The organism is Hamadaea flava, assembly GCF_024172085.1.
Lineage (GTDB): Bacteria > Actinomycetota > Actinomycetes > Mycobacteriales > Micromonosporaceae > Hamadaea > Hamadaea flava.
On record NZ_JAMZDZ010000001.1, the window covers coordinates 2,568,893 to 2,679,851 of the forward strand.

General features: G+C 68.9%; 116 protein-coding genes, 2 tRNA genes and 2 pseudogenes (2 of these 120 cut by a window edge). 63 read left to right on the plus strand and 57 right to left on the minus strand.

All coding sequences use genetic code 11. From position 1 onward, the window contains the following. The 3 genes from HDA40_RS11950 to HDA40_RS11960 all read right to left on the minus strand — a co-directional run. Nucleotides 1-1,719: the 5' portion of a fibronectin type III domain-containing protein gene (locus HDA40_RS11950; RefSeq protein ID WP_253754995.1), read on the minus strand. The gene continues 984 nt to the left of window position 1, outside the view; only the first 1,719 of its 2,703 coding nucleotides appear in the window; it begins with the start codon at nt 1,717-1,719; its stop codon lies off the left edge, out of view. Between the two features lie 67 nt (nt 1,720-1,786). Continuing rightward, nucleotides 1,787-2,386 (minus strand): CpaE/TadZ family protein, encoded by a 600-nt coding sequence (locus tag HDA40_RS11955; RefSeq protein WP_253754997.1) that lies wholly within the window; start codon nt 2,384-2,386, stop codon nt 1,787-1,789. A gap of 13 nt (nt 2,387-2,399) precedes the next feature. After that, nucleotides 2,400-3,416, minus strand: coding sequence for a hypothetical protein (locus HDA40_RS11960; protein WP_253754999.1), 1,017 nt, complete (start codon nt 3,414-3,416; stop codon nt 2,400-2,402). 262 nt (nt 3,417-3,678) lie between these two features. Between HDA40_RS11960 and HDA40_RS11965 the strand changes: the two genes are divergently transcribed. The 4 genes from HDA40_RS11965 (at nt 3,679) to HDA40_RS11980 (ending at nt 6,604) form a co-directional block, all read left to right on the plus strand. After that, the gene (locus tag HDA40_RS11965) at nt 3,679-5,016 is read left to right on the plus strand and encodes a PQQ-binding-like beta-propeller repeat protein (RefSeq protein WP_253755001.1); all 1,338 of its coding nucleotides are present in this window, start codon (nt 3,679-3,681) and stop codon (nt 5,014-5,016) included. Next, nucleotides 5,013-5,480, plus strand: a complete 468-nt coding sequence (locus HDA40_RS11970; RefSeq protein WP_253755003.1) for a helix-turn-helix domain-containing protein — start codon at nt 5,013-5,015, stop codon at nt 5,478-5,480. The genes HDA40_RS11965 and HDA40_RS11970 overlap by 4 nt, the downstream gene beginning before the upstream one ends. A gap of 63 nt (nt 5,481-5,543) precedes the next feature. Further along, nucleotides 5,544-5,996, plus strand: coding sequence for a MarR family winged helix-turn-helix transcriptional regulator (locus HDA40_RS11975; protein ID WP_253755005.1), 453 nt, complete (start codon nt 5,544-5,546; stop codon nt 5,994-5,996). Then, entirely contained in the window at nt 5,993-6,604 is a 612-nt protein-coding gene (locus HDA40_RS11980) for a hypothetical protein (protein WP_253755007.1), read from the plus strand. Before HDA40_RS11975 ends, HDA40_RS11980 begins: the two co-directional genes overlap by 4 nt. A 24-nt stretch (nt 6,605-6,628) precedes the next feature. Here the strand turns inward: HDA40_RS11980 and HDA40_RS11985 are convergent, their stop codons facing one another. From HDA40_RS11985 to HDA40_RS12000, 4 genes are read right to left on the minus strand one after another with little or no spacing between them, the layout of a single operon-like run. Next, nucleotides 6,629-7,891, minus strand: a complete 1,263-nt coding sequence (locus HDA40_RS11985; protein WP_253755009.1) for a hypothetical protein — start codon at nt 7,889-7,891, stop codon at nt 6,629-6,631. A gap of 22 nt (nt 7,892-7,913) precedes the next feature. Continuing rightward, nucleotides 7,914-8,555, minus strand: coding sequence for a class I SAM-dependent methyltransferase (locus HDA40_RS11990; protein ID WP_253755011.1), 642 nt, complete (start codon nt 8,553-8,555; stop codon nt 7,914-7,916). 13 nt (nt 8,556-8,568) lie between these two features. After that, nucleotides 8,569-10,668, minus strand: a complete 2,100-nt coding sequence (locus HDA40_RS11995; protein ID WP_253755013.1) for a putative bifunctional diguanylate cyclase/phosphodiesterase — start codon at nt 10,666-10,668, stop codon at nt 8,569-8,571. Between the two features lie 17 nt (nt 10,669-10,685). Then, complete coding sequence (locus HDA40_RS12000; protein WP_253755015.1) at nt 10,686-11,492, minus strand: SAM-dependent methyltransferase; 807 nt, start codon at nt 11,490-11,492, stop codon at nt 10,686-10,688. Nucleotides 11,493-11,598: 106 nt separating this feature from the next. On the opposite strand from HDA40_RS12000, the gene HDA40_RS12005 reads away from it, so the two are divergent. After that, the gene (locus HDA40_RS12005; RefSeq protein WP_253755017.1) at nt 11,599-12,441 is read left to right on the plus strand and encodes an LLM class flavin-dependent oxidoreductase; all 843 of its coding nucleotides are present in this window, start codon (nt 11,599-11,601) and stop codon (nt 12,439-12,441) included. On the opposite strand, the gene HDA40_RS12010 is transcribed toward HDA40_RS12005, so the two are convergent. Beyond that, nucleotides 12,438-13,766, minus strand: coding sequence for an FAD/NAD(P)-binding protein (locus tag HDA40_RS12010; protein WP_253755019.1), 1,329 nt, complete (start codon nt 13,764-13,766; stop codon nt 12,438-12,440). The two genes, HDA40_RS12005 and HDA40_RS12010, sit on opposite strands and share 4 nt — an antisense overlap. A 258-nt stretch (nt 13,767-14,024) precedes the next feature. On the opposite strand from HDA40_RS12010, the gene HDA40_RS12015 reads away from it, so the two are divergent. From HDA40_RS12015 to HDA40_RS12035, 5 genes and pseudogenes are all read left to right on the plus strand, one after another. Beyond that, a tRNA-Val gene (locus HDA40_RS12015) sits at nt 14,025-14,099 on the plus strand. Between the two features lie 197 nt (nt 14,100-14,296). Then, nucleotides 14,297-14,878, plus strand: coding sequence for a TetR/AcrR family transcriptional regulator (locus tag HDA40_RS12020; protein ID WP_253755021.1), 582 nt, complete (start codon nt 14,297-14,299; stop codon nt 14,876-14,878). A 304-nt stretch (nt 14,879-15,182) separates the two neighbouring features. After that, a pseudogene (locus tag HDA40_RS12025) lies at nt 15,183-15,779 on the plus strand (MFS transporter); the annotation flags it as partial. Between the two features lie 170 nt (nt 15,780-15,949). After that, a complete protein-coding gene (locus HDA40_RS12030) occupies nt 15,950-16,537 on the plus strand; it encodes an MFS transporter (protein WP_308197695.1) in 588 nt (195 codons plus the stop codon). A gap of 94 nt (nt 16,538-16,631) precedes the next feature. Beyond that, complete coding sequence (locus HDA40_RS12035) at nt 16,632-17,393, plus strand: SDR family NAD(P)-dependent oxidoreductase (protein WP_253755023.1); 762 nt, start codon at nt 16,632-16,634, stop codon at nt 17,391-17,393. A 417-nt stretch (nt 17,394-17,810) separates the two neighbouring features. On the opposite strand, the gene HDA40_RS41450 is transcribed toward HDA40_RS12035, so the two are convergent. Further along, the gene (locus HDA40_RS41450; RefSeq protein WP_308197696.1) at nt 17,811-22,103 is read right to left on the minus strand and encodes a S8 family serine peptidase; all 4,293 of its coding nucleotides are present in this window, start codon (nt 22,101-22,103) and stop codon (nt 17,811-17,813) included. 1,987 nt (nt 22,104-24,090) lie between these two features. Here HDA40_RS41450 and HDA40_RS12055 point away from each other — a divergent pair. Next, complete coding sequence (locus tag HDA40_RS12055; protein ID WP_308197697.1) at nt 24,091-25,152, plus strand: acyltransferase family protein; 1,062 nt, start codon at nt 24,091-24,093, stop codon at nt 25,150-25,152. A 33-nt stretch (nt 25,153-25,185) separates the two neighbouring features. Here the strand turns inward: HDA40_RS12055 and HDA40_RS12060 are convergent, their stop codons facing one another. Together HDA40_RS12060 and HDA40_RS12065 are read right to left on the minus strand one after the other, a co-directional pair. Further along, nucleotides 25,186-25,929 carry a DUF6928 family protein gene (locus HDA40_RS12060; RefSeq protein WP_253755027.1) on the minus strand — a complete coding sequence of 248 codons (744 nt, stop codon included), beginning with the start codon at nt 25,927-25,929 and terminating at the stop codon, nt 25,186-25,188. A gap of 91 nt (nt 25,930-26,020) precedes the next feature. Continuing rightward, nucleotides 26,021-26,098 (minus strand) — tRNA-OTHER (locus tag HDA40_RS12065). Nucleotides 26,099-26,266: 168 nt separating this feature from the next. Between HDA40_RS12065 and HDA40_RS12070 the strand changes: the two genes are divergently transcribed. Together HDA40_RS12070 and HDA40_RS12075 are read left to right on the plus strand one after the other, a co-directional pair. After that, complete coding sequence (locus HDA40_RS12070; RefSeq protein WP_253755029.1) at nt 26,267-26,767, plus strand: hypothetical protein; 501 nt, start codon at nt 26,267-26,269, stop codon at nt 26,765-26,767. A gap of 71 nt (nt 26,768-26,838) precedes the next feature. Continuing rightward, the gene (locus HDA40_RS12075; RefSeq protein WP_253755032.1) at nt 26,839-27,669 is read left to right on the plus strand and encodes a hypothetical protein; all 831 of its coding nucleotides are present in this window, start codon (nt 26,839-26,841) and stop codon (nt 27,667-27,669) included. Between the two features lie 195 nt (nt 27,670-27,864). On the opposite strand, the gene HDA40_RS12080 is transcribed toward HDA40_RS12075, so the two are convergent. The 5 genes from HDA40_RS12080 to HDA40_RS12100 all read right to left on the minus strand — a co-directional run bounded on the left by HDA40_RS12080 (nt 27,865) and on the right by HDA40_RS12100 (nt 31,157). Beyond that, the gene (locus HDA40_RS12080; protein ID WP_253755034.1) at nt 27,865-28,272 is read right to left on the minus strand and encodes a (R)-mandelonitrile lyase; all 408 of its coding nucleotides are present in this window, start codon (nt 28,270-28,272) and stop codon (nt 27,865-27,867) included. A 19-nt stretch (nt 28,273-28,291) separates the two neighbouring features. Beyond that, nucleotides 28,292-29,314, minus strand: a complete 1,023-nt coding sequence (locus tag HDA40_RS12085; RefSeq protein ID WP_253755036.1) for a zinc-dependent alcohol dehydrogenase family protein — start codon at nt 29,312-29,314, stop codon at nt 28,292-28,294. Between the two features lie 67 nt (nt 29,315-29,381). Next, entirely contained in the window at nt 29,382-29,675 is a 294-nt protein-coding gene (locus HDA40_RS12090) for a carboxymuconolactone decarboxylase family protein (RefSeq protein WP_253755038.1), read from the minus strand. A gap of 106 nt (nt 29,676-29,781) precedes the next feature. Next, a complete protein-coding gene (locus HDA40_RS12095; protein WP_253755040.1) occupies nt 29,782-30,276 on the minus strand; it encodes a cyclophilin-like fold protein in 495 nt (164 codons plus the stop codon). Between the two features lie 113 nt (nt 30,277-30,389). Next, the gene (locus tag HDA40_RS12100) at nt 30,390-31,157 is read right to left on the minus strand and encodes an SDR family NAD(P)-dependent oxidoreductase (RefSeq protein WP_253755043.1); all 768 of its coding nucleotides are present in this window, start codon (nt 31,155-31,157) and stop codon (nt 30,390-30,392) included. 193 nt (nt 31,158-31,350) lie between these two features. Here HDA40_RS12100 and HDA40_RS12105 point away from each other — a divergent pair, with 193 nt between their 5' ends. Next, entirely contained in the window at nt 31,351-32,271 is a 921-nt protein-coding gene (locus HDA40_RS12105; RefSeq protein ID WP_253755045.1) for a helix-turn-helix transcriptional regulator, read from the plus strand. Nucleotides 32,272-32,347: 76 nt separating this feature from the next. Here the strand turns inward: HDA40_RS12105 and HDA40_RS12110 are convergent, their stop codons facing one another. Next, entirely contained in the window at nt 32,348-33,019 is a 672-nt protein-coding gene (locus HDA40_RS12110; protein WP_253755047.1) for a TetR/AcrR family transcriptional regulator, read from the minus strand. A gap of 99 nt (nt 33,020-33,118) precedes the next feature. Between HDA40_RS12110 and HDA40_RS12115 the strand changes: the two genes are divergently transcribed. The 4 genes and pseudogenes from HDA40_RS12115 (at nt 33,119) to HDA40_RS12125 (ending at nt 35,497) form a co-directional block, all read left to right on the plus strand. After that, the gene (locus HDA40_RS12115) at nt 33,119-34,039 is read left to right on the plus strand and encodes an NADP-dependent oxidoreductase (RefSeq protein ID WP_253755049.1); all 921 of its coding nucleotides are present in this window, start codon (nt 33,119-33,121) and stop codon (nt 34,037-34,039) included. A 42-nt stretch (nt 34,040-34,081) separates the two neighbouring features. Beyond that, on the plus strand, nt 34,082-34,453 hold the full coding sequence (locus tag HDA40_RS12120; protein WP_253755051.1) for a DoxX family protein: 372 nt from the start codon (nt 34,082-34,084) through the stop codon (nt 34,451-34,453). 7 nt (nt 34,454-34,460) lie between these two features. Beyond that, a pseudogene (locus tag HDA40_RS42530) lies at nt 34,461-34,943 on the plus strand (NAD(P)-dependent oxidoreductase); the annotation flags it as partial. 170 nt (nt 34,944-35,113) lie between these two features. After that, nucleotides 35,114-35,497: an LLM class flavin-dependent oxidoreductase gene (locus tag HDA40_RS12125; protein WP_253755053.1), complete on the plus strand. Its 384-nt coding sequence runs from the start codon at nt 35,114-35,116 to the stop codon at nt 35,495-35,497. Between the two features lie 86 nt (nt 35,498-35,583). Here HDA40_RS12125 and HDA40_RS12130 read toward each other — a convergent pair whose 3' ends face one another. The 3 genes from HDA40_RS12130 to HDA40_RS12140 all read right to left on the minus strand — a co-directional run bounded on the left by HDA40_RS12130 (nt 35,584) and on the right by HDA40_RS12140 (nt 38,185). Beyond that, nucleotides 35,584-36,480: a DUF1963 domain-containing protein gene (locus HDA40_RS12130; RefSeq protein WP_253755055.1), complete on the minus strand. Its 897-nt coding sequence runs from the start codon at nt 36,478-36,480 to the stop codon at nt 35,584-35,586. A 319-nt stretch (nt 36,481-36,799) separates the two neighbouring features. After that, nucleotides 36,800-37,411, minus strand: coding sequence for a DUF6518 family protein (locus HDA40_RS12135; protein WP_253755057.1), 612 nt, complete (start codon nt 37,409-37,411; stop codon nt 36,800-36,802). Nucleotides 37,412-37,786: 375 nt separating this feature from the next. Continuing rightward, the gene (locus HDA40_RS12140; protein ID WP_253755059.1) at nt 37,787-38,185 is read right to left on the minus strand and encodes a VOC family protein; all 399 of its coding nucleotides are present in this window, start codon (nt 38,183-38,185) and stop codon (nt 37,787-37,789) included. 101 nt (nt 38,186-38,286) lie between these two features. Between HDA40_RS12140 and HDA40_RS12145 the strand changes: the two genes are divergently transcribed. Then, the gene (locus HDA40_RS12145) at nt 38,287-39,255 is read left to right on the plus strand and encodes a helix-turn-helix transcriptional regulator (RefSeq protein WP_253755061.1); all 969 of its coding nucleotides are present in this window, start codon (nt 38,287-38,289) and stop codon (nt 39,253-39,255) included. A 337-nt stretch (nt 39,256-39,592) separates the two neighbouring features. Here the strand turns inward: HDA40_RS12145 and HDA40_RS12150 are convergent, their stop codons facing one another. Next, the gene (locus tag HDA40_RS12150) at nt 39,593-39,946 is read right to left on the minus strand and encodes an ArsR/SmtB family transcription factor (protein ID WP_253755063.1); all 354 of its coding nucleotides are present in this window, start codon (nt 39,944-39,946) and stop codon (nt 39,593-39,595) included. Between the two features lie 99 nt (nt 39,947-40,045). Here HDA40_RS12150 and HDA40_RS12155 point away from each other — a divergent pair, with 99 nt between their 5' ends. Beyond that, nucleotides 40,046-41,065 carry an NADPH:quinone reductase gene (locus tag HDA40_RS12155; protein WP_253755065.1) on the plus strand — a complete coding sequence of 340 codons (1,020 nt, stop codon included), beginning with the start codon at nt 40,046-40,048 and terminating at the stop codon, nt 41,063-41,065. A gap of 105 nt (nt 41,066-41,170) precedes the next feature. Here the strand turns inward: HDA40_RS12155 and HDA40_RS12160 are convergent, their stop codons facing one another. Continuing rightward, nucleotides 41,171-42,112 (minus strand): hypothetical protein, encoded by a 942-nt coding sequence (locus HDA40_RS12160; RefSeq protein ID WP_253755067.1) that lies wholly within the window; start codon nt 42,110-42,112, stop codon nt 41,171-41,173. A gap of 341 nt (nt 42,113-42,453) precedes the next feature. After that, nucleotides 42,454-42,906, minus strand: a complete 453-nt coding sequence (locus tag HDA40_RS12165) for a MarR family winged helix-turn-helix transcriptional regulator (protein WP_253755069.1) — start codon at nt 42,904-42,906, stop codon at nt 42,454-42,456. A gap of 89 nt (nt 42,907-42,995) precedes the next feature. Here HDA40_RS12165 and HDA40_RS12170 point away from each other — a divergent pair, with 89 nt between their 5' ends. The 3 genes from HDA40_RS12170 to fdhA all read left to right on the plus strand — a co-directional run bounded on the left by HDA40_RS12170 (nt 42,996) and on the right by fdhA (nt 45,415). Continuing rightward, a complete protein-coding gene (locus HDA40_RS12170) occupies nt 42,996-43,445 on the plus strand; it encodes an SgcJ/EcaC family oxidoreductase (RefSeq protein ID WP_253755071.1) in 450 nt (149 codons plus the stop codon). A 325-nt stretch (nt 43,446-43,770) separates the two neighbouring features. Next, the gene (locus HDA40_RS12175; RefSeq protein ID WP_275978228.1) at nt 43,771-44,181 is read left to right on the plus strand and encodes a GlcG/HbpS family heme-binding protein; all 411 of its coding nucleotides are present in this window, start codon (nt 43,771-43,773) and stop codon (nt 44,179-44,181) included. Nucleotides 44,182-44,191: 10 nt separating this feature from the next. Continuing rightward, nucleotides 44,192-45,415, plus strand: a complete 1,224-nt coding sequence (fdhA, locus tag HDA40_RS12180) for a formaldehyde dehydrogenase, glutathione-independent (RefSeq protein ID WP_253755075.1) — start codon at nt 44,192-44,194, stop codon at nt 45,413-45,415. Nucleotides 45,416-45,649: 234 nt separating this feature from the next. On the opposite strand, the gene HDA40_RS12185 is transcribed toward fdhA, so the two are convergent. After that, a complete protein-coding gene (locus HDA40_RS12185) occupies nt 45,650-46,414 on the minus strand; it encodes a TetR/AcrR family transcriptional regulator (RefSeq protein WP_253755077.1) in 765 nt (254 codons plus the stop codon). 70 nt (nt 46,415-46,484) lie between these two features. Between HDA40_RS12185 and HDA40_RS12190 the strand changes: the two genes are divergently transcribed. The 3 genes from HDA40_RS12190 (at nt 46,485) to HDA40_RS12200 (ending at nt 50,063) form a co-directional block, all read left to right on the plus strand. Further along, nucleotides 46,485-47,207 (plus strand): hypothetical protein, encoded by a 723-nt coding sequence (locus tag HDA40_RS12190; protein ID WP_253755079.1) that lies wholly within the window; start codon nt 46,485-46,487, stop codon nt 47,205-47,207. 193 nt (nt 47,208-47,400) lie between these two features. After that, nucleotides 47,401-49,281 carry an MFS transporter gene (locus tag HDA40_RS12195; protein ID WP_253755081.1) on the plus strand — a complete coding sequence of 627 codons (1,881 nt, stop codon included), beginning with the start codon at nt 47,401-47,403 and terminating at the stop codon, nt 49,279-49,281. Nucleotides 49,282-49,376: 95 nt separating this feature from the next. Continuing rightward, on the plus strand, nt 49,377-50,063 hold the full coding sequence (locus HDA40_RS12200; RefSeq protein WP_253755083.1) for an alpha/beta fold hydrolase: 687 nt from the start codon (nt 49,377-49,379) through the stop codon (nt 50,061-50,063). A 39-nt stretch (nt 50,064-50,102) separates the two neighbouring features. Here the strand turns inward: HDA40_RS12200 and HDA40_RS12205 are convergent, their stop codons facing one another. The 6 genes from HDA40_RS12205 to HDA40_RS12230 form a co-directional block, all read right to left on the minus strand. After that, entirely contained in the window at nt 50,103-50,510 is a 408-nt protein-coding gene (locus tag HDA40_RS12205; protein WP_253763616.1) for a PPOX class F420-dependent oxidoreductase, read from the minus strand. A gap of 156 nt (nt 50,511-50,666) precedes the next feature. After that, on the minus strand, nt 50,667-51,803 hold the full coding sequence (locus HDA40_RS12210) for a hypothetical protein (RefSeq protein ID WP_253755085.1): 1,137 nt from the start codon (nt 51,801-51,803) through the stop codon (nt 50,667-50,669). After that, on the minus strand, nt 51,800-52,375 hold the full coding sequence (locus HDA40_RS12215) for a SigE family RNA polymerase sigma factor (protein ID WP_253755087.1): 576 nt from the start codon (nt 52,373-52,375) through the stop codon (nt 51,800-51,802). Before HDA40_RS12215 ends, HDA40_RS12210 begins: the two co-directional genes overlap by 4 nt. A gap of 115 nt (nt 52,376-52,490) precedes the next feature. Then, a complete protein-coding gene (locus tag HDA40_RS12220) occupies nt 52,491-53,135 on the minus strand; it encodes a response regulator transcription factor (RefSeq protein ID WP_253755089.1) in 645 nt (214 codons plus the stop codon). Then, on the minus strand, nt 53,126-54,406 hold the full coding sequence (locus HDA40_RS12225; RefSeq protein WP_253755091.1) for a sensor histidine kinase: 1,281 nt from the start codon (nt 54,404-54,406) through the stop codon (nt 53,126-53,128). The genes HDA40_RS12220 and HDA40_RS12225 overlap by 10 nt, the downstream gene beginning before the upstream one ends. Next, nucleotides 54,403-55,326, minus strand: a complete 924-nt coding sequence (locus HDA40_RS12230; RefSeq protein ID WP_253755093.1) for a CPBP family intramembrane glutamic endopeptidase — start codon at nt 55,324-55,326, stop codon at nt 54,403-54,405. Before HDA40_RS12230 ends, HDA40_RS12225 begins: the two co-directional genes overlap by 4 nt. A gap of 240 nt (nt 55,327-55,566) precedes the next feature. On the opposite strand from HDA40_RS12230, the gene HDA40_RS12235 reads away from it, so the two are divergent. The 3 genes from HDA40_RS12235 to HDA40_RS42080 all read left to right on the plus strand — a co-directional run bounded on the left by HDA40_RS12235 (nt 55,567) and on the right by HDA40_RS42080 (nt 56,776). Beyond that, nucleotides 55,567-55,803, plus strand: coding sequence for a hypothetical protein (locus HDA40_RS12235; RefSeq protein ID WP_253755095.1), 237 nt, complete (start codon nt 55,567-55,569; stop codon nt 55,801-55,803). A gap of 80 nt (nt 55,804-55,883) precedes the next feature. Then, nucleotides 55,884-56,273, plus strand: a complete 390-nt coding sequence (locus HDA40_RS12240; protein ID WP_253755097.1) for a DUF1801 domain-containing protein — start codon at nt 55,884-55,886, stop codon at nt 56,271-56,273. 140 nt (nt 56,274-56,413) lie between these two features. Continuing rightward, nucleotides 56,414-56,776: a YciI family protein gene (locus HDA40_RS42080; protein ID WP_253755099.1), complete on the plus strand. Its 363-nt coding sequence runs from the start codon at nt 56,414-56,416 to the stop codon at nt 56,774-56,776. 95 nt (nt 56,777-56,871) lie between these two features. Here HDA40_RS42080 and HDA40_RS12250 read toward each other — a convergent pair whose 3' ends face one another. Both HDA40_RS12250 and HDA40_RS12255 read right to left on the minus strand, forming a co-directional pair. Beyond that, a complete protein-coding gene (locus HDA40_RS12250; RefSeq protein ID WP_253755102.1) occupies nt 56,872-58,044 on the minus strand; it encodes an acyl-CoA dehydrogenase family protein in 1,173 nt (390 codons plus the stop codon). Between the two features lie 16 nt (nt 58,045-58,060). Continuing rightward, nucleotides 58,061-58,849: an alpha/beta fold hydrolase gene (locus tag HDA40_RS12255; protein ID WP_253755104.1), complete on the minus strand. Its 789-nt coding sequence runs from the start codon at nt 58,847-58,849 to the stop codon at nt 58,061-58,063. Between the two features lie 51 nt (nt 58,850-58,900). Here HDA40_RS12255 and HDA40_RS12260 point away from each other — a divergent pair, with 51 nt between their 5' ends. From HDA40_RS12260 to HDA40_RS12270, 3 genes are read left to right on the plus strand one after another with little or no spacing between them, the layout of a single operon-like run. Next, complete coding sequence (locus HDA40_RS12260) at nt 58,901-60,628, plus strand: GMC oxidoreductase (RefSeq protein ID WP_253755106.1); 1,728 nt, start codon at nt 58,901-58,903, stop codon at nt 60,626-60,628. A gap of 9 nt (nt 60,629-60,637) precedes the next feature. Continuing rightward, complete coding sequence (locus tag HDA40_RS12265; protein WP_253755108.1) at nt 60,638-61,261, plus strand: TetR/AcrR family transcriptional regulator; 624 nt, start codon at nt 60,638-60,640, stop codon at nt 61,259-61,261. A gap of 51 nt (nt 61,262-61,312) precedes the next feature. After that, nucleotides 61,313-62,779, plus strand: coding sequence for a flavin-containing monooxygenase (locus tag HDA40_RS12270; protein WP_253755110.1), 1,467 nt, complete (start codon nt 61,313-61,315; stop codon nt 62,777-62,779). 16 nt (nt 62,780-62,795) lie between these two features. On the opposite strand, the gene HDA40_RS12275 is transcribed toward HDA40_RS12270, so the two are convergent. Further along, the gene (locus HDA40_RS12275) at nt 62,796-63,422 is read right to left on the minus strand and encodes an acetoacetate decarboxylase family protein (protein ID WP_253755112.1); all 627 of its coding nucleotides are present in this window, start codon (nt 63,420-63,422) and stop codon (nt 62,796-62,798) included. A gap of 164 nt (nt 63,423-63,586) precedes the next feature. Between HDA40_RS12275 and HDA40_RS12280 the strand changes: the two genes are divergently transcribed. Further along, nucleotides 63,587-63,763: a hypothetical protein gene (locus tag HDA40_RS12280; RefSeq protein WP_253755114.1), complete on the plus strand. Its 177-nt coding sequence runs from the start codon at nt 63,587-63,589 to the stop codon at nt 63,761-63,763. A gap of 72 nt (nt 63,764-63,835) precedes the next feature. On the opposite strand, the gene HDA40_RS12285 is transcribed toward HDA40_RS12280, so the two are convergent. The 6 genes from HDA40_RS12285 to HDA40_RS12305 all read right to left on the minus strand — a co-directional run bounded on the left by HDA40_RS12285 (nt 63,836) and on the right by HDA40_RS12305 (nt 68,077). Next, nucleotides 63,836-65,122 carry an exo-beta-N-acetylmuramidase NamZ family protein gene (locus HDA40_RS12285; protein WP_253755116.1) on the minus strand — a complete coding sequence of 429 codons (1,287 nt, stop codon included), beginning with the start codon at nt 65,120-65,122 and terminating at the stop codon, nt 63,836-63,838. 74 nt (nt 65,123-65,196) lie between these two features. After that, nucleotides 65,197-65,646: a sigma factor gene (locus HDA40_RS42535; RefSeq protein ID WP_372502856.1), complete on the minus strand. Its 450-nt coding sequence runs from the start codon at nt 65,644-65,646 to the stop codon at nt 65,197-65,199. A gap of 225 nt (nt 65,647-65,871) precedes the next feature. After that, nucleotides 65,872-66,846 (minus strand): hypothetical protein, encoded by a 975-nt coding sequence (locus HDA40_RS12295; RefSeq protein ID WP_253755118.1) that lies wholly within the window; start codon nt 66,844-66,846, stop codon nt 65,872-65,874. Between the two features lie 133 nt (nt 66,847-66,979). After that, nucleotides 66,980-67,333 (minus strand): DUF899 family protein, encoded by a 354-nt coding sequence (locus HDA40_RS12300; protein ID WP_253755120.1) that lies wholly within the window; start codon nt 67,331-67,333, stop codon nt 66,980-66,982. Then, nucleotides 67,257-67,421: a DUF899 family protein gene (locus HDA40_RS42540; RefSeq protein WP_372502857.1), complete on the minus strand. Its 165-nt coding sequence runs from the start codon at nt 67,419-67,421 to the stop codon at nt 67,257-67,259. The genes HDA40_RS12300 and HDA40_RS42540 overlap by 77 nt, the downstream gene beginning before the upstream one ends. 113 nt (nt 67,422-67,534) lie before the next feature. Then, nucleotides 67,535-68,077: a hypothetical protein gene (locus HDA40_RS12305; protein WP_253755122.1), complete on the minus strand. Its 543-nt coding sequence runs from the start codon at nt 68,075-68,077 to the stop codon at nt 67,535-67,537. On the opposite strand from HDA40_RS12305, the gene HDA40_RS41460 reads away from it, so the two are divergent. Further along, nucleotides 67,984-68,511: a siderophore-interacting protein gene (locus tag HDA40_RS41460; RefSeq protein ID WP_275978230.1), complete on the plus strand. Its 528-nt coding sequence runs from the start codon at nt 67,984-67,986 to the stop codon at nt 68,509-68,511. The genes HDA40_RS12305 and HDA40_RS41460 overlap by 94 nt on opposite strands. Before the next feature lie 17 nt (nt 68,512-68,528). Here the strand turns inward: HDA40_RS41460 and HDA40_RS12315 are convergent, their stop codons facing one another. Continuing rightward, a complete protein-coding gene (locus HDA40_RS12315; RefSeq protein WP_253755126.1) occupies nt 68,529-69,287 on the minus strand; it encodes a DeoR/GlpR family DNA-binding transcription regulator in 759 nt (252 codons plus the stop codon). Nucleotides 69,288-69,399: 112 nt separating this feature from the next. On the opposite strand from HDA40_RS12315, the gene HDA40_RS12320 reads away from it, so the two are divergent. From HDA40_RS12320 to HDA40_RS12330, 3 genes are all read left to right on the plus strand, one after another. Continuing rightward, complete coding sequence (locus HDA40_RS12320; RefSeq protein WP_253755128.1) at nt 69,400-70,080, plus strand: NUDIX domain-containing protein; 681 nt, start codon at nt 69,400-69,402, stop codon at nt 70,078-70,080. Between the two features lie 260 nt (nt 70,081-70,340). After that, nucleotides 70,341-71,183 (plus strand): alpha/beta fold hydrolase, encoded by an 843-nt coding sequence (locus HDA40_RS12325; RefSeq protein ID WP_253755131.1) that lies wholly within the window; start codon nt 70,341-70,343, stop codon nt 71,181-71,183. A gap of 61 nt (nt 71,184-71,244) precedes the next feature. Beyond that, on the plus strand, nt 71,245-71,631 hold the full coding sequence (locus HDA40_RS12330; protein ID WP_253755133.1) for a ribosomal maturation YjgA family protein: 387 nt from the start codon (nt 71,245-71,247) through the stop codon (nt 71,629-71,631). Here HDA40_RS12330 and HDA40_RS12335 read toward each other — a convergent pair. After that, nucleotides 71,626-72,198, minus strand: a complete 573-nt coding sequence (locus tag HDA40_RS12335; RefSeq protein ID WP_253755136.1) for a DinB family protein — start codon at nt 72,196-72,198, stop codon at nt 71,626-71,628. The two genes, HDA40_RS12330 and HDA40_RS12335, sit on opposite strands and share 6 nt — an antisense overlap. Before the next feature lie 243 nt (nt 72,199-72,441). On the opposite strand from HDA40_RS12335, the gene HDA40_RS12340 reads away from it, so the two are divergent. After that, nucleotides 72,442-73,512 carry a polysaccharide deacetylase family protein gene (locus HDA40_RS12340; protein WP_253755138.1) on the plus strand — a complete coding sequence of 357 codons (1,071 nt, stop codon included), beginning with the start codon at nt 72,442-72,444 and terminating at the stop codon, nt 73,510-73,512. Between the two features lie 77 nt (nt 73,513-73,589). Here HDA40_RS12340 and HDA40_RS12345 read toward each other — a convergent pair whose 3' ends face one another. Beyond that, nucleotides 73,590-73,814, minus strand: coding sequence for a hypothetical protein (locus HDA40_RS12345; protein WP_253755140.1), 225 nt, complete (start codon nt 73,812-73,814; stop codon nt 73,590-73,592). 343 nt (nt 73,815-74,157) lie between these two features. Between HDA40_RS12345 and HDA40_RS12350 the strand changes: the two genes are divergently transcribed. The 7 genes from HDA40_RS12350 (at nt 74,158) to HDA40_RS12380 (ending at nt 79,553) form a co-directional block, all read left to right on the plus strand. Next, nucleotides 74,158-75,378, plus strand: coding sequence for a cellulose-binding domain-containing protein (locus HDA40_RS12350; RefSeq protein ID WP_253755142.1), 1,221 nt, complete (start codon nt 74,158-74,160; stop codon nt 75,376-75,378). Nucleotides 75,379-75,436: 58 nt separating this feature from the next. Beyond that, nucleotides 75,437-76,621, plus strand: coding sequence for a sensor histidine kinase (locus HDA40_RS12355; protein WP_253755144.1), 1,185 nt, complete (start codon nt 75,437-75,439; stop codon nt 76,619-76,621). Then, a complete protein-coding gene (locus tag HDA40_RS12360; RefSeq protein ID WP_253755146.1) occupies nt 76,609-77,307 on the plus strand; it encodes a LuxR C-terminal-related transcriptional regulator in 699 nt (232 codons plus the stop codon). The genes HDA40_RS12355 and HDA40_RS12360 overlap by 13 nt, the downstream gene beginning before the upstream one ends. A 93-nt stretch (nt 77,308-77,400) precedes the next feature. Then, nucleotides 77,401-77,739 carry a hypothetical protein gene (locus tag HDA40_RS12365; RefSeq protein ID WP_253755148.1) on the plus strand — a complete coding sequence of 113 codons (339 nt, stop codon included), beginning with the start codon at nt 77,401-77,403 and terminating at the stop codon, nt 77,737-77,739. A gap of 161 nt (nt 77,740-77,900) precedes the next feature. Then, the gene (locus HDA40_RS12370) at nt 77,901-78,335 is read left to right on the plus strand and encodes a hypothetical protein (protein ID WP_253755150.1); all 435 of its coding nucleotides are present in this window, start codon (nt 77,901-77,903) and stop codon (nt 78,333-78,335) included. A 288-nt stretch (nt 78,336-78,623) separates the two neighbouring features. Beyond that, the gene (locus HDA40_RS12375; protein WP_253755151.1) at nt 78,624-79,025 is read left to right on the plus strand and encodes a hypothetical protein; all 402 of its coding nucleotides are present in this window, start codon (nt 78,624-78,626) and stop codon (nt 79,023-79,025) included. Between the two features lie 99 nt (nt 79,026-79,124). Further along, on the plus strand, nt 79,125-79,553 hold the full coding sequence (locus tag HDA40_RS12380; protein WP_253755153.1) for a hypothetical protein: 429 nt from the start codon (nt 79,125-79,127) through the stop codon (nt 79,551-79,553). Between the two features lie 92 nt (nt 79,554-79,645). Here HDA40_RS12380 and HDA40_RS12385 read toward each other — a convergent pair whose 3' ends face one another. Then, a complete protein-coding gene (locus HDA40_RS12385; protein WP_253755155.1) occupies nt 79,646-80,290 on the minus strand; it encodes a TetR/AcrR family transcriptional regulator in 645 nt (214 codons plus the stop codon). Between the two features lie 76 nt (nt 80,291-80,366). Between HDA40_RS12385 and HDA40_RS12390 the strand changes: the two genes are divergently transcribed. Continuing rightward, entirely contained in the window at nt 80,367-80,933 is a 567-nt protein-coding gene (locus HDA40_RS12390; protein ID WP_253755157.1) for an NADPH-dependent FMN reductase, read from the plus strand. After that, nucleotides 80,930-82,396 (plus strand): DHA2 family efflux MFS transporter permease subunit, encoded by a 1,467-nt coding sequence (locus HDA40_RS12395; protein ID WP_253755159.1) that lies wholly within the window; start codon nt 80,930-80,932, stop codon nt 82,394-82,396. Before HDA40_RS12390 ends, HDA40_RS12395 begins: the two co-directional genes overlap by 4 nt. A 2-nt stretch (nt 82,397-82,398) precedes the next feature. On the opposite strand, the gene HDA40_RS12400 is transcribed toward HDA40_RS12395, so the two are convergent. Then, nucleotides 82,399-82,641 carry a hypothetical protein gene (locus HDA40_RS12400; RefSeq protein ID WP_253755161.1) on the minus strand — a complete coding sequence of 81 codons (243 nt, stop codon included), beginning with the start codon at nt 82,639-82,641 and terminating at the stop codon, nt 82,399-82,401. Between the two features lie 306 nt (nt 82,642-82,947). Between HDA40_RS12400 and HDA40_RS12405 the strand changes: the two genes are divergently transcribed. Continuing rightward, the gene (locus HDA40_RS12405) at nt 82,948-83,205 is read left to right on the plus strand and encodes a helix-turn-helix domain-containing protein (RefSeq protein WP_253755163.1); all 258 of its coding nucleotides are present in this window, start codon (nt 82,948-82,950) and stop codon (nt 83,203-83,205) included. A gap of 217 nt (nt 83,206-83,422) precedes the next feature. Further along, nucleotides 83,423-84,931 (plus strand): family 43 glycosylhydrolase, encoded by a 1,509-nt coding sequence (locus HDA40_RS12410; RefSeq protein WP_253755165.1) that lies wholly within the window; start codon nt 83,423-83,425, stop codon nt 84,929-84,931. A 57-nt stretch (nt 84,932-84,988) separates the two neighbouring features. On the opposite strand, the gene HDA40_RS12415 is transcribed toward HDA40_RS12410, so the two are convergent. After that, nucleotides 84,989-86,461, minus strand: coding sequence for a multicopper oxidase family protein (locus HDA40_RS12415; protein ID WP_253755167.1), 1,473 nt, complete (start codon nt 86,459-86,461; stop codon nt 84,989-84,991). 242 nt (nt 86,462-86,703) lie between these two features. Between HDA40_RS12415 and HDA40_RS12420 the strand changes: the two genes are divergently transcribed. Beyond that, nucleotides 86,704-87,927 (plus strand): MFS transporter, encoded by a 1,224-nt coding sequence (locus HDA40_RS12420; protein ID WP_253755169.1) that lies wholly within the window; start codon nt 86,704-86,706, stop codon nt 87,925-87,927. Nucleotides 87,928-87,931: 4 nt separating this feature from the next. On the opposite strand, the gene HDA40_RS12425 is transcribed toward HDA40_RS12420, so the two are convergent. Next, a complete protein-coding gene (locus HDA40_RS12425) occupies nt 87,932-88,138 on the minus strand; it encodes an RNA-binding S4 domain-containing protein (RefSeq protein ID WP_253755171.1) in 207 nt (68 codons plus the stop codon). Between the two features lie 172 nt (nt 88,139-88,310). Between HDA40_RS12425 and HDA40_RS12430 the strand changes: the two genes are divergently transcribed. Then, nucleotides 88,311-89,141: an alpha/beta fold hydrolase gene (locus HDA40_RS12430; protein ID WP_253755173.1), complete on the plus strand. Its 831-nt coding sequence runs from the start codon at nt 88,311-88,313 to the stop codon at nt 89,139-89,141. Between the two features lie 127 nt (nt 89,142-89,268). Further along, nucleotides 89,269-89,787: a hypothetical protein gene (locus HDA40_RS12435; RefSeq protein ID WP_253755175.1), complete on the plus strand. Its 519-nt coding sequence runs from the start codon at nt 89,269-89,271 to the stop codon at nt 89,785-89,787. A 38-nt stretch (nt 89,788-89,825) separates the two neighbouring features. Here HDA40_RS12435 and HDA40_RS12440 read toward each other — a convergent pair whose 3' ends face one another. Both HDA40_RS12440 and HDA40_RS12445 read right to left on the minus strand, forming a co-directional pair. Then, on the minus strand, nt 89,826-89,984 hold the full coding sequence (locus tag HDA40_RS12440) for a GNAT family N-acetyltransferase (protein ID WP_253755177.1): 159 nt from the start codon (nt 89,982-89,984) through the stop codon (nt 89,826-89,828). Nucleotides 89,985-90,081: 97 nt separating this feature from the next. Then, nucleotides 90,082-90,672 (minus strand): carboxymuconolactone decarboxylase family protein, encoded by a 591-nt coding sequence (locus HDA40_RS12445; protein WP_253755179.1) that lies wholly within the window; start codon nt 90,670-90,672, stop codon nt 90,082-90,084. A 480-nt stretch (nt 90,673-91,152) separates the two neighbouring features. On the opposite strand from HDA40_RS12445, the gene HDA40_RS12450 reads away from it, so the two are divergent. The 6 genes from HDA40_RS12450 to HDA40_RS12475 all read left to right on the plus strand — a co-directional run bounded on the left by HDA40_RS12450 (nt 91,153) and on the right by HDA40_RS12475 (nt 95,517). Further along, nucleotides 91,153-93,705, plus strand: coding sequence for a winged helix-turn-helix domain-containing protein (locus tag HDA40_RS12450; protein WP_253755182.1), 2,553 nt, complete (start codon nt 91,153-91,155; stop codon nt 93,703-93,705). Nucleotides 93,706-93,790: 85 nt separating this feature from the next. Next, nucleotides 93,791-94,006: a DUF8691 family protein gene (locus HDA40_RS12455; protein ID WP_253755184.1), complete on the plus strand. Its 216-nt coding sequence runs from the start codon at nt 93,791-93,793 to the stop codon at nt 94,004-94,006. Then, the gene (locus HDA40_RS12460; RefSeq protein WP_253755186.1) at nt 94,003-94,266 is read left to right on the plus strand and encodes a hypothetical protein; all 264 of its coding nucleotides are present in this window, start codon (nt 94,003-94,005) and stop codon (nt 94,264-94,266) included. Before HDA40_RS12455 ends, HDA40_RS12460 begins: the two co-directional genes overlap by 4 nt. Nucleotides 94,267-94,303: 37 nt before the next feature. Then, on the plus strand, nt 94,304-94,732 hold the full coding sequence (locus HDA40_RS12465; protein WP_253755188.1) for a DUF6325 family protein: 429 nt from the start codon (nt 94,304-94,306) through the stop codon (nt 94,730-94,732). Between the two features lie 50 nt (nt 94,733-94,782). Continuing rightward, on the plus strand, nt 94,783-95,064 hold the full coding sequence (locus tag HDA40_RS12470; protein WP_253755190.1) for an SHOCT domain-containing protein: 282 nt from the start codon (nt 94,783-94,785) through the stop codon (nt 95,062-95,064). Between the two features lie 78 nt (nt 95,065-95,142). Then, the gene (locus HDA40_RS12475; RefSeq protein WP_253755192.1) at nt 95,143-95,517 is read left to right on the plus strand and encodes an SHOCT domain-containing protein; all 375 of its coding nucleotides are present in this window, start codon (nt 95,143-95,145) and stop codon (nt 95,515-95,517) included. Nucleotides 95,518-95,526: 9 nt separating this feature from the next. On the opposite strand, the gene HDA40_RS12480 is transcribed toward HDA40_RS12475, so the two are convergent. Next, nucleotides 95,527-96,381, minus strand: a complete 855-nt coding sequence (locus HDA40_RS12480; RefSeq protein ID WP_253755194.1) for a helix-turn-helix transcriptional regulator — start codon at nt 96,379-96,381, stop codon at nt 95,527-95,529. A gap of 141 nt (nt 96,382-96,522) precedes the next feature. On the opposite strand from HDA40_RS12480, the gene HDA40_RS12485 reads away from it, so the two are divergent. After that, nucleotides 96,523-97,293 (plus strand): alpha/beta fold hydrolase, encoded by a 771-nt coding sequence (locus HDA40_RS12485; RefSeq protein ID WP_253755196.1) that lies wholly within the window; start codon nt 96,523-96,525, stop codon nt 97,291-97,293. A gap of 46 nt (nt 97,294-97,339) precedes the next feature. Here HDA40_RS12485 and HDA40_RS12490 read toward each other — a convergent pair whose 3' ends face one another. The 5 genes from HDA40_RS12490 to HDA40_RS12510 all read right to left on the minus strand — a co-directional run bounded on the left by HDA40_RS12490 (nt 97,340) and on the right by HDA40_RS12510 (nt 103,978). Then, nucleotides 97,340-98,608 carry a phospholipase D-like domain-containing protein gene (locus tag HDA40_RS12490; protein ID WP_253755198.1) on the minus strand — a complete coding sequence of 423 codons (1,269 nt, stop codon included), beginning with the start codon at nt 98,606-98,608 and terminating at the stop codon, nt 97,340-97,342. Continuing rightward, on the minus strand, nt 98,605-101,739 hold the full coding sequence (locus HDA40_RS12495; protein ID WP_253755199.1) for an AfsR/SARP family transcriptional regulator: 3,135 nt from the start codon (nt 101,737-101,739) through the stop codon (nt 98,605-98,607). The genes HDA40_RS12490 and HDA40_RS12495 overlap by 4 nt, the downstream gene beginning before the upstream one ends. A gap of 94 nt (nt 101,740-101,833) precedes the next feature. Continuing rightward, complete coding sequence (locus tag HDA40_RS12500) at nt 101,834-102,481, minus strand: peptidoglycan-binding protein (protein WP_253755201.1); 648 nt, start codon at nt 102,479-102,481, stop codon at nt 101,834-101,836. A gap of 29 nt (nt 102,482-102,510) precedes the next feature. Next, complete coding sequence (locus HDA40_RS12505) at nt 102,511-103,155, minus strand: N-acetylmuramoyl-L-alanine amidase (protein WP_253755203.1); 645 nt, start codon at nt 103,153-103,155, stop codon at nt 102,511-102,513. A 25-nt stretch (nt 103,156-103,180) separates the two neighbouring features. Beyond that, nucleotides 103,181-103,978, minus strand: coding sequence for a M15 family metallopeptidase (locus tag HDA40_RS12510; RefSeq protein ID WP_253755205.1), 798 nt, complete (start codon nt 103,976-103,978; stop codon nt 103,181-103,183). 170 nt (nt 103,979-104,148) lie between these two features. On the opposite strand from HDA40_RS12510, the gene HDA40_RS12515 reads away from it, so the two are divergent. Next, nucleotides 104,149-105,126 carry a DUF2804 domain-containing protein gene (locus HDA40_RS12515; protein ID WP_253755207.1) on the plus strand — a complete coding sequence of 326 codons (978 nt, stop codon included), beginning with the start codon at nt 104,149-104,151 and terminating at the stop codon, nt 105,124-105,126. A gap of 7 nt (nt 105,127-105,133) precedes the next feature. Here the strand turns inward: HDA40_RS12515 and HDA40_RS12520 are convergent, their stop codons facing one another. The 3 genes from HDA40_RS12520 to HDA40_RS12530 all read right to left on the minus strand — a co-directional run bounded on the left by HDA40_RS12520 (nt 105,134) and on the right by HDA40_RS12530 (nt 109,013). Then, a complete protein-coding gene (locus tag HDA40_RS12520; protein ID WP_253755209.1) occupies nt 105,134-106,891 on the minus strand; it encodes a glycoside hydrolase family 2 protein in 1,758 nt (585 codons plus the stop codon). Further along, on the minus strand, nt 106,888-108,231 hold the full coding sequence (locus HDA40_RS12525; RefSeq protein WP_253755211.1) for an MFS transporter: 1,344 nt from the start codon (nt 108,229-108,231) through the stop codon (nt 106,888-106,890). Before HDA40_RS12525 ends, HDA40_RS12520 begins: the two co-directional genes overlap by 4 nt. A 320-nt stretch (nt 108,232-108,551) precedes the next feature. Next, nucleotides 108,552-109,013: a MarR family winged helix-turn-helix transcriptional regulator gene (locus tag HDA40_RS12530; protein WP_253755213.1), complete on the minus strand. Its 462-nt coding sequence runs from the start codon at nt 109,011-109,013 to the stop codon at nt 108,552-108,554. Nucleotides 109,014-109,072: 59 nt separating this feature from the next. Here HDA40_RS12530 and HDA40_RS12535 point away from each other — a divergent pair, with 59 nt between their 5' ends. The 3 genes in view from HDA40_RS12535 to HDA40_RS12545 are tightly spaced (at most 35 nt apart) and all read left to right on the plus strand, a layout consistent with a single transcriptional unit that may run on beyond the window. After that, a complete protein-coding gene (locus tag HDA40_RS12535) occupies nt 109,073-109,468 on the plus strand; it encodes a VOC family protein (protein WP_253755215.1) in 396 nt (131 codons plus the stop codon). Between the two features lie 35 nt (nt 109,469-109,503). Continuing rightward, nucleotides 109,504-110,832, plus strand: coding sequence for an SWIM zinc finger family protein (locus HDA40_RS12540; protein ID WP_253755217.1), 1,329 nt, complete (start codon nt 109,504-109,506; stop codon nt 110,830-110,832). Beyond that, nucleotides 110,829-110,959 carry the beginning of a hypothetical protein gene (locus tag HDA40_RS12545; protein ID WP_253755219.1) on the plus strand. 2,329 nt of this gene lie beyond the right edge of the window, so the window shows 131 of its 2,460 coding nt (coding positions 1-131); it begins with the start codon at nt 110,829-110,831; its stop codon lies off the right edge, out of view. The genes HDA40_RS12540 and HDA40_RS12545 overlap by 4 nt, the downstream gene beginning before the upstream one ends.

Sequence of the window (110,959 nt, forward strand, 5' to 3'; positions counted from 1 at the left end):
GAGCGGGGTGATCACGTAGTCGGCCGCGCCTGGCACGCTGGGCCAGGAGACCAGCACGGCTCCGGTGTAGCAGTCGTCGGAGTCGGTCTCCAGCCTGGCGGTCGGGGCGTTGGGCGTACCCGGCGGCTGGGCCGCGGCCGGGGTCACCGGTTCGGACAGGGCGGGCGGGCCGTCGCCGACCTGGTTCGTCGCGTACACCTTGAAGCGGTAGGACGTGCCGTTGGTCAGGCCGGTGATGGTCGTCTGCAACGTCGAACCGTTGACCTGCACCCGGCCGCCGCCGCCTTCGTCCCAGGTCACGGTGTACGCCTCGACCGCTGCCGAGCCCGCCTTCGCCTTGCCCCAGGACAGCCGGACCCGGCCGTCCCCGGCCAGCGCCGTGACCGGCACCGGCGGACCCGGGCGCTGCGGCTCGACCTTCACCGTCGGCGACGGCTTCGGCGACGGCGGTCGCTTGGTCGGCTGGTTGCCCGGCTTGTCGGAGGGCTTGCCCGTCGGCGACTCCGCCGGCTGGGGCGAGAGCGTCGGCGCCGGCTGCGCGGTCGGTGTCGGCGAGGTCTCCGGGACGGGGTCGTACTTGTCCACCTTGGACGTCTTGCCGTCCTCGTCCACCATGACGGCCGTCGTCGTGTCCGGCGCGTTGATGAACAGGTGCTGCTCGCGTACCTCGATCTCGACCGTCGTCTGCGCCGAGCCGACCTGGATCGTCCCGGCGGGCTGACCGGCGGCGGTCACCACGCGGACGGTTCCGGTGGTCTGATCGGGAACGTAGACCTTGCCCGCGAAGCTGACGGCGGGCTGCTGCGTCGCCGCCTGCGCCTCGGCCGGAGTCAGCGACATGGTGGCGACCGGGGTGCCCTTGGCGACGTCGCCGATGGTGACGATCTTCTTCTCGGCGGGCAAGGTGATCGCCGCCGCCGAGCCGACGGTGCGGGCGGGAACGACCGCGCTGGCCAGCGGGGCGGGCGAGGTGATCTTGCGGGTGGCGGTCTCGCCGACGACGGCGATCTGGTCGCTGCCCCGGTCCACCACGAGCACACCCTGGTCGAGGACGGTCAACGCCTGCTCGTGCCCGGGGGTGGCCACCGCCTCGGTCCGCGCCACGACGATCTGCCGGTCGCGGACGACCAGCGCGATCGCGGTGCCCTGGCTGGGTACGCCGAGCCACAGCCGGCCCGACTGGTCGAACGCGCCGCCGACCAGCGGGGCGGGCAGGCGCACCTGATCGCCGATCGACTGGAGGCTGCCGGCGTCGACCGGGCGGACGAGGCCGCGCGTGCGGTCGACGACGATCGCGGTCGCACCGTCGAGCATGACCGCCGTGTCCTCGACGGTGCCGACGTCGAGCGAGCCGGAGAAGCCCATCCGGGTCAGGTCGATGGAGGTGACCCGGCCGGTGAACAGATCGTGGAGGATCACGTAGCGATCGCTCTGGGTGACCCGGACCGGGTGGCCCTGCGCGTCGATCATCGGCTGACGCAGCGACACGTTCGCGGAGACGGCGTTGACCTGCGACGCCTCGCCGACTTGCTTGCTCCACAGCCAGGACGCGCCGTCGGCGACCGCGGGCCGCTGGCCGGTCGCGCCGAGGGCGAAGACGGTCGCGCCGAGCGCCGCCACCAAGGCGAGCACGATTCCGGCCGGGTAAACCTTTCCGAGCCTTTTCAAGTGCCGCAGCCGCATCATCATCGTCCCGGTGCCTCCACGGTCTGAGGTCATTCGAAAGATGTGGATCCGCCGCACCCACCACAAGCGACGACAGCGTATCGCGCGGTTGTTTCGCGCGCTATACGCACCAGGCGGCCAACCGCAACAAGGCACGGCAGGTCGCGGGTTTGGCTCGCTCCAGCAATTCCGCGTCGAGCTGGGCGAACGCCTTGTCCGGCGGGATGACGAAGCGGTCGTGTGTGGACTGCCCAGGACGACCGGCCACTGTTCGCTTCGTGGCCGGCGCCGCAGTGTTCACCCGCGCAAGCGCCCTTTCCTCACCAAGGCCGTCCTCATCGGTCACCACGATAATGCGGTCTGCTGTGGACAGAAGTATCCGCGTCGTCCGGCTGGCATGCACGCCCAAGTCCAGCAGGAGGACGCTGTGCCGATCCCGCAGTTCCACGACCGCGTCCAGCGTGACCTGGTCGGTCCACATCGTGTCCGCCGCCACGTGGACGCCCGCGATCGGCGGGGCCGAGAGCAGGCCCGCGTATGCGATCCGGCCGGGCCACAACGCCGCCAAGGTCGCACCGATCCCGGCGGCGATCGAGGTCGCCCCGACACCGCCGGCCCCGGAGCAGACCGCCACGACCCGGCCGCCCACCGGAAGACGCCGCAACGCGGCAGCCGCCGCCCGTTCCTCGGCGACCTCGTCGGGATCGGTGAACCACTTCACCGTCGGTCCGGCCTCACTGTCTCGCCAGCGGATCGGCCAGCTCGGCGAGCCCGGTCGCGGCGACCAGGACGACCACGGTCGCCGCCGCCACGAGGAGTTCGCCCACCCGCAGCAGGCGGCCGCGACCGGTGCTGCGTACGCGACGGGAGCCGAACGCGATCGTCAGCACCAGCACCGCGCCCAGGGCGGCAGGCAACGCCCAGTCCCAGCCCAGCAGCAGTACGCGTACCGCACCGGCCAGCACGACCGCGGCCGTCGCCAGCCGTAGCGGCAGCACTTGACCGGTCCGCTCGAACAACCGAGACCGCAGCCACAGCAGCAGCGCCAGCCCCAAGGCGAGCGCGACGTCCCGGTGGTCGCCGGTGCCGATCAGCACGACGCCGCAGACCCCGGCACCGGCTGCCAGCCCGGTGATTCCGCCGATCAGATGTTCCTCGGCCACGCGCAGGGATCGGTCGACCTGCTCGGGCGGGACCGCCTGCCCGGCCGCGCGCAGCCGGAAGGACGCCTCCGCCATGCCGCCCGCACCAAGGGCGAACCGGGGCAGCAGGCCGACGCCGAGGACGACGAGCACCGGCACGACCCGCAACGGTTGCCGGACGTCGGAGCCGAGCGCGGCCCAGGCGGCCACCGCCGCGGCCACCATCGCGCCGACGAGCAGCGCGGTGGCCAGCGGGCGGCCGAAGCCGAGCAGGCGGCCGGCGATCGTCACGATCCCGGCGGCGCACACCGTGGCGGCGGCTGCGGCGACGACGGGCACCCGGTCGAGCAGCACGGTGCTGAGCCACCCGGCCAGCGCGGCCCAGACACCGGCCACCGCGAGCAACGCGGTCACCGGCCCACTCCCGGTACGCCGGCGGCCCCACCAGGCGAGCGACAACGCGACGAGGACGGCCAGGCCGGCGGTCGCGATCGTCGTCCACTCGGCGACCCGGGCCGCGGGGAGCAGGATCGCTCCACCCAGGACGGTCGCGGCGGACCAGAGCGCGAAGGCCGGTTGCAGTGTCCCACCGAGCCGGTCCTCCGTCACCGCCACATGATCCGGCCTCGCCCGGCGGCGGCGCAACCCCGTCCCTCCCCCACGCCGCGCACCCGCGGCTCGTATGGCTCCGGCGGTTCGTGCGACTCGGGCGGCTCGGGTCGCGATTCCGGCTGGATCACGGTTCCAGGTCGTATCTTGCGCCATGATTCGACCGAGAACCCTGATCCGGCACCCAACGCGGGCAGCGAGTGAAGAGGGCGGGTGGCGCGTGCAACCGGACGGCGACGAGAAGCGTCGGCAAGATGTGACCGTGATCGACCTGGGCGTCATCGAAGACCACGAACCGGGGCCGCCGCCCGTTCCGCCCTGGCTGCGCGCTTGGGGCGTACGCCGGCCGCTGGTGGCGCTCGCCGCTGCCGGGCTCTGCCTCGCTCTGCTCGGCGCGGCCGCACCCGCCCGGCCCGGTCCGCCGGTCATCACCATCGGCGGGTTCTCCGGGCAGGACGGCTACCAGGTCATCGGCGACACGCTGCTGTCCCTTCACTGGGGGCCGTCGTCCGGGATGACGGCGTACGACTTGCCCACCGGTGAACGCCGCTGGAGCCAGCCGTTGGGCGACCCACTCGACGGGATCGAGGATCTAGGCGAGGTGGTGCTGGTGAGCACCGCCCCGGAATTGCGCGATCCGCAGACTCCGACGCAGGCGCAGCTGGACGCCAACCTGGCGGCGAGCGTGGTCACGGCCTACGACGTGACCACCGGCGAGATCCGCTGGACCCGCAGCGGCAGTCTCTACGGCTCGGTCGACCGGAAGATCGCGCTCCTCCGCGCACCCGGCCCGCAGAAGCGCATCGAGGCGATAGAACCGTCGCGCGGCACCACGCGATGGTCGCGTCCAGTGCAGCCGGACGGGAGCTGGCAGCTCGGCTGGCGAGTCCGGAACGGCTACCTCAGCTCGCACGTCGACAGCCTCGTCGAGCTGGCCAAGGACGGCACGGTGACGCTGCTGGACCTCGTCACCGGTGCCGTGACTCAGACGGCCCACGTGCCGCCGGGCGGCGCGCTCACCGTGGCCTGGAACGGCGTCCTCGGCGTTCGCTACGGGCCGGCGGAGCCGACGGGCGACCCGGCGGTCGACCGGCACATCACCTTCTACGATGTCGACGCCGACTTCGCTCACCTGTGGACGGCGGCGGTGCCCCAGGGCGATCTGACGCCGTGCAGCCCGGACGAGGTGTGCTCGTGGGGAACGGATCCCCAGCCGCGCCGGTTCGATCTGCGGACGGGCGAGGATCGAACGGTACGGGGCGATCAGCGGAACACGCTGTTCGGCCGGTTGCAGGACGGCCAGGTCGGGGTGTGGCGGGTGGTCAACGCCGAGGAGACCCACCCGCTGGTCTACAGCGGGCCGGCGGCTCATCGGCCCGGCTGGGTGGGCGAGCTCGACGTGACCGCTACTACACCACGGGTCCGGCTGCTGATCGGGCTGTCCCCCATCGACCAGTGCCTGATCACGGTTCGGTGGCTGCTGTGCCTCAGTAACTCGACCAACCCGACCGGCACCTCGGTGGTCTACGCGGTCCGCCGCGCCGATCTGGACGCCGAGCCTCGGCTGCGGCCGACCAGTGGCGCAGACTTGGGGCTATGACCGATCTGGATAGCCGCTGGCGGCCGGTGCGACTACTGCTGGAGGCGGTCGATCAGCAGATCGCGTCGATCTACGCCGACGCCGGGGTCGACGGGATGCGTACGCGGTTCGTCGGGCCGCTGATCCAGCTCGGCCGGCGTGGCGCGATGACGGTACGCGAACTCGCCGATTCGGTGGAGGTGACCCATTCGGCGATGAGCCAGACGGTGGCCGCGATGCGGTCCGCCGGGTTCGTCGCCGACGCGGCCAACTCCGACGGGCGTACCCGCCGGGTCCAGCTCAGCGAGCGGGGCCGGGCGGCGATCCCGTTGCTGGAGGCGGAGTGGCGGGCGACCGAGGACTCGCTCGCCGAGCTGGAGGCGGAGGTTCCCTATCCGCTCACTCAGGTGGTGGCCGACCTCGCCGCCGCGCTGGCGAAGCGGTCGTTCCGCGAGCGCCTGGACGCTCACCTGAACGCTCGATAATATAGTGAGCATGACACACTATGAGCCAGCTTCACTATGGGTCAGCTTCACTATGAAGCGACCATGAATCGGCGTCACGAGGCGCTGAACCAGCTGATCGAGTTCTCGGTGCTGATGAACGAGGACATGACGACCAGCCTCGGCCGCGCCGGCCTGACCCCGTCGCGGACGCATGTGCTCTGGGAACTGGCCGCGGCCGGCCCGATGAGCCAGCGGCAGCTCGCCGAGCGGCTCAAGGTGAGCGCACGCACCGTCACCGGGCTGATCGACGGGCTGGTCGCGACCGGTTTCGTGACCCGTGAGCCGCATCCGTCGGACCGGCGGGCGTTCCTGGTGACCTTCACCGAGCAGGGCCGGCGCACGGCGACCGCGCTGGAGAAGGGGCAGGCGGATTTCGCCGAGCTGCTCTTCGGCGACATGGACGGCAAGCGCTTCGACCAGTTCACGGCGGGTCTGGCCGAGGTGCTCGAGCGCTTCAAGCACGGGCTCGCCACACAGACCTGGGAGGCGTCGTGATCCGGCTGATGGCGTACGAGTGGAGAATGTGGCTGGCCCTGGGCCGCTGGATCGCCCGGCGCCCGCCGCGGGGCGGGCGGCCGTTCCGCTACGCGGCGCCGGTGGTGCCGATCATCTGGACCTTCATCGTGCTGTCCGCGGTCGAGATCCCCATCGCGGACCTGCTGTTGCCCTGGCGCGGCGTGCGCATCGCGATGCTCGTCCTGGGCGCGTGGGGCGTGACCTGGATGATCGGCCTGCTCGCGAGCATGTACGTCAATACGCACACGATCGGCGAGGACGATATCAACGTCCGATATGGACTGTCGATCGACTTTCCCGTGCCATGGGAGGCGATCGCGGAGATCCGGGCGAACCAGCGCCCACTCCAGACCTCCAAGACAGTCCACTTCGATCAGACGAAGACCGGCACCGCGCTGAGCGTGGCCGTGGGCAGCCAGACCGCCGTCGACCTCGTTCTCGTCTCACCCCAAGTGGTACGCCTGCCGTCGGGCGACAGCGAACCGGTCACGGAGATCAGGATCAACGCGGACGACCCGGCCGCCTTCGTCGCCGAGGCGCGCGCGCACCTCACCCGCCGTCGTGCGGAGTCCGCCTCGGCGCACTGACCCAAGCCCGGCGCAGGCACGCCGTCAGTCGACGTCGTGCGGAGTCCGCCTCGGCGCGCTGACGGGGGCCTGACGCTGGCGGGGCATCGACGGCCGCCGGAACCGCCGCTTCTCGCGTCCCTTCGGCCGGGTCATCAGCGCGCCGACGACCGAGACGACCGTCAGCAGCAGGACGACGACGGCGATCTCCGGCCTGGGCGTCCCGGCCGACGCGGTGTTCGGTTCGGTGAGGAAGTCGTACCAGACCAGGATCGACTGGATGAGCGTGATCGCGGTGAACACGAAGATCAGCCGGTTGCGCCGCTCGTCGCGGTCGTTGAAGATCCGCTCGCGGTGGAGGCTGAACAGGTCGCGCAGCGCGGCGGTGCGCTCCTCCAGCGTCTCAGCCTCGGCGGTGGTGCTCCAGGCCTGTGCCGCGGCCTGCCGTACGCGCAGCCGGCCGGTGGTCAGGTAGCGCGCCTCCTGGCCCAGCAGCAGGTTGCGCATCGTGACGTCCTCCGTGAGCGACAGCACGTCGACGTATTGCGAGTCCACCGTGATCAGGCTGTGCTCGTCGGCCTGGCTGAGCCCGACGAGGTGGTCGGCGATGTGCCGCTTGGCCTCGTCGACCACGATCCACTCCTGGGTGGCCACCATCAGACCCTCGACGACCTCGTGCACGAGGCCCGGCCGGCCCATGGAGTGCACGTTGGTCATGCCCGTTCCGACGTGGACGGTCGCGCCCTGCGCCAGTTCCACCGGTACGCCGTACCAGCGGGCGTTGGGGAACTCGACGCCGGGCGGAGCGTCGACGCACAGCCGGTGCCACCACAGCAGCGTGCTGCTGTCCATTGCCGACGGCGGCAGCGGCCGCAGCAGCGAGGGCTCGACGACCTCGGCGATCCGCTGGCTCCACCGCGCGATCAGCGGCTCGACCAGCTGCGTGGCCGGTCCCTCGTACTCCTTGAACCGCGTGCTGCACTCCTCGTCTTCGAGGTCGAGCGAGATGTCGTCGGGCAGTTCCATCTCGATCACCACGAAGGCGATCGCCAGGCTGCTCACGTAGAGCCGGATGGCGGTGCCGCCGACCTCGGTCGCGCCGGAGAAGACCATCGTCTCCATCCGGGTGTAGACCGAGCCCACCACGTCGAAGAACAGGTCGGCGTCGTCGACGGCGGCGTCCGACTGGAACTCGGTGAGGCCGGTGCGGAGCATCTCGGACAGCTCTTCCCGGCCGCCCGGCTTCATCAGCGCGCTCAGCGAGAAGCGTACGGGCAGCAGGAAAGTACCGAAACTGACGATGCGCAACGCGCGCCCCTCCCCAGGTGCGTCAGCGGGTCCGCACGGCCAGAATCCAGTCGCCGTGACCGGCGTGCCCCGCCTCGGTCGTCCAATCGGGACCGAGCATATCGGCAACCCGGTCGGGCGGGAGATACAGCGGGGTGCCGGGTCCGAACGAGGTGCACCACAGCAGCTGACCGCCGACACCGAGGATCCGGCCGAACTCGCGGAAATCCGGAACGCCGTTCAGGCTGACCAGCAGCGGCACCGAGCCGTCCCGGAACGGCATCCGGCGTACGTCGGCGGCGACGTAGGCGACGTGCGGCAGTGCGGGAGCGCCCGTGAGCATGGAGACGTTGACGTCGGTCGCGACGACCGGCGGGCCGACCCGGGCGAGCAGCTCGGTCGCCTGGCCGGTGCCGCAGCCGATCTCGACGATCCACTCGACCGGCCGGGCGTGCTGCAACCCGGCCGCGACCGTGGCGGCGTACCAGGGTTGTTCCACCGCCCACTCGGTCCACTCTGGAGCCATCTCGTCGTAGGTGACGGCCAGCTCCTCCCACGTCTTGTCGTCGTCGGGATCGGCGAGGACACGTTCGAGCGCGAGCCGGCTGCGATGGGTGGACGCGTTCAGCTCAGGCGGTGGCGCGTCGGGGATCTCCACGGGGTCGTACCACAGCTGTACGGGCATACCAGCAGGGTACTCACTTCACCGCAAGCAGACGGTTGATGTGACGCGCCGGCCCCGGTGCGCCGAAATGCCACCCCTGCGCGAGGTCGCAATCCAGCCCGGCCAGCAACGACGCCTGCGCCGCCGTCTCGACCTCCTCGGCGGTGACCGTCAGTTTGAGGGTGTGCGCGAGGCGTACGACGGTGGCGAGGATCTCGATGTCGGCCGCGCTCGGACCGGCCGGGCGGCGCAGCGCGGAGACGAACGGCCCGGCCAGTTTCAGCGCGTGGATCGGCAGGTTGCTCAGGTACGCCAGATTCGAGTACCCGGTGCCGAAGTCGTCGATCGCGATGCGTACGCCGAGGTCGGCGAGCCGATGCAGGACGGCCAGCGGTTCGCCCTTGGTCGCCATGAGCGCGCTCTCGGTCAGCTCCAGTTGCAGCGCCCCGGGATCCATGTCGGTCTCGTCGAGGATGCGGCGCAGGTCGGCGACCAGACCCGGCTCGGCGACCTGACGTGGCGACAGGTTGACGCTGATCAGCGGATGCCAGTCCGGGTGCTCGCGGCGCCACCGGTCGGCCTGGGCGCACGCCTCCCGCAGCACCCACTGGCCGAGCCGGACGATCAGGCCGCTCTGCTCGGCCATCTCGACGAACCGGTCCGGGCCGAGCAGTCCCAGCTCGGGATGCTGCCAGCGGACCAGCGCCTCGACCCCGGCCGGCGCGCCGTCGTTGAGGTCCACGAGCGGCTGATAGTCGAGGAAGAACTGCTCCTCCTCCAGCGCCCGGGGCATCTGGGCGGACAGCCGGTAGCGGCCGACCGCCTGGGCGTGGCGGTGGTGGTCGAAGACGGCCGACCGATCCCGGCCGTCGCTCTTGGCCCAGTAGAGCGTCGTGTCGGCGGCCTTCATCAGCTCGGCGGCGGTCGTTCCGGCGGCGGCCCGGTCGACGACGCCGACACTGGCCGCCACGCTCAGCGTGTGCCCACCGAGGACGACGGGTTCCCGGACGACGGCCAGCGCCTCGTCGGCGATGCGGACGAGCTCGGCCTCCCCCGGCGACTGTTCGAGGAGCACCACGAACTCGTCGCCGCCCATCCGGGCGACCAGCCGGCCCGGCCCCGACAGGCGTACGCGCAGCCGCTCCGCGACCGAGCGCAGCAGCTCGTCGCCGGCGTCGTGCCCCAGCGTGTCGTTGATCATCTTGAACCCGTCGAGGTCCAGGTAGCACACCCCGACCCGGGCGTCGGGACGGGTGTCGCCCAGCGCGGCGGCGAGCCGTTCGAAGAACATCGTGCGATTCGGCAGCCCGGTCAGCGGATCGTGGGTCGCCTGGAACGCCAGCTCGGTCAGCAGCCGCCGTTGCTCGGTGATGTCCTGCACCATCCCGACGGCGAACCGCGGCGCGCCGTCCTGCGCACGGATCAGCGAGACGGCCAGCTCCGTCCAGATCTCCTCGCCGTCGCGCCGGTAGTACGCCTTCTGCGTACGGAAGTGGTCGGAGTCGCCGCTGAACAGCTGAGCCAGATCGGCCCAGACCGCCGGATCGTCCGACGGGTGCGCGAAGTCGCTCGCCGACAGCTCCCGCAGCTCGTCGATGCTGTAGCCGAGCATCTCCGACAGCGACTGGTTGACCTCCATGATCCGGCCACTGAGGTCGCCGATCCCGATGCCGATGGCGGCGTCGGCGAAGACCGCTTTGAAGCGCGCCTCACTCTCCCAGCGCGCTCGCTCGGCGGCGGTTCTGGCCTGCATCGAGGCGACATGGATGCGCTCCTGCTCGGCCAGGGTGCGTTCGCGCAGCGCGTCGGCGTACCCGCCGGCCAGCTCGGCGAGCACCCGGCGCAGCCGATCGTCCTTGTGCACGCTCACGGCGTACGCCGACAGCCGATCGCCCAGCGCACGCAGCGAGCCGGTGATCGCGCCGACATCGGTGAAGTGCGAGGACACCAGGGCGGCGCCGATCGACCGAGCCGGGCCGGGGTCGTCGCCGGCCGCGTCGAGCAGAGCGAGCAGCTCCTCGACCCGGGTGGTCAGCCGGGCTGAGAGCGCGGTACGCCCGATGACGACGTAACTGGTCTCGGCGATGGCGTCGGTCCAGGCTCCGGCGACCTCGGACGCGTTCGGCGGTTCCACGGTGCCCGCCCAGGCCGTCAGCGAACCCGGCCGACGCCCACGAACCCGGGATACTCGTACGCCTCCGGCCCGAGTTCGTCCGGGGCGTCGGGCCGCCAGAGCGGCGTCTGCACCACACCGGGATCGAGCAGGTCGAGGTCGCCGAACAACGCGGCGATCTCGGCCTGCGACCGCATCGTGACCGGGCTGGCCGTCTTCTGGTAGAGGTTCGCCGCCTGGCCGAGCTGCGCCGACTGCCGGTCCGGGCTGGCGTGCGAGATCACGATGTGGCTGCCCGGGGCGAGCCGGCTCGCGATCCGCCCGATCAGCTCGATCGGCCGCTGCCCGTCCGGCACGAAGTGCAGCACCGCGATGAACAGCACGGCGGTCGGCCGGGCGGGGTCGATCAGCGCCTTGACCCGCTCGTGGTCGAAGACGGTCGACGGCTCGCGCAGGTCGGCGCCGATGACGGCGGTCCGGTCGTTGTCCGCCAGGATCGCCTGGCCGTGTGCGACCGCCACCGGATCCCAGTCCACATAGACCACGCGAGCCTTCGGGTCCAGTTCCTGCGCGACCTCGTGCACATTGCCCACCGTCGGAATGCCGGAACCGAGGTCGACGAACTGGTCGACGCCGAGCGCCGACAGGGCTCGCACCGCCCGCCGCAGGAACGCCCGGTTGTCCCGGGCCAGCTGCGGAACGTTGGGCATGGCCTGGAAGACCTGCTGGGCGAACTCGCGGTCGACGGCGAAGTTGTGCGAGCCGCCGAGATAGTAGTCGTAGACACGGGCGACGCTCGGCCGGTCGAGGTCGAGGTCGGCAGGGGCCCAGCTAGGACGTTCCATGGGGCGGCTCTTTCGACTGTCGGGAGGGGACGCGACGCGAGAAGCATATGCGGTATTGCTGCAAGTTGCACCCGGCGCTTGACGGGTCAATCGCTACGGTGAACGCATGAAGATCTCCATCGGACTCCCCAATCCCGTCCCGGGAGTGTCCGGCCGCCTGCTCGTCGACTGGGCACGCCGGGCCGAGGAACGCGGGTTCGCCGGGCTGGCCACGATCGACCGGATCGCGTACCCGAATCACGACTCGCTGACGACCCTGGCGGCTGCGGCCGGTGCGACCAGCCACATCGGACTGATGACCAACATCCTGCTCGCTCCGGTCTACCCCGCGCCGCTGCTCGCGAAGGTCGCGGCCAGCCTCGACCAGCTCTCCGGCGGCCGGCTCACGCTCGGCCTCGCCCCGGGCGGGCGACCCGACGACTACGAGCTGACCGGGGTGGCCTGGAATCGGCGCGGGCGGGTGTTCGACGAGACCCTTGCTTACCTGCGGACCGCCTGGCAGGACGGCCAGAGCGTCCCGGTCCCGGTGCACGACCGCCGGGTGCCCATCCTCATCGGCGGCACCAGCGACAAGGCCGTCGAACGCGTGATCGCCTGGGGCGACGGCTGGACCGCCGGCGGCGCACGACCCGACCAGGTCAAACCCTTCAACCAGCGAGTACGCACAGCGTGGGCCGACGCGGGCCGAGCCGGTGAACCGAGGCTCGCGACGTTGGCGTACTTCTCCCTCGGTGACGACGCCGAACAGGAGTCCCGTGACTACCTGAGTCACTACTACGCGTTCACCGGAGACTTCGCGAAGATCATCGCCGACGGCGCCCTGCGTACGCCGGAAGCGATCCGCGCGGCGGTGACCGCGTTCGAAGACGCCGGCTGCACCGAGCTGTACCTCGACCCGACCGCCGCCCGGCTGGACCAGGTCGACCGGCTCGCCGACCTGCTCCTCTAGCGGGTCTGGTCGGCCGACTCGCGGTCGATCCCCATCGTCAGCAGGTGCAACGCCAACGCCCGCGCCTGTTCGCGGATCTCCGGCGCGGCGGTCGTCTCCCACAGCCGCCCGCGCCGGGCGGACCCCAACGCGAACAGCGCGGGAGCCCGATGACCCCGCCCCGACATCGCACCGTGCTCGTCGACGGCCAGCCCCAGCTCATGCGGACCGGGCGCGGCCAGCCCGTCCGCGACCAGCGACCGGACCAGCGGATCCCGATCGGTCAACCGGCCCGGCCCGGTACAGTTGATCACCGCGGCGTACGCCTGGGTCTCGATGCCGTGCCCCTTGATCACCGCCTCGATCCGGCCGTCCGGCAGCGGCCGCAGGCCGCACACCTCGCCCGCGCGGACGCGGAAGCTCCCGTCGGACCGCCGGGCCTCGACCGACGCGGCCACCTGCGGCGCCATCCGATGCCGATGCACCTCCCAGTACCGCGCCACATGCCGCAAGAACCGCCGCTGCTCATGCTCGGGCAGACGCCGCCACATCACGTCCCAGTGCGGTCGCAGTCCGTCCATGACTCCGCGCCAGTCCCCCGTGCCGGCGGCCTGATCGCGTACCCAATGGAGCAACGTGGCCACACTCGTGGCCGCCGGCGGCACGACCTCCCGGCGGACCGACGGCGCGTGCGCCCGCGGCAACAGACCGTGGCGCGACACCGCGGTGATCTCGCGCCCCGCGAGACTCAAGGCCACGTCGACCGCGGTCAGGCCGGTCCCGATCAGCAGCACCGGTCCGTCGCCCACTCCCGCAAGGACGTCCTTCTGCCAAGGATCTTGAATGTACGCCGAAAGCCGCCGGACGTCGTCGCCGGCCGCGATGGGGTGCCTGGGGGCGGGATTGCCGACCGCCAGCACGACCGCGTCCGCCGTCAGCACCACCCCATCGGTGAGCAGCACGGTCAGCCCGGCATGGGACGCCTCGAAAATGCGGCTGACAGTGCCCCGATGCACGGTGAGCTTCCCCGGAGCAACCTCGTCGACCGCGCGCAACGCCTCCGTCAAATAGTCGCCGTACCACCCGCGCGCGACGAAATCGCTACCCTCGGTGTGCGGATCCCGCCGACGACACCATTCCAGAAAGTCCTCGGGCCGATCCGGGTCGACGCTCATCGCTGAAACGGGCGAATTCAGCAGATGCCACCGCGCCGCCGTCGAGTACGCCACGCCCCGGCCGGGCCGCGCCTGCGGGTCGACCATGATCACGGACCAGCCGGTCCGGACCAGCTCCCGAGCAGCGACAACGCCGCTGAACCCGCCTCCGACGACCACCGCAACGGCCATGACGCGCCCCTTTACCTATAATTCCTATCGACACCATAGGATATCTCTCACCCCCAGCGCCACCCCCCACCCACTTTCCCGCCGATCATGAACTAACGGTCGTGCTCGACGGTGTGTCGGTGCCCGGGACACCATGATCGCTCCCCCGAGATCCTGATCAAATCGGGCCCCTGGCCCGCCCTCCGAAGCCCATGAGAGGCGACACGGGATACCGAGATGCGCCCGGCCCTCCGGATCGGGTACAGTCTGACGCGTCCCGGGCGATTAGCTCAGCGGGAGAGCGCTTCGTTCACACCGAAGAGGTCACTGGTTCGATCCCAGTATCGCCCACCATAGTTCCAGCTCAGAAGCCACCTGGAGGATCTTCCTCAGGTGGCTTCTTCGATGTCGGAGGGCACACGTGCTCTAACAGTGACGTACATCGACGCCTGGTCATCGCCCAACCACAACCGCCTAATCCCCATAGCGACTAGGGCGGCGTCGCCTCGACTTTCTTGACCGATCGATCTGGATACGATTAGCATCGAGTCGTGGCAAGGACCAAGGAGTTCGATCCGGACGTGGTACTCCGGGCTGCCCTCGACCTGTTCTGGGAGCGGGGGTACGAGGCGACCTCGATGGCCGACCTGGTCGAGCATCTGGGCATCGCGCGAGCGAGCATCTACGCGACGTTCGGCAACAAGCACGATCTCTACCTCAAGGCGCTCGACCGATACGGCGACCTGGTCGACCCAGAACTGCTGCGTGGTCTTTCGCAGCCTGGTCCGGCACTGCCGGCCGTGCGGGACCTCGTTGAGCGATACGCGCGCGAGGCCGGTGACGACAGCGGACGGCGTGGCTGCTTCATCGTCAATACTGCCGTGGAGGTTGCGCCACATGACCGGCAGGCGGCGCGCCGTGTCGCGGCAAGCTGGGATTACCTGGAAACCGCAATGACCTCTGCGTTGATCCGGGCGCAGGTCCAAGGTGAGCTGGGTCCGACCAAAGATCCACGCGCGCTGGCCCGGCTCCTTCTGGTGTTGATGCAGGGCATTCGGGTGGTCGGCAAAGTCGGGGCGGAGCCGCGGCGGCTACAGGACGCCGTCACGCAGGCGCTGGCCCTGCTCGACTGACGGCGGGCCGGTCGAAGCGGACCGGTCGTGGGCAGGCTCTCGATGCCGAGATTCGTGCTTTTGCGGCTTTGGCTCCTATCCCCTTCTCTGCCTTGCGGCGTCAGCCTATGCGCCGATACCAGAACGATCGATCCCGAATGTCGAAGGGTGAGCGACGATGGCGACAACTGTCCCCGACCGACGACCGGGCAGGTTCGGCACGGCGGTGCGTCGCGGTACCGCGTGGTCGCGACTCGGCCACGCGGGTCAGGATGGCGGGCCGGACAAGCCGACGACCGGCTCTGCCTTCGCTCTGCTGGGCATCATGCAGGCGACGCTGATCTTCACTATCACCGTCCTCTCCGTACCGCTGCCGGTGATCGGACGACAGTGGGGATTGGGCCAGTCCAGCCTGGTCCTCATCAGCGCCGCATATGGGTTGTCCTTCAGTGGCCTGCTGCTGTTCGGCGGTCGCCTCACTGACCAGTACGGCGGACGCCGGATGTTCACTGCTGGTCTCGTCGTCTTTGCCGCCGCTTCGATGGTTGCGGTGCTGGCTCAAGGAATTGCGGTCCTCACCGCCGCCCGCTTCGCCCAGGGGGCGGGCGCGGCCCTCGTGGCGCCGGCAGCCGTCGCGGTACTGCGCCAAGTGTTTCCCGACCCCGTCGGCTATAGCCGAGCGATAGCGACCTGGGGCGGGTTGTCGGTACTCGGTGCGACGTTGGGAACGCTCCTGTCCGGGATCGTCGCCACCTGGTTGTCGTGGCGATGGATGTTGGCGGTTCCGCTGGTGATCGCAGCGGTGGCGGCGGTTGCGACGCCGCAGTTATTACCGGAAGGCACTCGGCACAGCAGGGCCACGCTCGACCTACCAGGCGCGTTGCTCGCCACCACGGGAATCACGCTGCTCAGCTTTGGCCTGGTGGTGACCGGCGAACACGCCTGGACCTCAGCGATCGCACTGACTCCGCTGGCGTTGGGCCTCGTACTGCTGGGCGCGTTCGTGGCGGTCGAACTAAGCAGTGCCGATCCGCTCTTGCCGATGCCTTCCTGGTCGATCTCCGGCGGGCGACCGCGCTCCTCGCGATCGCCGTGTCCGCGGCCGGAACCGCCCTCGTCTCGCTCCTGCTGGTTCTGTATCTCCAACAGATCCGAAACTGGACGCCGCTGCGTACGTCGATGGCGTTCCTTCCTTACGCCGTGGTGCTCGTCGTGGTCGGTCGGTTGTCCGGGCGGCTCATCGCCCGCTGGGGAGCCCACCGCGTTGCCTCCGCAGGGCTCGCGCTGGCGGCTGGTGGCCTGCTCCAGTTGGCCGGTGTGGATCCGCAAACCGGATACGGCCTCGGTCTGCTGCCGGGTCTCGCTCTCCTGCCGGCCGGAGTCGCGTTGTCCTTCTCCGCCGGGTCGGTGATCGCCCTGGCAGGCGTACGGCCGGAGCAAGCGGGCCTCGTCGGCGGCGTGTTGAACACGGCGATGGAAGTGGGCCCAACGGCAGGGCTCGCCCTGCTGACCGCGCTCGCCACGGCACGCACCGCACACCTCGAGACTGGCGGCGCCGACCTGCCAGACGCAACCACCAGCGGGTATGCCTGGGCATTCGCCGTCACCGGGGTTGCCTTCGCGGTACTGGCCGCGGCCATGGCGGTGACCGCACGCGCCGGCCCCCACCGGTCCACCTGACGGGCCACCACGACCTCGGCCGTGACGGAATGGCGCTCGCCAGCAAGGAATCCCACCAGCAATACCGACCCGACGCCCAGAAGGAGTCAACACCTTGACCGCACAATTCACCGGCAAGGTCGCCCTCGTCACCGGCGGCGGCGCAGGAATCGGCCAGGCCGTTGCCCGAGCGTTCGCCCGCGAAGGAGCGGCCGTCGTCGTGGCGGGCCGCACGCTCGGCTCGCTTGACGGAACCGTCAAGCTCATCGAGGACGAGGGCGGCCGCGCCACGGCCATCACCGCCGACGTCACCAGCTCGGCCGACCTGGCCAGACTGGTGGCCGAAACAACAGGCCGGTACGGCGGGCTCGACATCGCGGTCAACAACGCCGGCGTCCTTGCCGCAGTCGGCCCCGTCGGCGACATCGACGAAGAGCAGTGGAACTACCTCGTCGCGGTGAATCTCACCGGCACGCTGCTGGCCATGAAACACGAAATCGCCCACATGCGGGCCCACGGTGGCGGGGTCATCGTCAACATCGCCTCGAACCTCGGCGCCCACGCCCGGCTCGCGGGGCTCGGCGCGTACGTCGCGACAAAGGCCGCGGTCAGCGCGCTGACCCGCAACGCCGCTCTGGACCACATCCGCGAGGGGATCCGCATCAACAGCGTCAGCCCCGGACCTATGGACACCGGGATGTCCCTGCGGCCCGGGGAAGGTCCGGCGGACCGAGCAGACCGGATGGCCACCCAGTCGCCGATCGGCCGCGTCGGCACCCTCGACGAGATCGCTGCGGCGGTGCTGTACCTGGCCTCGCCCGGCGCCGGTTTCGCCGTCGGCACCGATCTGGTGTTCGACGGGGGAGCCACCGCGTAGAAGCACCCGTCACCGCCCGCGCGTGTCGCTCACGGCGTGCGCGGGCGGTGCGAACAACGGAGGCCGCGTTCAGAAGGCGGCGTTGCTGGAGCCCGTCGAATCGGTGTTGGATCACGCCCGACGCGAAGAGCTCTTCATCATCATCAGGAGGGAATCTGCCCTGTTAAGGCCGCTGATTCGGGAGGATCCGACAGCTAGCGGCGGTGTCGAACAGTTTCCGGATCGAGTCTCCCCGAGGCCGTCGTCCACTCAGGTCTTAATCTGCCGCCACGCCACGGCCTAATGGCCGGCTGCCACGTAGCTTTGGTGGTCACCACGCCCAGGCCGCAGTGCCGCGATCCGCCGGGTGTGGTCGCGATCGCAACTACACCCGGCGGATCAGACTTCCTTACCGACTGTCCGGACGGGACGGTCGGCTCACAACGTGCCGCACTGGCCGACCCGCGGCCCGCTGACGGTATTCGCCACCCCGCTGTTCACCGGTGGCGGCTCGTTGCCCACGCATCGCAATATCCCGACGATCTGGTTGCCGGACACCACGCTCGGATCATCGCCGGTCCGGTTGCCGATCAGGCTGACCGGGCCGACCACCCGCACTCCGCTGACCAGGACCGTACCGGTGGTGCCGGTGATCGAAAGCGGGCCCTCAATCTGGCTACGGGTCAACTCCACCACCGTGGCACCCGTTGCGGTCACCGGCCCGACGACGCTGGCCTCGAGCGCGTACAGCCCGGCGCCCTTCTCGACCCTCATCGGCCCGATCACCTTGGCGCCCTGAGCCAGACATGTCACCCCGGCGCTGACCGTCAACGCGCCGCTGTGCTCGCCGCTGATCACCTGGGCGCAGGTCTGATCCGTGACCTCAAGCGTCACCGGCAACGTCACCAGCCCGTTGTTCGGGTCATCGTTGCTGACACAGAGTTGCGCCCGGTATATACCAGCGGCCAGCCCGGTGCTGTCCAGGGAGACTGTCACCTCGCTGGACTTGCCGGCGCCGGTGCCGTCCGAGGCACGGTCCACCGACAGCCACGGCACCTCGTCAGGTGTGACGCACGGTTGCAGATCCGGCAGCTGGACGTGGGTGATGAACCGGGCCGTCCCCTTGTTGTTCTTCACCGAGACCAGCTGGTTGGCCCGGTTGATCTCCTCGACGCCCCGCGAGCTGGTGACCAGGAAGTTGCCGTTGCCGAGCTGGTAGACGCCCTGATAACCGGTGCCCTTCGCAGGTGCGTAGGTGCCGATCAGTTTTCCGGTGGAATCCATCTCATAGACCCCTGCGGGGCCGCCGCTGCCGTAGTTCGCGGCGAGCACGTTGCCGTTGGGCAGCTCCACCATCTGGCCGGGCCAGCTGATCCCGTTGACGAAGCGGGGGTTGGCTCGGGATCCGTCCTTGCTGAAGCTGTGGATGGCGTCGCTGTCGCTGGCTGAGATCAACATGTCGTTCTCGCGGAACAGGATGCCCCATGGACCCTTCATACCGTCGGCGCCGGGGGCGACGAAGGTACCCAGGTACTTACCGTCGGCATCGAATTCGACCACCGACTGGGCGTTTGCCTGCGCGGCGACCGTCACCAGCACGGTGCCACGCGGAGAGAGTGCAATACCCCGCGTGTTGGCCATGATCCTAGGGTCGTACGCCCCGGCGGACGGGGCGAAGACACGGCGGAAAGTGCCGTCCAGGCTGTACTCGGTGACCACTCCGTTTATCTGGTCGGACATGAGGAACCCGCTGCCGTCCGGTTTGGCCACGATATGGAACGGCGTGTACAAGGTGCTAGTCGGATCGAACGAGACATGCGGGATGAACTGTGGATCGATGAGGTTTCCCGTCTGCGGGTCGAACGCCATCACCCCGCGCGTACTGCTGCCCGAGTTGGGAATCAGCAGCACACCGTTACGCAGGAGCCGGACCCGCTCGTCGTCTGGTCCCGCTTCCGGGTCGTCGACCCGCCAGTCCAGCACTCCGTGGCCGGTGTTGCGGACCGTGAAGCTCTGTTTGGTGATCAACCCGGCCGGCTGCCGAGAGGAGAGCGACTTCTGCGCCACCGCGATCCGCGGTACCGGTATGACGGTCAGCGTCAGCGAGATCCTCGTGTTCGGCTCGTCCTGGTCATTGCTGGCCAGACAGAGGTCAGCCTGGAACACGCCACCGTCATCCAGGCCGGTCGAATCGAGCGTGATCTCGATGTTCTGATCGGTGAACGGGGCCAGGTCGCCCTGTGCTGGGGTCACTTTCGCCCAAGACGGCCAGGAGCAGCCGGTGCCCTCCCCCGTGGCCCGCCAGGTCAGCGGGGCGCCGCCAGCGTTGCTCACCTTGACGGTGTGGCGCTCGTTCTGCGCGACATCCATGCTGCTGCTCAGCGCGGCCTGATCCACGGTCAGATCCGGAACGGCGGGCAGCACGGCGATCGGGAAGTGGGCCGCGGCGACCGCCGGCCCGTCCCCGCCGTGCCGGGCATCGGTCGTCAACTCGATCGAACCGAAGAGCCACTTGTCCCGGGGGGTGCCGGTGACGTCCAGGGCGATGGTCAGGGCCTGGCTGGCTCCGGGCGCCAAAGTGAACTGCGTCGGCGTGACGCTGATCCGTACCCCGGTAGGCGCCTTGGTCGCTACCTGCCAGGTCGCGGTCACTCCGGCCACGCTGGACACGGTACGGGTGAAGGTGCAGACCTTGAGGCAGTGGTGCTCGACGACGGCCGGCAGATTCAGGGTCTGGGGATCGCCACCGGTCTCGGGGTCGGCCGCGATGAAGTTCGCGGCCGTCTCATCCAGCACCAGTCCGGCCCGGGCGGCCTGGTCCAGGTTGATCCGGCCGGAGCCGACGTCGAACGGGTCGGCCAGGGTGACCCCGTCCTCCTTCCGTACGCCGTCCCGATCGGCGGTGACCGCCAGCGCGGAGCGGATCCGGGTCGGCGACCAGTCCGGGTGTAGGGCCGCCAGCAGCGCACCTGCCCCGGCCACGTGGGGCGAGGCCATGGATGTGCCCTGCATGAAGGCGTACTGGACCGGGTTGGTGGCCGTCGCCATCGTGGCGGCAAGGATGTTGCGACCAGGGGCGGCGAAGCTGGGGGCGAGCAGATCGAACTGGCTGGGTCCGCGGGAGCTGAAGTCGGAAACCAAGTCGGTCCACTTCGGATTGCGTATCACCTCACTGCCGGTGCCCACGTGCACCTCGACTGGAGCGTTGATGGTGGCCAGGTGCTCACGCAGCCGTAGCCCGTCCGCCAGAGCGACCATCACCGCAGGGATCTTGCTGCCTTTCAGCTCGCCCATCGTGATGGGCGGGCCGGCGAACTGGTTGTGCACGATCACGCCGGTCGCGCCGGCGGCGGCGGCGTTGGCGACTTTGACGGAGAAGTTGCAACCTCCCCGGGTGATCAGCGCGACCTTGGCACTGAATGCGCCGGCCGGGAAGGTCTCACAACCCAACTCGTTGCCAGGCTCGGCGGTGCCCGAATACCGGAGTTCACCGTCGATGGGCGGGATCGGTGAGCCGTCGCCGATCACAGCGGGAATGCCGGTGAGCGACGGCGGCACCGGTCCCGGCGCGGTCACATCGAGCCGATGGGCGATGACCCGCTCTTGGTCTACCGAGGCAACGGAGGCGTTCCACGGCGCGGTCTTCGCCACCGTCTCCGCGCCCGGTCCCTCGTTGCCCGCGGAGGCGGCGATGAAGATGCCGGCCGCGTACGCCTCGAGGAATGCCTGGTCGACGAGGTCGTTCCACGGGTTGTCCGACCCGGAGATCGAATAGTTGAGGACGTCGACCCCGTCGGCGATCGCCTGGTCCACGGCGGCGATCGACGCCGACGAGAGGCAGCCGATGCTCAGGCAGACCTTGTAGGCGATGATGTTGGCTCGGGGCGCCACCCCGGAGACTGTGAGGGTGTGCGAGTCGGTGCCAACCTTGATGGTGGCCTGGTGCCTGTTGCCGGCGGCGGTCGAGGCGGTATGGCTGCCGTGGCCGTTGTCGTCGCGAGGGTCGGTACCCACAAACGACCAGGCGCCGATCAGCTTGTCGTTGCAGATCGCCCGGTAGTTCGGGTGGTTCGGAGCGCAGACGCCGACGTAGTTGCCCGTGCCCATGGGGTTGGTGTGCCGGTAGCCGTCACCGTCTACCGCGGCGAACGACGGGTGGTCGGGGTTGATGCCGGTGTCCAGCACGCCGACGATGACGCCCTCACCGCGGGTAGCGACCTCGTCGGGAGTCCGGCCCTCCCAGACGGCCGGCGACTGGATCTGCGTATTGCTGGTGTCGGTGGTCAGCTTCAGGGTCTGGTCGGGTACGACCGCCGCGACCCCCGGCAGGTCGGCCAACCGAGCAGCCTCTGCCGCGCTGGCCTCGATCGCCAGTCCATTGACCACGTTCTGATACCTGTGGGCAACCCGCACGGACCGGCCCAGGCTCGCCGCGATCTCATCCACCACTGTGTCCTGCTGCCGAGCCAATTCCTTGAGATAGGAGGCGCTGGCGGTCGACCGGGTATTGATCTTTTTACGGGAAGCCGCACCGGTCTTGGTGACCGCCGCCAGCGACGGCTTGTCCAGCCGCAACAGCCAAAGCCCGCTCTCGGGTTGCGGCAACCGGGCGGGCGCCGGTGTGCCGGGTGTCTGCTGGCCGCCTGGCTGCGACGTACGGGCAGGTGCCGCAGCTGCGGGCACGCTCAACGTGCTGAGCAGCAGCGTCCCCGCCGCCAGCGCCGCGACCACGCGGCCCGGCGCCTTCCAGGAAAGAAAGTTCCGACGAAATAGGGGTGGTGCCACCGTGAGCTCCTCACTATGCGGCGCAATACTCATGTCTCGCTGCTGTGGCGAAGCAGCGTGTGCTCCGTGCGGCGCGCTTGATCATGCAACCTAAAATGCTCAGACAGGTTGGGGCAACGAATTGGGCGTCATCGGTTGAACAGATCGGGCTAGTTGATCGGGCCTTGTGGAGGTACGCGGACAGCTCCGGTGGCGGATGGACCCACAATGGGCTGCCCAAGCACTGCGGCAGATGCAGCTGAACGGGGCGGCGACCTACCTCATCAGCATGGCTACTCTCCTCGGCCGCCTGATGGAGAAGCCACGGTTGGCATGGTCGACAATCTGCCGATGCCCGCCCATTGGACTGCCGCCCAGATCACCAGCCACCTTCACCGGGTGGTCCTGGCCGCACACGGGTTTACCCGATCGGGACAGCGATGCGAGCGTTCCGACGGCGGCCTGTACCGCCGGCTGAGCGTGCACACCCGTGCTTCAGCCTTGCGGCCGCAGCTCCAGCTGGTTGCCTGGGTCGGCATCGCCCGACTACCCGCCCCGATGTCGGGCCACCTCTACGACGGACTCGGCGGAACCCCCACAACACAACCCGCAACTGGTCGCCAGCGCGGTCGAGCGTCAGTTCGGCCCACCGCAGCCGCTTTCCTTGCGCCTCGCTGATGAAGTGACGCATTTGAGTACGTGCGGAAGGCGCCGGACTCGTCATGCGTCACCAGGCGGACTGTCGCATCACCGTCAACCTCGATGAGCGGTACGCGATCGGGATGCGGTTACGTTGCGCGGCAGCTGCCCCGCCGCGTGATTGCTTCGTCCACCACACCCGGACATGCTGCACAATGATGCCTGGGCTCATGATCAGGCTCGATCTGGTCGGTGGTGAAAGCCCGCCGGGGTGAAGGTGATCGCCTCGTCGGACCGGAGGTCGCCGATGCGCGTACCGACGTACTGCACACTCACCGCGGACTCTCCAAACCCGTTGCCCGGACACGAGTCGGCCATTCGACGATGCCACGATGGTGCGCGGCAGTTCGAGCCGTCATCGGAAGACCGGGACCGCGAACCGAAGGCGAACTTTGTCGGCCGTGCTCCAGCGGAATGCCGGACATCCGACGTCGCTGGGTCTGGTGAGCGGTCGCCTCGCTCGATTAGCACCGCCGCAGTGCAGGCCGCGATCAACCGGGGACCGTTATCGGCCATCGCGGTGGCCAATCAGGACACTGCGCATCTGATTCTCGGCGTGCGCGGTTAGCGACCTGCTCAGCCTCGTGCCCGCTCCCGGAAAGATCACGCCGCGGTGCCTCGAAGAGGTTATCTTCGAGCCAGGTGCTCCCGCAGCTTCCGTTTTTGGAAGGATCCACCTCGACCAGCGTCCTGCCGGCATTTATCGATCGCCTCATCGTAACGATCCGCCATCTGAAGGTTGTATGCGTATGCCACCGACTGCCACAGGTAGCCGATGTGATTTCCGGCCCGGTCGCTCAGTTTGGTATGCCTCGCGGTAGGCCCGCAATGCGTCGTCGAGCCTGCCCAAGTTTCGCCAGGCCATTGCGGCGAACTGCATTGCCAGCCCCTGCGCCTGGGGTTGCCGACCTCTTCGGCCAACCGGTACCCCTCCGTCGCCACTTCGGCGGATTCACTGGCCTGGCCACCGCACGACATCAGCGCCCACGCGTAGTTGTTGATGTGCCCCACCAGCTGCCACCGGTCGGGCAGGGCCGCCGCCGTACTGGACAACCTCAACACCGCGACCCAGCCCACGGCCCGTCACCGGTGCTCGCGATCCGAGCCGCGCTGTAGTGACAGTTCCGTTCATGGTGGCTTGCACGTCGCCATCGGCACCCGCGTGGACTGGCGAACGTTGTTTCTAGGTTTTCGACTCAAGTCGGGTTCGATGGGTTCAAGCCGCCGATGGTACCTGTCTTGCTAAGGTCGGCTTGTGCGCCACCAGGGTTACCATCCTGGATTGGATGGCGTCCGTGCCGTGGCGATTCTCCTGGTCCTCGGCCAGCACGCCCCGACTAGGCCGCTCATTGATGGCTTCGTCGGTGTGACCGTGTTCTTTTGCCTGTCGGGGTATCTCATCACCACCCTACTGGTCCGGGAACTCCATACCGGCAGCATCGACGTGCGCGCGTTTTATCGCCGACGCGCGGCGCGCCTCGGCCCGGGATTGGTGACGGTCGTAGCGGCGACGGTCGCGGTGCTGCTCATGGGCCGACTAATAGGTCGACAAGACCTCAGTTTGGAGCAGATTTTTGCGCCCGCCGGCGCAGCGCTTGTATATGGAACAAACCTCTTTGACTGGACCGGCCACCCATTCGCCACTAAGGACTACTTCAACTACACATGGTCGCTCTCGGTCGAAGAGCAGTTCTACTTGCTGTGGCCGTTCGCACTTCTCTGGGGCTATCGTCGCAATCCTCGGCTGTTCGCCGCCCTCACCGCGTCGTTCATCGGGGTCACCCTGGCGCTTGACCTCTACCTCGGCCTGAGCCGAGAGGTGAAATATGATCCGCATGAGTATTTTGGGAGCGATACAAATGCGCTGCCCATCCTGGTCGGTTCATTGCTTGCGATTGTTGTGCACAACGATTGGCTGTCCCGGACGTTTCGGTATCTTGCTCCATGTGCACTGCCGGCCGTGGTCCTCCTGCCCGTCCTGGCATATCGGAACGACACGTGTCGTAGCGCTCTTGTGACCGTCGCGGGGACCGGGCTGACGTTCGTGTTGTTGATCGGTGTCGTGACGCGGCCACGATCGGCCGTTGGGTCACTGCTGGCAAGCGGCCCAATGCAGTGGCTGGGCGAGCGGTCGTATTCGATCTATCTCTGGAATGTCCTGGCGCAAATCGCGATGCTATCTACGCTCGGACATACGGTGGTCGCTGATATCGCCTGGATTGCCATGTTCGTCGTGCTGGCCGAGGCGAGCTTCCGGTTTGTTGAGCGCCCGCTGCGGGCAAAATTTGCGCGTCGATCTGCCAGGTACGGCCCCTGACTGGCCCAACCAACACCACCGACACATCGTGGGCTAAATCTGCTCGGCGTCGACCTCGTACATCCGGCCGTCGGAACCCATGCGGAAGATCCGCGGCGGCCCCATCGCCTCACGCGCCCTTGCGTAGGCGGCTTCGCGTTCGGCCTGTTCCGCGCCGGAAGGATCGCTGACCCGGAACGCGTGCAGGTGAACGTCATCGGCGTCGACATCATCCCGTCGCGGACGGCCTTCCAGGATGAACCCGAACAGCTCACGCAGCGCATCCTCGCCGAGTTCGAGGGGATGAAACGGCAGCGGATACGGTCCCTCGCTCGGCCAGCCCGGCACTGGTTCCACCGGATGCTCACCGGCCCAGTACGGTCGCTCGAACTCGTACGGCTCGCCGATGTTCTCGATGACACCGCCGTCGGGCGACAGGCTGAGCGAGCGGGTCAGCCGACCGTCTTCCCAGACGGCGAAGCAAAGCCAGTCCACGACCGAGTGCATGCCATGCATGACGATGCGCCTGCCCTTGCCGATCTCCAGAAGGTGGTCGGGCAGCTGCGATGGCCGATCCAGGACCAGACGACGGTCGCAGATCAGCTCCGCACCGGCCAGAACCGTGGCGGTCGCCCCGTCATCGGCCGGGTACACGCCGTCGCCAAGGGTGCTGTCGCCATCGGCCTCTATCAGGTATCCGGGGTGTACCTGACGCACGAACTCCTCGACCTCGGAGCGATCAGCCCGCGTGGCACCCAGCAAAGCTGGACGGATGTCGCCGTCGACGAACGCCAGCATCGCGGTCTTCGCACCCAACATGCCCTCCCGGTCGCCGGCCGCTAGCCGAACGTCGACTGCACCGCGGCCGCGTTCCCGCGGCCGGACGTGATCTGCCCGGCCGGATTCGAACCGACGTCTCGCATCCCCGAAGGGAGTGCGCAATCCTAGGCCGCTAGACGACAGGCAGGACAAGAACCGTACTTGATCTCACTTCGTCTGACGAGAAGGTTTGCCGGGGCCGACGCCCGCTCGACCTGAGGTCTGAATAGACACGACCGCACCAGGCGTCGCGTCGGCGCATGCGGCTAGAGCCGGCTCCTCGGCGAGCTCTATGGGCCACGCCTTACACTCCGCGATGCCGATCTTCGAGGATGCTGACCGGGGCACCCATCCCGAAGACCTGATGGTGCTGCAGCAGGGCCACGTGCATTTCGTCAGGCATCCGTGGGCGCTGGACCGCCTCCGCCAGGACCTCGAAACGCTTGGGTACGACTTCGCCGTTGCCGACCTCGGCGATTGCGAGCATGCCGACGACGTACGCGACGCGGTCATCGCCGCAGTACCCGGCTGGCCGCGTGGTTACAGTGCACGCAACTGGATGGCATTCTCCGATGGGCTCACCGACTGCCTGCTGGACGCCGATCATCCCCAGCGCGTGCTGATACTCGACCACTTCGGCCGCTACTACGCCGACCACCAAGACGATGCCATGGTCCTGCTGGACGAGCTTGCTGGCGTCGGACGGTGGCACCTGCTGTTCGGACGCCGGCTGATCGTCCTGCTCGTCTCCGACGACCCCGAGCTGCAACTCGACCCGGTCGGCGCCGAGCACGTCGGTTGGAACCGTCACGAATGACTTCAGGTTCACCGCGAGGGCAAACGCATACCGCCATGGATCGCATCCGAGACGGCCGCCGGATGACAAGCATGATCGATTGGCTTGCCGACGTCTGGTCACGGGCAACCTCCGTAGACGTCGTCGAAGGCGGCGAAGAAGCCGGTCCGATCGACGAGCGCGCCCTTCTGGCCGACATCCGCGATCCAACCGTCCTGGCCGAGCTGCGTTCGGCGACCACGACAGGATCGTTCACCGGTGACATCTGCCGATGCCACGGCAGCCGCACCCTGGTACTTCGCGACGGTGAGGTGACCGCCTGCGCGAGTATGCACGGCTGTGACACCGTCAGCTGGGAGCGCCGACGCTTTCGCGACGACCTGATCGTCGCCCCCTGCGAAATTGCATCTTCTGCTGCCGCCCAGGTCGTTCCCGGCCAGATCGTCCAGTTCTACGGGCAACTGACCGACCTGCTGCAGCTACAGGAAGCGCGCCCGCAGTTCCGACCGGCGGGCAAGAAGGCATTGCGCCATCTGGCCGACCGTAACGTCCCTGAGGTTCTGCGACCCGTGCTCGCCTCGATCGCCGGACAGCAAGCCGGCGAACTGCCCGCCGAACAGGTGGGCAACCTTCGCCAACTGCTGGCTAGTAGTGACCCATCCCCCACGCACCGGGCGACGCAGCTCCTTGATTGGCTCGGACGACTCCCCGTACCAGCCGAGGCGTTGTGGGGTGAGGGAGTCCTCGTCCGTCAGCTACTGGTCGGCATCGCCCCGCACGACATCGCAACCGCAGCCGACAACCATCGAACCGGGCACATCGCCATGGGGATCATCAACCTCGTCCAGCACAACGGTGACGACGGCACCTTTACCAGCTCGATCGTCCCGACCCTCCGAGAACTGTTCAGCGAGCCTCGTTAAGGCGGCGCAGCCCAGGGCATCGACGCGTTGATCAATCCACGCGCATGTCCGGCGGCTGAGGCATGATCGCAGGCATGGCCCCAATTCTATGGGAATGCCCAAATCTTGACGAATCCGCATTGCCCCTGACCTGCGGTGATGCGGGTTCGTTATTACATCGACCCCTCGTGTAGTGGTCGGCGCGTAACGCTCTAGCTACGTCCGGTCCGCTAGCCGGTACTGATCATCGGCGACGGGCTCGAGCCAGGTGGTGGGGTCGCTGCCGTCAGGGTTGGCTTCGAGCATGGCCAGGTGGCTCATGAAGGTGTCGGCGGCGGCACCGTGCCAGTGTTCCTCGCCGGGCGGGCAGACCACGGTGTCTCCCGCGCGCACGCGCAGCACGCGGCCGTCGCGAGTGCCGACCAGCCCGATGCCGTCGGTGACATGCAACGTCTGGCCCACGGCATGGGAGTGCCAATTGGTATGCGCGCCGGGTGTGAACCGTACGAGTGCGACGGTCATCCGCGACGGTGCAGTGCCGCTGTAGATCGGTGTCAGGTAGACGTCGCCGGTGAAGTTCTGTGCTGGTGCCTTTGCGGTGGCAGCGACGGGTTTGAGTTCCACGGTGTGCTCCGTATTCGTCTCAGGGGCGCAGCAGGGCTTTGACGGCGCGGCGTTCGTCCATCGCTCGATAGCCCTCGGCGGCCTGGTCGAGTGGCAGAGTGAGGTCGAAGACGTTGCCCGGGTCGATCGCATGGCTGGTGATCAGGTCGACGAGTTCGGGCAGGAACCGGCGTACCGGGGCGGGTCCGCCGTGCAGATGCACGTGCGAGTAGAACATCTCCTCGCCGGGCAGCTGAACGCCGTGGGCGACACCGACGTAGCCGACGTGCCCGCCGGGCCGGGTCGAGCGGATGGCTTGCAGCATCGACTCCTGGGTGCCGACCGCCTCGATGACCGAGTGCGCTCCGAGCCCGTTGGTGAGGTCCTTGATCCGGGCCACTCCGTCGTCGCCGCGTTCGGTGACGATGTCGGTCGCGCCGTATTCGAGGGCGAGCTTCTGGCGATCGGCGTGCCGGCTCATCGCGATGATCCGCCCGGCTCCGAGGTGCTTGGCGGCGAGCACGGCGAGCAAGCCGACTGCTCCGTCACCGACGACGGCGACGGTCTTGCCCGGCTGGACGTCGGCGGCGACTGCGCCGAACCAGCCGGTGCCCAGCACATCCGAAGCGGCTAGCAGGCCCGGGACGACGTCCTCGGACGGCTGCTCAGGTGTGGCCACCAGGGTGCCGTCGGCGAGCGGTACGCGCAGGTACTCCGCCTGCGCGCCGAGCGGGCCGATCCATTCGCGGTGTAGGCACGAGGTCTGGTATCCAGCCCGGCAGATCTCGCAGGTGTTGTCCGACGCGGCGAACGAGCCGACGACGAATTGGCCCTGCCGGATCGTGGTGACCTGGCTGCCGACTTCTTCAACGACGCCGACGTACTCGTGTCCCATCGGAGTGGGACCAGTCACGGGTTCGATGCCGCGATAGGGCCACAGATCAGACCCGCATACGCAGGCAGCGGCAATGCGGATGATCGCGTCGGTAGGTTGTTCGATGCGGGGGTCGTCACGGGTTTCCACCCGCACGTCGCCCGGGGCGTACAACATGGTGCCACGCATGCTCGAAGATCCTTCTAGTAGTGGTGAAACAGTTCGGACGCTCGTCGAACAGGTCGGCGGCCGGTTGTCAGTCGGCCGTGGCGAAGACCTGCTTGGCTACTGCCATCGCGGACACGGCTTTCGGCCATCCGGCGTAGAACGCGAGGTGGGTGATGGCCTCGATGAGCTGGGCTTCGGTGAGGCCGTTCTGCTTGGCGTACGCGAGGTGGAAGGTGAGCTGTTCGGTGTTGCCGCCGGTAAGCAGGGCGGCGACCGTGATCAGGCTGCGGTCACGGGCTGCCAGCCCGGGACGCTCCCACACTTCGCCGAACAACACCTCGTCGGTGTAGTGCACGAGCGCGGGAGCGAAGTCTCCAAACATTCCTCGCGCTCCTGGAGTCACGGTGTCGTCAGCCATGCCGGATCAGTCCTCTCTGCGCGGTGTCCTGTCGCGTCACGTGGCGTACACGAAAGGCCCCAGTTCGTGGTCACCTGATCGCCTCCACGGTGACCGGTCCATGCTCGAGCCGGTTCAGCTGGTCCAGCCCGGTCTCGACGGTGCCGAGTGGGATGAGGTTGGCGTCGTGCCCGCCGGCGGCGCGGTAATAGAAGCCGAGGTTGCCCCACGGCTTGTAGTAGATGAGGGTGCCGTTGGCCGGGGCGCTTCCCGCTGAGCCGTCGGTCGCCAGACGTCGCGGCAGGTAGCTGATCTTCTCCCGCCCGGCGAATTCCTCGAAGGTCAACGTCAGCGGAAGCTGCGCGACGAGGTCGCGGCTCGTCGGATTGTCCGCAAGCTGCACCACGATGCTGGCCTCGCCGGTGGTGAACCGTATCCGTGCCGCGCTCATCGTTGCTCCCGCAGATGTCTGGGCCTGGGCCGCTGCCATGGATGGCGCGGCAGCGGGCTGTTTCGTCTGGGCGTCGCACCCTGCCAACCCCGTCAGCAGGACGACGGCCAGGGCTACGACGACGCGAATGTTCATGCTGATCGTCTCCGAGCTGTCGGGTGGTTCGATCGTTGTTCGGCATCTGCGCCTGTGGCGTCCCGGCTGGCCAGTACGCTGGACGTCCGACGCTGACACGGTCGAGCTGACGCTCAACGGGCGGTGTAGCCGCCGTCGACGGGCAGCGCGACACCGACCACGAAACTCGCGCCGGGGCTGCATAGCCACAGAACTGCGGCGGCGATCTCCTCCGGCTCGCCGAGCCGGTTGATGGGCTGGTTCGCCACCGCCTCCGCCAAGTCCAGCTCACCCTTGTCGATCATGTCGGTGACCATCGGGGTCGCGATCGTGCCGGGGCAGACCGCGTTGATCCGGATGCCGCGCGGTGCGTACTCCAGTGCGGCGCTGCTGGTCAAGCCGAGGACGCCGTGCTTGGACGCGTGGTACGCGGCCCGGCCGGGCAGCCCGACCAAGCCGCCGAGTGAGGAGCAGTTGACGATCGCGCCGCTGCCTTGGGTACGCATCTGCGCCAGCTCGTGTTTCATGCTCGCCCACACCCCGCGCAGGTTGATCGCGTTGACCCGGTCGAACACCTCGGCCGGTTCGTCGGCGGCGTCGCTGGGCGGAACCTGGATACCGGCGTCGTTGAACGCCATGTCCAGCCGGCCGAACTGCTTGACCGTCGCCGTGACCGCGGCGGCGACGCTGTCCTCGTCGGCCACGTCACATCGCACCCCGAGCACCGGGGAGCCCAGAGCAAGCAGCTCCTCCGTGGCGGCGGCCACGGTGGCCTCGTTGATGTCGGCCAGCGCGACGGCGGCACCGGACTGTGCGAACGCGCGGGCGGTCGACAGGCCCATGCCGGAACTGGCACCGGTGACGAAGGCGACTTTACCGGAGAAATCGTACGTCGGGTTCATCAAGGCACAGCCCTTCGGATCCTCAATAGCGACGGCCCGCGTCGCACAGTCCGCCACCATGCGGGCTTGTGCGGCTCATCGGCGCGGCCACCAACCCAGCAAACCCCATCGGGCCGGGGCCGGGGAGTCACCATCGAAACGTGTACTGACAGAGCACCCCAGCACACGGCCTTGCCGCCGTACCGTCGATGACATGGACAACCGCGCCGAAGTCCGCGACTTCCTCGTCTCCCGACGCGCCAGGATCACCCCGCAGCAGGCCGGTATACCCGACATCGGCCCCCGTCGCGTACCCGGTCTACGGCGCGGCGAAGTCGCCACCCTCGCCGGGGTGAGCATCGAGTACTACTCCAAACTCGAACGAGGCGCGATCGCCGGCGTGTCCGCCTCCGTCCTCGACGCCCTCGCCCGCGCCCTGCAGCTCGACGACGCCGAACGCACACACCTGTTCCACCTGGCCCACGCCGCCGACGGCACCAGCGCGGGCATGCGACCGCGCCGCCGCCCAGCGAAACGATGGACGCCCCGGCCGAGCCTGCAGTGGGTGCTCGACCGGTTCACCGCTCCGGCCATCGTGCGCAACGGCCGGATGGACCTGCTTGCGGCCAACCATCTCGGCCGCGCCATGCATGCCTCGATCTACGACACCGCTTCCACCGAGGACTGCCCGAACTTCGCCCGGTTCACGTTCTTGCACCTGGACGCCGCACGAGACTTCTATCCCGACTGGGACCTTGCCGCTGACACGTGCGCCGCCATCCTGCATACCGAGGCCGGGCGGGACCCCCACGACAAAGACCTGCACGACCTCGTCGGCGAGCTGTCCACACGCAGCGAAGCCTTCCGGCAACGCTGGAGCGCCCACAACGTCAGGGCCCACGGCGCCGGGACCAAGCACTTCCACCACCGCGACGTAGGCGATCTCGAACTCGCCTACGAAAGCGTGGAGCTCGTCTCCGAGCCTGGGCTCACCTTGACCCTCTACGCCGCCGAACCTGCTTCACCTACGGCGCAGGCGCTGGATCTTCTCGCCTCCTGGACCGCCACGCAGATGGGACCTGGAAATCCAGACGTGATCACTAGAGCGGGCTCCGTCGAGCCGCCAACCTGGTAGATGGCACCGCCGCAACATGCACGGCCGGATCTGGTATCCCGGCACGACACGTGGACGTGCGTCGCCAGCTTGGTCGCTACTTCGTGCGCTGGCGTCGGGTAGCGCGCAGCATGGCCTTGTAGACCTGTTGGGGCTTGGGTGGTGACGGCAGGGGCTGGGCCGCAGTGGCAGCACATGCCTGGGTGAGATAGGCGACGACGCGCCGCCACGCATCGGGTGCGGTGTCGGCGGTGGCCGCGAGTACGCCCGCGTTGGCCATGAGGAACAGCGGCAGGTCTTCGGTGACGAAATCGGTACGCAGCTTCCCTGCGGCCTTGGCCCGGTCGACCAGCGTGCTGAAGTCAGCGAAGGCACGGTCGCGGTCGGCCTCGAACTGCTTGGCGGTCGGGAAGGTCATGGTGAGCACGGTGGTGAAGCCGCGGTCGCCGGCCTGCATGGCGCAGATCTTCTCGACGTAGCCGCAGAACCCCGACCACGGGTCGGGGTCTTCCAAGGCTTGCCGGGCCGCCTGCGCGTAGTTGCGCATCTTGTCCTCGAACACCGCAACGATCAGGTCCGTACGGGTCGGGTACCGGCGGTAGAGGGTTCCCACTCCGACTTCGGCCCGCCTGGCGAGGTCTTCCATGGGCACGTCGAGGCCGTGTTCGGTGAACAGTTCGCGGGCCGTGGCGAGGATGCGCTGCCGGTTGCGTTCGGCGTCGACGCGCAGCCCACTGCCGTCGTTCGAGGCTGGTGATGGCGCGGTCATGCAGATCACCCTACCCGAAAGCGGAAGACACCGTCCACTTCCGTGCTACGCTCGACAGGCAGAACGGAAGACACCTTCCACTTTCTTGAGGAGATCATCATGAAGGCCATCGTCACCGCCGAGCAGGGTTCCCAGCCGCAGCTGGCGGAGGTCCCGACGCCGCAACCCGGCCCCGGCGAGGTGCTGGTCAAGGTCCAGGCATCCTCGATCAACGGCTTCGACACCGCCGTGGCCGCCGGATACCTGGCGGGGATGATGGAGCACCGCTACCCGGTCGTGCTGGGCAAGGACTTCGCCGGAACCGTCGAGGCCGTCGGCGACGGCGTGACCCGCTTCACCGTCGGCGACGCCGTTTTCGGTGTGGTGACCAAGCCGTTCCTCGGCGACGGCGGCTTCGGCGAATACGTGACCGTTCCGGTCGAGATCGGCATCGCCGCCCTGCCCGAGGGCGCGGACCCGGTCGCGGCGGGCGCGCTCGGCCTGGCCGGTACGGCAGCCGTCGACGCCCTGACCGCCGTCTCGCCGCAGGCAGGTGAAACCGTGCTGGTCAGCGGCGCGACCGGGGGCGTCGGCGCGATCGTGATCCAGTACGCCGCTGCTGCCGGTGCACGAGTGATCGCCAGCGCCCGCCCCGGCGAGGAGGCCGACTTCGTCCGTGGCCTCGGCGCAGCCGAGACGGTCGACTACACCGGCGACGTGGCCGCGCAGGTACGCCAGATCACCCCCGACGGCGTAGACGCCGTCGTGCACCTGGCTGGTGACGGTGCCGCCCTCGCCGAGCTGCTGACCGACAAGGGCCGCCTCGCCAGCACCCTCGGCCTGGGTGCCGACCAGCATCCGGCCGCCACCGCGATCATGGCCACGCCGTCCGGCGCGACCCTGGACCGGCTCGCCGCCGACCTGGCCGCCGGACGCCTCACCGTGCCGGTCGCACGCGCCTACCCGCTCGCGGAGGTTCCGGCCGCGTTCGGCGACTTCGCCACCGGCACCCTCGGCAAGATCGCCATCACGGTCTCCTGACTACCAACACCTCGACCTCTACTACCGAAAGACCCCTCACCCGTGAACGTGCTCTTGTGGATCGTCCAGATCCTGCTCGCTGCCGCCTTCGTCATGGCCGGCGTCATGAAGTCGACCCAGCCCAAGGAGAAACTCGCCCCGAAACTGCCGTGGACCGAGGACTTCTCCAGCGGCACCGTGAAACTCATCGGCATCGCCGAACTGCTCGGCGGGCTCGGCCTGATCCTGCCCGCCGCCATGGGCATCGCCCCGATCCTCACGCCGATCGCCGCCACCTGCCTGGGCGTCATCATGGTCCTCGCTGCAGCCACGCACATCCGCCGCAAGGAACCGTCGGCGGTCGTGTTCAACCTGGTCCTGTTCGCCCTCGCGGCCGTGGTCGCGTGGGGCAGGTTCGGCCCGTACGGCTGGTGAGACAAGCATGAACGTCACTGTCCTCGGCGGCACCGGCAAGATCGGCCGTCTCGTCGTCGCCCAACTGCTCAACCAAGGCCATCAGGTCGTTGCCCTGGTCCGCAACCCGGGCAAGCTCGCCATCCAGCATCCCGCACTGGCTATCCTCGGCGGCCAGCTGACCGATGTCGACGCGGTCCGCCGGGCCGTCGAGGGCAGTAACGCGGTCATCAGCGCCCTCGGGCCGTCGCTCAAGCCCGGCGCAAAAGGCAGCGAACTGAGCGACGGCACCCACACGGTCGTCGCCGCGATGGGCCTGGCCGGGCTGCGCCGTTTCATCGGCCTGGCCACACCGAGCCTGCCCGACCCGCGCGACCGGCCCACGTTCAAGGCCAAGGTCTTGCCGGTGATGGCCAAGCTCATGTTCCCCCACGCGCTGAGCGAGCTGCGCGCCATGACCGCCGCGGTCACCGATTCGGATCTAGAGTGGACGATCGCCCGGATCACCAACCCGACCCGACAAGCCGTCAGCGGGCACCCTGCGGGCCGGATTCCTCGGCGTCGACAACGTCGGATCGGCAATGTCGCGCACCGACATCGCCGCCTTCCTCGTCGGCCAGCTCACCGACACCACCTACCTGCGGGCCGCGCCCGCGATCAGCAACTAGCGCCGGAAGAACCATGCAAATCGGCATCCTGTCGCTCAGCGACCTGCAAACCAGCCTCGACACCGGCCGACCGGTCACCGCCGCCCAGCGCGTCGCCGACACCATCGACTACGCGATACTCGCCGACCAGCTGGGCCTGGACCTGTTCGCCCTCGGCGAGCACCACACCCTCGACTACGCGGTCTCCTCCCCGGTGGTCGTGCTCGCCGCCGTCGCGGCGCGTACGAACAACATCCGGCTCACCAGCGCAGTCACGGTACTCAGCGTCCTGGACCCGGTCCGCGTGTACCAGGACTTCGCCCAACTCGACCTGATCAGCAACGGCCGCGCCGAGATCATCGCCGGACGCAGCGCCTTGAGGTCGAGCGATGGCGTCGTCATCCCTCATCACCGGTGACCGATCGCCCTGACATCGGCGATAGCGGATGCCCGCCATCTGACGCCGCAACGCAGATCGTGGCCGTGTCCGACGCCGCCGGTGTTCTATGGGATCAACTCAGCCATGGAAAGCGCCTCGTCCAGCCGACCAGCGGCCAGGTCGTCGTGACGGATCACGAAACTCCCGTCGCTGCGGTAATAGAGCTCGTTGTCTACGGGAAACCGGGCGAGCGACACCCACTCACTCGTCAGCCGGTGCGACTCCACCTCCACATGGGAATGCCATTTCGCGACCGGGATGACGATCTCGCCGGTCTTCTCGCGCCCCGCGAGGATCTGCTCCGCAATACTCGCTATTACCTCCTCGTCGGCATACCCGCCGAGATAGGCGCTGACGTATCCGTTGTGCGCCGGCCAGAGTTCGTTGGCCAGAGCACAGAGTTCGTCTAGGTGCGGCAGGTCACGCTCGAGGTCGCGGGCCAGCTGCTGCTGGAAGGCCGACAGGTCGTCGTCGTCCTCCTCGTCCTCCTCGTCGTCATCGTCGTCCACCCCGAACCAACCGGGGAACTCCGCGCGCAGCGTGGCGCTGACGGGGTACTGCTCGCCGACGAACTCGTAGTCGGTGGTTCCTGCCGCCACTTCGGTATCGGTACCGGCCGCCACATACACGACTCGCCCATACCTGCGCTCCCCAGTGGCAGCGGCCTGCTCATGGTCCAGAAAGAACAGCAGCGAGCCGTCTGCCGGCAGATCGAAGCCGTCGACTCTTGGCAGCGCCGCACAGTCGACCGAGAAGATGAACGGCAACAAACTGACCCCATCCGACGGCCAGTCCACGCCCACCGGCAGCCGGGGCAACCCACCGAACTGCCCGACCGGAACACCGCCGGATCCACCGCTCAACTGGATCGACAAACGCAGGTGCTGGATAAACCGGCTGACTTCCTCGCCCGGGATGCCCGACGCGAGCGCTGCACCATGAAATTGCCCCTGATGATCCATAGCGCAACATGGTGCCACGAGGGCGAGGCCGGCGACCTGGGTGCCCCACGGCCGGCACGCGGTTCGGCACCGCTGCCGCCGCGATCTGGTGCGCATATCTCGGCAGATCTCGGCAACCGTCTCCAATGGCCGAACGTACCTGCGCCCTGAGTCCGCTGACGGCGTCGGAGAGCAGTCGTAACCCGCTATTCGGCTCGTCGCCGGTTGGCGTCGAGCCGCTCCGCGTTGTTCCGCCTGACCGGTAGGGCGAAGGGCGCGGGTCTCACCTCCTGGGCACTGTCGAGGAGCCGACCGATCTTGATCGCGGCCCGGCACACCGCTACGACACGAGCGCGAATGCGAGGTAGATCAGCGCGGCGAGCGGGAGGGCCGCAGCGAGTGCGAGCGCCCGGTTGCGGTTCGACCGACCGACGAGCACGACTGCGAGGATGCCGAGCGCAACGTCGATCATGACGTTCCAACCGGACCCAGGCTCGTAGCTCGGATCATCGAGCCGGCCCACGAACCGGGCCGCCTCCTCGAAGAACACCGCGGCCGGCAGCGCGGTTCCGACGATGTGCCGCCAGCCCGGTTCACGGGCCAACGTACCCCCGATGCCGAAGACCACGCTGGCAAGGACACCGAAGACCATCCACAGCAGCGACGTCGGCGACCACGCGACGGACAGTTCATCGGACTGGATCAGGGTCGCGGTGACGTAGTAGGCAGGCACCGCGATGACGAGCAGAACGCTGGCCCCGATCGCTGCGCGGGTCCAGCCGGTCCGGAGCCAGTAGCCGTAGAGGAATGCGGCGAGAGCCCAGGTGGCGGTGGAGTTGCCGAGTTCGGCGAACGGGTAGGGCATCCACTTGATCCACACGAAGTCGAGGGAGCCGAGCAGTAGCCCGCCGACAAGGGCGGTGAGGCCCACCTTCAGATGATCACGCTGCACGGGCAGAGGATACCGGGTATGCATGAGGGCCTTGGCGTGCCAGCAGGTTCATGATCATCAAGTGGCTGTGACGCCTTCGTGGAGCGGTTCCTCCTCGACCTGGCAGAAATAGTCGAATCCGTTGGCAGCGTCGATGCCTCCGTGGACCTGCCTGACGGGTCCGCTTGGCGTTGGCAGTCTTCACTATCGATGAGGTAAGGCATCACCTCTCGGTATGGCGCGACAACGGCGAGGCGGATATGGCGGCGGCTTCTGGGCTGTCGACCAGTTGATCGTTCCCGAGCCGGGTCTTCGGGCGATGATCGTCGCAGTACAGACACTCGGCGATGCGGCAGGTCAGGCGAAGTGGTCCACCTCAGACCCAAGCCGACCTGGTCATCGGCCGAACTTCTCGATCGCGGTGGGCGTGACCGGGGTGAAGAAGTTGACCAAGTTGCCGTCGGGGTCGCGGAACAGCAGCGCCCGGTTACCCCACGGCATCGTCGTGGGCACGTTCACGAAGTCCTCCACGACGCCCTTCAGGTCCTCGTAGAGCGCATCCACGTCGTCCACCAGGAACTCGATGATCGCGGAGTGGTTGTCGGCCGGACGGGCCGATCCCGGCGCGAACAGCGGGACCGTGCGGGTGCTGCCGATGGCCAACGTACCGTGCGCGGTGCGCAGCTCGGCGAAGTCCTGGTCGCCCCAGACCGCCGACACGCCCGTCACCTTCTCATAGAAGCCGACGAGGCGGTTGATGTCACCGGTGATAACGCGGATCGAGACGAAGTCCATGGTGTGCGCTCCCTAGTCCGTGGTTCGTACGTGCGGGTCGACAGTCACGCTAAAACTGATACTGGACAGAAACGGTCCAGTATTCTCGATAAACTTCGGACATGGCGCGACCGACAGCCCAGGTGCTCACCCTGCTGGAACTCCTGCAGTCGGGCGGCACTCGGACGATGGCCGAGCTCGCCGACCGCCTCGGGGTCGAACCGCGCACCGTGCGGCGCTACGTGAACCATCTGATCGACCTGGGCGTGCCGGTCGAATCGTTGCGCGGCCGCTACGGCGGATATCGGCTCGCCGCCGGCTACCGTCTGCCGCCGCTCATGCTGGGCGACGACGAGGCCCTGGCGGTGCTGCTCGGCCTGGTTGCCGGCCGGCGCGTCGGCTTGGCAACGGCGACGGGTACGGCGAGCGAGACGGCCGCAGCGAAGATCCGCCGGGTGCTGCCCGCCCGGGTCGCGGATCGGCTGGACGCCGTACTCGAGTCCCTCGCCTTCACGGCCGAGCCTGGCGACGTCCCCGCGCCCCAGGCGGGTGTCCTGCTCGCCATCGCCGACGCGATCCGCCGCCACAGCCCGCTCTCGATCCAATACACCGCGGACCGTGGCCTGCTTAGCGTCCGGGTCATGCATCCGTACGGGCTGGTCAATCACTCGGGTCGGTGGTACGTCACCGGCGTAGATCCGGAGATCGGCGAGGATCGGACCTTCCGGCTCGACCGCATCACCGATGCGCGGACGGTGCCCGGCTCGTTCGAGCCGCCCGCTGGGCTCGATCCCGTGGAGCGTGTCCTCACCTCGATGGCACGGGCGCCGTACCGGCATGAGGTGATATTGCGCATCCAGGGGACGCTGGAGCAGATCCGCAGGCGGCTACCGGCCAGCGTCGCCGAGCTGCGCGATCACGAGGACGAGGGCTGGCAGCGGGTGGAGATCCGGGCCGAGAGTCTCGACTGGTTGCCCGGGGTGCTTGCTGTGCTCGACCTGCCGTTCGTCATTGAGCGCCCGGAAGAGCTGCGCGACCGCGTTGTCGCTCTCGCCGACCGACTGTCGGCCTCGGGACGCAAACTGCCGTAGCTGCCCAGACATGACGGTTGTTCGGCCCGCTCGGCTCGACGTCCTCGCATCCCGGCTTGATCGCAGCCCGCCATCGGCGAATCAGCAGATGGGCAGGTTGGCAGCTATGGCTAGCCTTCCCCATGGGGGAGCAGCTTGGGATGTATCCCGCCGTGGAGATCGACCCGCCCGGCACCATCGAGACGCTGCTTCAACTCCGACTTTCCTAAGCGCGACCTGGCGCTTGACCGATTTTTGTGCGATCCGGTCGCGACGCAGCCGATTCCTTTCGGCAGCCAGTGGACCCACGCGCGTTGCGGGCTCCAACGGCGCCTGGCGGTGATCGGTTTGGCCCGCGTCATGCGGTGGGGGCGGGCGCCTCCGCGGCGGCGCGGGCAGGGCCGTCTTCGCGGAGCATGGATAGCAGTCCGGGGAAGCGTTGTTCCACCTCGTCGTAACGGAGTCTCACCAGCCTGCGGACGCCGTCGACGCGCGTGCGGATCAGGCCGGCGTCGCGCAGCACCTTGAGGTGGTGCGACAGGGTGGACTTGCCGATGGTGACGCCGGTGTCTCTGAGGACGTCGCTGCCGCAGGTCCAGTCCGCGGCTGCGTCCAGCGCTCGCACGAAGGTGAGCCGTACCGGGTCGGCGAGTGCGCTGAGCACGACGTCGATCGTCACGGTCTCGATGGCGGGTTCGGTCACCTCGGTCACAAGACCGAAGCGTAGCCGCCTCTTGCGGAATGTTCGACCCACGTCGTACTGTTCGATCCAGGTCGAACAGTACGACGCAGATCGAACATTGGACGGATCATGAAGGCGATCATCTACCGCGACAACGGCGGCCCCGACGTTCTCCAACTCGTCGAGCGTGACCGGCCTAACCCGGGACCCGGCATGGTCCGCGTCCGGGTCACCGTGTCCGGCGTAAACCCGACGGACTGGCAGGCCCGCTCCGGCATCGCCCACCGCAGACTCTTCCCCGAGATCACCCCGCACCTCGACGGCGCCGGCGTGATCGACGCCGTCGGTGAGGGCGTCGACGCGGCCCGGGTCGGGCAGCGCGTGTGGCTGTTCATGGCCGCCGCCGGGCGGCCCACCGGCACCGCAGCCGAGTTCACCGTCGTGCCTACCGACCAAGCCGTGCCGCTGCCCGACGAAGTCGGATTCGACGTCGGCGCGTCGCTTGGCGTGCCCGCGCTCACCGCACACCGTGCGCTGACCGTCGCCGAGGACGGGCCGCGCCGCCTGCACCCCGGCGCACTCGACGGCAAGGTGGTGCTCGCCGCCGGCGGGGCCGGCGCGGTCGGGCACGCCGTCATCCAGCTCGCCCGATGGGCTGGCGCCACCGTGATCAGCACGGTCAGTAACCCGGAAAAGGGGAAGCTGGCCACCGCGGCCGGCGCCCACCATGTGATCAACTATCGCGAGGACGACCCGGCCGCCGCCATCCGTGCGATCGCCACGGACGGCGTCGACATCGTCACCGAGGTGGCGCTCGGCGCGAACATCGCTTTGGACCTAGCCGTGCTGCGTACACGCGGCACGATCGCGACCTACGCCAATGAGGGCGGACAAGCGGTCGAGCTGAACGTGGGGCAGAACATGGTGCTGAACACCCGCTTGCAGTTCCTGGTGCTCTACACAGCCGGCCCGCAAGCACGCGCCACAGCCGTCGAGGACGTCACCGCAGCGGTCCGCGACGGTGCCCTGCCAGTCGGCGAGGCGTACGGCCTGCCACTGGTCCGCTTCCCGCTACACCGCACCCCGGACGCTCACCGGGCAGTGCAGGCCGGCACGATCGGCAAGGTACTGGTGGACGTCGCGCCCTGAAGCCGACCAGCGGCCGATATCTGATCATGCGAGTCCAGACCACTTGGCAGGTCAGCGGCTATGGCCTGGCCGTCCCGACGCGGAGCAGTCTAGGGATGCATCTGGTTAAGCGACGTAGCCGTTGAACACATGGACGCCGTCGAACGCGCCGCTGGAGTTCGCGCGGTTCGTACTGAAGTACAGCTTGCCATCGCTTACGCCGACACCTTCGATCTCGAACAGTTTCGAGTACGCGGACGACGTGATGCGGAAGGAGAGGTTGGTAGCTGCGGGTGCGGTCCCCGTCGTTGCCGTCGAGACGTTCCGATAGACGAGTACGACGCTGCGGTTGTCCTTGGTCAGCGGATAGTAGAGGATCTTTTTGGCGGCGTCGTAGTAGATCCCCTGTGTGAGGAACGTGCCGAGGTCTGACACCGTGGCACCGTTGACGAGTGCGCCTTCGACCTGCAGCGTGAACGCCTTTGTCACGTTGATGGTGCCGGTATTGGCGCGCAGTGCAAGGCTGCCGTTGTAGATCGTCTTGCCGGCTTTGAACAAGAACTTGATCGTGGTGCTGGATACCGACACTCGACTGATCCCGGACGGCGCCCATGCTGCGCCGTTGAGATGTACCTGGTACGTCCCGGCGCGGTAGTAGGTGGTGCCGTCGTAGCGGAGTTTCACAAGCTGTGCGCCAGTCGACTTCATGGTGACGATGAACATGTGATGCTGCCCATCGATGTCCACGATCGTCATGTCGTTCGCGTGCCCGAGCCAGGTATTGGAAGTTCCGCCATTGGTGCCGTTGGTCATCAGTACCCGCTCACCAGTCGTCTTGTGGACGCGGTAGATGGCGGAGACATCGTCGTAACCGCTGTGATTCTTGATCGAGTAGAGATACGTCGATCCTGCGGCGAAGCCCTGCGCACCTGTGCAGCAGCCCGTATCGGGCGTGCCGGCAATGGTCGTGTAGCTGTTGTAATAGGCGGCTTGAGCTGCCGGGCCGGTCAGTACCAGAAGACCAGCCGTCATCAGCGTCACCGTCGCCAGGCGTCGAGCAAACCGCATGTGGTCCTCCCCAGGCTTCACCGACCTCGAAGACCAGTCCGTCGAGGTCGGCGCGCGCAGGCTATTTGAGTACAGGTAGGACGGTCAAGGCATGCACAACCGAGGCCGTCAACCAGGCCCCGACGGACCAGATCCCGCCGCGCATTTCCCGGGACCGCCATACCCGGGCAAGGCGCCCACTCCTACCGAGAAGGGCTCTAGCAAATCCCGTACGCGCGCGCCCGCGGCGAACCGCCCGCTCCGGCGCGTCCGCGCATCGATGCGCAATCTCCGTCATGCCATTCAAGAGCAGCTGGTACGCCGAAGGTCCCGCGCGTGACGCGGCGCACGTGGTAGCCCGATCAGCGCGGCTGCTGCCGGACTTCTTCCGTGGCCGCCTGGTACGCCGCCGTGGCCTGGAGGAAGTACGCGCTCAGGACGTCGAGCTGTTTCGCGTCGAATCCGGCGAAGATCTCGCCCAGCCGTCGCCGGGCAGGGCCGACGACTTCGTCGATTTCGAGCGCTGTCACGTCGGCCGGTTCCACGACGACCTTCCGGCGATCGGCGGGATCAACGACTCGGCGGACGAGTCCTCGGGATTCGAGGCGATCGATGAGGCGAGTGGCGGCTCCGGTGGTGAGGCCGGTTCGTTCGGCGATTTCGCCCGAGGTCAGGCGGCCGGCGTACTGCAGCACGCTCAAGGCGTACAGGTCGGTGGCGTGCATGCCGAGCGCCTGCGCGGTGGCCTGACCATGCAGCACGACGGCGTCGAGGTAGTGGCGGTAGACGTCGTGCAGCTTCGCGGCGCTTGACATCAGATCATCTTCCCTTCTACAGTATCTGCATATACGCAGATACTGTACCTAAGCAGCATCTGTTCGAGTAGAGCATAAGGGAGAGCGCCATGACCATCACCGACCGCGCCGCGATCGAAAACGTCCTGCACGCCAGCGCCGAAGCCTGGGCCGCTGGTGACGGCACGGCTTACGGAGCCTGCTTCACCTCCGACGCCAGCTACGTGACCTGGATCGGCACGCCCTACCACGGTTGCGACGAGATCGCAGCCTCGCACCAGGCACTGTTCGCCCAGTTCCTCAAGGGCACCAAGCTCGCCGTCGACATCGCCGAGATTCGCTTCTACGGGCCGGACGCGGCGGTGGTGAGCACGACCGGCGACGTCTACAAGGGAGCTCGGCCGGCTCCGGAGAAGTTCAGCAAGACACAGACCTACACCGTCGTCCGTGAGGCTGACGGGCAGTGGCGCATCGCCGCCTTCCACAACACCAAGCGCAAGCGGATCATGGAGGCGATCTCGTTCAAGTTCGCGCCGAAGACCGCGCCGCAGCCCCGCTGATCGCCCGCGGATCGAACGCACCTACCACCGCCGTCAAGCCCGCCCTCGGACGACTCCCCTATCGTTCTGAGACACCGCACACCGCCGCACACGCGGCCTGAACTCGCGCTACCCCGCGAGTCAACCAAACCGGTTCGGTCCCTTCTGATCAACTCTTGCGGTTTCGGGCGCCAGCCACCCCACGTCGTCGGGCAAACGCCCTGATGCCTGAGGTCGGTACGCGTAGCGTTTCAAGCGTCAGCAGAAACCAAGGGCATTGCCCGTCGAGCCGCCGCCCGAATGCGCTGGTGTGCCGTGGGGTGCCCGCGCTGCGTACGGGGGAATCATGAAGCAGACGAAGACGGCGACGCTTGAGGACGCACGGCGGGTGATCGCCGCCGGCGAGGAGCGCGCCCGCGAACTGGGCCAGCCGATGAACATCGCGGTCGTCGATTCCGGCGGCAATCTGATTGCACACGAACGCATGGACGGCGCTTGGATCGGCAGCGTCGACATCTCGATCAACAAAGCGTTCACCGCTCGATCATTCGACATCGAGACGGAGGCGCTGGGCTCCAACTCACAGCCAGGCAACCAGTTCTTCGGCATCCACACGTCCAACCACGGTCGCATCATGATCTTCGCTGGTGGCGTGCCGCTGCTGTCCGACGGCGAGGTCGTCGGGGCGGTCGGCGTCAGCGGCGGGGACGGCAAGCAGGACCAGACGGTGGCCGAGGCTGCGGCCAGCGCCTTCTGAGCGCGGAGGCATGATCAACATGGCAGGAAACAAGGCAGTTATCTACCAGGGGCCCGGCCAGGTCAGCGTCGAATCGGTGGACTATCCGAAGCTCGTGCTCGAACCGGGTCCCGGGGTTCCGGCCCTGAACGCCGACCGCCAGTGCCCGCACGGCGTCATCTTGAAGGTGGTCTCCACCAACATCTGCGGCAGCGATCAGCATATGGTGCGAGGCCGCACCACGGCGCCAGTCGGTCTCATCCTCGGTCATGAGATCACCGGCGAGGTGATCGAGAAGGGCCGCGACGTGGAGTACGTCAACGTGGGCGACCTGGTCTCGGTACCGTTCAACGTTGCATGTGGACGATGCCGCAACTGCAAGGAAGGCAAGACCGGCATCTGTCTCAACGTGAACACGCAACCCGGCGGCGCCTACGGCTACGTCGACATGGGTGGCTGGCGTGGCGGCCAAGCCGAGTACGTCATGATCCCGTACGCGGATTGGAATGTGCTGCGCTTCCCCGACAAAGACGAAGCGATGGCTCGCATCCGCGATCTGACGATGCTCTCGGACATCTTTCCGACCGGCTACCACGGCTGCGTCACCGCCGGTGTCACCACGGGATCGACCGTTTACATCGCCGGCGCCGGTCCGGTCGGTCTGGCCGCCGCCACGTCGGCGTTCCTGCTGGGCGCGTCGACCGTCATCGTCGGCGATGTCAATAAGGACCGTCTTGAACAGGCCCGCAGCTTCGGTTGCGAGACCATAGATGTCAGTGACGGCGAGCCGAAGGATCAGCTTGCGCAAATCCTCGGCACGCCGGAGGTCGATTGCGGCGTCGACTGCGTGGGCTTCGAGGCACATGGACACGGCTCCGACGCGGGCAACGAAGCACCCGCGACGGTGCTGAACTCGTTGATGGAGGCCACCCGCGCGGGTGGCGCGCTGGGCGTCCCCGGGCTCTATGTCACCGGCGACCCGGGTGCCAAGACCGAGGAAGCCAAAGTCGGATCGCTCTCGATTCGGCTCGGCCTAGGCTGGGCGAAATCCCACTCGTTCACCACCGGCCAATGTCCGGTCATGCGCTACCACCGGCATCTGATGATGGCGATTCTGAGCGGACGCACCAACATCGCCCGCAACGTGAACGCCACCGTGATCTCACTAGACGAGGCACCGCAGGGCTATACCGACTTCGACCACGGCATGGCGAAGAAGTTCGTGCTGGATCCACACGGACTGGTCCGCTCCTGAGGCACGTTCATCCACTCGCACAGCGACTGGCGGGGCCGGGGCTCGGCAGGAGGACTGTCCCGCCGATCCTCGGCCCGTGACCGATCAGCACTGAGCGGGCGGCCTGCCCAGCCATGGGCTGATGACGGCGGCGCGACCCCAGCGAGTCGCGCCGCCTACTTCAGGAACACCCCTTCCCGCCCGTTCCGCCGAAACGCGGCATCGCCCGTGGCAGGTGGGTGCGCGAATGTCGTATCACTGCTGCACATGTGCCTGGATGCCGTCGAGGATCCGGGCGAGTCCGAACTCGAAGCCGTCGAGCGAAGGCTCGTCCGCCAGGAACGCGGGGTCTTGCACGACCTCGGCGACGGCATTGAGGTGGCGGGAGCGCAGCTGGCTGTTCAGGAATGCGCGGACCGCGTCCGTCGTGCGCTGATGATCGGGATGCGCGCTGCGCAGCGCCTCCGGCGTCGGGATGTTGCGTCGGAGGTTTGCGCCATACCGGGCGTGGCTGTCGAGAAGGTACGCGCAGGTGAGCATCTGCGGCGCGGCCATGCCGGTCGGCTTGAGCACGGTGATGAGCGCGTCCAGCCAGGCCGCGTTGTGGGGCGTCAGCGGCACGGTCGCCGGCACGTCCAGCAGCCAGGGACGGGAGCAGAAGCGCTCGAAGAGCCTGCGGCACCAGACGGCCGCGGCCTCGCGCCAGCCATCGGTGGGCAGCGTGGGCGGCTCGCCCCAGGCGCGGTCGGCGACGAGCATGATGAGCTCTTCTTTGGAGGCGACGTAGCGGTACAGCGCGTTGGCGGTCACTCCGATCTGGCCGGCGACCTTCGGTAGGGACGCGGCGGCGACGCCCTCCTCGTCGGCCAGTTTCGTGGCGACAGCGATGATCTCGTCGACGCTGTGGGCGGGCTTCGGGCCGCGGCGCGGCTCGGTGTCGACCACACCCCAGGCTGCGGCCAGGCCAGGCGGCAGCGCGTCCAGGTCGGCGGCGCGTTCGGGTGCCTTGCGTTGGCTCATGACCTGCATCCTCTCCGAGATCCGAGAAGAATTGTAGACGGCTTACACAATTGTTGTTACTGTGCATGCCGTGAACACTTCATCCCTTACACAGATTCAGTACCCGGGCGGTGCCCGCCGCTGGGTCGGACTGGCCGCGATCGCCGGGGCAGTCTTCGCCATGGCCGAACTCCCCCTCTACTTCGTCGTCCCGGCCTGCGACCCCGCAGTCTGCGGCGTCGAGACCGGCAGCCCCATGTCGGACGGACTGATCCTGACCCGCACCCTCTTCAATTTCCTCGCGCTCACGCTGTTCCTGGTCTTCATGACCGGCGTCCGGTTCCTGATCACCCGAGCCGACGCCCGGTACGAGTGGTTCGGCGCGGTCGCCGGCACCGCGGGCGTCGCGTGGACGATCATCGACATGGCCGCCAAGGGGCTCGAAGGCGGCAGCGCGATCAAGACCACCGAACTGATCGACCCGACTCGCACCGTCCCCACCTACCTGCTCTATGGCGCCATCACGCACTTGATGCTGGTCGTCTTCGGCCTCGCCTTCGGGTACGCGGTGCTGCGGTCCCGCGCGCTCGCACCATGGGTCGGCTGGTCGTCCTTCGCCATCGCCGCCCTGCACCTGGCCGCCGTGCCGTCGATGTACTTCGGCTTCAACTCCTCGGAGTTCTACGCCGCCAACGGCTGGGGCGCGGTCGCGATGTTCAACGGCACCGCAGCCATCTGGCTCGCAGCCGTCGGCGCAGCGACGCTCCGGAACCGGACTCCGGCACCGGCGACGCTCGCGTACGCCAACGCCTAGACGGAGAAGGTGGCGGGTCGGGGCCTTCGAGCCCTGACTCGCCACCCGTGGATCGCCGACCGGCGTACACGGATGATGTGAAATGGCGCAGACAGGTGATGACGTCGTCACTGGTGAGCAGTGATTTCCTTCCCGTGACCGGTGGGTGACGGTGTCGTAGGGTGAAGGGGTGGCGCCTGCCGCAGGTGCCCGAATGACCGAAGGTCACGAGGGCGCCGGGTCGACGGTGGGGACGCCGAGCCTTGGCAGGCTGGCGTCGGTGTTGGTGATACGCCCGTTTCGGCGGTTGTGGCTGGTGCTGGGTTTGTCGTCGTTGGGTGATTGGCTGGGCTTACTGGCGGCTCCCTCGTTCGCCACAGCACAGGTGGCGGCACCTGCCGCCAAAGGTGCGGCGTTCGGTTCCGTAATCGCGGTGCAGTTGCTGCCGGCCGTGGTGCTAGGGCCGCTGGCGGGGGTCATGGCCGACCGGTTCGATCGCAGATACACGATGGTGATCGTCGATGTTCTGCGATTCTTGCTGTTCGCGTCGATCCCCACGGTCGGGCTGTTGGTGGACCGACCGGCGCTGGTGGTCGCATGGGCGGCAGGGGCGCTGTTTGTCGCGCAGGCCGCAGCGATGGTGTGGAACCCGGCCAAAGACGCGGCCGTGCCGAATCTGCTGTCACGCGAAGGGCTCGAGGTAGCCAACCAACTCACGCTGGCGACGACGTACGGCGTGGCTCCGGTACTGGCAGCCCTTGTTTTCGCGGCGTTGGCCAGGCTCCCAGGCCCCGGCGGTCTCGGCGGCGCCGATATCGCGCTGTACTTCGATGCGGCGACGTTCCTCGCCTCGGCTGTGGTGGTGTGGTTCGGGATCAGGCAGATCTCCGGCCGTGGTCGGCCAAGCGAGCGCGCGGCATCTGGCATGTGGCGCGACTTGGCAACCGGCGCCCGATATGTGGTCGCGACGCCTCTGGTGCGGGGCCTCATGGTGGGAGTTCTCGGGGCGTTCACAGGGGCTGGTGTCGTGGTGGGCGCCGCGAAGTTCTACGCCGGCTCGCTCGGCGGTGGCGACGCCACGTTCGCGATCTTGTTCGGGGTGCTGTTCGCCGGCTTTGGGGTCGGTATCGTCGCCGGGCCGATGGTCGTGCGTGGGCTGTCGCGTCGGCGCTGGTTCGCCGTGTCGATCGTGATGGCCGGTATGGCGGTGGCCGCCTTGTCGGTGGCGCCGCGTCTGGCTAACGCCGCTGTGATCGCGCTGGTGGCGGGGGCCGGTGCGGGTATGGCGATGCTGTCGGGAATCACTTTGCTAGGTAATGAAGTGCCCGACCGTCTGCGTGGGCGGGTGTTCGCGTTCCTGCAGACCGCCGTCCGGGTGTGCCTGATCGTGGCGATCTCGGCTTCGGGTGTTCTGGTCGGTGTCGGCTCGTCACGGCACTTTCGGATCGGGCCGGTGGGTGTCGAATTCTCCACCGCACGGGCGCTGCTGGCTGTTGCGGGTCTCTCTGGTGTCGGGCTGGGGATGGCGGCCTTTCGGCAGATGGACGACCGGCCGGGTGTGCCGCTGCTGCGCGACCTGTGGGCCGTGCTGCGCCGGAGGTCGCCGGACGCACCGGCAGGGCTGTACGTCGTGATCTACGGACTGGATCCGCTGATGGCGACCGCCCACTACGGTGCGCTTGCCGCACGACTGCGGCAGCTGGGTTTACCGGTACTGCTTGCCGGGTCGCCAGCCGATTCGCGCATGATGCGAGCAGCGATGGCGCGAGGCGTTGTCGCCATCACTGGTCTGGCCCTGCCGACGCCAGGATCCGGCACGGCTGCCGCCGGGGTGCCGGTGCCCGATGACTGGACACCGCTTCAAGCGAAGCCCAGGCCAGACCTCACCGTATTCCTGTGCCGGCAGCCGGCGCGGGAGCAGCTCTCACGCGGCACGACGAACTCCGGTGCTGAGCAGGTACTGGTCCTCGACAGCGGACACGATCCAGCTGACCTCGCCGTCGAGATCAGCGCCCGCGTTGTCGAGTTGCGGCATGCCGCCAACTGTTCGGGGCGTGCGCGACAGGATCGCGAAGATGAGCCTCGTACAGGCTGAGGTTTGGGCGACCATCTTCCATGACTGCCCTTCGCCGCCGAGCCGGCGATTCACGTCCTCCGTTGTTGGTAGCCTTCGCGGACGTGGAGTCGCGAATGATCCAGGTAAGAGATGCCGCGTTGCACCTGGGTGTGACGGGCCACGGACCTGACATCGTCGTCCTGACCGGTGGACCTGGTTGCGTGCAGTACCTGGAACACGACGAGATCTCGCCGCTGGGCTACCGCGCTTGGTATCCCGAACCGCGCGGCGTCGGCCGCTCGGGCGGCGGCCCGCACACGATGGAAGAAGCGATCGCGGACCTCGAAGGCATCCGTGCGGCGGTCGGTGTCGCCAGCTGGATCGTGGTGGGCCACTCCTGGGGTTGTGATCTCGCTGTGCGCTATGCGGTCGAACATCCGCAGGCGGTGACTGCGGTGGTCGGCATTGCCGGTAAGGGTCCCCAGCGAGACCGCACCTGGTCCGCAGCGTACGAAGCCGGGAAGGCCACAGAACTTCCTGTCGACATCGACTGGGCTCCTGACGTGCACGCGGCTCTCAGCGACTCTTTCACCGAATGGATACATCGACCCGATCTGTGGCGCGGCCTCGCGGACTGCGCCGTACCGATGCATTTCATCGCCGCCGGGGACGACATCCGCCCGCCGTGGCCCCTAGCGCAACTCGCCGCGCTCGTTCCGCGCGGGAGGTTCTCCATCGTGCCAGGCGTACCGCATGACTTCTGGTTCACCCATCCCGATGTGTGGACTGAGACCGTCACGAATGCCTGCACCACTTGGTGACGGGCGCTTGTCGGCCTCGTTCATCACCACGGTGATCTACTAGTGCGTCTTCTTGCTCTGGGTCGTCTGATGCTCGATGACCTTCGTCGGCGTGACGCGGCATACGACCCGCGTCTCGTCCGGGCGCACCTTCCACGGCACGCCGTCGTACGCCCGTGACAGCTCGTCGATCAACTCGACGCCGCCCTCCTCCACCATCGACACCGTGCCCCGGATCTCGACGTAGAAGTACGGATCGCCCGGGTCGTACGCGCACAAGCTGATCTGCGGATTCCGCTCCATGTTGCGCGCCTTCAGCCGGCCCCGGATCGTCGAGAACAGCACTTCGTCGCCGTCCGTACGCACCCAGATCACGCTGGACTGCGGCGCGCCGCTCGGCCCGACCGTACTCAGGATCGCGAAGACCGGCTGGTTGAACAGCCGTCGCGCCTCGTCGCTCAGCTTCATCGTCACACGGCCCAGCGTAGTGGCTGCGACTCACGGGTGTTCATCTGGTCGGTTGCTTGCGGAAGCGGTTGGCTCGCCACGCTGGTGCCGCCTGTGAGCAGTCAGTGACCCACCGCCGCCAGCAGAAGTGACGGCGATGGCGTCAATGCTCAGACGCTATTTCAGCGGCAGCCAGTCGGCAGGGTCGGCGGGATGGGCCAGCAGGACGACATCGGCGTACGCGGTCGTCGCGTCGCCATGATGGCCGGGGTACTCCACTACGGAACGCGTATCGCTGGCACCGAAGACGATGACGGCCGTTCCGTCGGCCGCCCGCCACGCTGGGTGGCCGTTGACGGTCGTGTTGGGCTCCCCATCGCGATCTTTGATCCGGCCCGACGGGTCGCCGGGGACGAACATGACATCCACGATGAGGCCGATTTGGTATAGGTCGTCGTCCGGCTTGACCACCGTCCCGGCCGGTGCGAGTTGCACATCGGCCGACCATGCTTCGCCGTGGAATCCAGGTGTGCTGTAGATGTTGGTGCTCGTACGGGTCACCGTCATGCCCGCCAGCTTCCCTGTGAGCGTGAACGGCATACGCACTGCCTGGTCCTTCGTCAGCGTGACCGACTCCGCGACTCGGCGGGCGACCGCCGCCGCCTGCGCCGGGGTGGCACCGGCACTGCCCGCATAGGACACCCGAGCCCAGGCGTCCGGTGCGTATTGCCATCGGATCGCCGAGCAGGAGCCGGGCACCTGCGGGTCGGTGAGGCACTCGGCCGCGCCGCCGTTGACCGGCTCGGTGGGCTTGGCCACGGCAGAGCTCGGCAGGCCGAGCGCCCCACCGGAGAAGTCGGTAAGGGGCCGATTCTTCGCCAGCACCGTAACGACGAGACCGATGTCCGGACCGCCGTTGACGTAGGCCGCGTCATGGCCACCGAAGGTCTGCTGCCACGGTGTGATGTCGGCGTGCTGACCGCCGAGACCGGCCGGAATCCAGCCGACGTTCAGTGTCCGGCGCAGCGGGTCGAACTGCACCGGGGCCTCGGTGGCCGTCGAGGAGATCGCGGCGACGAGAACGGGGTTAGGCGGGCCACCGGCGATCGGAGGCACGGGCTGATCCGGGCCGCTCCCCGGCTGCAGCGCCGTGAACAATCCAACACCCGCGGCTACGGTGACTGCCGCGACTCCGGCCACGGCTCGTCTGGCGGCTCGGATACGCCGACCCTTGGCGATCATCCCGATGGTGTCCGGAGTGGAGGATGGCGACTGGTAGCTGAGCGCTGCCCGCAGATCGTCAGTGGTCTTCATGCTTGTTCTCCCATCGATGTCGGTGTGGTCAGCTCTGGCGAGATCCGCAACTTGCCCAGGGCGCGGGCGCTTGTGCTCTTGACCGTGCCCGGCGCGATACCGAGAGTGCGGGCGATCTCGCTCTCGCTGAGCGCCTCGAAGTAGCGCAAAACCACGACGGCGCGTTCGCGTGCGGTAAGGGCGGCGAGCGACCGTTGGACGGCATCGCGGTCGACGACCCAGGCGGCAACGTCGGGCGCCACGGAGTCGGGAAGCTTCTCCGTTGGCCGCTCCCGTCCACCCCCACGGCGCCACCAGTCGGTACGGGCGTTGCTCAGCGCGGCCCGGACGTATCCGATCGGGTTGTCCTGCCGGACCTTCGACCAGCGCAGGTAGGTGCGGATCAGGACGGTCTGGAGGAGATCCTCCGCGCGAGCACGGTCGCCGATCAGCAGATCGGCGAGGTGTAGCAGCCGGCTGTGGTTGGCCTCCACGAACTCCGCGAACTCCTCCTCGGCACCACGCCGACCCGCCCGCGCCAACACCGCTCCTCTGCTCTGGCTCACCGGCGGGGCCAACTGGCCCGGCGTCACCGGTCCGTTCCTTGGTGTGAAAGTTGCCCTGTCATGCCCCCGAAGACGCGAGACGGCGGTCTCAGGTTCTGTGGGATGACCGGCCATTCACCTCCGACCGTCGACGACGGTGTCGTTAGGACTGGAGGTACGCGACGACGGCCAGGACACGTCGATGTGTTTCCCGGTCGTGCGCCAAGCCGAGTTTGCCGAAGATGCTGGCCACATGTTTCTCGACGGATCCCTCCGAGATGTGCAGCGCCGTGGCGATGGAGGTGTTCGAGCGGCCTTCGGCCATGGCGGTGAGGACCTGCTGTTCGCGGTCGGTGAGGGTTTGCAGGCGCGGCCCGTGGCCACCGCGACTGAGCAGTTGCCGGACGACTTCGGGGTCGATGACGGTCCCGCCGGATCCGACACGGTGCACTGCTTCGAGGAAGTCGGCGATGTCGGCGACTCGATCCTTGAGCAGGTAGCCGATGCCACGGATGTCGGAGCCGAGCAGGTCGGTGGCGTACTGGGCGACGACGTATTGCGACAGCAGCAACACGGCGACGCTGGGATGCTGCTCGCGGATCGTGCGCGCAGCGCGTAGGCCCTCATCGGTGAAGGTCGGCGGCATCCGTATGTCGACGATGGCCAGGTCGGGGCGATGGGCGGCGACCATGGTCAGCAGCCCGCCGGGATCGGACACGCCGGCCTCCACCTGATGCCCTTTGTCGGTGAGCAGCCGGGTCAGTCCGTCGCGTAGCAGGACGGCGTCTTCAGCGATCACTATCCGCACGGCAACTCCACGGTGATCAGGGTCGGCCCGTTTACGGGGCTGGAAATCGCGATGGTGCCCCCGATGCTGTCGACCCGGTCCGTCAGCCCGGCCAGGCCGCCCGTGGGGTTCGGGGCGGCTCCGCCGACCCCGTTGTCACCGACTTGTACGCGCAGCCGGGTGGCCGATCGCCCGATTCGGACCCATCCGGCGGTGGCCGCGCTGTGCTTGCACAGATTGGCCAGGAGTTCGCCGACGCAGAAGTACGCGGTGGCTTCGACCGCTGCGGGTGGCCGGCTGTCGAGGGTGATGTCGGCGGAGACCGGGATCGGGCATCGGGCGGTCAGTACGGGGATCGCGCCGGTGAGGCCGGTGTCGGTCAGGACGGCCGGATAGATGCCGCGGGCTAGTTCTCGCAGCTCGACGAGCGCTTGCTTGGCTTCGTCGTGGGCGGCGGCGACCCGGATCGCTGCCTGTCGGGGGTCGGCGCCTTGTTCGAGTTCTTCGCGGGCGCGCCCGAGTTCCATGGCCAGGGCCACCATGCGTACCTGCGCGCCGTCGTGCAGGTCTCGTTCGATGCGTCGCAGATGCGCGCCGGCCTGTTCCACGGCGTTGTCCCGGCGCCGCTGCAGCGTGCGCACCTGGTCATCGTGGTGGCTTCCGAGGGTGAGAATTCGCAGTCGCCACCGGTCCAGGCTGGTGAATCCGTGCACCAGCCACGGTGCCGCGAGCACCCCGGCGATGCCGATGACGGAGACGAGCAGCGGGTGGGGCCACTGGTCGGGGTGCCAGCGCCAGGACGAAGTCAGCTGGATCGCGTCGAAGTGGTGGCCGTCGCGCAGTGGAGGGATCAGATACCAGGCCGGGTACGCCGCCATCAGCAGCGACAGTGCCCACCACAATGACACGACGTACGCCTGGGCGATGCCGAACGGCACGCTAGTCACGGCGTACAGCAGGCAGAGCCAGCTCGTCCGGTCGGCAAGCGCGTCGCGGACCCAGCCGGTCAGTCCGGCACGGGTCCTTGCTCGGGCGGGCGGCATCGCGATGGTCAGCCCAAGGATCCGGCGAGCACGCAGCCGTTCGATCGCGCCGATCCCGCGAGCGCTGCTCACCACTGCTGCCAGCGCCGCCAGACCGATCACCGTGATGCTGGCTATCGCGGCGTAGAACGCGGCCAGCACAACGACTACACAGGCGGCCGCGACCAATGGGCCCAGCAGCAGATATCCGGTCTCCCGCCACGTGCGGGCCCGCACCGGCTCCGTCATCAACCGCCGAAAGACGTTCATCGACCTTCCCATGTCCGCATCCCGCGTCGACGCTGAAGCAGCCAGTACCCGGCGAACAGGGCGGCACTGTTGAGCAGGTACAGCAGCTCCACACCGCCGCCGTGGCCCAGGCCGAACTCCGGAGCGTCCAGCTGGACGTGTATCAGCGCGTTGCCGTAGTCGGTGCCCGCATCCGTGTCCATCGACAGTACGCAGTCCATGACCCAGTTCCACGTCGTGTGAAACCCGATCGCCAACCACAGTGCGCCGGTGGACAACCTGGTCAAGACCAGGAACCCGGCCATGAGCATGATGTCGGCCAGCAACACCACCACGAACCACACCGACGTCGGTGGCTCGGCGAAATGCAGAATCGCGAAGATCAGGCTCGACACCAATGCCGCCCTACGCATCGGCCAACCATCAGCCAGAGTCTGCAGAACGTACCCCCGGAACGCCAGCTCCTGCACGAACGCACTCGTCGCGTACATGAACAACCCCGCCGAGAGCAGGACCGCCATGGCCCCAGGCCCTCGATCCGAAAGCTCCGATCCGGCAACTCGTGCCCACCCGAGGGAGCCTGCCACCGCGAACACCACCAGCATCGACCCTGTGCCGACGGCAAGCCCGAGGACAGCGTGACGCCACCGCCACGTCGACACCCCGATCTGGTGCCAGGCACGGCGATCGACGAGGCGTCGAAACGCGTACGTCGCGGCCAACGCGAAAGCCACGACACCCGCGTGCCCGGCCACGTTCATCACCAGCGACCCGCGCATCAAGCTGCTCAGTACGCCCGTCGTCCCGATCAGAACGATCAGGTACGCCGCGACCCGCCACCCGCGACGCGGCCGACCCCCGGCTTCGGCGAACACCCGGACCAGCCAATTCCGAGATCGCGATGCCAGCGCCACATCGGACGCGTCAACCACGGTCCTCATTCCGCACCTCCCTGCGTCATCAGTTCTCTCCGACGACGCTAAAAGCGCGGGCCGCCAGCCGGTACGCGGTTGCCCTCCAACAATTGTGGGGGCTAACCCCCACAAAGCCGGGTGGATGTCGGGTGATCGCCCGCATCCACCCATCGCTCGACGCGAATCGGTCAGATTTCGAGAAGCCCGCACCGGCGGCCGTGACTAGCGTGCCCTCAAGGGATGTCGCTGGACGAAAGGAGTGGGCCAATGCAAGAGAACAAGACGGTACGGCAGATTCACCGCTGGTGCTCGGTCGCCTTCACCATCGCTGTCATCATCGACTTCGTTGCCATCATGCTGGGCTATTACCGCGACGAGTCGGCGCTGTGGGTGTTCTATCTGCCGCTGCCTCCGCTGGCCGTGCAATTGTTCACCGGGCTTTACCTGTTCGTCCTGCCCTACCTCGGCAGACGGCGTACGCCGCGACGTGCCGACACGGCGTGAAAGCCGCAATGACGTTGCCGGCCGAATAGACTGGTGATCGACTTTCGACCTCGCCGACGAGAAGTGGAGAGCGATTCAGAATGGCAGACAAGCCTGCCGCTGAGCAGATCGACGACATCATCGCCGGCCTCGACGACTGGCGAGGCGAGACGCTGACCCGGCTTCGGTCATTGATCAACAAGGCCGACCCTGCCCTCGTCGAAGAGGTCAAGTGGAAGATGCCTTCCAGGCCGGAGGGCATCCCGGTGTGGACCTACAACGGGATCGTGTGCATCATCGAGCCGTTCAAGCAGGCGGTGAAGCTGACCTTCTTCAAGGGCGCTCAGCTGACGGACCCTGACAAGTTGTTCAACGCCCGCCTGAAGAGCAGAACGGACCGCGCGATCGACTTTCGCCAGGACTCTCCGATCGACGCGACCGCGGTGAAGGCGATGGTGCGTCAGGCGGTCGAATTGAACAAGCCCTCCTGACATAACCAGCCTGCACCGCTGGCCTGACCTGGCCTGTTACGGCTCAAAAGATTTTCGCGGCCAGGGTGTCGGATTCGCCGGACGCCGTTCGTAGCGTAGGTGAACACGGACACCGGGTCCGGCCGAGTAAGGGAGTCAACGTGCCCGAATACCTCATCTATTTCAATCAGCAGTGGGTGGGCGACCACTCCGAGGAGTGGTTCCGTGGGCGTGGGCCGCTGTCCAGGGCGGTCGTCGACGAGATCAAGGCTGCCGGGGAGTACGTCTTCGCCGGAGGTCTGGAGGAGGAGGACGGCCCGGTCTTCAGCGCCGACGCGACGAGCGGCACGGTGTTGTTCTCCGACGGCCCCTACGTCGAGACCAAGGAGTTCCTGGGCGGGTTCACCATCGTGAAAGTGGCCGACGAGGCGGCTGCCAGGATGTGGGCCGGCAAGATCGCCGAGGCGTGCGGCTGGCCGCAGGAGGTTCGCCGCTTCAAGCCGCGCCGCGAAGCCCAGGGCTGACATCGCGAAGCCCCTGGACGGACCCTGGACACAAGGCCGATGCGACTCCGGGCACCCCGCCGGCCGCGGGGTGCCCGGAGTTATATCAGGGGGCTTCAGAGAGCCCGGGCGAGCAGCTCCTTCATGATCTCGTTCGTACCGCCGTAGATCTTTTGCGCGCGTGCGTCGGCGTACATGCGGGCGATGGGGTACTCGGTCATGTATCCGTATCCGCCGAAGAGCTGCAGACAGCGGTCGATGACGGTGCACTGCGACTCGGTCAGGTGGAACTTGGCCATCGCGGCGGTGGGCAGGTCGAGGTCCCCCGCGAGGTGCCGCTCGACGCAGTCGTCGAGGAAGGTTCGCCCGGTGCGTACCAGGGCGGCGCATTCGGCCAGGGTGAAGCGGGTGTTCTGCTGGGCGTACAACGGCTTGCCGAACGCGTGCCGCTCCTTGGTGTAGGCGGTGGTCAGCGCGAGCGCGCGCTCCATCGCCGCGACCGCGCCGACGGCGATGACCAGGCGTTCCTGCGGCAGCTGCTGCATCATCTGGAAGAAGCCCTGGCCGGGTACGCCGCCGAGGACGGCGTCGGCGGGCACCCGCAGGTCGTCGAAGAACAGTTCGGCCGTGTCGTTGGCCTGCAGGCCGATCTTGTGCAGGGTACGGCCGCGCCGGAAACCGGGCGGGTCGTCGCGCAGGTCGCAGACCAGTAGCGAGATGCCGGCGGCGCCCTCGTCGCGGTCGGTCTTGACGGCGAGCAGAAGCAGATCGGCCAGGCGACCGTTGGTGATGAACGTCTTGGCGCCGTTGACGAGCAATGCGTCGCCGTCAGGCTTGGCCCAGGTACGCATCGACTGGAGGTCGGAGCCGCCGGACGGTTCGGTCATGGCGATCGCGCCGACGAGTTCCCCGCTGCACAGCCCGGGCAGGTAGGCGCTCTTCTGCTCGTCGGTTCCGTACGCGGTCAGGTAGCCGGTGACGATGCCGCTGTGCACGGCCAGCCCCAGGCTGGCGTCTCCGGCGTAGGTCTGCTGCTCGAACAGGACGGTCTCGTGGCTGAAGTCGCCGCCGCCACCGCCGAAGTCCTCCGGTACGGACAGGCCGAGCAGGCCGAGGGCACCGGCGTGGTGGTAGAGCGCACGGTCGGTGTGCCCCTGCGCGGCGAACTCGTCTTCGCGAGGCATCACCTCCCGGGTGAAGAACGTGGCTACCGTCTCGGCCAGCGCGTGATGATCGGGGGTACGCCAGCGAGACTGGTAGCCGCCGAGCCCTGGAACCGTTGCGGGCATGGGACCTCCCAAAGTCTCAACCAGCTTTTCCAGCTGTTGGCAGATTGTCAATAGCGGTCTCGGTGATCAGCTGCACGCAGCCGTCGGGGTCGTCGCCGAACGGCAGATGACCGCAGCCAGGCAGGCGTACATGACGCGCGGCCGGCAGTGCGGCCGCGGCTCGCCCGGCCTGGCGTACCGGCAGTATCAGGTCCCGACTCCCCCACACGATCGTGACCGGGATGCCCGCCAGCGCGGCGGGATCGCCGAACCGGTGCTCCGCGAACGCCGCCCGGGCCGCCCCGAAGCCGGGCGCCGCCGCCAGCGCGCGAGCGTCGTCGAGTCCGGTCACCGGATCGATCCGGCTCGGCCGTCCGTAGAACAGTCCGAACAGGACGATCCGGCCCGCCGCCGTCGCCGCGAGCCGTGGCAGCGACGGTCCGAGCACGCGGGCGAGGCGGTGGCCCGTCTCGACCGACGCTTGACACCAACGGCGTCCCAGCGGACCCCAGAAACCGATGGGCGCGAACGCCGTCACCGACTGGGCTACGCCGCGCCGACCCAGCTCCAGCGCGACGCCACCGCCCAGCGAGCTGCCGACGACATGGCAAGGCCGGCCTGCCAGCTCGGCGACGGCATCGGCAAAGGCCGCCACGTCAGCGCCCGTGCCGACCGGCGAGCCGCCGAACCCGGGCAGGTCAACGGCGAGCACTTCGAAGCGGGCCTCCAGCGCGGGCAGGATGGGGCGCCACAGCTGCCAGGTGCCGCCGATGCCGTGGATCAGGACGAGCAGCTCACCCGAGCCGCCGCGGTAATGCGAGAGCATCACGCCACGGTAGTTGTTGACAGGCCGACAACAACAGGGCACGGTTTCGGCATGTCCCCCGACGGCCGGACCATCGACTCCGAATTCGACTATGACGTGCTCGTCATCGGCTCGGGTTTCGGCGGCAGCGTCAGCGCGCTGCGGTTGACCGAGAAGGGCTACCGCCTCGGCGTACTGGAGACCGGCCGCCGGTTCGCCGACGCCGACTTCGCCAAGACGTCCTGGCGGCTGCGCGACTACCTGTTCGCCCCGGCGCTGGGCTGCTACGGCATCCTGCGGATGACCGTGCTCCCGGACGTTCTGGTGATGACGGGCGCGGGCGTCGGCGGCGGATCGCTCGGCTACGCCAACACCCTCTACCAGCCGCCGGACGTGTTCTTCACCGACCCGCAGTGGGCGGGCATCACCGACTGGAAGCGCGAGCTGGCACCGTACTACGACCAGGCCACCCGGATGCTCGGCGTCGCCGCCAATCCGGTGGTGACGCCGTCGGACGAGGTGCTGCGCGCCGTCGCCGACGACATGGGCGTCGGGCACACGTTCCGGTCGACTCCGGTCGGCGTCCTGTTCGGAGCCGCGCCGGGTCAGCCGGTGCCCGACCCGTACTTCGGCGGGGTCGGGCCGACCCGGACTACTTGCACCTTCTGCGGGTCGTGCATGACCGGCTGCCGGGTCGGCGCCAAGAACACCACCGTCAAGAACTACCTTTACCTCGCCGAACAGGCCGGTGCCGAGGTACATCCGCTGACCACGGCGGTGTCGGTGGCCCCGCTCCCGGCCGGCGGATACGCGGTGCGCACTGTGCGTACCAGTGGCAGATTGCGCAAACGGTCGCGCACCTTCACCGCGGAGCAGGTGATCATGGCGGCGGGGGCGCTCGGCACGCAGCGGCTGCTGCACCACATGAAGCGCGCAGGCGCGCTGCCGCACCTGTCCGACCGGCTCGGTGAGCTGAGCCGTACCAACTCCGAGTCGATCCTCGGCCCGCGGACCCGCCGCGACGATCGGGACTTCAGTCACGGCGTGGCCATCACCTCGTCGTTCCATCCCGACGGTGACACTCATGTCGAGCCGGTGCGCTACGGCCCCGGCAGCAACCTCCTCGGCCTGATGGCGGCGGTGCTGATCGGCGACACCGGCCGGACGCCGCGCTGGCTGGCCGGACTCGGCAGGACCCTGGCGAGCTGGCGAGACTGGCCCCGGCTGCTGTGGCCGCGCCGCTGGTCGCAGCAGACGATCGTGCTGCTGGCCATGCAACCCAAGGACAACTCGATCACGGTCCGCGGCAGGCGCGGCCCCTTCGGCGGCCAGCGCCTGACCAGCCGCCCGGGCATCGGCGACCCCGCGCCGTTGTTCATCCCCGTCGCGCACGAGGTCACCCGCCGTGTCGCCGAGAAGATCGACGGCGTGCCGATCGGGTCGGTCACCGAACTCGCGGGAAGGCCGGTCACCGGCCACTTCCTCGGCGGCGCCCCCATCGGCGTCGACGCCGCACACGGCGTCGTCGACGCGTACCATCGCGTCTTCGGACACGCTGGCCTGCACATCGTCGACGGCGCTGTGGTGGCGGCCAACCTCGGGGTCAACCCCTCGCTGACCATCTGCGCGCTGGCGGAGCGGGCGCTGGCGATGTGGCCCAACAAGGGCGAGGCTGACGCGAGGCCCGCGCTCGGCGATGCCTACCAGCTTGTACGCGCGGTGGCGCCGATCGCGCCGGTGGTGCCCGACGGGGCTCCCGGGCGGCTTCAGCTGCCTGGCCACGGTGCCGCTACGTCATAATGGCTGATTGTGTCTGCCAGAAACACCGCGACCGCCCATGATGTGATGCCGCGTGGCCGCCGGCTGGAGCCCGACGCGCGGCGCGAACAGATCCTGGCCTGCGCGGTGCGGCTGTTCGGCGAGCGCCCGTACGCCGAGGTCAGCACGACCGACATCGGCAACGCCGCGGGCGTGGCCCGCGGCCTGATCAACCACTACTTCGGCACCAAGAAGGGCCTGTACCTGGAGTCGGTGCGGGTGCTGGTGACGATCCCGGCCGTCGCGGTCGAGCAGCTCCCGCAGGGCGATCTGGCGACCCGGGTGGACGCCAGCGTGGCCTGGTTCCTCGACGTGGTGTCGCGGCACAGCCGATCATGGCTGGCGGCGGTCGACGGCGGCGGGGTCGGCCGGGACCCCGACGTCGAGCGGGTGCTGGCCGAGGCGGACGAGGTCGCCGTCGACAGCATCCTGGTAGCGGTCGGGCTGGCGGAGTCGACCCGGACCGAGGTGCGGGCCATGGTCCGGGCGTACTGCGGACTCGCCAAGGCGACGGCGCGCGAGTGGCTGGAGCGGGGCGCGCTCGATCGCAAGCAGGCGCACCGGCTGCTCGGCACGACATTGATCGCACTAGTGGAGCAGGTCATCCCGCGCTAGTCGGCCCACGACCCTATTGGCAGGCCGTCAACAAGTTGATACGGTCCGGCCGTGACACGGGTTGCCATCATCGGGGCCGGCTTCGGCGGCATCGCCGCGGCACACCTGCTGCGCCAGGCCGGGTTCACGGACCTGACCGTCTTCGACCGGGGCGACGACGTCGGCGGGGTGTGGCGCGACAACACCTATCCCGGGTGCGCCTGCGACATTCCGGCACCGCTGTACTCGTACTCGTTCGCCGTCAATCCAGATTGGACCCAGCGCTTCCCGCCGCAGTCCGAGATCCTCGCTTACCTGCGGCGATGCGTACGCGACTTCGGGCTGACGCCGCATCTGCGGCTCGGCCAGACGATCACCGACGCGGTGTGGACCGGAACGAGCTGGCGGCTCACCGGGGCCGACGGTCGCACCGAGGAGTTCGACGTCCTCATCCCGGCCCTGGGCCAGTTGTCGGAACCGATCGTGCCGAGGCTCGAAGGCGCGGCCGACTTCGACGGGCAGGCGGTGCACACGGCCCAATGGAGCCCGGCGGTGGCGGTAGCCGGGCGACGGGTCGGCGTGATCGGAACCGGGGCCAGCGCGATCCAGCTGGTGCCTGCGATCGCCGATGCTGCGGCGAGCGTGGTCGTATTCCAGCGCTCCGCTCCGTGGACGCTGCCGAAACCCAACCGCCGCTATGGCCGGGTACGCCGGGCGCTGAACCGTCGGCTGCCCGGACTGATGCGCGCATCGCGGGCGGGCACCTGGCTGCTGACGGTCGTCACCGGCAAGGCCGTCACCGGCAACCCGCTCGCCCGGTACGCGGTGGGAGCAGTCTCGCGTACGCAGCGGTTCGTCCAGGCGCGACAGTTGGGTAGCCAGGTCAGGCCCGACTACGCGATGGGCTGCAAACGAGTGCTGTTCACCGGCGACTGGTTCCGCACCCTGCGCCGCCCCGATGTGCGGCTGGTCACCGTAGGGATCGAACGGCTGACGGCGACCGGCGTACGCACCACCGACGGCGTCGATCATCCGCTCGACCTGCTGGTCTACGGGACCGGCTTCGCCGCGACGGAGTTCCTGGCGTCGCTGCGGGTGTACGGGCGCGACGGGCGATATTTGGCCGACGAGTGGCGTGCGGGTGCGTACGCCCACCTCGGCATCGCGGTTCCCGGATTTCCCAACCTGTTCCTGATGTACGGGCCCAACACCAACACCGGCAACACGTCGGTCGTGTACTTCCACGAAGCGCAGGCGCGTTACATCGTCCAAGCGGTACGGGCAGTGGACGCGTCCGGTCCACTAGAGGTACGCGACGAGGTCGCGACGGCGTTCGACGCGGAGATGCAGAGCCGGCTGACCGGCAGTATCTGGTCAGGCTGCGAGAGCTGGTATCGCACCGGCACGGGCCGCATCGTCACCAACTGGCCCGGTTCGGCAGCCGAGTACCGCTCCCGTACCCGCCGCTTCCGCTCCGCCGACTACACATCGCTGGAGCCGGCCCCGGTCGCAACAGCACCGTCACCGGCGCGAACCTGAGCACCAGCCCCGGCGCCTATTCGGCCGCGAGCCGTTCTGATCCGAAGAGCATCCGAAAATCCGCGGCGGTCACGGCGAGCAGCGGTCGGCGTCCGGCCAGAAAGCCCAGCGGTCCATCGGCAGCGAGCTGCCAGGTGAGGTGGGCCGGGCCGCAGCGGGCGCGGGCGCGTACCGGCGTGGTCAACGCACGCCCGGCCAGCGCCTGAGTCACCTTGAACCCGATGGGCAGCCGCAGCGCCAGGCGTGATCGCCGGATCGTCCCGATGGCGATCGCGTGCCCGGCGACGACGGCCGCGGCATCGGTCTCGGTCAGCTCGAATTCGGCCAGCTCCTTGGGGATGCCCCACAACTCGCGGCCGCCGTCGCGCGAATCAGCGCTGTCGACCCAGATGTGGGTGATCGTGACACGGGGCCGCAGCCCCGCCCGCATCAGCACCGCACTCAGCAGCTCGCGATAGGCCATGTCCCCGCCGGACCGGTAGTCCACCCACGCGGTGCCGACCAGCGCGTACCGTCCGATGCGGACCAGCCGCACGGCGGCGGTCACCTCCGGCGGGATCGACGGCAGATCCGCGACCGGCACGAGCCACACCGAGACGTGCAGCTGGCCGCGAAGCGACCACGGTTGCGGTGGATACGCCATCCCGCCTCCCTCCGCTGTGCTCGGCCGAGGTGGGCACTCTATCGCTCTTGACCGCCTGCCAACAACGCCGAGCACGGCGGGGGGCGGATCGCTTGAGTGTTCCCGCCCCTTGCCCGTACCACCTGGGTTGCCGGAGTGTTGGACGATAGGGACGGGAGGTTGCGGTGTCGCAAGAGGAGCGAGATGCCCGGCTGGGCCTCACAGGTCTGACCCCGGAGCAACGCCGACAGCGGATCGCGCAGCTGGAGCGCGAGTTGGCCGAGCGGTACGCGGCGGCGAAGGCGGACCTGGCTGCCCGGCGGGCCGCGCGGCCGAAGTCTCCAGAGGCCGGAACGCGCTGATGTCTCGGCCGCGAGGGCCGAGACATCAGCGATCGTGCTGCCGAGCGGAAGCCGGGCCGCGATCTCGGAGCGTCAGTAGAGCAGGAACGGCTGACGCTGCCGCTCGAACCCCGTCAGCTCGTCCGACCAGGCGCCGACCACGTCGTCCACGTCCGCGCCCGCGTCGATCATCGTGCGCAGCCGGGTTGAGCCGGTGAGCTTGTCGACCCAGTACGGGCGGACGGGATCGTAGGAGTCGTAGCGCCAGGCGAACGCCGGATACTTGCGCGCTTCCACGAGCATCGCCACGGCGGTGCGGATCGGGTCGTACGCGGCCCGGTCGACGACCTTGACCTCCACGCCGGCGCAGAGCTGGTTGAGCATCGGCGGGTGCTGACCGGCGATCGTCGGGACGAAGTACGCCTCCCGGAATCGCACGCCCGGCAGTTCGCGGGCGTTGAGCCGGTCGGACCAGTGGTAGTCGAAGTCGGTCGCCAGGCCGCCGATCAGCTCGAACGGGCGCGCAGTGCCACGACCCTCGCTGATGGACGAGACGCCTTCGAACAGGCCGGTGCCCGGGTACACCAGGGCGGTGTCGGGGGTGGGCATGTTGGGGCTGGGCATGACCCAGGGGAGGTCCAGGTCCGCGGCGAACATCGTGCGCTTCCAGTGCCGCAGGGCCACCACTTCGAGGTCGACCGACCGGCCCGCCTCGGCCGGCAGGAACACGGCGTTGAAGTAGCGGGCGAGCTCGCCGACGGTCATGCCGTGCTGCTGCACGATCTCCTTCAGACCGACGCCCGAGGTGTACGGCGCCGTCATCAGCGGGCCGTACGCCTTGCCGCCGATCGGATTGGGCCGGTCGAGGACGACGTAGCGCAGGCCCAGCCGGGCCGCCACGACCATCGACGTGTACATCGTCCAGATGTAGGTGTAGAAGCGGACTCCCACGTCCTGGATGTCGAAGACAAGGGTGTCCACGTTGGCCGAAGTGAGCATCTGCGCCCACTTGGCCTGCGAGGCACCGTAGGCGTCATACACGGTGATGCCGGTACGTGCGTCGATCCCGGTCCCCTCGCTGCCACCGGCCTGAGCCGAGCCGCGGAAGCCGTGCTCGGGCCCGAACGCGGCGAGGTGGCTCACGGAGCCGGATTCGTGGATGAGATCGACGAGATGGCGATAGTCGGAGTCGACGCCCGTCGGGTTGGACAGCACGCCCACCCTCCGGCCGGCGAGGGTCGCGAAGTCATCCGCGACCAGGCGGTCAAGCCCAGTGTCGACGCGGCGGGCCGGCGGCGCGGCGGCGGCTGGTGCGGCCGACGTCATCGCCGCGCCCAGGGCGCCTGCGGCACCGGTGGCGAGAAGAGTTCTGCGCTGCAAGGTTCCTCCTACCGGTCAGGCTGCGATCCAGCGAAAGTTACCTACACGCATCCATCTGGTCAAGAAGCTAATCTTCATCGCTTGAGGAGAATGTGGGCGCCATGCCGGCCTACCGGGGCGGGCGGGCCGACCCGGTGAGGTAGAGCGCCCATGGATCGGTGGCGTGCAGCGGCACGACAGTGATCATCACTGCCGCACCCACCTTGGGTGCGCTCCCCTCCGGCGTCAGGCGGCTGCCCGGGCCGAGGTCGAAGGAACAGCCGATCTCGGCGTACGTCCAGCTTCGGCAGGTGGTGAGGAAGTGGCCGTCGCCACCATGCCGAATACGTCGTGACCATGATGCGGCGCACGTATGCCTCGGGATCGGCGATCCGCCCCCAAACCGGCCATGCACGAGCCAGCGCGGTCTGCACGAGATCCTCCGCCTGCCCCCGATCACGTGTGAGCAAGTACGCCAAGTGAAGCAGCCGCGACGAGCGAGCCGCGACGAAGTCCGCGAACGGGACCTCATGAAGCACTGACACCGCAAGCCCTTTCCAGCTACGGGATGCCGACGCTAACAAGGAGCGGCGAGTACGCCCCGGCTGCGTACCGGCTTAGTCATCCGTTCGGTTCGGACCGGCCAGCCGAACGGCTTACCTGTGCGGCACGGCTGCGCGGCCGTCCGGATCCGACCAGTCCTGGGACTCCTGCAGCCAGGCGGCGTCACCGTTGTCCACAATGGGCAGGTTAAGGAGCGGTGGTGCTGATCAGTGCAGTCCAGGCGTCTGCGGCGGTGCCGGTGGCCGGGGCGACGACGGCCGTAGGCCCTCCGGCGGGACGGGCCGGCTGGCGGGCGCCTGCGTACCTGACGGCCCGACCCGGTTCGGCCCGGCTGGGATCAACCAGTCGGCGGAGAGGTATGTCCGTAGCCGTGGCGTGGAGACGAGCCACACTTCGCCAGCGAGCAAAGCTACTGGGAACACCGCGATGCAGAGCGCGACAGGCGCATGGGTGTCGGCATCCGAGGCGGCGATGATCGCCTCGATCACCGCCGTGCAGATGAACGCGAGCCGGAGCCAGGTGACCGACAGCAGGAAGGCTCGGCCCCAGCGTCTGGTGGCCGGCAGCGACGCGGCGGCGGCCAGCGCCGACAGGTCCGCCAGCAGAAACGGGACGCCGGTGATGGCGAGCGTCACGAGGAAGTCGGCCCCGGACAACCCCGAATTGCCGTGGGTGATCGCCTGGTAGACCACGACCGAGAAGAAGCCACTGACACACAACAGGAACACTTCCAGCGCGATGACCACCCAGATCTGCGGTGGCACCCCGGGCTCCGGCTGCGGCACGGCTGACGGCTGCTGCCCATGCATGACCTCGATGCGACTCTTCGGCCCTGGCGACGGCATCCGCGCGAGGATCGAGATCCACCATCCGGCGTAGACCAGGAGCATCGCGTACTCGGCCGTCGCCAGCAGGATGAACGAGCTGACGAGCATCGAGTAGACCACCGAGATGACGACAATCGGCCGTGCCTTGGGCGACCTGGCCAGCAACACGCCGGCCGACAACGCCAGCGGCAGCAGTTGCGTCACCACCAGACAGCTCGCCAGCCACGGGTCGTCGTCGTCATGAAAGCCCGAACCGGCCGCGGCCACCACGACCAACGCCAGCGAGATGGCCAGTTGAACGACTGCGAACACATGCGCATCGGGCAACCGCGGAGCAGCGGAACGGTCAGGCATGACCCGCAGAGTGCCAGTGCCGTACCGCGTCTAGCATCATCCAGCCCCCGTTCCGGACAACTGCCGGACAACTCTCGTGCGAGATTTGGCCCGCCGGAAGGACTTCCGCCCACCGACGGGCAGGTGGACCGGTTCAGCAGCAGGGTGCCTTCTGCGCCAGCGTCAGCAATGCGGTGGATGCCGCGGAGGCCGTCACCGGCTCTGCCGAAGCGATCGGAGCCGGCTCGAAGAACGGCTGGTTCGGGTGTGCGGCGGGCACGCGCCCCTTGGGCTCCTCCCATTCCTCCTGCCGCCCGAGCGCGGTGAGATCGAGGAGCGTGCAGGTTCCCGGTTCGGTGCCGCGCCCGAACGTCGAGTACGTGTGGAAGACCTGGTCGCCGTCGCGCAGGAAGCAGCTGACGCCGGCCATCTCACGCGGCTCGTCGACGATCCAGCCCAGCCCCGCCGTGCGCAGTTCGCTCTCGCCGGTCGGCGTTGAGCGCGTCACGCTGCCGCGTCACTTCTTTCTCGCGGGCCAGCAGGTCGACGCGAGCGGCCAGCCACTCGTCCCGGCTCACGATCTCAGGCAAGCTCATCGGTTCCTCCAGGACGTGATCCACCGGCGGCTTTCGCCGGCCTCACTCTCACGACGATCGAGTACGCCCAGACCGGACAGGCCGCCGGAAGATTTTGTCGCAGTAACCGAGCGCTATACGCACACCCAGCAGTAGAGCCGATTGCCGGCGGCGGTGGCGTTGCGTGCCAGCAAGGCCAGCTGCCGCAGGAAGTGCGCCAGAATCTCCGGCTCGCCATTACCCCAGAATTCGTCGGTCTGCGACCACGGAACGGCAACCGCGTCGAGTTGCTGCTCGGTGGCCGCCGACAGGACGGCTTGCAGCTCATCGGTCAGGGTCAGCACGAGCCGCTCGCCCTCGTCCCGGACGGCCACCGCTTTGCCTGACCTTGCCCGCGAGAAGATCGCATCGGTGCTGGTTCCGGTGAGGAGCTGCTCGAGCGTCGCCATCTGCACGACCGGATCGATGCCTTTGACGCAGAGGACGTCAAACCCGTGCTCGGACAGCCGGACCTTGGGCATCATGAGCCGCCGCATCGCCGCACGATCGTTGGCCCGGAGGGCGGCTTGCAGCTCAGCAGAGGATGGCTCGGCGCCTCCCGGGCCGCCCAGCAGGTCGATCGTCGCCGCGGCCGCGTCGTCCGTCGGCGCGGCGAAAAAGTCGTAGAGCACTCCCATGGCCGGGATCATGCAATACGGGCCTGACAGTTCGAGTCAGCGCTTCTCATACATCTGCGCGGGGTACCAGGTCTCGGTCTGCAGGGGCACGTCGTCGGTCAGGCGGTTGGAGACGAGCCGGCGCCCGCGTACGCGTGGAGCTGGAGGTGGAGGGTCCCGGCGATCGCATCGCCCTACCCGCGCATCCGGGCGCGCAGCTCCACTGGCACGACCGTGCCACCGGCAATTGGGGCGGCGGACTCCTCGACGCGGTCCGCGGCTCCCACCTCGACTCGCAGACGCACGTGTGGGTCGCCTGCGAAGGAGCTGCCGTCCGCCGCATCCGCCGGTACCTGCTCGACGAACGCGGTCTCCCCCCGGCGCAGGTCACCACTCGTGGTTATTGGCAAGCAGGGCAAGCCAACCATCCCGACCACGACTTCGGCGAAGACTGACGTACGCGTACGGCACGTCAGCCGGCGGTCAGGATGTGCATGCCGTCTGTGGCGAGCTGCTCGACGACCGGGTGGTCGGCAGCCGCGTCGGTGATCAGCCCGCTGACGTCCGCCCACGGCAGGACGAGGTATCGGGAGGCGGTGCCGATCTTCTCGGAGGACGCGAGGATGTAGGTGTCCGCGGCCCGAGCGGACAGCGCCCGTTTCATCGCGGCTTCCTCGGCGTCGCCGGTGGTCAGCCCCGCCTCAGGATGGACGCCGGTGACGCCGATCAGGCAGAGGTCGGCCGAGATCTTCTGGGCCGCCTCGATCGCCGCGGCCCCGCAGGCGACGGCGGAGTGCTTGAAGAGCCGCCCGCCCAACAGGAAGACCTCCGCGGTCGGATGGTCGAGCAGCGCCACCGCGACGGTCGGGCTGTGCGTGATCACGGTGCAGTCCAGATCCGGCGGCAAGGCGCGAGCGACCGCTAGCGCGGTGGTGCCGCCGTCCAGGATCACGGCGCTGCCCGGCCGGACGAGCGCGGCGGCAGTCGCGGCGACCGCCCGCTTGCCCTCGGGAGTGACAGCCTGCCGGGCGGCGTAATCCGCGAGGGCCGGCGACACCGGCAACGCTCCGCCGTACACCCGCTGGCACAGTCCCTCGGCGGCGAGATCACGCAGATCGCGGCGCACGCTGTCCTCCGAGATGCCCAGATCCACCGCGACGCTCCGAGCCACGATCTTGCCGTCGCGGGCGAGCAGTTTCAGCAGGTGATCCCGCCGTTCAGCGGCTAGCATGCACACTCCCTCGCACTCTTGCACGTTTCTGCACGTTCGAGTGTACCGTGGCTGCCATGATCGCCTATCAGCACGTGGACGAGATCCCGCACCGCACCCCGCAGGAGACCGCATGACCAGCCCGGCTCGCCCCGGCATCGACACGCCCGACCATCGCGGCCGCACCGACCTCGACCGCGCCGGGCGTGACCTGAAGCGCAACCCCCACGTCGTCGTCCGCGACGTGGAACTCACCTCCCACGGCTGGCACGTGCTACGCCGCACCACCTTCGACTACCGCCGCCGCGACGGGCGCTGGGAGACCCAGCAACGCGAGACGTACGACCGTGGCGACGGCGCGGTGGTCCTGCCGTACGACACGCGACGCGGCTACGTCCTGCTCACCCGTCAGTTCCGCTATCCCGCGTACGTCAACGACCACCCCGACGGCATGCTCATCGAGGCCGCCGCCGGCCTCCTCGACCACGATGCTCCTGAAGCCGCCATCCGACGCGAGGCAGCCGAGGAACTAGGCGTACGCCTCGGCGAGCTCACGCACATCCTGGACGCCTACATGAGCCCAGGCTCGGTCACCGAACGCCTGCACTTCTACGCCGCCCCCTACACCGAGGCCGACCGCACCGGAAACGGCGGCGGGCTCGAAGCCGAAGGCGAGGACATCGAAGTTCTCGAACTCCCCTTCGCCGACGCGCTGGCGATGATCCACGATGGACGCATCACCGACGGCAAGACGATCCTGCTCCTGCATTGGGCCGCCCTCACCGGCCCCTTCGCTAACTCGATTGCGACGTAGGTGGGGCGGCGTCACGATGATCAGCGCCCGCGTCGATAGGGAGCCGCCGTGACCGCCTTCAACGTCCGAACCGCGAACCTTCCGGCCATCAACTCGATGAGAAGGCGATCGCCAAGGCCCGCTTCCAGGACTACGAACGGACCCTCAAGCGCAGGGGCCGCTGACCGCGGGATCACGCCGAGACCGCCGGATGTTCTCAGCGGGGCGATGAGTTTCCGGGTGCCGGTTCGTCTTAAGTGATGACCCGGAAGGAGCAACAGATGCGGATCAAGGTCAACGGTGTCGAGTTGTGCGTGCAGACGCTGGGGAATCCGGCGGATCCACCGGTGCTGCTGGTGGGTGTCACCACGTCCAGCTGGCCGGACGAGCTGGTCGCGGCGCTGACCGGGCGGTACATAGTGCGGTACGACCTGCGCGACGCCGGTGAGTCGACGTTCGTCGACCCGGACGCGCCCGCCTACGATCTGCGCGACCTGGTGACCGACACATCCGAGCTGCTGCTCGCGCTCGACTTGGGGCGTACGCACGTGGTCGGCATGGGGGTCGGTGGGTTCATCGCGCAACTGCTCGCGCTCGACCACCCTGATCAAGTCGCGTCGCTGACGCTGGTCTCCACCCGTCCGGTCGCACCTGGCCCGGTCGATGCCGACCTGCCCGATCACGCACCGGAGTTGTTGGGGCAGCTGTTCGGGCGTCCCCAGCCGGACTGGACGGATCGCGGCAGCGTGGTCGACTACATGACCGACTCCGCGCGGCTGATGTCCGGCACGCGGGGATTCAACGAGCAGGATGCGCGGGCGGCTGCCGGGTCCGTCTTCGACCGGGCGGGACGCACGGCGGAGGCGCAGCGTGCGAGCCATCTCGGCACCATGTTCGCGGCCATCGACTGCCGGCCGAGATGGCGCGAACGGCTCGGCGAGATCACCGCGCCGACCCTGGTGATCCACGGCGAGGAGGACCTGTTCTTCCCGCACGGGAACGGGGTCGCGCTGGCGGCGGAGATCCCCGGCGCCACGCTGCTCACCTTGCCCGGCGTCGGCCAGGGCCTGCCGCGCGTGACCTGGCCGGTTGTCGTGGACGCCCTACTGCGCCACACCTCCTGACCGATCGCTGCCGACCTCCAGGTGATGCCCGGCCGAACGATCATCACGATAGAGTCTGCCGATGCCTTTCGCTTCACGGTCGGTACGCCTGCTGATGGTCGCGTCGGCCGCTGTCTTCGCCGCGGCGGCGTTCGGCATCCGCGCCGTCACCGATGGCCAGATCGGGCAGTATTCGGGTGCGGCTCTGTCCGGTTCGATCGTCTACACCATCGTGGTGTTCGTCCGGCCGCCGATCTCGCCGCTGGTGGCTGGCGGGATCGCGACGGCGTACTGCTGGTTTGTGGAGTTCTCGCAGCTCACTGGGATTCCGGCGGCTTTGTCGGAGCGCAGTGTGATCGCTCAGCTCCTGCTCGGTACGCAGTTCGACATCGTCGATGTCGCCTGGTATCCCGTCGGCGTCGTTCCGTTGGTGGCTCTGCACTGGTTCTTGCGTACGCGGAGTTCATGACCATGCGGCGGCGGCTTGGCTGACCTTCGCCCAGTACGCCTCCCGAACCCCGACGTCGATCGGCTGCTCGTATTCGGCGGTCGTCCCGGTGCGCCCGTCCAGCTGTTCGCGCAGGATGTCGGCGTGCCCGGCGTGCCGGGTGGTGTCGGTGAGGCTGTGGAGCATGATGGTGAACAGCTTCACGTCGGGACTCGGCCACCACGGCACGTGACCCGGTGCGTCGATGGGCAGGGCGTCGATCGTCGTGTCGACGTGTTCGCAGACGGCTTGGTGGAGCGTCAGAATGTCGGCCCGCGTCTCGTCGGTGGCGGCCCAATGCTCGTTCTCCCAGGCGCCGGCTTCGTTCCAGCGTGGCACCGGACCGGGGAACGGTCGGCCGAAGACTTCCCCGAAGTACCGCGCGTCCGAGTACGCCCGATGCTTGACCAGCCCGAGGAGGTTGGTCCCGGTGGCGGTCAGGGGACGGCGGGCGTCGTACTCGGAGAGCCCGTCGAGCTTCCACACCAGCACTTCGCGCACGGTGCGCAGCTGATGGTGGAGGTACGCCTTGGCGAAGTCGTCGATCATGGCCGCCAAGTCTGCCACCAATGGGTGCGGCCAACTGTCCCACCAGACCGGGAGGCTCCGGAAGTTTCGGTTGCCCATTCTCCGTGCTGACGTGCCCGAAGTGCGGTCGCAGTCCCCAGGAAGGCCGGGTCGAACTCCGAAAACTTGCGGAAACAAAGATGGCGATGTTTCAATGAGGCTCCCATTCCGTCCAATGCCGTGGCCACCGGTCTCCACCCGGTGGCCGCCACGCAAGGAGAGGCCATGGTTTCCACACCTCGCCCGGCCCGCAGAATCCTCGCCATCGCCGCCGCGGTCGCGGCAGCCGCCGCCGGCGCCGTAGCCGCCGTCACGCTCGTCGCCACCCCGTCCCAGGCGGCTACGTGCAACGGGTATGTCGGGCTGACGTTCGACGACGGCCCGACCGCCGGCAACACCCAGAACCTGCTCAACGCGCTCACGTCGAACGGCCTGCGGGCCACGTTCTTCGACGAGGGCAAGAACGTGCAGGCCAATCCGTCGCTGGTACAGGCGACCAAGAACGCCGGCATGTGGATCGCCAACCACAGCTGGGATCACCCGCACATGACGCAGCTCAGCACGGCCCAGATGGCCACCCAGATCGGTAACACGCAGTCGGCGATCCAGCAGATCACCGGTGCCGCGCCGAAACTGTTCCGGCCGCCGTACGGCGAGACCAGCAGCGCGCTGAAGTCCGTCGAGGCGCAGTACGGCCTCACCGAGATCATTTGGGATGTCGACTCGCAGGACTGGAACAACGCGAGCGTCGCGTCGATCGTGGCGGCCAACGCCCGGCTGACCAACGGGCAGATCATCCTCATGCACGACTGGCCGGCCAACACGGTCGCGGCCATTCCGCAGATCGCGGCCGGCTTGGCCAGCCGCAACCTGTGCGCCGGCATGATCTCGCCGACGACCGGCCGGGCAGTCGCCCCGGACGGCACCCAGCCGCCCGCCTCGCAGTCGCCTTCGGCGCAGCCGTCGACCCCGCCGCCCACGGGCGGTGGATGCCGGGTGACGTCGCAGATCAGCGCCTGGAACACCGGCCTGACCAACAACCTCACCATCACCAATACGAGCGGCTCGGCGGTCACCAACTGGCGACTGACCTTCACCCTCCCCGGTGGACAGACCATCACCTCGGGCTGGAACGCCACCTACAGCCCGGCGAGCGGCGCGGTGACCGCGACCAACGCGGGCTACAACTCGATCATCGCCGCCGGCGGGTCGGTGGGTATCGGCTATCAGGCCAACCACACCGGCAACACCGGAGCGCCTACCGGCTTCGCGCTCAACGGCGTCGCCTGCAGCTGACCCGAAAACTCAGCTGGTACGCCGGACCGAGGAGGTCGCGGCGTACCAGCTGAGGGGGGTGATCGGCGTAAGCCTGTTCAGACGGTCGCCACGGTCTGGCGTACCCAGCGCATCCGGGCGGCGGCCGCTTCCGGGTGGTCGCCGAATTCCTGGGCCACCCGCCCGGCGCAGTCCTGCGGGCCGAGCAGTTCCAGCGCTCCGGTGATCGCCGCGGAGACCTGCTCCGAGTCGGGGCGGTCGGAAGCTTGCACGTGCGAGGCGAACAGCGCCTCACACATGGTGTCCAGGTTCAGGTCGACCATCGCTTCATCCCTCCGTGTGCTCGTCACCTGTTCCATGGTCGCGTCGATCACACCCCGTGGAACATCGCCTATCCGGCCTATAACACGAATCCGGCATTACCGGGATGTAAACCATCGCGAGGTCGGCAACCTCGCAAATCCGATGACACTGCGTTACGGCTCGCTGCCGTGAGTCACGACACAGCCTTTCCCGAAAGCACGCGGCAGTCCACCCACCGAGACACTAAGACATCGACGTTCATCGTCAAGTAGGGTCCACTGTGGTGCCCGACGACGCTGTCCCACCTGCCATCGAAGCCGCCGCAGCCGAATAGCGCGGCGACCGGCCGAAAGGATCAAGCCCATGCGGGTCACCCGATCATCGCGTGCCCTCGGCGCGCTCGCCGCCGCCGTCCTCACCGCGACCGTCCTGGCCGGCACGGTCGTCGCGACCGCGCCCGAGGCGAGCGCCGCGACGGCGTGCCAGGTCACGTACCGCGTCAACGAATGGCCGGGCGGCTTCGTCGGCTACATCGACATCACCGCCGGCAGCACCGCCCTCCACGGCTGGACGGTGACCTGGGCGTACGGCGGCGATCAGAAGATCACCTCGTCGTGGGGAGCGACCGTCACCCAGTCCGGGACAGCGGTGAGCGCCACCAATCTCGCGTACAACGGCGACCTCAACCCCGGCGCCACGGTCGAGTTCGGCGTCCAGGGCACCTGGGCCACCGCCGATCCCACGCCCACGCCGCTCCTGCTCAACGGCACTCTCTGCGGCACGGAACCCTCAGTCAGCCCGTCGGCCTCAGCGTCCGTGTCACCGTCACCCTCCGTCTCCGCCTCGACCTCGCCCTCCGTCTCGCCGTCCGGGTCACCATCAGGATCGCCCGGCTCAAGCGGCTGCGGAACACTCACGCTGTGCGAGGGCTTCGAGACGCAATCCACTGGTACGCCCAGCGGAGCATGGGCGTTGAGTTACCCGGATTGCCAGGGAACCGGCACCGCAACGGTCGACACGACGACGGCGTACCGCGGGGGCAAGTCGCTGAAGATCAGCGGAACCGAAGGCTACTGCAATCACGTCTTCGTCAAGTCGACGGCGACGCTGACCGGCTCGGTGTGGTACGCCCGCTTCTACGTGCGTCACACCACCGCGCTCCCGGCCGCGCACGTGACGTTCGTGGCGTTGAAGGACTCCGCCGACGGCAACCGCGATCTGCGGATGGGCGGCCAGAACGGTGCGCTGCAATGGAATCGCCAGTCCGACGACGCCACCCTGCCCGAGCAGAGCCCGGCCGGCGTCGCGTTGTCCTCGGTGCTGCCGGTGAACTCGTGGAACTGCGTCGAGTTCAAGGTCAGCGGCTCTGACGGGACGATGCAGACCTGGCTCAACGGGACCGAGGTCGCCGGGTTGCACGAGGACGGCGTACCGACGCATGACATCGATCAGCAGTGGCTCAACCGGACCGGCTGGCGGCCGAGTCTGACCGACTTCCGCCTCGGCTGGGAGAGCTACGGAACGGGCTCCGACACCTTGTGGTTCGACGAGGTGGCCCTGGGCGCGAGCCGGATCGGCTGCTGACCCCGGTCGGCCGTTCTGCGTACTTTCCGAATGGCCCTCCACATGCGAGCTTTAACGGGTGCGACAGCCGGCCACGATTCCCGAGGGCGCCCGGGCCCGCGCGGAGCTGCTGCTCATCCAGGCCTCCGCAGCACTACGCGCGGTTCAGCTCGCGGTGGGCCTGCCGGTGTTGTTGTCCGGGGGGCTGGATGACTTCCGGGTCCAGTGGTTGATCGTGGCCAGCCATCTGTCCGCGGTGTTGTGGTCGGCGGCCCTGTTCACCGCCACGCTGCGCAGCCGTCGCGTTGCGCTGCCGTGGGTGCTGGCCGACCTCATCCTCGCCGCGATGTGGCTGGTCACGGTGCCACAGCTGTGCGTCACCTCGTGCGTGAGCGGATGGCAGCTGTGGGTGGTGCCGTCAGCGATGGGCTCCATCATCCTGGCCACGATCTTCGTCCAGGCCGGCGTCGCGGCGGTGGGCGCCGCTACGGTCGTCGGGGCGTACGTGCTGGGCATCCAGGAACACCTGGCGCGGACCGCAGCCGCGCCGAACACCCTCGGCACAGTGGGCGTCAATGTGTTCTTCATGCTGGGCTTCGGCGTGCTCGGCTGGCTGTGCGCGCGCCTGTTGCGGGAATCGGCCCGCCGACTGGACGCGGCGACCGCCGAGGCGATCGAGGCGCGGGCCCGGGAGGCCACCGCCACCGCCCGCTACGACGAACGGATCCGGCAGTTCGACGCGTTGCACCACACCGTGCTCAGCACGCTGAGCAAGATCGCCCGAGGCGGCTTGGACCACCGTGCCGAGGATGTCCGAGAGCTGTGCGCCCGCGACGCGGATTTCCTGCGCGGCATGATCAGCGGCCAGGGCGACGGCGGGCCGGGTGACTTCCTCGCCTCGCTGGCCGGGGTGGTCCGCGACAAGCAGGCGCTCGGGCTGCGGGTGCACTCGCAGTTCCATGCCCTGCCGACCGAGCTACCGCCACCGGTCGCGGCCGGGCTGCTCAGCGCGGTACGCGAGGCGCTGAACAACGTCGCCCTGCACGCTGAAGCCGACGAGGCGTGGCTGACCGCGGTCGGTGAGGACGGCGGCGTACGCATCGTGGTCGTCGATCGGGGCGTCGGGTTCGACCCGGCCCTGACGCCGCCCGGCCGAGGTCTGGTCCGGGAACTGCGGCATCGGGTCATCGAGATCGGCGGCACCGTGTCGGTCTCGTCCGGCCCCGGTGACGGGGCCGTGGTGGAGGTGTCATGGAGCCCGTGATCGAGATCGCCGCCATCGACAACGACCAGATGCTCCTGGAGGGCATGGCGACCTGGATCGCGGGAGTGCCCGACATCCGGCTGGTGGCGACCGCGCCGTCGGTGGCCGACTTCTTGAGTCAGACCGTCACCGCGCGGATCGTGTTGCTGGACCTCAACCTCGAGGACTTCACCGACCCCGTCGACAACGTGGCGGCGCTGGTCCACGCGGGATTCACCGTCATCGTGATCACGGTGGTGCCCGATCTGTCGTACATCCTGGCGACGACCGAGGCCGGTGCGGTGGCGTACGTCGCCAAGACCAGCAATCTCACCAACCTGGCCGACGTCGTCCGCGCGGTGGCTCGCGGAGACTCGCCGTTGACCACGGAACATGCCTTCTGGCTGGGGCGCGACGACCGGCCGGATCGGCCCGAATTGACTCCACGTGAGCATGAAGTGCTGGTGGCGTACGGGCGCGGGATGACCGTGGACGCGGTGGCCCGGCGGCTGGGCATCGCGGCCGGCACGGTACGGACCCACCTGGAGCGAGCGAAGCAGAAGTACGCCGAGGCGGGCCGCCCCATCCGGCATCGCGGCCAGTACGGCGAACGGATCCGCGAGGACGGGCTGGGGCGCGAGCGGCTACCCGGGCCGGGCAGCAACCCACCGGCGCGCACCGAGGAGCAAGGCCCGCTCACAGCCTGATCGACTAGGCAGTTCTGCCGACTCACCTCACCGGGACCGACTGATTATCGTCCCTTTTCGAGATCTGGCCCGGCACATCCCCAGGAGGATCAGATGAGTGTGCTCGTCAAGAAGGCACGGTCGGCGGCTCTGGCGCTGGCAATGGCCGGCGTCGCCTTCATGGTCGCGCCGATTTCCCCGGCCGCCGCGTCGCCCACCAACTGCTCGATCATCGCCCACCCCATCCTGCCCGCGTATGGCCGGGCGGCCCACTGCACATCCGGCACCGGAGAGTTCCGCATCGTCATCCGTTGCAGCAACGGATACAACGGCGGCCCCGACTTCTACTACTACGGCGAGTGGGTACGCCCCGGCGACTACTCCATGACCGCTTGCCTGACCGGCGCGGCCGGCGGCTTCTACCGGTCCTCGTACATCGCCAAGCGCGGCTGATCGTTCATCGATCCAGCGCACCTTCGAGGCGGGCCGCCGGGCACGATCCCGGCGACCCGCCTCGACTGTCTTCCAGGCCGATCTCGCCGAGGATCCTCGCCGGAGAAGGCCCGGCAGCTACGCGGACCCCGGAGTGGACGCCGAACGGTAGCGTGCCGCGTATGACGACGGGGGCGAGGCCAGACGAGGTCCGACGGTGGAAGCTGATCGCATTGGCGAGTGCGTTCGTCGCGGTCGCGGCGGTGGCCGGGCTGATCGGATGGGTCGCTCGCAGTTCGACCGTCGCAGACGCCCCGCCTGTCGAGACGTTCACCGGTGGCGGTTGGACGCTCAGCGGACGGTGTGACGAGGCCGAAGGCCAGCGGCTCTCCGTCGGCACGGCGGTGACGGTCCTCAGCGCCGACGGTGCTCAGCTCGCGGTCGGCAAGATCGTGTCCGGTCCGGTGGGCGTCGACCAAGGCTGCCGTCAGGAGTTCCTGATCGACGGCATTCCCGGCAGGCGGGGCGTCTATCTGCTCGAGGTCGGCCACTGGCGGCACCCGGTCTCCGAGGCTCAGCTCCGCGGCAACCAGGCGGAGCTGAGCCTCATCTCCTAGCCGTCGCAGTGGTCGATCTGGGCCGGCAGGTCCGGTGGATCAGTCGACATCCATCGGGTCGGCTCGACCGACGCGTGCGGGTCGTCATCTTCTCCTACGAATGCGGGCTGGTACGCCTCGGTTCATGGCCGGGCGGGCGGCGTCCTCACAGCATCCGATGTAGATGGACGCGCTCGGAACGCGTTGTGCCTCCGATGCCACGGAAGTCCGCTTCTGTGGTCGAATAGCGGCCGAACGCCGGAGCCACAGTGGATCCGGCATGTCCGTCCGTTTTGGAGGATCGCAATGATGAAATGGACCCGCAGGTGGGCCTTGGGCGTAGCGGCGACGGTTCTGGTGGTGGCCGGCACGGCCGCGCCGGCGCACGCGAGCACGAACATCGGCTGGATGTACACGCAGGGCGCCAACGGCAAGGCCTACTTCGACGCGGATGTCGCCGGATGGACGGGCGCCGAGCAGATCACCGTCTGCGACATCGACACGGACGGCCACTCGGTGCGCGCGTATCTGTACAACGAGAACACCGGCCGCCTGATCGAGTGGATCGGCGACTCGCAGAACGACGGGAGTTGCGTCAGCGTGGCGTACAACATGGTCACCGACGAGGTTCTGGTCGAGCTCGCGGTGTGCGACTACGAGGCCAGCACGGGCAAGGTCTGGGACTGCGCCAGCGCACGGGGCTGGTCCTGATCGGTGACCGCGGGTGGTGCGCGGACTGCGCACCACGTTCAGGATTTCGCTGTTGATCTAGGGATGGCCGGAAAGATCAGGATCTGGCATGCTACGGCGATGAATATTGCGAAACGTATCGCCATCGTCGTGGTTGGCGCGCTTACGGCGGTCATGGCCGTTGCGGGGCCTGCCTCGGCCGTCGTTCCCCCGCCGACCGAGTGGAACGAGGCGCAGTCGTACGGGATGGACCCGGTGACGGACGGGTGCATGCTGAACACCTATGCCCAGGCGTGTTTCCGCAAGGACGGCGACATCTTGTTCGTCAAGGACATGGAGTCCGACGGCTATCCCGCCGTCATCTACTGGCAGAACCACTACAACGGCGAGTTCTACCGCCAGGGCATCTGCATCAACCGGCTGACGGCTGGACATTGGGGAACCTGCAACAAGGACTACCACGAGGGCAGCCTCATCAGCTTCCGGGCCTGTCGATACATCGACGGCGAGCTGAGCAACTGCACGGACTGGAAGGGCATCAACGCCTGACCCCAGGCTCGCTCAACCCGTCCAACGGGTGCGGACGGTGCCGCGCTGGAAACCTTTCCAGCGCGGCATCACCGTCTCTCTACGATGGGCTGTCAATCCTCGGTCGTGCGGTAGCCGTACAGGAAGGTCCGGACGCCCGCGGCGACCATCTCGGCCAGCTCCTCGCGGGTGGGCGTACGCCCCTCGCGGAACAGCGTGGTGCTTTCGAACGTGGTCAGCGCCGTGAAGTGCAACGCCATCCGTTCCAGGTCACCGGATCGCAGCACGCCCTCCTCGACCAGTACGCGAAGACGCTCGACCACCTCGGCGCGTACGCGCAACGGGCCGGCCTGTAGCCAGCCGTCGAGCATCTCGGCCGGGAAATGCCGCCGTTCGGCGTTGATCTGCTGGACGAGTGCGAAGTGGTCGGGAAAGTCCAGCCCGTGCGCGACGAGCGCGTGGCCGATCACGAAGAGCTGCTCCTCCGGCCCGGCTGCGTCCCGCAGGCCGTCGTCCAGATAGGCCGAGAACGCGTCGGCGACCCGGACGGCGCTCATCGCCAGCACGCTGGAGAACAGCGCTTCCTTGCTCGGGAAGTGCTTGTAGAGCGTACGTGTGGAGACGCCGGCTTCCCGCGCGATGGTGTCGGTGGTGGTGCGGGCGTACCCGTCGCGGCCGAAGACCGCGCGTGCCGCCTCGACGATCGCGTCGCGTTTGGCCGGCCGCCCACGGGTGGGCGGTTGTGACGTCTCCGACATGATCTCCCCTTCGGCGGCCGGGCCGCGCTAATTTCTGCCGTACACGCTTTACTTTACCTCAGTGGGAGGCGGTCCAATGAGCGAGGCTCTCAAACTCGCGGTCATCCTGGGCAGTGTGCGGCCTGGTCGCCGGGCCGATGCCGTCGGGCGGTGGGTCCAGCGCCACGCCGCGCGGCGGCCGGGTGTCGAGGCGGAGGTCGTCGACATCGCGGCTTACCAGCTGCCGGTGCTCGACGAGCCGCTGCCTGCGGCGTACGGGCGTTACGCGCATCCGCACACCCAGGCGTGGGCGGACACGATCGCCGCCTTCGACGGGTACGTCTTCGTGACCCCGGAGTACAACCGCTCCATCCCCGGGCCGCTGAAGAACGCGATCGACTTCCTGTACGCCGAGTGGCACAACAAGTCCGCCGGGTTCGTCAGCTACGGCATGGACGCGGCCGGCACCCGGGCGGTCGAGCACCTGCGGGTGGTCATGGGCGAGCTGCAGGTCGCCGATGTGCGGGCGCAGGTCGCGCTGACCCTGGGCGGCGACTTCGACGGCGACGCGTTCCAGCCCTTGCCGTATCGGTCCGGCCAGCTGGACATGATGCTCGACCAGCTCACCACCTGGAGCCACGCGCTGCGGACGGTCCGGCGATGACGACCACCGTGCCGACGCGCCGGGACGAGGCGATCCGATGGCCGGTCTGGCGGCTGGCGCTGGTGATCGCGTTCGCCGCCTTCATGAGCCAGCTCGACACCTCGGTCGTCAATGTCGGGCTCGACAGCATCGCCGCCGATCTGGGCGCCGATCTCAGCGACGCCCAGTGGGTCGCGAGCGCGTACCTGATCGCGCTCGGCCTGTCCCTGCCGGCCAGCGGCTGGCTCGGGCGGCGGCTCGGCGTCGGGCGGGTGTGGTTCGCCGCGCTGGCCGCGTTCACCGGCACGTCCGCGCTGTGCGCGCTCGCCGACGGCGTGTGGTGGCTGGTCGCGGCTCGCGTGTTGCAGGGACTCAGCGCCGGGTTGCTGCTGCCGGCCGGGCAGACGATCCTCGGCCAGGCGGTCGGCCCCCAGCGGCTCGGCCGGGTCATGGCCACCCTCGGCATCGCCGTCAGCCTCGGTCCCGCGCTCGGCCCGGTCGCCGGCGGCCTGATCATCCACAACGGATCATGGCCGTGGTTGTTCCTGGTCAATCTCCCGCTCGGCGGGATCGCGCTCTACCTCGGCTGGCGGTTCGTGCCGCGCGACCGGCCCGACGCGCATCCGGGCCGGCTCGACTGGCCCGGCCTGCTGCTGGTCAGCGCCGGCGTGCCGCTGCTCGTCTACGGGCTCACCGCCTGGGGCGAGCAGGGCAGCCTCGCGAGCCTCGGCGCCGGTGGCCCGGTCACGCTCGGCGGGCTGCTCCTGCTGACATTCATCTGGTACGCACGACGCACCGTCCGGCCGGTGTTGGATCTTCGCCTGTTCGCCAATCGGGCGTACGCGGCAGCCACCGCGACCGGTGCGGTCATGGGTGCCGCCATGTTCGGCGCGACGCTGCTCTTCCCGCTGTACTTCCAGATCGGCCGGGGCGCGGGCGTCCTCGAGACCGGAGTGGCGCTGATTCCGCTCGGCCTCGGCACCGCGGTGGCGCTGCCGATCAGCGGCCGATTGCTGGACCGGATCGGCGGCGGGCTGGTCAGCCTGGTCGGCGGGCTCGGCACGGCTGCTTCCACGGTTCCGTTCGCGCTGGCGGGCACGGAACTGCCCACGCCGGCCGTCCTCGGTCTGCTGTTCCTGCGCGGCGTGGGTATCGCGTTCGCCGTCGGCCCGGCGTCGATCGCGGCGTTCAAGGCGGTCACCACCGCTCAGTTGCCCGATGCCACCACCCAGGTGAACATCGCGCAGCGGGTGGGCGGGGCGCTGGGCGGAGCCGTCTTCGCCGTCCTCCTGGCCACCCGGCTGCCCGGCGGCGTCGACGCCGCGTTCCGGCAGACGTTCTGGTGGCTCACCGCCGCCTCGGCGCTCGGCCTGGCCACCGCGGCCTGGCTGACCGTCGCCGAACGCTCCCGGCCGGCGACGAGTTCCGGCGTGGACGCCACCCGGCTGCCCGAGGGCGTCCACGGCCGGTCATCGCGTGGTTGACGTCAGCCGATGCGCCGGCGTCCCGGTGCGAAGCACTGGCCGAGCCGACGACGACGCGACTGCGGCAGCTCGCGGGCCGAGCCTGGGGTCGCCCGGCAGGCGCCCCGGCAGCCGCGCCGAGCGGCCGGTCCGGCCGACCGGGTGGCGTGGAGCCGGGCGGTCAGCTGCTCAAGGACGGTGAGCGGAGCGGGGGCGGGAAGCACGACAGACAGACGGGTGGGTACGACCACCCAGGTGGTGAGCACAGATATACACCCAATCGGTGAGAAGTCCGCAGCAGGAAGGAGCGCGGCGGCGTACTTGACGCGACGCGCGACGAATCAGCTCTGGAGGGTTCTCACAGGGAGTACAACGGCGTGTCCTCGGCTAGACGGATGACCTGGAGAGCACGGTAATGACGCGCGACGGCACCGGTCCAGCGGTTTTCCGGGATATTTGAGCGGTGAACGATATCGTCAGATCGTGACCTGGTCATCCATACAGGTCGAGCCACTCTCGCCGAACAGGCGTCCTAGACCGCACCGGCACCGCAGCGGAGGAGACGAACAGACATGGCGGACGCTCACCTACGAGCCGACGACGCGGCCGCGCGTCAACTTGCCACTCGGCTGCGTCAGCAGCGAGAGCAAGCCCAGCTGTCCGCAGACGAGCTGGCGAGCCGGATCGGCATCACCGCGGCCGACGTGGAGACCATCGAGAACGGCGACCGACTGAGCCCACGCCAGCTCGTCTACGCCTGGCTGAACGCGTGCGGACTACTCGGTCCCGAGCGCCGGGACATCATGGACATCGTCGACAAGCCCCACTGACCGGCGGCTACGCAATACAGCCTGGCTGAGGCGCTGACCAGCGCAGAGGGCGGCCCGAAGATCACTTCGGGCCGCCCTGGCGTCTCCGTAGGTCTTGACAGGCATCAATGTTAGCGCGAACATTGCTGCCGCAGCCTTTCGCGACACCCTCCCTCCGAGCGTGGCCATTCGGGGACGCCGCGGTCCCCCACCCGCTCCCGACAAGGCTGGAGGCACCATGATCGTTCTCTCCGCACCCTCACCACGCTGGCGGTTCCGCGCCGTCGTGGCCGTCCTGGCCAGCGCCGCAGCCGTCGCCGCGATGACCGTCGCCGTACGCCAGCCCGCGCAGGCGGCGAGCATCGACACTTCGGCCTGGTACCGCCTGACGGCGCGGCACAGCGGCAAGGCGATGGACGTCGCCGGTTCGTCGACGGCCGACGGAGCCGGCCTCGTCCAGCAGACCGTCAGCTCAGCCAGCACCAGCCAGCAGTTCCAGTTCGTCGACTCCGGCGGCGGCTTCTTCCGGCTGCGCGCCCGGCACAGCGGCAAAGTGGTCGACGTGTCCAACCGGTCCACCGCAGACGGCGCAGCCGTCATCCAGTGGAGCGACCTGAACGGCACCAACCAGCAGTGGTCTGTCATCGACACCGACAGCGGCTACGTCAAGCTGCTCAACCGCAACAGCGGCAAAGCCCTCGACGTATCCGGGCGATCCACCGCCGACGGCGCCACCGTCGTGCAGTGGGCCGACAACGGCGGCGCCAACCAGCAGTTCCTGCTGACCAAGCTCAGCACCCCGACCCCCACCGCCAGCCCGACGATCTCCGGTACGCCGACCACCCCGCCCGCCGCGTACCCGAACCCGGGGACGGTCACCGGCAGCACCGGCGCGCACGACCCCAGCGTGGCGAAGGGGCCGAACGGGACCTACGTCCTCGCCGCCACCGCGAACAACCTGTCGCTCAAGACCTCCACGGACCGCACCGCGTGGTCGAACGCCGGTGTCGTGTGGCCCAACGGCGCGTCCTGGACGACGGCGTACACCGGTGGCAGCGCGAACCTGTGGGCCCCGGACATCTCGTACCGCAACGGCCAGTTCTTCCTCTATTACGCCGCGTCCACGTTCGGGTCGCAGCACTCGGCGATCTTCCTGGCCACCAGCCCCACCGGCCTGCAAGGCTCCTGGACCAACCAGGGTCTGATCATCGAGAGCAGCACCGCCGTGAACTACAACGCGATCGACCCGAACCTCGTCGTCGACGACGCCGGTCAGTGGTGGTTGACCTTCGGCTCGTTCTGGAGCGGGATCAAGATGATCCGGCTCGACGCCGCCACCGGCAAACGCTCCACGAGCGACACCGCCGTACGAGCGTTGGCCACGCGTACCACCGCGAGCGGGGCCGTCGAAGCGCCGTTCATCTTCAAGCACGGCGGCTACTACTACCTGTGGGTCTCGTTCGACCTGTGCTGCCAGGGCGCGGCGAGCACCTACCGCGTCATGGTCGGCCGGTCGACCTCGGTCACCGGGCCGTTCACCGACCGGGCAGGCACCGCGATGACCTCCGGCGGCGGTACGCAGGTCCTGGCCGGGCACGGTTCGATCCACGGCCCCGGCCATCAGGCGGTCATCACCGACGTCGACGCCGAAGCGCTCTTCTACCACTACTACGCCGACAGCGGCGCGTCGTACCTCGGCATCAACCTCATCGGCTACGACTCGGCCGGCTGGCCGTTCGTGTACTGACCACGCGGCCGGGCGGGATCGGCTGGTCCCGCCCGGCGGTGTCCACGGCAGAGGCCGTCAGCGCAGGTGGCCCGCGTGCTCGGCGCCGGGCAGCGTACGCGAGACGAACTGCTCGGTGCCGGGCTTGACGATGACGAACTGGCCCATCATGCCGGAGTCCTCGTGCCGCAGGATGTGACAGTGGTACATGTACGGCCAACCGGGGTCGGTGTGCTCGCCGAACTGGACGGCCAGCCGGACGGTGGTCTTACCGGGCACGTAGACGGTGTCCTTCGGGCCGGCCGCGTACGCCAGCGGCGGCTTGCCGTCGACGTCGAGCACCCGGAACGCCACTTCGTGAATGTGGAAGTTGTGGGCGTACACGTTGTTCTCGATCTCCCAGATCTCCTGCGCGCCGGCGGGCACGATCTCGTCGATGCGGGTCATGTCCATCGACTCGCCGTTGATCGCGTCGTGGCCGTTGAGTTTGAAGTGGCGTACGCGTGCCCCGGCCGGGACGTCGATGTGCCGATCGGCGAGCCGGGCCGGCAGATCCGGCATGGCGGCCAGCTTCGCCGCGGCGACGAACTTGATCAGGTCGAGGTCTCCCTCGTCGATGTCGGCTTTGCCGCCGACCGAGGTGAGCACCACCTGCTCGCCGGGTGCGAATCCGACGACGATCTCGATCCGTTCGCCGGGGGTCAGTGACACCGTGTCGACTTCGACCGGCGCGTTGACCAGACCCGCGTCGGTGGCCACGACGTGGAACCTGCGGCCGTCGGCGAACCGGAGGTGGTATCGGCGGGCGTTCGAGCCGTTGAGCACACGCAGCCGAATCCGCTGCGCCTTGACCTCGAAGAACGGGTTGTAGGTGCCGTTGACCAGGACGTGGTCGCCCAGGATGCCGAAGGTGCCCTTGAGCGGGTCGCCGGTGAACGAGCCGTCGGCGGCGAACCGCTTGTCCTGCAGGATCAGCGGCACGTCGGTCACCCCGTACGCATGCGGGAGGTCAGGGCCGCCGGGCTCGTCGAGGAGGAACAGCCCGGCCAGTCCACGGTAGACGTGCATCGCGGTGGAGCCGTGCGGATGCGGGTGATACCAGGACGTCGCGGCGGGCTGGTCGATCGTCCATCGAGGACTCCAGGTGGCGCCCGGCTCGACCGGCTGGTGCGGCCCGCCGTCCATCCGAGCCGGCAGCCGCATGCCGTGCCAGTGCACCGTGCTGGCCTCGCCGAGGGTGTTGGCGACCGCCAGCTGCACCGTGTCCCCTCGCGCGGCGCGGATCGTCGGGCCGAGGAAGCCGGAGTTGAACCCCCAGGTCGGCGTCTGCTTGCCCGGCAGGATCTCGGTCTGCCCGCTGCGCATCGTCAGGTCGAACCGCTTGATCCCATCGGGCTGGACCTTCGGCTGGGCCAGCGGCGGGATGCGCAACCGGTTGTTGAACGTCAGCTTCTCCGGCGGCACCGACGAGCCGCCGCCATCCTGGTCGGTGCCGCAGGCGGCGGCGAGGGCGGGAAGGGCTGCGGCCAGGAGGAACCGTCGGCGTTGCATGATCGAAATCGTTTCATCGGAGCCGGCTGGGAACCATGCGGGAGTCCACCCAGGAACCACCCAAGAACTGCCGACGAAACCACTTAAGGGGTGAGCGTCGCCGCAGCCGACTGCGGCATCCGGCGCGGCGACTGCGGCGGCGGGATGATCGCGTACAAGTAAGTTAGCAGCCAGGGCCGCCTGGCGGTATCGGGCGACGAACCGACTCCCTGGCGGTGGGGCGGGCCGTTAGCCTCCTCCGCGTGCCGATCTTGCCGCGTCTTCTCCGAGCTGTGCTTCCCGAGGCCGGGCCGCAGCGCGTCATCGCGCTTTCCTCCTTCGTCAACATGCTCGGCAGCGGCATGTTCATGGTCAGCTCCGCCTTGTTCGCCACACGCGTTGTCGGCCTGTCGGTCGCGCAGGTCGCCGTCGCGCTGGGCATCGCGGCGATCATCGGGATGACCGCGGGCATTCCGGTCGGGCACCTCGCCGATCGTCGCGGTCCGCGGGAGGTCTATCTCGTCACGCTGTGCGTGCAGGCCACGGCGATGGCGGCCCTGGTCGCGGCTCGGTCCTTCGCCGTCTTCCTGGTGGCACTGTGCGTCGGGGAACTCGCGCGCATCGCCAGCGTCTCCGCGCGGGCCCCACTGGTACGCCGCTTCGGCGACGCCGAGCTGCCCCGGTTCCGGGCGTACCTGCGATCGGTGGCCAACCTCGCCGGCGCGTTGGGTGCGGTGGCCGCCGGGTTCGCGGTGCAGCTCGACACACGGACGGCGTACGTGGCGGTGGTGGTGGGCAACGCGGCCAGCTTCGTCGTGAGCGCCGCCATCACCGTACGGCTGCCGTCGGTCGCCCCGGTCGAAGCGCCTCCGGCGGCCCGGCGGTGGCTGGCCCTGCGCGACCGGGGGTACCTGGCCTTCACCGTCCTCGACGCGATCATGTCGATCCAGGGTCGGGTCCTGGTCTTCGGCCTGCCCCTGTGGATCGTCGGGCATACCTCGGCGCCACGCTGGCTGGTCGGGGCGGCGATGCTGCTCAATACGGTGCTGGTCGTCGTGTTCCAGGTACGCGCCGGCCGCAACGTCGACGGCAGCGCGCCGGGCGGCCGGGCGTTCCGCCGGGCTGGGCTGGCGTTCCTGGCCGGGATGGCGTTGATGGCCGCCGCCACGGGCCAACCGGGCTGGGTGGCCGCCGTGCTCGTCGTCGCCGGGGTCGCCGTGCACACCATCGGCGAGCTGTGGCAGGCGGCGGGCTCGATGGAGCTGCGGTTCAGCCTCGTCCCGGCGTACGCCCAAGGCCAGTACACCGGCGTCGCCAGCCTCGGCAGCGGGCTGGTGAACGTGGTCGCGCCGACGGTCGTCGCGGTGCTCTGCCTCACTTGGGGTGCGCCGGGCTGGCTACTGCTCGGCGGCGTCTTCGTCCTGGTCGGGCTGTCCATGCCGGCTGTCGTGCGCTGGACCGAACGGCACAGTCCGGTGTACGCCTAGCCGGTCAGGCCACCCGGAGCTGTTCCCCGTCGATGTCGACGACGTCACCGCGGTGCAACTGCCGGCCGCGCCGCAACTCCTCCTCGCCGTTGACCGTGACCTCGCCCGCGCCGATGGCGGTCTTGGCCTCACCGCCCGATTCGATGACACCGGCCAGCTTGAGGAACTGGCCCAGCCGAATCATGTCGTCGCGGATCGGAACGTCTCTCATCCCTGCATTCTCGGCCCTGCGGCCGGGGCGCGCCCAGGCGACTCGCGGCAATGTCGATCACACCACGTCGCCGCGCGTACGTGCGCCTGGCCATGGCCGGGCGACCCGCGTTCGCTGCCGGCGGACGGGGCCCTCCCGCCGGGACGGGCCGGCACCAGGTAGCTTCGCGACCATGCATTCGGTGATCACCTCCGACGGCCGGGTCCTCGCCGTCGAGGAGTACGGCGTGCCCAGCGGCGTGCCCGTGGTGTATCTGCACGGCACCCCGATGAGCCGGCTCGCCCGGCACCCCGACGACCAGATGTTCATCGACCTCGGCATTCGGCTGATCACCTATGACCGGCCCGGGTTCGGCCGCTCGACGCCACAGCCGGGCCGGATCGTCGCCGACGCCGCGGAGGACGTGGTCACGCTCGCCGACGCGCTCGGGCTGTCGCGCTTCGCGGTCTTCGGGGTCTCCGGCGGCGGGCCGCATGCCCTGGCCGCTGCCGCGGCGTACCCGCATCGCATCTCGCGGGTGGCGACTCTCGCGAGCCTGGCGCCGTGCGACGCGGACGGTCTGGAATGGACCGCCGGGATGACCGAGGGCAATCAGGGGAGTTCCGTCGCGGCGCGGCGTGGCCGCGACGAGCTGACGGTGCGGTTGACCCAGGCCGCGGAGAGCCCGCTGCCGCTGCCGGAGCGCGACCTCGCGGTGCTGGGCCGGCCGGAGATCGCCGCGATGGTCCAGCCGGCGATGGCCGAGGCGCTCGCGCCCGGCGTGTCCGGCTGGGTGGACGACGTGTTCGCGCTGTACGGCCTGCCCTGGGGGTTCAGCCCGCGATCGGTGCGGGTGCCCGCCCACCTGTGGCACGGCGAGCTGGACGAACTCGTTCCGGCGGCGCACAGCCGATGGCTGGCCGACCGCATCCCCGGCGCCACCCTCGTGACCGACGCCGAGGGCTCGCACGCGGGACATTTCGCCGCGACCCGGGACACGCTCACTTGGCTACTGGCGAGTTAAGAAAATTCCGATTTAACCCGTTTAGTCCGGTGTCATCGTCGGTATCCGGAACCGGCATTGCTGCAACCGGTCATGAGCATGCCGAAATCACGCAAAAGGTGCGAAAAGAAAAAGTAGACGACGTCGCGTGACCGCTGGAACACTCGCCGTAGTCAACTTGGCCTGCACCTACGTCGAGGGAGTGCTCATGAGCCGGAAGCTCTTCGCCGGATCCATCGCGGTCGCGACGGTCGTCGCCGCCGTTCTGATCCAGTCGGCCATGTCGGCATCGGCCACCAGCGGCACCTCCGTCGCCCCCACCGGCGACAGCTCGGTCTACCTCGCCGCGAACGGCAAGAACGCGGCCTCCGCCGCGGTGACGCCGCAGACCGCCCCCATCTCGCAGGACTCCTCGCTGAAGCTGTCCGACATGACCTGGACCAGTTGGTCCGACAGCGCTTCCGGCACGGGCAGCGCGACCGTCAACCTGTGCGACCCGAACTGCGCCACCGGCAAGAGCGTGACGATCCCGGTCACCGTGACCCTCAGCGCCCCACAGCAGCTGTGCGGCCACGACTTCTACACCGACATGCGGCTGGCGTTCCAGAGCACACCGCCGAACGGGCTGCCGAGCACCACGACCGTCCCGGTCGCCCCGCTCTGCTGATCGCGCGGCACTGCTGATCGCGCGACCGACGTCGGAGGTCAGGTACGGCGGCTGAGGGTTTCCGCTCCGCCGTACCTGCCGACGACCTCGAAGCCCTCGCTCAGGTAGAGGCCGTGGGCGTTGTTGTCCGGCTCGACCGACAGCGACAGCTGCTCGATTCCCGCCTCCCGCGCGACCCGGACCAGTTCACGCAGCATCAGCCGGCCGAGACCCCGGTCCGATGGGCCGCGGCCACGCCGAGCGTCAGCTCCGGAATGTCGGCGGCGACCCAGCCATAGCCCGGATCGTCGGCGGCTACTCCTTGGCGGCTTCGCGGCCGACCACCATGGTGGCGTACAGGTCGGGGTCGAACTCCGCCGCGATCTCCACGTCGAGCTGCGCGCCGAGTCCATCGAGGACGCGGGTGAAGAAGCTGCGCGCGGCGGCGGCGTACACGATGTCGGCGATGTCGCCGTCGGAGAGCCCGGCCGCGTGCAGTTCGTCGACGTCGTCCTGAGACACCGAGGCGGCGTCCCTCGCGACCTTCGTGGCGAACCGGTATACAGCCCGGTCCTGCTCGCCGAGGGTCTCGCCGTCCGGCGACTCGGCGATCCGGTGCAACGACGCTTCGTCACCGCAGATGTCGCGGAGCATCTTCGAATGCGCGACCGTGCAATAGGTCGACCGCAGCGCGCGGGCCGCCGCGATGGTGGCGATCTCGAAGCGCCGGCGGTCCATTCCCCCACGGATGGCCAGGTTGAGCGTGTTCCAGGCCTGGGCGACGTCCGGGCGCTGACTGAACGCGCCGGTGTAGTTGGGCAGGAATCCCCAAGAGGAACGTTGCTGCTCGTAGTACTCGGCGGTGGCGCCGGTCGCGGCCTGCTCGGGCGTCGTCTGGATGAACATGCCGTCATTGTGCACACGCGGGTTCCAGTGTGGGCATGACTGGCGGAATGGCGTCAGTGCTGTGCGCGTACCAGTGGGTGACGCTGATTGTCATTGGTTCGTCATGGATTCGCGCGGTGATCGCGATGGCCGGGCCCGACCGTGTCTCTGGGACGCGGACGCGGTCAGCGACGCATCCGGCCCGCATCGGGGTGGGCCGGGACAGCACTTCACGTCCCCGCCGGCGCCGGACCTCTCAGGTCCTCCGGCGCCGGCACACTCCCCCTGTCGGCGGCCGCCACGACGCATACGCTGCACGCCCCGGCGGCTCGTGCCCAGTCGTCCCGTTCGGGGGCAGAAGTCCCGACCGCGTAATCCGGCAAGCCATTGAACTGCTGCTGAACCCGCCCGCGGCGGCTCGGGCCGGACCTATTCTGACTTCAGCCGGGTCACGGGGTCCGACGGGTTCGAAGTGAACGCGAAAACCGGGGGTGAACTGCGATGGACGGGTGGACGTCGCACATCCCCGAATCGCCGTCCCCCATCGATCGGCCCCGGGTGCGGGACCTGCTGTCGACGCGGCTGCGGCACACTCGCGTGCTGCTGGTGACGGCCGGGGCGGGCAGCGGCAAGACGACCGCCGTGGCGGAGTGGTGCAAGCGCCGGGCGTTCGGCGAACGCATCGCCTGGGTCAGCGTCACCCGGGACGCGTCGCCGGCCCATTTCTGGTGGCAGACCCGGCATGCGTTGCTGAGCGCGGTCGTCTCCCCCAGCACGGTCGGCGGCGACCTCGCCAACTCCGCCGGGCAACCGCCCGTGACCCGGGCCGGCAAGGCCGAACTCGATCGGCTACGGCGCACCATCACGATGATCGGCGCGCCGACGATCCTGGTCGTCGACGACCTGCACTACCTGCGGGACGTCGGCGTACTGGAACAGTTGCGCGACTTGATCGAGCATGCGCCGCCGGACCTTCAGGTCGTGCTGGTCAGCCGGTCCGATCCCGCGATGCGGCTGCACCGGTTGCGCATCCGCGGCGAGCTGGCCGAGGTACGCGCCCGCGACCTGGCCTTCGATGCGGGCGAGGTCACCCGGCTGTTCGCGGAGTACGACCTCACGCTGTCCGATCCGCAGGTACGCGCGCTGCTCGACCGCACCGACGGCTGGGCGGTCGGGCTGCGGCTGGCGGCGATGTCGCTGGAACCCGACGCGGTCGACCAAGGGATCACGCGGTTCACCGGCGACGAACGCACCGTCATGGAGTACTTGACGGGCGAGGTGCTCAGCCACGTCCCTGAACCGGTACGCCGCTTCCTGCTGCGTACCAGTGTGGCCGAACGTCTCACGGTGTCCCTGGCGGAGTCGCTCGGGGGCGGCACCGCCGATGCGCTCCTGGCCCGGCTGGCCCGCGAGGACGAGCTGATGATCCGGGCGACGCGGGACGGCCGGGAGTACGCGTACCACCCGCTGTTGCGGGAGATGCTCTACCACCAACTGTCGTTGGAGGACGGTGCGCTGCGGGACCGGCAGCACGGCCGGGCGGCCGCCTGGTACGCGGCCGGCGGTGACGTGGCCGAGGCGACCCGGCACGCGCTGCTGTCCCGGGATCCCGAGGTGAGCGTCCGGGTCCTGCTGACCATGACGATCCCGGAGATCCTGGCCGGACAGGGCGACACCGCCATGACCGCCCTCCGGGAGACCGCCGGGCGTGGTGGCGATCCGCTGGTCGACGCGCTGCACGCCGCCGCACGACACGCGTACGAGCGGGATGGCGCTTCGCTGAGCGCGGACGTCGACGAGACGGGCCGGCATCTGGCCGGGCTGCCCACGGACGTCGCCGAGGCCGGTCAGACGGCCTTGAACCTGCTCGGGATGACCTCGTCGGTGCTGCGGACCGGCGGCGCGGGCGACCTGGACGAGGTCCGGAACGTGGTCCGCCGCCTCCGCGAAGGCGCACTGGCCCTCAGCCCGGCGGCGGCGCGCTACCAGCCGGTCGCCGAAACCCACCTCGGGGTGGAGCTGATGTGGACCGGGCAGACGGCGGAGTCGGAATGGCACCTGCGGGCCGCCGCGGACAACGCGGAGCACCAGCGGCTCGAAGGTCTCCGGACTCAGTGCCTGAGCCACCTCGCGGTACTCGACGCCCGCAACGGCGCGCTGGCGTCGGCCCGGCATCGAGCGGAGTCGGCGCTGCGGGAGGTCGGCGACACCGCCACCGCTCACCTCGCGTTGGCCCAGGTCAGCCTGCAACAGGCGGACTTCGACCAGGCCGCCCGTCATGTGGTGCTGGGACTGGCCGCCGACGAGTCCATGGTGGACCGTCGGGCTCATCTGGCGGTACGCCTGACCGCGGCGGAGTTGCTGCTGGCCCACGACGCCCCGGCGAAGGCGGCCGCGACGGTCGCCCAAGTGCGGGCCGAGGCCGAGGAGACCCAAGCGGGTACGCCGTTGCTGCGGCACTGGATCGACCTGGTGGACGCCGACGCCCGGCTGGCCGGAGCCGACTACGCGACGGTCGCGGAGCAGTTGCGCGACCGCGTCGGCGACGGCGATCTGCTGCCCGCGGAACTGATCCGGCTCGCGCAGGCGGAGCTGGGCCTGGGCCGCACCAAGCAGGCCGAGCAGCTCCTGCAGCCGATCCTGGCGGAGGAGCCGACGTCGGTCGCCGCCGTCGAGGCCTGGCTTGTTCAGGCGGCCGTGCAGGACCGCCGGCACGACGAGGCGGCTGCCGAGGACGCCCGCCGGCACGCCATGGACTTGGCCGCGCCCGAACGACTGCGTCTGCCATTCCTGCGTACGCCGGCCAGGTCCCGGCGGATCGAGATGGCCGTCGACGGCGGCGCCGCCGCCCCGGCGCTGCTGGAGGCGCTCACCGAACGCGAGCTGACCGTGCTGCGCTACCTGCCGACGATGCGCGGCAACACCGAGATCGGCGAGTGCATGTTCGTCTCGGTCAACACGGTCAAGTCGCATTTGAAGGCGGTCTATCGAAAGCTGGCCGTCAGCAACCGCCGCGAGGCCGTCAACCGAGCCCGCGAGCTGCATCTTCTCTGACCTTCGACCACCTGCCGGAAGTACCCCCGCCGGGTGAGGCGCGGTGGTCTCCGCACGCCCAGGCTGGTGTCGAGGGGGGTGCGCCATGCCGAACCGTTGCTACGAGATCCACGTGAGCGGCTCCGTCGACGATCGCCTTCTGGTCGAGCTTCCCGGGCTGACGATCGGGCCGCCGGAGGTCCGGACCGTGCTCTACGGTCCCGACCTCGACCAGGCCGCGCTGTACGGCCTGCTCGACCAGTTGCAGGCGCTCGGGCTGGACCTGGTCGAGGTACGCACCACCGACGACGCGAGCCTATGAACGCCGTCGAGGTCACCGTGTCGGGCCGGGTGGGGCCGCTGCTCCGCGAGGCGATCTCCGGCACCCCGGTCGCCGATCTCCGGCTGGTCACGGTCCTGCGGGTGACCGCCGCCGACACCGCCGCGCTGTGGCGACTGCTGGGCCGGCTGGATCAGGCCGACCACGCCGCGCGAACCGTCCGCTTCCATCGGCACTCCCGAACCAGACGAATCCCACCCGATGCGGGTGATGATTCGTCCTCCGCCGATAGCCGAGGGTGAATCACAGCCGCGCATCGCCTCATCGAAGGAGACAGACATGGATGTCGAGACCATGGGACCGGTCGACTACCTCGTGATCGAGTTCCCCGGAAACCGGATGACCGGCGAAGGCGTACCGCTGCTGCTGGACCTCGTCGAACGCGGTGTCATCCGCATCCTCGACCTGGCCTTCATCCGCAAGGACGCGGACGGCACGATCAGCGCGCTGAAGATCGAAGACCTCGACGCCGAAGGCGCGGCGGAGTTCGCGGTGTTCGAAGGCGCGTCCTCGGGCCTGCTCGGCGACGACGAACTGCGCGAGGCCGCCGACGTCATCGAGCCCGGCAACTCCGCCGGAATCATGGTCTACGAGAACACCTGGGCCGCGCCGCTGGCCATGGCCTGGCGTCGCGGTGGCGCACAGATGGTCGCGTCCGGCCGAATCCAGATCCAAGCCCTGCTCGCCGCGGCCGAATCCAGCGCCTGACCGATCCGAGCCGATCCGAAACGCCGATCCGAAACGCCGAGAGGAACATCATGGGACTGCTTCGAGGAGTCGCGCGCACCGCAGTGGTCGCCGGCACGGCAACCGCCGTGTCCAACCGCGTGTCCCGCCGCCAGGCCGGCCGCTGGGCCGCGCAGGACCAACAGCAGCAATACCAGTACGCCCAGCAGGAAGCCGCGACGCAGCAGCAGGCGCCGCCGCCGGCCTCGGCCGACAAGCTGGATCAGCTCAAGACGCTGGGCGATCTGAAAGCCCAGGGCGTGCTCACCGACGCCGAGTTCGAGCAGCAGAAGCAGCGGATCCTGGCGAGCTGACGTGCCGTCACCGAGCGGCGGCCGGCGATGGAACACGACCAGCCATGAGTTGCGGGTCGTCGAGTAGGAAAGAGGTCGATGACGATGGACTTCGGCGACGTGCTGTGGTCGATGATCGTATTCTTCTTCTGGTTCATGTTCATCTGGATGTTCATCGCGGTCTTCGCCGACGTGTTCCGGCGCAAGGACCTGTCCGGCTGGGGCAAGGCGGGCTGGATCGCGTTCGTGGTGATCCTGCCGTTCCTGGGCGCGCTGGTCTACCTGATCGCGCGGCCGAAGCCGACCGAGGCCGAGATGCGTTCGATGGGCATGATGCCGTATCGCGCTCCGGAGGCGGCGGTCCACTCCACCGCGGACGAGATCGAGCGGCTCAGCAAACTGCACGACGACGGCAAGATCGACGACGCCGAGTACGCCACGCTCAAGCAGCGGGCGATGGGCCTGACCGCTTGACCGGACTGGTCATCGGTGGCGGCGATGCGCGGTCTCCGGGCCGACGACGCGGAGCAGACCGAGCGCGTCGACGCTCGGCGAGCCCGGCGGCGGCGTGAACAACCGCAGCCGCTGATCGGCGGACTGAGTCTGCAGTAGTTCGTAGTCGAATTCGATGAGCCCGACAGCCGGATGCCGTACGCGCAGCCGGCTGTCGCGGCGTACGGCGACCTCGTGCTCCTGCCAGAGCGCGCCGAACTCCTCGCTCGCCGCTTCGAGCCGCTGGATCAGCAGCGTCGAGGGGCGGTCGTAGCCGTGCCGGGTCGCCGCCGCTCGCAGGTCGGCGACGTGCATCCGGCTGAGGTCGTCGTGCTCCTCGACGGCGTACGCCTCCCGGACGAACGGGTCGGTGAACCAGCGCCAGACGACGTTGCGATCCGGTTCGGCGATCGAGCAGACGCAGCCGAACAGCGCCTCGGCCAGGGCGTTCTGCGCGAGTAGATCGCCGAGGTCGGTCAGCAGCTGAGCCGGGGTGTCCCCCAGCCGGTCGAGCAGATAGAGCAGACCGGGTCGCACGTGGGTGCCGGCTCGGGCGCCTTCCGGCGGGCGGTGACCGGCGAGCAGGTAGAGGTGGTCGCGCTCGTCCTCGGTCAGCCGCAACGCCCGGGCGAGCGCGGCCAGCAACTGCGTCGACGGCTGTGAACTGCGCGCCTGCTCCAGCCGCATGACGTAGTCGGCCGACACCCCCGACAGCTGGGCCAGCTCTTCGCGGCGCAGACCGGGCGTCCGGCGTCGCGGTCCGGCCGCCAGCCCGACCTCCTGCGGCGGGAGGCGCTCCCGCGACCGGCGCAGGAAGTCCGCCAGCTTGACCTGGTCCATCCTCATGTCGTCCATCCTCGGCCCTTCGCGCCCGGATCGCCGCTGAGCAGCCTAGGAGCGCTGCTCCTAGGCAAACCGCTCCCCTCCTCATCACTACCCGGTCCTGGCACTGTCGCTGGCGTACCGCGATCAGAAAGGGACAGCGAAATGATCGAGATCACAGTCGGCTCCGCCCGCGTGCCGTACCGGACGACGGGCCAGGGTCGCCCGCTCGTGCTGGTGCACGGAACCAACCGAGGCGGCGCCTCCTGGGACGGCGTGGCCGACGCGTTCGCCGACCGCTGCACCGTCGTGCTGCCGAACCTGTCCGGCAGCGACCTGGCCCGCGACGATGGCCGCGACCTCACCGGTGAGCAGCTCGCCGACCAGGTCGCCGCCGTCATCGCCGACGTCGGGGCCGGACCCGCCGACGTGGTCGGGCACTCCATGGGTGCGGTGGTCGTCGCGACGCTCGCCGCCACGCGGCCCGACCTGGTACGCACGGCCGTCCTGGCCGCCGGCTTCGCCGGGCAGGGCGACGAGTACTTCCGCAACGTGCTGACCGTCTGGCGCGACCTGGCCGGCGTCCCGGACACGTTCGCCCGGTACGCGATGCTGCAGGCGTTCAGCCGCGAGTACCTGAACTCCCTCGACCGGGCCGCCGTCGACGAACTCGCGGGCGGCTATCAGCCGAACGCGAACCGGCTCCGGCAGCTCGACCTGGATCTGCGGTTGGACGTGCGGCAGCTGTTGCCGCGGATCCAGGCGCCGACTCTGGTGATCGGTGGCAGCCGCGACACGCTGGTGCCCGTGGAACACTCCCGTGAGCTGGCCGCCGGCATCCCCGGAGCCGCGTACGCGGAGCTGGACTGCGGGCACCTCATGGCGACCGAGCGGCCGGCCGAGTTCGTGAAACTGGTCCGCGACTTCATCCGCTGAGGTGATCCGGGGGTGTCTCCAGTGTGGAGACACCCCCGGCCGGCGATCAGCAGCTGCCGCCCGGCTCCCGGGAGGTACGCCAGTCGTCGGAGGTGGTCGACGTGGCTTCCGGAGTGTGGACGATGTCGGAGAAGTTGTCGAAGTACGCCTGGAAGGTCTTGGCTCCCGAGATGCGCAGCAGCGACTCGTCGTTGTCGTAGACCGCCGGACTGCTCCAGTTCGTCGAACCGGTGTAGACGATCTCCTCGGTCGCCCCGGACTTGAGCTTGCCCGAGATCGCGAACCACTTCGAGTGCACGCTGCGGGGCAGGTCGGTGCCCGTCGGCTTCCACCAGCGCTGCACACCCGAACAACGCAGCGCGTCGACGACGCCGGCGTTCAGCCCGTCCGTGCGTACGTGGTAGATCAGCTGCACGACGCAGCCTTCGGCATCCAGCGACGCCAGCAGTCGCGCGATGTCGGAGCGGGTGAAGCCGTTCATCGCCACCCGGATGAGGGTCCGCCCGTTGTGACCGAGGCTGTCGGGCAGGTCCCGGGCCGAGCAGTCGGCACGCGACAACATGTCCAGCACGAAGTTGCCGTCGCCGTCGGCGATCGGGCTGAAGTAGTTGCGGAACGCGCCGTAGCCGCTGGCCGCCTCGGTGCCGTCGGCGTTGTAGGAGACCGGCTTGCCGTCGGCGGAGTTGTAGTAGTCGTTGTTCTTGTGCTTGAGGGCGAGGTCGGAGAAGTACGCGTTGAACTTGCCGTACAGGCCGGCGTTGTCGACGACGACCATCGCGTTCTCCCAGTAGGGGCTGCTGCCCCACCAGTTCTGCGAGCTGATGAGCACCACGTTGCGTACGCCGCCGACGGAGGTGATCGTCATGAACTTGTTGTGCATGATCCCGGTGCCCACGCACGCCGACCCGGGCGCGTTGCCGCAGGCGACATGCCAGGACCCGGCCGCGTTGGCCTCGGTACGCGCGGGCAGGAAGTCGTAGGTCCAGTCATCGGATCCGCCTTCGGGACCGGTGTTGGAGCCGTGCACGATCCGGACGTCCACGCCCCGGGCGATCGCCCGCTGCAGGGCCGCCCCGATGGCCGCGCTGCGGGCCTCGAAGATGGCCACCCGCACGATCGACCCCGCGTCCGCCCCGTCGACGAGCCGGACCACCTCGTCGTAGACGGCGGTCGAGGTCGAGTTGTACGGGTTGTTGAACACGGGATGTGTGACGGGTGCGTACGCGGCCGCCGCCGGTTGGGCCGCCGCCATCGGCGCGAGCACGAAGGCCAGGCCGGACATCGCCAGCCAGGCCGAGAATCGCCGTAGTCTCATACGTTCCTCCCCAGGATGAATCGACTGTGCCGAGCAGGTAGCAGGCCGCATTTCGCCATCCGGTCGGCGGCCTGCTCGGCGAGATCACATGCGTGGTCGTGGTGTCCTTCCGCGCGGGCGAGCACCGCCAGCACGTCCAGCGCCTCGGCCTCGACCAGCTCGTACTGCCATTGCTGGGCCAGCTGTACGGCCTGGCGCAACTTCTCGGCGGCATCCGCGTACCGGCCGTCGCGCAGATGCGTACGCCCGAGTCCGATCAACGCCACGGCGGCCGTGTGCGCGTTGCCGGCCGCGGTGGCTTCGCGGTGCAGCCGGTCCAACTCGGCCGCGGCGTCGTCGGACCGCTCGCCGAGGTCGATGCGCAGCACGGCGGCTTCGACCGCGCAGCGCACGAGGTGACCGGTGTCCCCGGCGAGGCGGGCGTGCTCGATCGCCGCGTCGGCGTGACGCACCGCCGCGACGGCCTGACCCTCCTGCGCCGCCACCTGGGCCAGTCCCTGCTCGCCCAGGGCCTGACTGAGCGGGTCCTGGAGGTCGACGGCGATCCGCATCCCCTCGACGAGATGGACGCGGGCGGCCTCGGTCTCGCCGAGCAGGGCGAGGTTGATCCCGAGGTTGCACAGGGCGGTCGCCCTGCCGCTGGGATTGTCGGTCTGCCGATACAGATCCAGGGCCCGCTGTCCGAAGACGACCGACTGCCGGATGTCGCCCAGCAGGTAGTGCAGCGTGCCGAGGTTGGTCAGCACCACCGCCTCGCTGGATCGCCGCCCGGTGCGGCCGTAGATCTCCAGAGCCTGGCCCAGCAGGCGTTCGGCGTCCCGGCTGGCCCCGCTGCCGGCGTACGCCACGGCCAGTTGGGTCAGCGCCGAGGCCCGCACATCGTCCCAGCCGGACCGCCCGGCGGCGTCGATGGCGTGGCGCAGATGCTCGTCGGCCTCGCTGAGCTGGCCGACCGCCCGGCAGGCCTGGCCCAGGCCCAGGTGCATCGCCGCGACCGCCGCGTGCTGCCCGTGCGCTTCGGCCGTGGCCAGACCGAGGGTGGCGGCGTGCAGCCATTCGGCGACCGGCCGGCGGATCCACAGGTAGCCCCGCAGCGCGTCGGTGAGCAGCCAGGTCATCGGGGCCGGCCCGGCCTGGGCGCAGTGTCCGATCAGGGCGGTGACGCTGGGCAGTTCCTCGTCGAGCCAGCGCCGGGCGGCCCCGGCGTCGGCCAGGTCCAACGCGTCGTCACTGCGATGGGCGGCGCCCTCCGGCAGGCGGATCGTGTGCGCGTACAACTTGGCGGCGGCGTTGTTGATCGTCGCGAGGTAGAAGTCGCACAGCCGAGCCACGGCGTCGGGCCGCTCGCTCGCGGCGTCGGCTAGTTCGCGCGCGTACTCGCGCAGGAGGTCGTGCAGGCCGTAGCGGTCACGGCCGCGCGGCTCGGCCAGGTGGGCGTTGACGAGCACGCCGAGCAGGCGGGACGCTTCGGCCGCGTCGATCCCGGCCATCGCCGCCGTCGAGTACGCCGTGACGTCGCCGCCCGGCGTCGTACCCAGCAGCCGGAAGATGCGCTGGGCTGCCCCGGTCAGCGCCCGGTAGGACGCCTCGAACGCCGCCGCCATCGATGCCTGCCCGTCGTCGTCGACGGCCAGCTGACGCAGCGGACCCTGGCTGGTCAGCTGGTCCAGATAGCCGGTGAGGTCCTCGTCGGGATGGTCGGCCAGTTTCGCCGCGGCGATGCGCAGCGCCAGCGGCAGGTGGCCGCAAGCCTCGGCCAACCGGGACAGCTCCGCCGAAGCGTGGCGGCCCGGATCGTCGAGCACCGACCGGAGCAGGCCGACCGCCTCGACCGGGCTGAACGGGCGCAGGCTGACGCGCTGGGCGTTGTCCCGCGCGACGAGCCCGGTGAGCCGATCCCGGCTGGTGATCAGCACCCGGCAGCCGGATCCGCCGGGCAGCAGGGAGCGCACCTGGTCGGCGGTACGCGCGTTGTCGAGCAGGATCAGCAGCCGCCGGTGTGCGAGCATCGTGCGGAACAGGGCGGCCGCCTCGTCGGTGTCCATCGGCACCTGCGTCGACGGCACACCCAGCGCCCGCAGGAATTGCGTGAGCGCGTCGAGCGGCGTACGCGGCGGCTCGGCGGCGTACCCCCGCAGGTCGATGTAGAGCTGGCCGTCGGGGAACTGCTCCTTGACCTGGTGCGCCCAGTGGACGGCCAGGGCGGTCTTGCCGACGCCGGACATGCCGGTGATGACGCAGGCCGACGGCGCGGACGGCTTGCACAGCTCGCCCAGCTGGTCGAGTTCCCGTAGCCGGCCGGCGAACGCGGCGACGTCGGCGGGCAGCTGAGCCGGTTCGACGCCCGGACCGGACTCGCCTGGCCGGGGATCGGCCTTCGCCAGCTCCGGATTGTGATGCAGGATGTCCTGGTAGAGCGCTTGCAGACGCGGATGAGGATCGAGTCCCGTGCGGTCGGCGAGGGTCTGCCGGGCCGCGAGGTACGCCGTCACCGCGCCGACGGCGTCGCCGGATTGGTAGAGCGCGCTCATCAGCTGCCGCCAGCTGCCTTCCCGCAGCGGGTGCTGTTCCACCCGTTGCCGGAGCCGGCCGATCATCTCCGTGGCGGCACCCCGGTCGAGGTGCGCCTGGACGTAGTCATCCTCGACGAGCAGCCGCTGCTCCTCCAGGTACGCCACCCGCCGGGCCAGCTCACGGGGCAGGACGAGGCCGGCCAGCAGCCGGTTCTGCCAGACCTCCAGCGCCCGGCCCAGCCACAGCTCGGCGGCGGCCGAATCACCGGCGAGCGGCGCCTGCCGCCCTCGCTGGGCGGCCTGGTCGAAGCCGTCGAGGTCGCGCTCGCCCGGCTCGACCCGCAGCAGGTAGCCGCCGCCCCGGCTGACCAGCCGGCTCGGGCCGCCGGACTCGTCGTGCAGCGTCTGCCGGAGCCGATGCGCGTACGTGCGCAGGTTGGCCGGCGCCGAGGCGGGCTTGTCGTCGTCCCAGACGAGGTCGGCGAGGTCGCCCGTCCGGTGCACTTCATTGGGGGCAAGTAGCAGCGCGGTCAGCAGCAGCCGTTGCTTGGCCGAGCCCAATGGCACCGACAAGCCGCCGACCTGGACGTCCAGCGCCCCCAGCATCAGGAACCGCATGGGCAACGGTTCTACCACGCCACTGCGACGCCGGCGTGTCAGCTGCCGCACACGCACCGTGCGGCAGCTGACCCACGAACGGACGCGCAGCGCGTCACGCGTCACGGCACGACCAGGGTTGCCAGCCGCGCGCCTGGTACAGACGCAGGGCTGCCCGGATGTTGTCGTCGGCGGTCAGCGCGGCGTCGACCTTCGCGGCCCGGGTGGAGCCAGGCAGGTATTCCTGCAGGGTTCCGCCGTCGTTGAACTGGAACACCCCGAAGTCGAGGGTCCCGTTCGTGTTCGGCCCGCCGACCGCGATCGGGTTCAACCCCGACTCGCAGCGGGCGACCCGGATCGCCTTCTCCTGCGATCCGTCCGGCCAGATGGCCCGGATGTGGTCGGCGACGGTGGAGTCGCAGATCACACCCATGCCGTCGGTCGCCGAGGCGAGGGCGGACCGGGTGTTCGGGCCGACGACGCCGTCGACGGCCAGCCGGAAGCGCCCTTGGAAGGCGTACACGCGCATGCGGGTCAACCGGCCGAAGCTGCCGTCGACCGTGAGCTTGTTACCGCAGTCCAGGCCGAGTTCGTTGAGCCTGGTCTGCAACTTGCTGACGCAGCTTCCGCTGTCGCCGTACCGCAGGGTCGTCGTGCACAGCGTCGTCGCGGCGTACGCGGGACTGGGCAGGAAACCCACCGCGCCGCCGCCGACGGCCACCGCGGCGACGAGCGCCGCGAGGACGCGCCGGATTCCGATCATCGTCAGCTCCTCTCAGAACGGGGGGACGGTCAGGCGATCAGGCCGAGGAAACGGGCGATGCCACGGGCGTGACCGCGGGCGGCCGCCTGCCGGAAGTCGTCACGGGCGAGCAATGCCGCGTCGTGACTGGTGTCGATGAACATGTTCTCGGTGAGCACCGCCGACATCGCGGTCTCCCGGAGCACGTGGAAGTTCGCCTGCTTCTGGCCGCGGTCGGTGACCGAGCCGATGTCGCGGACGTTGTTCAGGACCGCGGCGTGGACGTCGTCCTGCAGGTTCAGCGTCCGGGAGCCGACGCCGGGGTAGACGTAGCTCTCGAAGCCGGTGCCGCCGCCGGAGTTGATGTGGATGCTGACGAACAGGTTCGCGCCCCAGGCGTTGGCGTCGTCGGTGCGGTAGGTGAGGCTGCGGGTGATGTCGGTGGTACGTGACATCCGCACCGACACGCTCCAGTTGTTCAGCAGGATCGTGCGCGTACGCAGCGCGATGTCGAGGGTGATGTTCTTCTCCACCAGCCCGTTCGCCGCGGCTCCGCCGTCGGTGCCGCCGTGCCCGGGGTCGAGGTAGATCTTCGGCGCGGCGGCGAAGGCCGGGTTCGCGAGGAACGGCGCGGCCGCGAGGCCGGCCACCGCGCCGAGAACTGCGCGCCGGCGTACGCCAGGGGTGCTGAGCACAGCGTCCTCCAAGGATCGATGGGGGTCAGCTGCGGACGACGCCGCAGGTCGGGGCGTTCCAGTTCCAGGCGTTCCAGCCTTCCCAGCTCGGGTAGGGCGCGGCCTTCGACCGGAACCAGGCGAGGTGGACGTGCGTCTCGTGGTCGCCGCTGGGCTTGCCGGGTCCGAGGATCTCGTTGAAGCCGTGGTACCGGGCGGCCTTCGCGATGGTGCAGAGCTGGCTGGTGTTCGCGCCCTTGGTGCCTTGGATGTCGATGCCCAGCCCGTAGTTGTGGTTGCTCTCGCGGAAGCTCCAGCACGACGAGCTGCCGCGCCAGCCGCTGGTGACGATCAGGGGCACGTCGCCGAGGTCGCGGCGGAGCGCTTCGAGCTTCCAGAACAGCACCCGGACGTTGGCCTTGGCCTCGGCCGCGTCGTTCAGCGGCGCCGAGTCCCAGGGCGCGCTGCACCCGTCCTTGTACTCGGCCCAGTCGAAGTGGTCGGTGCTGCAGTCGCTGGACTGCAACGAGTCGAGCTTGGCGAGGACGGCCGGCCCGGCGATCCGGTCGTTCGGCAGGCCGTACTCCTTCTTGAAGCGGTTCACCGCGTCGCCGAGTTCGGAGCCGAAGATGTCGTCCAGGTAGTAGGTGTTGGCGTAGCCGGTCCAGCCGGAGAGCCGGATCTTCAGCTCCCGGACGTCCGGACCGGTGTCGCCCTCCGAAAGGGACGAGTTCTTCCACTGGTACGCACACGCCGCTTGAGCGGGTGCGGCGATGAGGGCGACGGCTGTCGTCGTCATCGCCACACACAGCGCGACGAGCGCGCCGAGAGAGCGTCGAGACAAGGGAACCTCCGCAGGGACGGGGATGTGTGCGAGCACAGTAGGGATGGCCAATCACGCATGGCAATGAATAGGTGTACATGCGGCGTACACACACGGTGACAAGGCAGCGACGACGGCGAATTCCGCAGGTCCAGCCGCTCGCGGAGATCATGGGGCGATATCGTGCCGCCATGACTCACGAGCCCGAGCTGACCGCCCCCGTGGAGCTGTGCCTGCCGGACGGGCGGCTCAACCGCGCGGCGGTGGGCTGGACGCGCCGCCCGCTGCACACGGCCAACCTGCGGGGCTGGGGCCGGGCCAAGCGCTGGGAGTACTGGGGCATCGTGACGCCGGAGCACATCATCGGCCTCGTCGCCTCGTCGATCGACTACGCCGGCGTACACGGGGTCTATGTGCTGGACCGGGCGACCGGCCGCGAGACCAGCACGGACGCGGTCGTCCCGCTGGCTCGGGGCGTGGTGATGCCGCCGCGCAGCGGCGAGGGCGCGGCGTCGGCGCGGGGCGGCGGGTTGTCGATCGACATCACGCAGCGGCCGGACGGCACCACGATCCACGCGACCGCCCGTGACGTGCGGCTGGACGTCGAGATCCCGCTGCCGCCGGGCCACGAGTCGCTGGGCGTGGTGGTGCCGTGGGGCGACCAGCGGTTCCAATACACCGTGAAGGATCTCGGCCGGCCGGTCACCGGCACGCTGGTGCTGCACGGGCGTACGCACGAGATCGGCCCGGGGGCGTTCGCGGTCCTGGACCATGGGCGCGGCAAGTGGCCCTACTCGATCACCTGGAACTGGGCGGCCGGCGCAGGAGGGGGCCGCGCGATCCAGCTAGGTGGAAAGTGGACCGACGGCACCGGGGTGACCGAGAACGGCCTGTTCGTCGACGGCCGCCTGCACAAGATCGGCGAGGAGCTGCGCTGGGACTACGACCGGTCGGACTGGCTGCGCCCGTGGCGGATCAGCGGCGAGCGTGTGCAGGCGCAGTTCCACCCGTTTCACGAGAAGGTCGCGAAGACGAATCTGGCGGTCGTGGCGAACGAGACGCACCAGTGCTTCGGGACCTTCGACGGCTGGGCGCTGACCGACGACGGCGACCGGGTCAGCCTGGACGGGCTGGTCGGCTGGGCCGAGGAGGCCCGCAACCGCTGGTAGCCGGTGCTCAGAGCCGGAGCTGCCCGTTAACCTCCCGGACGAGGTCTTCGGGGACCTTGAGGACGCGGCGATCGTAGGTCAGCAGCCCGTTGACCTCATCCTCCACATCCGAGAGTTGGGTGTAGACGGTCGCACTGAGCCCCCGCGCCATCGCCGGCGCGATCTGCTCGGCGTGCAGCCGCCGGAAGGCCGCGCCGAACGCTTCGGCATCGGCGAACCGCTTGTAGCCGAACTCGCGCTCGGTCGTGGTGTGCCCGGCGACCGGCAGGCTGTAGCCGCCGTACTCCGACAGGACCAGCACCCGCCGATCCCGCCCGCGCCGGGGCACGCGGAACGGCCGGAAGTAGACGTGCAGGCTGCGCAGATCGCCGGCGCCCTGGTCGTGCCAGCCGCTGGCGTGGTCGACGGACCGCGTCGGGTCGAGCGCGGCCACCTCGGCGGCGATCCGTGCGGCGTCGAACTGGCCCCAACCCTCGTTGAACGGCACCCAGACCGCGATGCTGACCACGTTGCGCAGGTGCTCGATCGTCTCGCGCAGCTCGACGCGGAACTGCTCGCGTCCCTCGGCGTCGGCGCGGCCGAACCAGCCGTGATGCCGGTCGGACAGCCGCAACGGCGTCACCGCGGGCGCCGTCACCACCAGGGGCCGGTATCGGCCGCCGCCGTTGACCATGTCCTGCCAGACGAGGATGCCGAGCCGGTCACAGTGGTAGTACCAGCGCGCCGGCTCGACCTTGATGTGCTTGCGCAGCATGGTGAAGCCGAGCCGCTTCATCGTCGCGATGTCGTGGATCATCGCCTCGTCGGACGGCGCGGTGTACCACCCGTCCGACCAGTAGCCCTGGTCCAGGATGCCCGCGTGGAAATACGGTTCGCCGTTGAGCAGCAGACGCGGCGTCCCGTCGGGGCCCGGGCCCACGCCGAACGACCGCATGCCGACATAGCTTCGGACCGCGTCGTCGCCGAGGGTCACGGTCACGTCGTACAGCTGCGGATCGTCGGGACTCCATCGCCGCGCATCAGGCACTGGTACGCACACCGGGCGGTTCGGGGCGGCCGTCGCGGTGCCGAGCACCGTGTCCCCGTCGAGGACGCGTACCGTCGCGTGTGGAGCGTCCGGGTCGGCGTGCACGGTGATCTCGACGCAGTCGGAATCCAGTCGCGGCGTCAGGGTCAGCCGCCGCACATGCGTCTGGGGTACGCATTCCGCCCAGACGGTCTGCCAGATCCCGGATTGCGGGGAGTACCAGATCCCGCCTCGCCGCGTGCGTTGCTTGCCTCGCGAGTGGTGGCCGGTGTCGGTGCCGTCGCGTACCGCCACGACCAGGGTGTTGTCGCCGTCGGTGAGCGCGTCGGTGACGTCGCAGTGGAAGGGCAGATAGCCGCCGACGTGCGCGCCGACGGCGACGCCGTTGACGAACACCTCACAGGTCTGATCGACCGCGCCGAAGTGCAGCAGGACTCGGGCCGCCGGGCCGGTCCGGAAGCCGTCGGGCAGCCGCAGCGTACGCCGGTACCACAGGGTCTGATCCGGTCCCAGTTGCCGGCCGACGCCCGACAACGGCGTCTCCGGGGAGAACGGCACCAGGATCACCCCGTCGTACGCCGTGGGCTCGCCGTCGGCGATGCCGCCGTCGGTGATGGCGTAATCCCAGTGCCCGTTGAGGTTCAGGTAGCTGTCGCGGACCAGTTGCGGGCGCGGATACTCGGTCAGCACGTGGTCGGGGTCGAGATCCGCACCCCACGGCGTCAGCAGCTCGGTCATGCCGTGGCCTGCGGAGGCTGGTGGCGGCGGCGCAGCGCCACGATGGGCACGGCGATGAGGACCAGCACCGCGAGCGCCGCCAGGAAGATCGCCGGGGTCGGGACCTGCTTGACCACGCCGAGGTCGGTGTAGGTCTCCCCCGCGTTGCTGATGACGGCCGCGCCGAGGAACGGGCCGGCGATCATCGGCACCATGATCGCGAAGATCATGCGCAGGCCCTGCACGTGCCCGGCCCGATCCGGCGGCGAGTAGTCGCGGACGAGGGCTCCGATGGGCGCCAGCACGAGCATGAAGCCCGACATCATGACCAGCCCGGCCAGGATCACCGGTACGGTGCCGCGCGCGAAGTACATGGCCAGCAGCCCGGCGCCGTAGACGCCGACGGCGGGCACCAGGAAGCGGATGCGGCCGATCCGGTCGATGAACCGGCCTGCCACGATGCTCACCACGGACGACCCGATCAGCACCACGGCCAGCACCAGGGCGTACCCGTCGATGTCGAGGTATCGCTGGATGTAGATGATCAGGTAGGGCAGGATGACCTGGGTCGAGACGCCCCAGAGGCACCAGGCCGACAGCGCGAGATAGAGCCCCGGGTTGGCGCGGACGGCTGACGGGCGCAGTCCATGCAGCAGCGAGCCGAGCAGGCCGGACTCCCGTCGCACCGGGGTCGGCTCGTCGCGGACCAGGAACCAGGCGACCACGCCGATCACCGTGATCAGCCCGCCGACGATCAGGAAGAACGTACGCCAGTGCCCGGCCCGGGTCAGGCCGTCGAAGCCGCCGAACACGACCAGCATCGCGACCAGCGGCATCACCGCGAGGACGGACTCCACCCGGCCTCGGTTCGCCGGCCGGGTCACGTCGGTGACCCAAGCCTGGAACGCGGCGTCGTTGGCTCCGGAGCCGATGAACGACATCACGCAGTCCAGCGCGATCACGGCGACCACGGCCAGCAGCACCGCGTCCGCGCCGGGCAGGACGTCGCCGATCCCGCCGACGGTGATCAGTCCGAACCCGGCGGTGGTGACGCCCCAGGCGAGGTAGCCCACGGAGATGAACACCCGGCGGCGGCCCCGGCGGTCGGAGATCGCCCCGATCAGCAGGGTGGCGACGGTGGCGGCCACCGCGCTGGCCGCGACCATGGTCGCGATGGCGTTGGGGTCGCCGGACACGGTGTCGTGGACGAACAGGTTGAGGTACATGTTCTCGACGGTCCAGGCGAGCTGCCCGACGAAGCCGAGCAGGACCAGGGAGGTCCAGACGCGTACGCCGAGGCGGTCCGGCGAACCGGCGACGGCCGGCGCGGCGGCGGCTTCGGTGGCCGTGGGAACAGTCACGACCTGCCTCCATCGGGGTGGAACCGGGCCGGGCGGCCCGAACGTGAAGCGGATTCTACATACGCGACCCCGGAGTCGATCGCCGCAACGCACCCTGAAGGACCGCCTGCCCCAAAGCCGATTCCAGCTGCTCCCAGCGAGTGACGAGATCCGCCGTCATGGTCATCGACGTGTCGGGAAGGCGTACCGGTTGCCGGAGGGAGCCGGGGCGCCGGTCTGCGACCCAGCCACGACGGCCCCCTCCGGAACCTCGGTCGCCACCCCGGCACCGGAGTCGTGTCGCGGACCGGCAGGCGCAGCCCGCACGCTAGCGAGCGCCACTACAACTGATCTACAACTGCACCTGAGGCCCCGTCGACCTGGGCGAACACCTTGAGCAACAGCGCACGCAGTTGCTTGCGCTCTCCCGCGTCGAGCCCCGCCAGCAGTTCGCGATCCACGTCGGCCGCCTCCCGCTGAAGCTCGGCGAGCAGCTCCCGCCCCCGATCGGTCAGGCTGACCAGCACCCGCCGACGGTCCGCCTCGTCGCGGACGCGGTCGATCCGCGCGTCCACCGCGAGCTGGTCGATCACCTTGGCCATGTCGCTGACGTCGACGTTCAACCGGGCGCCCAGGTCGCGCTGCGAGTGCGGGCCGAAGTCGGCGAGGGCGGCCAGCACGGCGAAGTGCCACAACCGCAACCCGTACGCGGCCAGCCGGGCCGCCACCCGGTCGCGGCCGGCCTTGCCACTGCGTGACAGCAGGTACGCGTCGATGGCCAGCAGGGTCGGCGGCTTCTCCATGACGGCAATTGTAGGCGATACCCTATAGTGGGTTCGCACCCACTAATTTTGGAGAAGTGATGGACGCGCTGCACCCCCGCCTTCTGGTCGCCGACTTCGCCACGGCGTACGCCTTCTACGCCGCCGTGCTGCCCGAACTGGCCGGGGCGGACCTCGCCGCCGGCGGCCCGGCCGGGCCCTACGCCAGCTGGGACGTCGACGGGCAAGGACTGCTGTCCATGTTCGACGCGAAACTGATGGCAGCCGCGGTCGGCGTCGAGACCTCGGCCGATCCACAGAACTCTGTCATGCTGGTCTGCCGGGTCGCCGACGTGGACGCCGGAACCCGCACCTGCATGGAGCACGGTGCGTCCATGGTGGCTCCGCCGACTGATCGTCCACAGTGGGGATCGAATCTGCGTACCGCTCATCTTCGGGCGCCCGGCGGCGTCCTGATCGAGCTTCAGTCCTACTGAGACAGTTTGTCGGCGGTCTCCGCTATCTTCCCCGCATGTCCGTTGCGAGTTACGCGTACGCCCGGCCGTCGGAGCTGTCCGGCAGCGGCCTGGATCTGCAGACGTCCGGTGGTGACGCGGCGAATCCGCGGTTCTTCGAAGGCTTCGTGACCACCCCACAGCCGGTGGCGCTGGGTCTGCTCGCGGTGGCCGACGTGGCCCGCACCCGCTACTACCAACCGACCGCGCGGGCGAGCCTGGACCCGGTCGTCACCGGCAGCCGGGACATGCTGCGGTTCGAGTCGTTCAGCGGCTGCTGCGGCGTGTACGCCCGGATGGACGTCCTGCCGGCCGGACTCGACGGGCGTACGCCGGACCACGGCACGACCAATGTGGACGTGAACAATCCGCTGCGGCTGAGCCTGGCTCGGGTGGCCGGACTGGATCCGCTGCACCTCGCAGTCGGCCCGGACGACCTGACGGTCTCCACGATGGACGGTACGCGGGTCGAGCGGAAGGTGCCGCTGCCCGGACGATGGCTGCGGGGATTCGCCGAGGTGGCCGTCATCGCGTCCGGCATGGAGCCCCGGGCCTCGATCGGCGCGGCCGAGGCCGCCGACTTCCTGCGCCGGCTGCCCAACGACCGGAAGGTGATGTGGGTCGTCCCAGCGGGACGGTCGCTGCGGCTGACCTCCCGGCCGGTCGCCGGGGCGGTGTGCCTGTCCGGTGGCGCCCGGCTCGCCACCTTGCGCGGCCTGCTGCGGCACGCGAAGACGCTGACCGTCTTCGGCCCGCCTGCCGGCCCGGCCAGTCCTCCGGTGGCCAGCGCCTGGCTGCTCGAAACGCCGACGGTACGCCTGCTGCTGACGCTGTCGCCGGAGGTCTCCCGCGGGTTCTCCGGCGAGGGCGCGGTGCTGAACCAGCTGACCGGTGATCAGACCACCGACGACGCCGACCTGGTGAGCGCGCTGCTGGCCTGGGACCCGGTCATCGACGTCGACGGCCTGACCAGCGCGTGCGACCTGCCCGCCGACCGCGTACGCGCGGCGCTGACGCTGCTCGGGACGGCGGGACGGGTCGGCTTCGACGTGACCGAGGGCGCCTACTTCCACCGCGTGATGCCGTTCGGCACCGACGCCGCCGCCCGGCTCAACCCACGGCTGGCCGGTGCCCGTGCGCTGATCGACGCCGGCGCCGTCCGGCCGTTCGCCGATCGGGTCGAGGTCGACAGTGGTGAGACGACGTATCAGGTGCGGATGGCCGACGGGCGGCCCGCCGGCTGCACCTGCCAGTGGTGGGGCAAATACCGGGGCGGCCGGGGACCGTGCAAGCACCAGCTGGCCGCGCTCATCAGCGTCGGCGTGCTCGAGGAGGTCGCGGCATGACCGCCTCGGAGTTGGCTCCCGAGCTGGCGCGGGCGATCGACAAACGGTCCACCGAACTCGTGTACGCCTATCTGCGTACCTTGTCGGAGAAGGAACGCAAGGCTGCGTTCCCCGCCGTGGTCGCGTA

Coding starts and splice junctions, on each gene's coding strand:
- HDA40_RS12005 (WP_253755017.1), top strand. CDS start 11,599: ATGAAGATCTCCATCGGACTCCCCAATCCCGTCCCGGGAGTGTCCGGC.
- HDA40_RS12155 (WP_253755065.1), top strand. CDS start 40,046: ATGAAGGCGATCATCTACCGCGACAACGGCGGCCCCGACGTTCTCCAA.
- HDA40_RS12385 (WP_253755155.1), bottom strand. CDS start 80,290: ATGTCGGAGACGTCACAACCGCCCACCCGTGGGCGGCCGGCCAAACGC.
- HDA40_RS11970 (WP_253755003.1), top strand. CDS start 5,013: ATGACCGATCTGGATAGCCGCTGGCGGCCGGTGCGACTACTGCTGGAG.
- HDA40_RS12250 (WP_253755102.1), bottom strand. CDS start 58,044: ATGCCCGCAACGGTTCCAGGGCTCGGCGGCTACCAGTCTCGCTGGCGT.
- HDA40_RS12090 (WP_253755038.1), bottom strand. CDS start 29,675: ATGTTTGGAGACTTCGCTCCCGCGCTCGTGCACTACACCGACGAGGTG.
- HDA40_RS12175 (WP_275978228.1), top strand. CDS start 43,771: ATGAAGCAGACGAAGACGGCGACGCTTGAGGACGCACGGCGGGTGATC.
- HDA40_RS11975 (WP_253755005.1), top strand. CDS start 5,544: ATGAATCGGCGTCACGAGGCGCTGAACCAGCTGATCGAGTTCTCGGTG.
- HDA40_RS12470 (WP_253755190.1), top strand. CDS start 94,783: ATGGGACTGCTTCGAGGAGTCGCGCGCACCGCAGTGGTCGCCGGCACG.
- HDA40_RS12160 (WP_253755067.1), bottom strand. CDS start 42,112: ATGCGGTTTGCTCGACGCCTGGCGACGGTGACGCTGATGACGGCTGGT.
- HDA40_RS12500 (WP_253755201.1), bottom strand. CDS start 102,481: ATGATCGGAATCCGGCGCGTCCTCGCGGCGCTCGTCGCCGCGGTGGCC.
- HDA40_RS12140 (WP_253755059.1), bottom strand. CDS start 38,185: ATGGACTTCGTCTCGATCCGCGTTATCACCGGTGACATCAACCGCCTC.
- HDA40_RS12445 (WP_253755179.1), bottom strand. CDS start 90,672: ATGTTCATCCAGACGACGCCCGAGCAGGCCGCGACCGGCGCCACCGCC.
- HDA40_RS12000 (WP_253755015.1), bottom strand. CDS start 11,492: ATGGAACGTCCTAGCTGGGCCCCTGCCGACCTCGACCTCGACCGGCCG.
- HDA40_RS12490 (WP_253755198.1), bottom strand. CDS start 98,608: ATGAGACTACGGCGATTCTCGGCCTGGCTGGCGATGTCCGGCCTGGCC.
- HDA40_RS12075 (WP_253755032.1), top strand. CDS start 26,839: ATGATCGATTGGCTTGCCGACGTCTGGTCACGGGCAACCTCCGTAGAC.
- HDA40_RS12540 (WP_253755217.1), top strand. CDS start 109,504: ATGTCCGTTGCGAGTTACGCGTACGCCCGGCCGTCGGAGCTGTCCGGC.
- HDA40_RS12165 (WP_253755069.1), bottom strand. CDS start 42,906: ATGTCAAGCGCCGCGAAGCTGCACGACGTCTACCGCCACTACCTCGAC.
- HDA40_RS12430 (WP_253755173.1), top strand. CDS start 88,311: ATGCATTCGGTGATCACCTCCGACGGCCGGGTCCTCGCCGTCGAGGAG.
- HDA40_RS12440 (WP_253755177.1), bottom strand. CDS start 89,984: ATGCTGCGTGAACTGGTCCGGGTCGCGCGGGAGGCGGGAATCGAGCAG.
- HDA40_RS12115 (WP_253755049.1), top strand. CDS start 33,119: ATGAAGGCCATCGTCACCGCCGAGCAGGGTTCCCAGCCGCAGCTGGCG.
- HDA40_RS12170 (WP_253755071.1), top strand. CDS start 42,996: ATGACCATCACCGACCGCGCCGCGATCGAAAACGTCCTGCACGCCAGC.
- HDA40_RS12130 (WP_253755055.1), bottom strand. CDS start 36,480: ATGGATCATCAGGGGCAATTTCATGGTGCAGCGCTCGCGTCGGGCATC.
- HDA40_RS12495 (WP_253755199.1), bottom strand. CDS start 101,739: ATGCGGTTCCTGATGCTGGGGGCGCTGGACGTCCAGGTCGGCGGCTTG.
- HDA40_RS12530 (WP_253755213.1), bottom strand. CDS start 109,013: ATGGAGAAGCCGCCGACCCTGCTGGCCATCGACGCGTACCTGCTGTCA.
- HDA40_RS12375 (WP_253755151.1), top strand. CDS start 78,624: ATGAAATGGACCCGCAGGTGGGCCTTGGGCGTAGCGGCGACGGTTCTG.
- HDA40_RS12240 (WP_253755097.1), top strand. CDS start 55,884: ATGGCAGACAAGCCTGCCGCTGAGCAGATCGACGACATCATCGCCGGC.
- HDA40_RS12260 (WP_253755106.1), top strand. CDS start 58,901: ATGTCCCCCGACGGCCGGACCATCGACTCCGAATTCGACTATGACGTG.
- HDA40_RS12395 (WP_253755159.1), top strand. CDS start 80,930: ATGACGACCACCGTGCCGACGCGCCGGGACGAGGCGATCCGATGGCCG.
- HDA40_RS12535 (WP_253755215.1), top strand. CDS start 109,073: ATGGACGCGCTGCACCCCCGCCTTCTGGTCGCCGACTTCGCCACGGCG.
- HDA40_RS12365 (WP_253755148.1), top strand. CDS start 77,401: ATGAGTGTGCTCGTCAAGAAGGCACGGTCGGCGGCTCTGGCGCTGGCA.
- HDA40_RS12100 (WP_253755043.1), bottom strand. CDS start 31,157: ATGAACCCGACGTACGATTTCTCCGGTAAAGTCGCCTTCGTCACCGGT.
- HDA40_RS12450 (WP_253755182.1), top strand. CDS start 91,153: ATGGACGGGTGGACGTCGCACATCCCCGAATCGCCGTCCCCCATCGAT.
- HDA40_RS12060 (WP_253755027.1), bottom strand. CDS start 25,929: ATGCTGGCGTTCGTCGACGGCGACATCCGTCCAGCTTTGCTGGGTGCC.
- HDA40_RS12255 (WP_253755104.1), bottom strand. CDS start 58,849: ATGCTCTCGCATTACCGCGGCGGCTCGGGTGAGCTGCTCGTCCTGATC.
- HDA40_RS11990 (WP_253755011.1), bottom strand. CDS start 8,555: ATGCCCGTACAGCTGTGGTACGACCCCGTGGAGATCCCCGACGCGCCA.
- HDA40_RS12415 (WP_253755167.1), bottom strand. CDS start 86,461: ATGCAACGCCGACGGTTCCTCCTGGCCGCAGCCCTTCCCGCCCTCGCC.
- HDA40_RS12145 (WP_253755061.1), top strand. CDS start 38,287: ATGGCGCGACCGACAGCCCAGGTGCTCACCCTGCTGGAACTCCTGCAG.
- HDA40_RS12475 (WP_253755192.1), top strand. CDS start 95,143: ATGACGATGGACTTCGGCGACGTGCTGTGGTCGATGATCGTATTCTTC.
- HDA40_RS12455 (WP_253755184.1), top strand. CDS start 93,791: ATGCCGAACCGTTGCTACGAGATCCACGTGAGCGGCTCCGTCGACGAT.
- HDA40_RS12195 (WP_253755081.1), top strand. CDS start 47,401: ATGACCGAAGGTCACGAGGGCGCCGGGTCGACGGTGGGGACGCCGAGC.
- HDA40_RS12235 (WP_253755095.1), top strand. CDS start 55,567: ATGCAAGAGAACAAGACGGTACGGCAGATTCACCGCTGGTGCTCGGTC.
- HDA40_RS12520 (WP_253755209.1), bottom strand. CDS start 106,891: ATGACCGAGCTGCTGACGCCGTGGGGTGCGGATCTCGACCCCGACCAC.
- HDA40_RS12185 (WP_253755077.1), bottom strand. CDS start 46,414: ATGAGCCAACGCAAGGCACCCGAACGCGCCGCCGACCTGGACGCGCTG.
- HDA40_RS12095 (WP_253755040.1), bottom strand. CDS start 30,276: ATGAACATTCGCGTCGTCGTAGCCCTGGCCGTCGTCCTGCTGACGGGG.
- HDA40_RS12070 (WP_253755029.1), top strand. CDS start 26,267: ATGCCGATCTTCGAGGATGCTGACCGGGGCACCCATCCCGAAGACCTG.
- HDA40_RS12230 (WP_253755093.1), bottom strand. CDS start 55,326: ATGAGGACCGTGGTTGACGCGTCCGATGTGGCGCTGGCATCGCGATCT.
- HDA40_RS12305 (WP_253755122.1), bottom strand. CDS start 68,077: ATGGGAGTGCTCTACGACTTTTTCGCCGCGCCGACGGACGACGCGGCC.
- HDA40_RS41460 (WP_275978230.1), top strand. CDS start 67,984: ATGGCTCGGCGCCTCCCGGGCCGCCCAGCAGGTCGATCGTCGCCGCGG.
- HDA40_RS12480 (WP_253755194.1), bottom strand. CDS start 96,381: ATGAGGATGGACCAGGTCAAGCTGGCGGACTTCCTGCGCCGGTCGCGG.
- HDA40_RS12125 (WP_253755053.1), top strand. CDS start 35,114: ATGCAAATCGGCATCCTGTCGCTCAGCGACCTGCAAACCAGCCTCGAC.
- HDA40_RS12515 (WP_253755207.1), top strand. CDS start 104,149: ATGACTCACGAGCCCGAGCTGACCGCCCCCGTGGAGCTGTGCCTGCCG.
- HDA40_RS12315 (WP_253755126.1), bottom strand. CDS start 69,287: ATGCTAGCCGCTGAACGGCGGGATCACCTGCTGAAACTGCTCGCCCGC.
- HDA40_RS12390 (WP_253755157.1), top strand. CDS start 80,367: ATGAGCGAGGCTCTCAAACTCGCGGTCATCCTGGGCAGTGTGCGGCCT.
- HDA40_RS12210 (WP_253755085.1), bottom strand. CDS start 51,803: ATGAAGACCACTGACGATCTGCGGGCAGCGCTCAGCTACCAGTCGCCA.
- HDA40_RS12085 (WP_253755036.1), bottom strand. CDS start 29,314: ATGCGTGGCACCATGTTGTACGCCCCGGGCGACGTGCGGGTGGAAACC.
- HDA40_RS12200 (WP_253755083.1), top strand. CDS start 49,377: ATGATCCAGGTAAGAGATGCCGCGTTGCACCTGGGTGTGACGGGCCAC.
- HDA40_RS12325 (WP_253755131.1), top strand. CDS start 70,341: ATGCGGATCAAGGTCAACGGTGTCGAGTTGTGCGTGCAGACGCTGGGG.
- HDA40_RS12330 (WP_253755133.1), top strand. CDS start 71,245: ATGCCTTTCGCTTCACGGTCGGTACGCCTGCTGATGGTCGCGTCGGCC.
- HDA40_RS12425 (WP_253755171.1), bottom strand. CDS start 88,138: ATGAGAGACGTTCCGATCCGCGACGACATGATTCGGCTGGGCCAGTTC.
- HDA40_RS12360 (WP_253755146.1), top strand. CDS start 76,609: ATGGAGCCCGTGATCGAGATCGCCGCCATCGACAACGACCAGATGCTC.
- HDA40_RS12410 (WP_253755165.1), top strand. CDS start 83,423: ATGATCGTTCTCTCCGCACCCTCACCACGCTGGCGGTTCCGCGCCGTC.
- HDA40_RS12275 (WP_253755112.1), bottom strand. CDS start 63,422: ATGGCGTATCCACCGCAACCGTGGTCGCTTCGCGGCCAGCTGCACGTC.
- HDA40_RS12205 (WP_253763616.1), bottom strand. CDS start 50,510: ATGAAGCTGAGCGACGAGGCGCGACGGCTGTTCAACCAGCCGGTCTTC.
- HDA40_RS12335 (WP_253755136.1), bottom strand. CDS start 72,198: ATGATCGACGACTTCGCCAAGGCGTACCTCCACCATCAGCTGCGCACC.
- HDA40_RS12405 (WP_253755163.1), top strand. CDS start 82,948: ATGGCGGACGCTCACCTACGAGCCGACGACGCGGCCGCGCGTCAACTT.
- HDA40_RS12465 (WP_253755188.1), top strand. CDS start 94,304: ATGGATGTCGAGACCATGGGACCGGTCGACTACCTCGTGATCGAGTTC.
- HDA40_RS12110 (WP_253755047.1), bottom strand. CDS start 33,019: ATGACCGCGCCATCACCAGCCTCGAACGACGGCAGTGGGCTGCGCGTC.
- HDA40_RS12485 (WP_253755196.1), top strand. CDS start 96,523: ATGATCGAGATCACAGTCGGCTCCGCCCGCGTGCCGTACCGGACGACG.
- HDA40_RS12295 (WP_253755118.1), bottom strand. CDS start 66,846: ATGCCTGACCGTTCCGCTGCTCCGCGGTTGCCCGATGCGCATGTGTTC.
- HDA40_RS12105 (WP_253755045.1), top strand. CDS start 31,351: ATGGACAACCGCGCCGAAGTCCGCGACTTCCTCGTCTCCCGACGCGCC.
- HDA40_RS12380 (WP_253755153.1), top strand. CDS start 79,125: ATGAATATTGCGAAACGTATCGCCATCGTCGTGGTTGGCGCGCTTACG.
- HDA40_RS12350 (WP_253755142.1), top strand. CDS start 74,158: ATGCGGGTCACCCGATCATCGCGTGCCCTCGGCGCGCTCGCCGCCGCC.
- HDA40_RS12225 (WP_253755091.1), bottom strand. CDS start 54,406: ATGAACGTCTTTCGGCGGTTGATGACGGAGCCGGTGCGGGCCCGCACG.
- HDA40_RS12010 (WP_253755019.1), bottom strand. CDS start 13,766: ATGGCCGTTGCGGTGGTCGTCGGAGGCGGGTTCAGCGGCGTTGTCGCT.
- fdhA (WP_253755075.1), top strand. CDS start 44,192: ATGATCAACATGGCAGGAAACAAGGCAGTTATCTACCAGGGGCCCGGC.
- HDA40_RS12320 (WP_253755128.1), top strand. CDS start 69,400: ATGACCAGCCCGGCTCGCCCCGGCATCGACACGCCCGACCATCGCGGC.
- HDA40_RS12370 (WP_253755150.1), top strand. CDS start 77,901: ATGACGACGGGGGCGAGGCCAGACGAGGTCCGACGGTGGAAGCTGATC.
- HDA40_RS12340 (WP_253755138.1), top strand. CDS start 72,442: ATGGTTTCCACACCTCGCCCGGCCCGCAGAATCCTCGCCATCGCCGCC.
- HDA40_RS12460 (WP_253755186.1), top strand. CDS start 94,003: ATGAACGCCGTCGAGGTCACCGTGTCGGGCCGGGTGGGGCCGCTGCTC.
- HDA40_RS12345 (WP_253755140.1), bottom strand. CDS start 73,814: ATGGTCGACCTGAACCTGGACACCATGTGTGAGGCGCTGTTCGCCTCG.
- HDA40_RS42540 (WP_372502857.1), bottom strand. CDS start 67,421: ATGAGCTTGCCTGAGATCGTGAGCCGGGACGAGTGGCTGGCCGCTCGC.